We start from the raw sequence: 115,343 nt of genomic DNA, 5'->3' as shown, positions 1-115,343 counted from the left end.
TGCTGCCCGCCCTGATCGGCGGGAAGATCCAGCACGACCTCGACATGACCGCCGAGGGCTCCTCCTACCTCGCCGCGCTGGTCGCCCTGCACCTGGCCACCGCGCTCGCGCTGGTCGTGTACTTCTGGCAGGACTGGGTCCGCGTCGTCGGCGGCCTGTTCAGCTCGATCCGCCACCGCCGGGTGGAGAGCCGCAACGAGAAGCTCGCCTGGCTGCTCATCCTCTCCACCATCCCGGTCGGGGTGGCCGGCCTCGCCCTGGAGAAGGCGCTGCGCAACGCGCTCGGCAAGCCCGTCCCGGCCGCGGTCTTCCTCGCCCTCAACGGGCTCGTGCTGCTCGGCGCCGAACGGCTCAAGCGCGGCGGCACCGGCCGCCGCCGGGCCGGGCACGCCGCCCCCGTCGACGAGCCCGGTATGGACCCGGCGGTCGCCTCCGACCACCGGCTGACCAGGCTGGGCTACGGGCAGGGCGCCTGGATCGGCGCCGCGCAGATCCTCGCGCTGTTCCCGGGCATCAGCCGCTCCGGCGTCACCATGAGCGCCGGCATCCTGCGCGGGCTGCACCACGAGGACGCCGCCCGGTTCTCCTTCCTGCTCGCCACCCCGGTCATCCTGGCCGCCTCGGTGCTGAAGGTCCCCGAGCTGTTCAAGCCGGAGAACTCCGCCGTGCTCGGCCCCGTCCTCGCGGGCAGCGTCGCCGCGTTCGCCGCCGGGTACGTCTCGGTGCGGTTCCTCACCAAGTACTTCGAGACCCGCAGCCTGACGCCCTTCGCGGTCTACTGCTTCCTCGCCGGCGTCGGCAGCGCGGTCTACCTGTCGCTCTGAGCGCTCAAGCCTTCGAGAACTCGCCCAGGATCCGGGCGAGTTCGGCCGGCCGGGAGAACATCGGCCAGTGCCCGGTGTCCAGCTCCACCAGCCGCCAGTGGCCGTCCGCGACCAGCCCGGCGACCACCGGCGGCGGCTCCGGCCAGTCCAGCAGGCACTTCACGTACACCCCCGGGAGCGCGCTCAACGGGCCGTCCAGGACGGCCGGTTCGGTCAGCGAGGGGCCCGGGTGCGGGGTGGCGCCGCCGGTGATCCGGGCGATCTGCCCGGTCGTCAGCCCCTGCCCGGCGAACTCGGCCGACGGCAGCGGCGGCCACCAGCCCCCGTGGGCGGCGAGGTCCGCCCGCAGCGCGGCCGGCTCCGGCATCCGGTCGGCGAAGGACTCGCCCGCCACCGGCACGTTGGCGTCCACCAGGACCAGCCGGGCCAGCCGGTCGCCGATCCGCTCGGCGGCCTGGCCCACCGGGATGCCCGAGTAGCTGTGCCCGACCAGCACGACGTCCCGCAGACCGAGCCGCTCCACCTCGGCCACGATGTCCGCCACGTGCTCCTGCTGCCCGGCGGGCGCGCCCCGCTTCTCCGCGAGCCCGGAGAGCGTCAGCGGGTACGCCCCGTGCCCGGCCGCGCGCAGCTCCGGCACGACCTCGCTCCAGGCCCAGGAACCGAGCCAAGCGCCTGCCACCAGTACGAAGTTCGCCATGGACGGCACGGTAGCGCGCGGGTGTGACAGTGCGCCCGGGAGGAGGCGGGGAACAAGCCTGGCGGGGGCCGGCCCGGGCGCCACCCGAGCCGGCCGGTGGGGCGGCTCAGGCCTTGAGGCCCAGGGCGGCCAGGCGGGTCGGGTCGGTCAGGATGTCCATGGCGGTGATGCGGCCGTCATGGATGGTGAACGACATGACCGACAGCGTACGGCCGTCGCCGAAGGACACCACGCCCGGCGAGCCGTTGACCAGGACCAGGCGGCCGTCGGCGGCGAAGCGGGCGAAGGTGATCGCCTGGGAGGCGACCTCGGCCGCACCGCGGCGCAGCGCGCTCGGCACCAGCGTGCCGCCGTCGGACCGGGCCACCACCTCCGGGTCCAGCACCGTCAGCAGCGCCTCGAAGTCCCCGCCCCGGGCGGCGGACAGGAAGGCCTCCACCACCTCGCGCTTGCGGGAGTTGTCGGCGTCCGCGGCCGGGGTCGCCCCCTGGACGCGGCGGCGGGCGCGGCTGGCCAACTGCCGGGTGGAGGCGGAGGTACGGCCCAGCACCTCGGCGATCCCGTCGAAGGGCACCTCGAACATGTCGTGCAGCACGAAGGCCACCCGCTCCGCCGGGGAGAGCGTCTCCAGGATCACCATCAGCGCGATCCCGACCGAGTCGGCGACCAGGATCTCGTGCACCGGGTCCAGCGTCGCCAGCCCGCTCACCACCGGGTCCGGCAGCCGTACCTGCCCGTCCTGCTCGGGCAGCGGCTCCTCCCGGCGGGAGGTGCGGGAGCGCAGCTGGTCCAGGCAGATCCGGCCGACGACCGTGGTGAGCCAGGCGCCGAGGTTGCGCACCTCGCTCACGTCGCTGCGGCTCAGCTTCAGCCAGGCCTCCTGGACGGCGTCCTCGGCCTCGGCGATCGACCCGAGCATCCGGTAGGCCACCGCGCGCAGTTGGGGGCGTTCCGCCTCGAAGCGCTCGGCCAGAAAACTCTCTCCGGTCACCTGTCACATCCTCGCGTCGCGATCCGTCGGTTCGATGAGGGACGCTAACCGACGAAAGAGGAGCCCCCGGTGACCACCACCCAGACTACTGCCCGCATGAAGAACCCCGCCATGGTCCTGCCGGACGCGACCAAGGGCATCCAGACCATCTACCAGGCCATGTACCGGGGCGGCGTCGCCCCGCAGCTCCTGGAGCTGGTCCACCTGCGGGTGAGTCAGATCAACGGCTGCAGCGCCTGCGTGTTCTCGGGCGTCCAGGGCGCCAAGCGGCACGGCGAGACCGACGAACGGCTGCACGCGGTGGCCGCCTGGCGGGAGGCACCGTTCTTCACCGACGAGGAGCGCGCCGCCCTCGAACTCGCCGAGGCCGCCACCCGGATCGCCGACCGCTCGGGCAAGGCCGTCCCGGACCCGGTCTGGGACGCCGCCACCGACCACTTCACCGAGGAACAGCTCTCCGCGATCATCCTGATGATCGGACTCACCAACCTCTTCAACCGCATCAACACCACCATCGAGGAGCCCGCCGGCACCACGTGGTGACAACAAGCCCGGGCGGCCGCTCCCCGCGCGAGAATGGGGCCCGTGACCAGCTCCTGGACCTCCTTCGGCGGCGACCTGCACCTGGACCTCACCGAACGGCGCGCCGCCGGTGCCGGACTGCGGGCCGCCCTGGAGGACGCCCTGCGCGAAGCCGTCCAGGACGGACGGCTCGCGCCCGGCACCCGGCTGCCCTCCTCCCGGGCCCTCGGCGAGGACCTCGGCATCGCCCGCAACACCGTGGTCGAGGCCTACGGCCAGCTCACCGCCGAAGGCTGGCTCGACTCCCGGCAGGGCTCCGGCACCACCGTCGCCCGGCGGGCCGTACCCGAGCCGCCCGCCCCGGCCCGGCGGGCCGGCACCCGGACGATGCCGCAGCGGCAGGCCGCCCGGCACGACCTGACGTCCGGACGGCCCGACATCTCGCTCTTCCCCCGCACCGCCTGGCTCGCCGCCGCCCGCCGCGCCCTCGCCACCGCACCGCACGAAGCCCTCGACTACGGCAGCCCGCTCGGCCGGATCGAACTCCGGCAAGCCCTCACCCACTACCTCGCCCGGGTCCGCGGCGTCCGCACCGACCCCGACCACCTGCTCATCTGCACCGGCGTCACCCAGGGCCTCGGCCTGCTCTGCGCCGCCCTCCGCAACCGCGGCGCCCGCACACTCGCCGTCGAGGAGTACGGGCTGCCGCCGCAGCACGCCGTCGTCCGCGCCGCCGGACTCACCACCACCCCGCTGCCGCTGGACGAGGACGGCGCCCTCGTCGACCGGCTCGACACCCGCCCCGGTGCCGTCCTGCTCACCCCCGCCCACCAGTACCCCACCGGCGCACCGCTGTCCGCCGACCGGCGAGCCGAAGCGGTGCGGTGGGCCCGCGAACAGGACCGGTACGTCATCGAGGACGACTACGACGGCGAGTTCCGCTACGACCGGCAGCCGCTCGGCGCCATGCAGGCCCTCGACCCGGAGCGGGTCGTGTACGCCGGGACCGCCGCCAAGAGCCTCGCCCCGGGCCTGCGGCTGGCCTGGCTGGCCCTGCCGGACGCCCTGGTCGAACCGGTGGCCCGGCTGAAGGTGCTGGCCGACACGATGTCCCCGGTCCTGGACCAGCTGACGCTCGCGGAACTGATCACCTCCGGGACGTACGACCGCCACGTACGGCGCTGCCGCCTGCACTACCGGCGCCGCCGCGACCAGCTGATCGCCGCCCTCGCCGAACACGCCCCGCACGTCCGGGTCACCGGCATCGCGGCCGGCCTGCACGCCGTCCTCCAACTACCGCCCGGCTCCACCCCCGAACCCGAACTCCTCGCCCGCGCCCAGGCCGCCGGGCTCTCCCTCAACGGCCTGGCCTGGCACCTCGCCGCCCCCACCGACGCCGACGCCCCACCCGCCCTCGTCATCGGCTACGCCACCCCACCCGACCACGCGTTCCCGGCGGCACTGCAGGCCCTCTGCGAGCTGCTGCGCAGGGCGTGAAGGGGGCGGGAGGAAAGACGGCCCGCGCTGCAGGCCCTCTGCAAGCTGCTCCGCAGGGCATGAAGGGGGGCGAGCAGGGAGGCGGCCCGAACGGGGGTGCAAAGGGGACCGCCCGCCTCCTACGGGGGTGGGGGCGGGCGGCCGCTGGGGGGCGAACTACTTGTTGCGGCTGCCGAGTTCGAAGAGCAGCATGATGAAGCCGGCGAAGACGTGGATGCCCGCGGTGTAGATCACCAGGCGGAGGTAGACCCGCTTGTTGGCCCACTTGCCGGCGTCCATGGTCTTCGGGCCGGCGGCGGTGTCGGCGGCCCCGGCCGCGGCCGGGGTGATGGTGGTGGTGGGATCGGCCATGATGATCTCCTCCGAGGGGTTCTGACGGTGGTGGGTCAGTGGGTCGCGGCGGGGCCGCCGCCGAGGCAGAGTTCGCCGCCGGGGCTCTGCAGCAGGGTGTGGATGAAGAGCAGTTCGACGCCGCTCTCCGACTCGGCGGCGATGCAGTGCGGGGTGAGCGAGTCGTAGTGGGCGGAGTCGCCCTCCGCGAGGTGGTGGACGCGGTCGCCGAGGGTGAGGCGGAGCGCGCCCTGCAGGACGTACAGCCATTCCTCGCCCGGGTGGACCCGGACCACCGCGTCCTGGAGGCCCGGCGGCACGTGGACCCGCAGGGACTGCATGGCGCGGCCCGGGGCGCCGGCCCGGCGGTAGCCCCAGCCGCCGGCCCGCCCGGGCTCGATGGCGCCGCCGCGGACGACCGGGTCGGGCTCCGCCATGGTCTCGCCGAGCAGCCCGGACACCGCGGTGCCGTAGGCGCGGGCGAGGCCGAGCAGGACGGGCAGCGAGGGCTGCCGGCGGCCGGTCTCCAGCCGGGAGAGATACGCTGGGGAGAGTCCGACCCGCGCGGCGGCGACCTCCAGGGTGAGGCGGCTGCTGAGCCGGTGCTCGCGGAGGCGGGCGGCGAGGCCGGCGACCTCCTGGTCGTCGAGCTGGTCGCCTGCGGCGGGGGCGCCGGTGGAGCTGGTGGTCATGTGTCCAGTGGACACCCGGCCTGCCAGGCAGGCAAGGTTTTTGCCTCAGAGGCAAAAGGGCGAGAGGACCCCGCCGCACACCTCACGGCCGCGGGATGTTCCGCAGGTTGCTCCGGGCCAGGTCGACCATGCGCCCGACGCCGCCCGAGAGCACCGTCTTCCCGGCGGCCAGCGCGAAGCCCTTCAGCTGGGCGGCGGTGATGCGCGGCGGGATGGACAGCGCGTTGGGGTCGGTGACCACGTCCACCAGGGCCGGGCCCGGCCGTTCCAGCGCCTCCGCGAGCACCTCCCGGACCCGGGCCGGTTCGGCCACCCGCTTGGCCGGGATCCCCATCGCCCGGGCGATCCCCGCGTAGTCCACGTCCCCGTTGTCGATCTCGGACTCCGGGTAGCCGGAGACCAGCATCTCCAGCTTGATCATGCCGAGCGCGCCGTTGTTGAAGACGACGGTCTTCACCGGCAGCCGGTACTTGGCGACGGTGAGCAGTTCGCCGAGCAGCATCCCGATCCCGCCGTCGCCCGCCATCGCGATCACCTGCCGCCCGGGGCAGGCGAGCTGGGCGCCGATCGCGTGCGGGAGGGCGTTGGCCATCGAGCCGTGCAGGAAGGAGCCGATCACCCGGCGGCGGCCGTTGGGCTGCAGGTAGCGGGCGGCCCACACGTTGTTCATGCCGGTGTCGACGGTGAACACCGCGTCCTGGGCGGCGACCTCGTCCAGCACCGAGGCGACGTACTCCGGGTGGATCGGCAGGTGCTGCTCGATGTCCCGGGTGTACGCGCCGATCACGTCCTCCAGCGCCCGGCAGTGCTTCCTCAGCATGCCGTCCAGGAAGGCGCGGTCCTCCTTCTCGTCCAGCAGCGGCAGCACGGCCCGCAGGGTGGCGGCCACGTCGCCGTGGACGGCCAGGTCGAGCGCGGTGCGGCGGCCGAGCCGGGTCGCGTCGTGGTCGACCTGCACGGTGTGCGCCTGCGGCAGGAAGGAGTCGTACGGGAAGTCGGTGCCCAGCAGCAGCACCAGGTCGGCGGAGTGCAGCGCCTCGTGGCAGGCGCCGTAGCCGAGCAGGCCGCTCATGCCGACGTCGTACGGGTTGTCGTACTGGATCCACTCCTTGCCGCGCAGCGAGTGCCCGATCGGCGCGTTCAGGGCGTGCGCGGTCTCCATCACCTCGGCGTGTGCCCCGCGCACCCCGGCGCCGCAGAACAGGGCGACCTTGCGGGCCGCGTTGAGCATCCGGGCCAGCTCCTGCACCTGTGACCACGGCGGTGCGGCAACGGCCTGCTCGGTGAGGAAGTGGCTGGTGCCGGTGGGCCCGGCGGCGGGCAGCGCGGCGACGTCCCCCGGGAAGGCGAGCACCGAGACGCCGTGCGAGCCGAGCGCGTGCTGGACGGCGATCCGCAGCAGGCGGGGGAGCTGGGCGGGGGTGGAGAGCATCTCGCACCAGGTGCTGCAGTCGGTGAACACCCGCTCGGGGTGGGTCTCCTGGAAGAAGCCGGTGCCGATCTGGCCGGACGGGATGTGCGAGGCGAGCGCGAGGACGGGCAGGCCGCTGCGCTGGGCGTCGTAGAGGCCCTGGATCAGGTGGGTGTTGCCGGGGCCGCAGGAGCCGGCGCAGACGGCCAGCCGGCCGCTGAGCTCGGCCTCGGCGGCGGCCGCGAAGGCGCCGGCCTCCTCGTTGCGCACGTGCACCCAGCTGATGCCCTCGGCCCGGCGGATCGCGTCCACGACGGGGTTGAGGCTGTCGCCGACGACGCCGTAGACCCGCTCCACGCCGGCTTGCCGGAGCACCTCCACCATCTGTTCGGCCACGCTCGCCACGAGTGAACTCCTTCGGTGGGGCGCCGATTGTGCTGGGCACCTGCACCCTCCGACGGGGACGGGGTCGACGCAGCCGGGGTGGGCCGAACGGGCGACGCGAGGACAGGCCCCCGGGGGCTACTCGGCAGCGAGGTGGTCCTGCTGGCCGAGCTTGCCCGCCGCCAGGCCCGCCTGGGGCTGGCGGCGGGCGGGTTCGCGGCCGGGGGGCTGGGCGAAGCGCTCCTGGGCGGGCGGGGCGGTGGTGGGCAGGGTGACCGGCGAGCCGGCCTTGACCTGCACCACCTCGCCGTCGTGCCGCAGGTGGATGACCTCGCCGCGGCGCAGCGTGTACGTCGTCTCCTCGTGGGTGATCCGGACGCCGAGCAGGTGTTCGCGCACCAGCAGGGAGAAGCTCAGCTTCATCAGCCCGGACGGCAGCCGGGGCCGGAAGGAGAGCGTCTCGTTGTGGTCGCGCAGTCCGCCGAAGCCCGCCACCAGGGCGATGCACGCCCCGGCGAGCGAGGCCATGTGCAGGCCGTCGCGGGTGTTGCCGCCGAGGTCGTGCAGGTCCATCAGGGCCGCTTCGGCCGTGTAGTCGTACGCGAGGTCGAGCTGGCCGACCTCGGCGGCGATGACGGCCTGGGTGCAGGCGGAGAGCGAGGAGTCGCGGACGGTGAGGCGCTCGTAGTAGGCGAAGTTGCGGGCCTTCTGCTCGTCGGTGAAGGCGTCGCCGCGGACCTGCATGGCGAGCACCAGGTCGGCCTGCTTGACCACCTGCTTGCGGTACAGGTCGAAGTACGGGAAGTGCAGCAGCAGCGGGTACTTCTCGGGCGGGGTGTTCTCGAAGTCCCAGACCTGGTGGTCGGTGAAGCCGTCGGCCTGCGGGTGGACGCCGAGGTCGTGGTCGTACGGGATGAACATCGCGGCGGCCGCGTCCCGCCAGGCGGCGGTCTCCTCGGTGTCGACGCCGAGGGCGGCGGCCTCGCTCGCGTGCCGGACGGCGGCCTCGGCGGCGGCGCGCAGGTTGGTCTGCGCCATCAGGTTGGTGAAGACGTTGTTGTCGGCGACGGCGCTGTACTCGTCGGGGCCGGTGACGCCCTCGATCCGGAACTTCCCGGCGGCGTCGTGGTGGCCGAGCGAGCGCCACATCCGGGCGGTCTCCACGAGGAGTTCGAGCCCGTACTCGCGCTCGAACTCCGCGTCCCCGGTGGCCCGGACGTAGCGGGCGACGGCGGCGGCGATGTCGGCGCCGATGTGGAAGGCGGCGGTGCCGGCCGGCCAGTACCCGGAGCACTCCTCGCCGCGGATCGTCCGCCACGGGAACACCGCGCCGGCCAGGCCGAGTTGGGCCGCCCGCTCGCGGGCCAGCGGGAGGGTGGTGTGCCGCCAGCGCAGGGCCTGGTTGACGGCGGCGGGCAGGCAGTAGGTGAGCACCGGCAGGACGAAGGTCTCGGTGTCCCAGAAGCTGTGCCCGTCGTAGCCGGGGCCGGTCAGGCCCTTGGCGGGGATGGCCCGTTCCTCGCTGCGCACCCCGGCCTGCAGGACGTGGAAGACGGCGAACCGGACGGCCTGCTGGAGTTCGACGTCGCCCTCGATCTCGATGTCGCTGGTCTCCCAGAACTCCCGCAGGAAGTCGGCCTGTTCGGCGACCAGGCCGTCCCAGCCGGTGTACCGGGCGGCGGTCAGCGCGGCCTCGACCTGGTCCCGGACGGCGGGCAGCGAGCGGGTGCCGGACCAGCCGTAGGCCATGAACTTGGTCAGCTGCAGCCGCTGTCCGGGTTGGAGGACGGTGGTGACGCTGATCCGGCACTGGTCGGCATCGGCCTCGGCGACGGTGTCGGTCCTCTCCGGGCCGTCGATGACGTGGTCCATCCCGGCCGCGACCCGGATGCCGCTGTAGCGGGTGCGGTGCACCAGGACGGCCTTGGTGGCGCCGGCGTGGTGCGCCTCGGGCTGCAGCGGCGCCTCCAGGACGGCCGCGGCGCGCGGGTCGCCCTCGGGGCCGCCGGGCAGCTGCTCGTTGGCGACCAGCTCGGACTGGAGGACGATCCGCACCGGGCCGTCCACCGCCTCGACGCTGTACTCGATGGCGGCGATGGCGCGCTGGGTGAGCGAGACCAGCCGGGAGGAACGCACCCGGATGGTCCGCCCGGCCGGGGAGGTCCACTCGGCCTCGCGGTGCAGCAGCCCCTCGCGGAAGTCCAACCAGCGCTTGTGGCTGAGGAGTTCGCCGTAGCGCAGGTCGAAGGGCTCGTCGTCCACCAGCAGCCGGATGATCTTGCCGTTGGTCACGTTGATGACGCTCTGGCTCGACTCCGGGTAGCCGTAGCCGCCCTCGCCGTACGGCAGCGGGCGGAGCTCGAAGACACCGTTGAGGTAGGTGCCGGGCAGGCCGTGCGGCTCGCCCTCGTCCAGGTTGGCGCGCAGGCCGATGTGGCCGTTGGAGAGCGCGAAGACGGACTCGGCGCGGGCCAGCGCGGCCAGGTCCAGGCCCTGTTCGGTGATCTGCCACGGGTCGACCGTGAAGTTGTCGGCAGGACTCATGCCGCCCCTCCCAGGAGCTCGGAAAGGTCGTCGACGACCACGGTGGCGCCGTCGCGGCGCAGTTCGGCGGCCTGGCCGGTGCGGTTCACCCCGACCACGGCGCCGAAGCCGCCGGCCCGGCCGGAGGCGACTCCGGCGAGCGCGTCCTCGAAGACGGCGGCGTGCGCGGGCTCGACGCCGAGGGATCGGGCCGCGTACAGGTAGGTGTCGGGGGCGGGCTTGCCGGGCAGGCCCTCGCTCTTGGCGACGTTGCCGTCCACGATCACGTCGAACAGCTCCTCGATGCCCGCCGCGCGCAGCACGTCGCGGCAGTTGGCGCTGGAGGAGACCACCGCGCTGGGCAGTCCGGCCGCGCGCAGCCGGTGCACGTAGTCGACCGAGCCCTGGTACGGCTGGACGCCCTGTTCGCGGATCATCCGCAGCACGGTGTCGTTCTTGGCCCGGCTGATCCCTTGCACGGTACGGGAGTTGGGCGGGTCGTCGGGGGTGCCCTCGGGCAGGTCGATGCCCCGGCTGTGCAGAAAGGCCCGGGTGCCGTCGAGGCGCGGGCGGCCGTCCACGTGGGTGTCGTAGTCGATGACGGCGTCGAAGGGGACGAACGGCCCGCCGGTGCGGGCGGATTCGGCGCGCAGGAAGGCGTCGAAGGTGTCCTTCCAGGCCGCGGCGTGCACCTTCGCGGTCTGGGTGAGCACCCCGTCGAGGTCGAAGAGGAAAGCGCGGATGTCGTCCGGTAGCCCCAGCATGGGTGCAGTCTTACCCGGGAACCGCGGGGAAGCCCCCCATTTCCCGGCGGCGCGTCGCGGGAAGGGCGGCTACGGGGAGTCGGGCAGTTGCGCCTCGGGGGCCTGGATGACCGCGAAGAGCGCGCCCTGCGGGTCCCGGACGACGGCCATCCGGCCGGACTGCAGGTCGAACGGCGGCTGGATCACCGAGCCGCCCGCCCTGACCAGGGCGTCCACCGTGGAGTCGGTGTCGTCCACCGAGAAGTACGTCATCCAGTGCGAGGGCGTGCCGGGCGCCAGGTAGCCGGGGATGGCCTGCATGCCGCCCACCGTGCGGTCGCCGACGTTGAGCGAGAAGTAGCCGTCCATGCCCTGGATGGTGGCCGGGCGCAGCCCGAGCGCGGGCTGGTAGAAGCGGCCGGCCGCGCCGGTGTCGGCGGTGTTGAGCTCGTTCCAGACCAGTGCGCCGGGCTCGTTGACCACGCCGGCGCCGATGAAGTCCATCGCCTGCCAGACGCCGAACACCGCGCCGGTCGGGTCGGCGGCGACCAGCATCCGGCCGATCGTGCCGACGTCCATCGGCTCGTAGAGGATCGTGCCGCCGGCCGCGACGATCGCCCGGTGGCTCTCGTCGGCGTCGTCCGAGGCGAGGTAGGTGGTCCAGGCGACGGGCGGCGCGGGCCGGTCCTCCGGCCCGGGCGCCGTCATGATCCCGGCGACCGGCCGGTCGTTGAGCATGCACACGGAGTAGCCGCCGAACTCGGCCGGGCCGACCTGGCCCTGCCAGCCGAAGAGGTCGCGGTAGAAGTCGAGGGCGGCCTGCTGGTCGCTCGCCAGCAGGTCGACCCAGCACGGGGTGCCGGGCAGGTACGGATCGGTGACAACGGGCATCGCGGGGCCTCCCGGAGGCGGTGGTGGCCGGCTGGGGCGGTCGGGCGGGTCGGGTGGGGCGGCGGCCCGCGCCGGAAGGGCGCCGCGGCGGCGCCACACCGCCACCTTCGGCCCGTCGCCGCGTTCCCGCCACCGGAGGGCGCCACAGGCCCTAAGCGGCACCCCGGCGGGCTCACGGGGCGTCGTGCCGCCGGGCGGTGACGAAGTACGGCTGCACCTTGCCGCTCTGCGCGTAGTCCTTGAGCCGGACCAGCAGTTCGGCCCAGGTGCCGGCCACCGCCGGGACGCCCTCCTCGCTGCCCGGCTGCCAGCCGCCGTGCCGGAAGAGCAGCCGGGTGCGCTCGGGCTCACCGGGCTGCTCGGCGAGGTCCCAGCTGATCCAGGTGCCGGCCCAGTGCGGCGGGAAGGCCCCGGCGTTGGCCCACACCACCCGGTCCTGGTCGGCGCGCTCGACCCGGAGCCGGAACGGCTCGGGGACGTCGGGGAAGTCGAAGAGCAGGACGTCGTCCTCCCGGTCCACGGCGGTGGTCCACCAGGCGGTGAGCCCGTCGTGGGTGGTGAGCGCGGCGAGGACGACGGCCCGGGGCGCGGCGATGTCGAGTTGCAGGGCGATCTCGGGCATGGCGTCCGCCTTTCGGTGCCCGCTGGACCCCTGTGGCCCACGATGGCACGACCCCCGGTCCGGCGCCCTCTGGGCCGGTCCGGGGGTCGGGTCCGCGCTGGGCGGTGCGGTCAGCCGCCGCTGCCGTACGTGGTGTTGGCGCAGATGTCGTCGTCCGCCGAGCGGGCGTCGTTGGTGACGGTGGTGGGCAGCGGCTGCGGGGGCGCGGGGACGCCCGGGGTGGCGTTCGGTGCCGCGCCGGTCGAGGCGGGCGCGAGGCCGACGGCCGCCGCGAAGTCCTGGCCGACGATCACCGAGATGCCCCGCCCGCTGCCGGCTTCGAGGCCGGCGCCGGGGAACAGTGCGGCGACCTTCTCCGCGTTCGCCTTCTGCCCGGAGCCGTACTCGATCGTGGTGGTCCTGTACTTGGTGCTGGCCGCCTGGCCCGCCGTGGTGGCGCTGAACTTGGCGGCCTTCAGCTGCTCGGTCCCCTTGCCGGCCAGGCCGTTGACGATCGTGCCGTTGTAGACCGCCACCTTGATCGAGGCGTTGCCGGCGTCCCCGGCCGGGGCCGGCGGGGTGGCGGCCGCGGGCGGCGGCGGGGCCTGGCTGGTGCCGCTGCCGGGCGCGTCCGGCTGCTGGCCGGTGGCGTTCTGGCCGTCGATGGTCTGGTCGGCCTTGAGGGTGTCCCAGAGCTTGTTGGCGTCCGGCTGGATCAGGTCGATGTTGGAGTCCTGGGTGCGGAAACGCCAGGGCGCCGTCACGAACTTGAGGTTGCTCATGTCGATGTTCTTGAGCGACAGGCCGAAGGAGAGCAGCTTGTCCGCGCTGTCCAGGCCCGGGTCGACGGTCAGCGACTTGGTGGCGGCGTCGGCCAGCGGCAGCAGCGTGGTCGGGTTCATCCCCTCCTTCTTGATCTTGGAGGCGAGCGAGCCCAGGAAGGCCTGCTGGCGCTTCATCCGGCCGATGTCCGAACCGTCGCCTATGCCGTGCCGCAGGCGGACGTAGTCGAGCGCCTTCTGGCCGTCCACGGTCTGCTTGCCCTGCGGGAGGACGAGGTCGCCCCGCTTGTGCAGGTTGGGGTTGATGTCCCCCTCGTAGATCGGCTTCGGCAGGCAGACGTCCACGCCGTTGACGGCCTTGGTCATCGAGGCGAAGCCGTTGAAGTCGACCACGAGGGTGTGGTCGACGCGGATGCCGGTGAGCTTCTCCACCGTGTTCTGGGCGCAGGCCGGGTTGCCGTCGTCGCTGCCGCCGGTCGAGAAGGCGGCGTTGAAGAGGTCGGTGTTGCCGCCCTTGGTCCACTTGCCGTTGGGGAGCTTGCAGGACGGCAGCTGGACCATCGCGTTGCGCGGGATCGAGATGCCCACGGCGTGCTTGTGGTCGGCGTAGACGTGCAGCAGGATCGTGGTGTCCGAGCGGGCGCCGCCGTCCTCGCCGCCGCCGAGGTCGGCGTTGTTCTTGCCGCGGCTGTCCGAGCCGATCAGCAGCACGTTGACCGGCTTGTTGCCGTCCGCGTCGGCCTTCGCCTCGGGCGGGCGGTCGGCGGCTATCGCGTCGCCGTCGAAGGACTTGATGTTGGCGTTCAGCTTGAAGTAGATCGCGCCGCCCACGCCGGCTATGACCACCAGCACGCCGGCCGTCGTCCAGGCGACGATCTTCTTCACGTTCTTCTTCGGCTTGGCGCTCTTGCGCGCCGCCGCCCGGCCGCCGGCCCCGCCGTCCGTACGGCCGTCGCCACCGCCGCGACCGCCCTTGCCCTGGGCGGCGGCCCGGCGGGCCTCCGCCCGGCCGCCGGAGCGGGGCGACGGCACGGCGCCGCCCTCCGCGCCCTCGGTCGTGAGCGCGCCGGGCGCGTCCTCGCCCCGGGCCGGGCCCTCGCCCCACTCACCTGACATGCGCGTACCTTTCACCGACGGAAGCGACGCCCCGGACGATCTGGCGCACCGCACACAGAGAGACGGTCGGGACCGCCCCCGGGTTGCACATACGTACAGCAGTGGCAACCGACGAACGTGGCTTCCGATCATATTTAGGCCCGACGCGATCACGGACCCCCGGTGCTCGGACGACTCGGCCGACAGCCGGGCAACCACCAGGCAGAACACCCGAAACCGCCCGATTCCGACGTGACCCATGCCACGTCGACGCGGCTGCCCGGGGCCGCCCGGTCACCCCGCCGACTGCCGTCCACGCCTCCCGGGCGCCGCGCCGCGGCGGCGGCCCGCCCGGACCACCGCGGCCGCGAGGGCGATCACCGCGACCAGCCCGGCACTCGCCCCGGCCACCGCCGAGGCCCGGGTCAGGGCCGTCCGGTCGGGCGGCGGCGGGACGGTCACCGGCTCGGCGGCGGCCCCGGGGGCGCCGCCGCCCGGGGGCTGGGCGGTCACGGCGGCCACCACGTCCAGCGTCCCCCAGCCCACGGCCGGGTCCGGAAGCGACGAACCCGGGCGGTACGCCGTCGACTTGAGCCGCTCGGCGACCTGGGCCGGGGTCCACCCGGGCTCCCGGGAGAACAGCAGGGCGGCCGCGCCGGCGACCAGGGCGGCGGCCCCGCTGGGCCCCGAGGCGGTGAAGTAGCCGCCGCCGGGCCCGGCGGCCTGGAGCCCCTCACCGGGGGCCGCCAGGTCCACCCGGGTGCCCGGACCGCCGCCGGGGCCCGCGCCGCCTGCCGGGCCGCCGGGGCCCGCTCCCGGGTCGCCCGGGGACGGGGCGCCGCCCGGGCCGATCGAGGCCACCGCGAGCACGCCCGGGTAGCCGGCCGGGAAGACCGCGCCGCCCTTGCCCGACTGCCCGTCCGGCCCGGCCGGGGCGACCAGCAGCAGCCCCTTCGCCGCGGCGTACTCCACGGCGTCGGCGAGCGCCTGGTTCGGCGCCGGCACCGGCGCCCCGACCACCGCCACCCGGGCACCGCCGTCGGCCGCCGCCCGGATGCCCTGGGCGAGCAGGTCGGGCGTGGTCGTCCCGGCGTCGTCGGTCACCGCGACGGCCAGGACGGTCGCCTCCGGGGCGATCCCGGCCGGTCCGCTGTCGGGCGTGCGGCGGCCGGCGACCAGGCCCGCGAGGAAGGTGCCGTGGCCCACGCAGTCCCGGCCCGCGTCGCCCTGCCCGTGCAGCCGGGGGCCCGTCCTGAGCCGGCCGGCCAGCACCCCGGAACCGGTGCCCGCCGAGGCGTCCACGCCGGAGCCGAGCACCGCGACCGTCACCCCGGCGCCCCGACCGAGCGGCCAGGCCGACTCGGGCCGCAGGTAGACCTGGGCCCACGGGGCCCGGTCGACGGTCGTCCGGGTGGACGGCTTGCGGCAGCCGTTCTCCCGGACGTCGGGGAGCGTCTGGCTCATCGCCGGGAGGTCCCCGGCCGCGGGCGACGCGGCCGCCGCACCGGGCGCGGCCGGGCCCACCGGGGTGTCGGCGCCCGCCGGTGCGACGGGGCCCAGCAGGGCGGCGGCGGCCCACACCGCCGCCGCCCCGGCGACCGCCCGCCGACCCCGGCGGACGGCCGCCCCCACCGGGCCGGCTGCTTCCCGGGCAGGCCCCGTCATACCGAGCTTCCCAGCCGCTCCACCGCGATGTCCTGGGGCAGCAGCAGGCTCAGCTCGGAGAGGTCGGCGAAGTCGAGCCGGCTGAGCCGGCCCGCCTGGCGGGTGATCATGCCCTCCAGGGTCTGCCGGGCGAAGCGCCCGTTGCCGAAGGTGCGGTCGCGCGGGACGGCCCCGAACAGCCGGGCCAGCGCCTCCAGGGTCTCGGGCGCGCAGGTGTAGCCGGCGTTCTCGGCGAGCCGGCCCACGATGGTGACCAGCTCGTCGTCGGTGTAGTGGCCGAACTCCACCTGCCGGGAGAAGCGGGAGGCCAGGCCCGGGTTGGAGGCCAGGAAGTGCCGCATCTCGTCCTCGTAGCCGGCGACGATCACCACCACCTCGTCCCGGTGGTCCTCCATCAGCTTCATCAGGGTGTCCACCGCCTCCTGGCCGAAGTCGCTGCCGCCGCCGTGGCGCGGGGTGAGGGTGTACGCCTCGTCGATGAAGAGCACCCCGCCCCGGGCCCGGTCGAAGGCCTCCTTGGTGAGCTGGGCGGTGTGGCCGACGTACCGGCCGACCAGGTCGGCGCGGGCGGTCTCGATCAGCTGGCCGCCCGGCAGCACGCCCAGCTCGGCGAGGAGCTGCCCGTAGAGCCGGGCGACGGTGGTCTTGCCGGTGCCGGGCGGGCCGGCGAAGACCAGGTGGTGGCTGATGGTGGCGGTGGGCAGCCCGGCCTCCTCCCGCCGGCGCACCTGGCGGATCAGGTTGACCAGGTCCTCGACCTGCTCCTTGGCGGCCGGCAGGCCGACCATCGCGCGCAGTTCGGCGAGCAGTTCGGTGCCGTCCTTGCGGGCGGCCTGCGGGGCCTCCTCGGGGGCGACGTCCTCGGGGACGAGCAGCGCCAGGTCCTCGTCGGAGATGTCGGCCTGGGTGGCGAGCCTGGTGGCCTGCCGGTCGACCATCTCCTCGAACACCTTGCGGGCCGCCCGGCCGTTGCCGAAGTCCTCTCCCTTGGGCAGCCGCTCGAAGAGCCCCGCGAGGGCCTCCCGGGTGCCGTCGGCCAGCTCGTAGCCGTGCCCGGCGGCGGCCCGCTCCACGATGGTGACCAGCTCCTCCACCGAGTAGTTGGCGAACTCCACGGTCCGGCTGAACCGCGAGGCCAGGCCCGGGTTGGAGGCCAGGAAGTCGGTCATCTCGGCGGAGTAGCCGGCCACGATCACCACGATGTCCTCGCGGTGATCCTCCATCAGCTTGACCAGGGTGTCGATCGCCTCCCGGCCGAAGTCCGGCCCGCTGCCGCCGGAGCCCGCCGACAGCGTGTACGCCTCGTCGAGGAAGAGCACCCCGCCGAGCGCCGACTGGAACACCTCGGTGGTCTTGAGCGCGGTGCCGCCGATCACCGAGGCGACCAGGTCGGCGCGGGCCACCTCGGTCAGGTGGCCGCTGCGCAGCACCCCCAGCTCGGCCAGGATGCTGCCGTACAGCCGGGCCACGGTGGTCTTGCCGGTGCCCGGCGGGCCCGCGAAGACCAGGTGGCGGCTCATCGGCAGCGCGGGCATGCCCGCCAGCTCCCGGCGCCGGGCCAGCTTGTTGAGGTTCACCAGGGTCGCGACCTGCTCCTTGACGCCGGCCAGGCCGACCAGCGACTCCAGCACCTCCAGCGGGCCGGGCTGGCCGGCGGGCGCGGACCCGCCCGCGGGGGCGGGCTCCCCCGCCGCGCCGCCCGGGCTGCCGGGGGCGGCTCCGGTCTGCGGCGCGGCCGCCGGGGCGGGCGCCGAGCCCGCGGTGGCGGTGCCGTGCGCGTCCGGCAGCTCGTTCTCCTCGCTGACCAGCTCCTCCACCGACAGCCGCTCGCTCGGCGCGCTCTGGCGCAGGCCGGAGCCCCGGTTGCGGGAGAGCGTGCAGCCGGTCAGCCGGACGGCCTCGACGGAGTCGGTGCGCACCCCGTCCCCGGTGTTCTCGCTCGCCGTGAGCTGGGCCAGGACGGCCCGCGCGCCGGCCCCGATCCGCACGCCGTGGCGGCGGTTGCCGGTCACCCGCACCCGGGTGCAGGTCAGTTCGGCGCCGTCCTCGGCGGTGACCCCGTCCTCGGCGGAGCCGGACACCTCGCAGTCGCGCAGCGTCGCCGTGCCGACCCGGCCGAGCAGCACCCCGGAGCCGCCCGCGCCGCGCACCACGGTGGAGCCCAGCCGGATGTCGGCGCCCTCGGCGATCCGGACGCCCGCCCGGCCCGCGTCCAGGACCTCGCAGTTCTCCAGCTGCCCGCGCCCGTCCCGGAGCGCGGCCACGCCGTCGCCCTTCGCCCGGTGGACGGCGACCCGGCGCAGCCTCGGGTTGGCGCCGTCGGTGATCAGCACGCCGGTGCCGGTGACGTCCCGCACCTCCATCCGGTCGACGTCGGCCGCGCTGCCGCCGGTCAGTTCGACCCCGTCGGCGCAGTCCCGGACGACGGTGCGGGCCAGCGAGGGGCCGGAGGAGTCGCCGACCCAGAGGCCGGTGCCCTCGCCCCCGTCGATCTCGCAGTCCTCGAAGGTGCCGCGGGAGCGGGCCGTGACGTGGACGCCGTGGCCCGTCGTCCGGGAGGCGCGGCAGCGGCGCAGCAGCGGGTCGGTGCCCCCGGCGAGCACGAAGCCGTGGCCGGAGGTGCCGGTGACGGTGCAGTCCTCCAGGGAGACCCGGGCGGTGGAGCTGATGTAGACGCCGATCGTGGTGTCGCGCACGGTGGTGCGCACCAGCCGGGTGGTGCTGTTCTCCTCCAGGGCGACGCCGGGCTTGTCGGTGACGGACACCTCGCAGCCCTCGAAGGTGCCCCGGGCCTCGCCGTTGGCGCAGATGCCGTTGCCGCGCGCGTCGCGCAGCACGCAGTTGCGCAGCAGCGGGTTGGCGCGCTCGCCGATCACGACGGCGGAGCTGCCGAGGTGCTCGATGACGCAGTCCTCGATGACGCTGCTGCCGGTGGAGGTCTCGACGATGCCCGCGCCGGCCGGGTTGGTGACCCGGCAGCCGCGCATCGCCAGGGTGCCGTCCCCGCGGGTGAGCAGGGCCGTCCAGGAGCTGCCGACCACCTCGCAGTCCTGGACGGCGGCCTGGCCGCGCGGCACGTCGATGGCGGGCAGTTCCTCGTCCTGCCCCTGGAGGATCAGGCCGGTCAGCTGCACCGCCTCGGCGGTGACCTGGACCACGCAGCCTCGCCGGGCGGTGATCCGGACCGTGCCCCGGGCCTCCGCGGCGGTGATGGTGACCAGTTTGTTGATCACCAGGTTCTCCTCGTAGCGCCCGGGGCGCACCGAGATCACCGCCCCGCTGCGGGCCGCCGCGAGCGCGTCGCCGATGGTGCGGTAGCGGCCGTCCCGCTGTTCCGGGCATACCGTCAGCACGTGGCGCGACATGGCGTGGCCTTCCCTCTCAATGACTCGCTCAATGACTCGCTCGGTGACTCGGTCGGTGACTCGTCGATGACCTGGCAGCCCGTCAGCCGGAGCAGTCGGCTCGTACGGCGGCGGCCGCGTGGTGGGCCTTGTCGGCGCCGCCGCCCCAGTCGATGCCCCGGGAGTGCAGCGTCACGGAGATCCGTCCGCCGCTGACCGGGAAGGGGCCGGCGTTGTACCAGGTGCCGCGGTTCGCGGGCTGGTCGATGGTGAAGGAGCCGGCGCCGCCCGAGGCGTTGTCCACGGTGTAGAAGGACGGCTTGCCGCCCACCGCCTTGATGTCGCCGTTGTTCGGGATGTAGACGGAGATCCGGCAGCTGCCGCTGGTGACCGGCGACGTGGAGAAGGTCCACACCGCCGAGTTGCCGTCCGGGTCGTCCTTGTTGGCCGCGCCGGACATCGGCAGCGAGACGTACGAGCCGTTGCAGCCCGAACCGGCGTACCCGCCGGCCGAGTTGGTCAGCCAGCCGGCGGTGCCCTGGGTCCACCAGCCGTTCTTGGCGAAGCTCACGGCGGAGCCGCCGCAGCCGTTGCCGCCGATGGCGCTGAAGCTGGGCGGGGCGGGCTTGCCGGCCGCGGGCGGCTGTTGGGGGGCGGGCTGCTGCGGGGCCGGCTGCTGCGGCGCGGGGCCCGGGACGGTGCCGGAGCCCGAGCCGCTACCGGAGCCGGTGCCCGTGCCGCCACCACCGCCGCCCGCACCGGTGCTGCCGCCGCCACCGCCGCCGTTGCCGCCGTTGCCGCCCGGCGCCGGGGCGCCCGGGTTGGGCCGGGTGAGCGGGCCGGAGCCGGCGGCGCCCGGGGCCGTACCGGCGCCGGGGACGGTTCCGGTGGTCGTCCCGGGCGCACCGCCGGGGACGCCCTGCGCCCCGGGTGCGGCCTGGTCCCCGCCAGGGGTGGCCGGCTGGCCCTGCGTCGGGTCGGCGGCCGGGGCACCGGGGACGGGGACGACCGGGTCGGCGGGGGGTGCCGGGGGCTGCGCCGGGTCGCCGAGCTCGGGGCCCTCGGCGGGCGGCTGGTCCGCCTTGCTCTGGCCGGCGTTGCCGGACCCGCCGTGGCCGGACGTGCTGCCGTCGGTGATCAGGAACGGCAGGCCCATCAGCACCACGCCGACGGTCGCGGCGGCGATGATCACCGGCCGCTTCAGCCGGGCCCGGCGCCCGGCCGGCGCGGGACCGGCGGCCTCGGCCTGCGCCGTCGCCGCCGGATCGGGGTCGGGCCCCGGGTCGGGCAGCGAGGCGGGAACGGCGGCGACCTGCCCGTACTGCGGCACGGCCGGTGGCGCGGCCGGCGGGGCGGGCGACGCGGCCCCGGCGACTTCCTCTTCCATCTCCCAGGCCACCGAGGGCAGCTGAATGCCCGCCGCCGTCCCGTTCTGAGACCGGTTCCCAGCCGTGCTCGTGCCCACCGCAGCTCCTCGGCTCCACTTGCAGTCCCTGTCGGCGGGAGCGTCCGAGCGACAGGTCTGCGGACGTCCCCACTCCGTACCCACGGCCGGGCCGGGCCTACAGGTTCAGCGCCTTGACGATCTCCTCCTCCAGCGACACCACGAAGTCGTCCTTCGGCTGGGCTTGCTGGGCTTGCTGGGCGGGCGACGGGATCGACGGGGCCGACGACCGCTCCTGCTGCTCCGGGGCGAACAGCGGCGGCGCCGGCCGGCGGAGCCCGAACCAGTCCCGGAGGTCGGCGAGCGTGCACGGCTCCTCCTGCTCCTGCCGGCGCGCGACGAAGTCGACCACCCGCCGCAGGCCGTCGGTCATCAGCTCGGTGCCCTCCGCCGTCCCGAGCAGCTCCCGCACCAGGGCCACCGTGCCGGTCGAGGTGCCCCCGGCCAGCTCGACCAGCCGGTCGACCGCCCGGACGTGGGCGAGGCCCTCGGGGGTCACGGTGGTGAACTCCCGGCCGTAGGCCGCCCTTCCCCACCGGACGGTGCTCTGCAGCCGCTCCTGCTCGGCGGCGGACGGCGGGGTCTCCCCTGGCGCCGTGAGCCTGCCGTCCCGCTCCAGCGTCCGGCGGACGTCGTCGAGGAGCAGCGCGTCCCCGCCGAACCTCGGCTTCCCGTCCCCGGCGCCCTCGCTGAACGTCAGGTAGTGGTCCGCGGGGACCTGCCGCTCCCGGGTCTCCGCCAGCGGCACGTCGACGGTGAACGGCAGCACCCCCTTCTCGGCCACGGACTCCCGGCTCCCGTCGAAGAACGTCACCTCGATCTCGGCGGCACCCGCGTACCGGGCCATGGGCACCGACCCCTTGCCGTTGCTGACCAACGGGCCGTTGTCGCCCAGGGCGCCGCCGTCCCGCCAGAGCCGCTGGGCGCCGCCGGTGATGCCCGGGGTGTTGGTGATGTCGCCGGGGAGCTTGACCCCGACCTGGGCCTGGAGGCCCGCCTGCCGGGCGTTCAGCTCGGTCAGGACGGAACCGGAGGCGACGGTGTTCGCCGGGCTCAGCTCGACCGCGGTGTCATTGGTCCGGTGCACCAGCTCCACGAGCTTCACCCGCACCTCCACTCCCTTGTCCTCGCCCAGCAGCCACCGCCCGGGCGAGGCCGTGGCGATCTCCGTGCCCCGGGTCGCGGTGCCGAACAGCGCCGAGAGGTGGCTGTGCGAGGTGATGTTCTCCACCGCCGCGCCGAGCTGTCGCCACGCCCGCGACCCGAAGTACTCCCGGCCGCGCAGCCGCACCAGGTCCTGCACGCCGCCGACGTCGCCGAGCCAGCGCAGCACGTCGGTGTCGCGCAGGCCCTGCCAGACCCGGGCCGGCGGGACGGGGACGGCGACCTGCTCCGGGACCACCACCGGGACGGTGTGCGGCGGCGGGGGCGGGGTGGCGGCGGGGGCGTCGGTCCGGGCCTCGGCCTTCGGCTTCGGCTCGGGGGCCGGCCGGGTCTCGCCGGTCTCGACGATGGCCTCGTAGCCGATCCGCGCGGTGCGCACCACCGTGGTGGAGACCCCGACCAACGGCCTGCGGGTGATCCGGATCCGCAGCTGCGCGTCACCGTCGTAGGCGCTGCCGGGCACCTTGGCCTTGGTGGCCATCCCGGCTCCGGTGCTCCGGCTCAGGATGTCCATGTGGTCCTTGCCCCAGCCGACGTTGCCGGTCAGCCCGACGGTCACCGGCACGGCTCCCGCCACCGGGATGGTGCCGTTCACCCCGACGGTCACGTTGTTGCCGTGGCCCGCACCGAAGTTGGTGACGCCGTCGGAGCTGGCGAAGCTGTGCTGCACCTGGGTGCCGGCGTTGAACTCGGTCGTCCCCGTCCCGCCCAGGTGGTCGCTCCGGTCGAGCAGGACGGCGTCGATCCGCACCGTGGTGCGTCCGTGCCGCACGACGATCGCGTCCCCGGCCGTCATGGCCTTGAGCCGCGCCTGCAGCCTTATCGGGGTCAGTTCCTCGGTCAGCTTGCGGACGATGCCCTCGCGGTCGTTCCCGAACGGGTTGTCCCGGCCCCGGTCCAGCTGGTGCAGGACGGACTCGCCGAGGGACTCGGCCCTGCGCGCCGGCCGGTCGGCCCCCGGGGTCTCCTCGTGGATCGCGTACACGTCGCTGACGATCGTCGAGGAGTCGAGCCGCCGGTGGTCCAGGAAGCCCGCCGGCTGCCTCGTCGTGGCCGTCGGCGCGGCCTCCCCGTCCACGGGCAGGGCATCGCGCCGCGGGACGGCCACCCGGGCGCTGCCGTCCACCTGGTCCCGGAAGGTGCCGTCGTGCAGGCCCAGCCGGGTGAACCTGACCTCGACCTCGTACCTCGTGGCGGTGTCGAAGAAGACGGCCGGCTCGGTGTGCTTCCCGCGGTTGGACACCGAGGCGATGGTGTCCGCGGCGCCGCCGTAGGTGCGGTCGATCCGGTGCGTGGCCCCGGCCGTGACGTCGACGAACGTGGTCTTGATCTTCCCCAGGACGCCGCCGGTGTAGCGGTGGAGGCGGTCCCGGGCGTAGCCCTGGCCGGTCGAGGTCTGGGTGCCGGACTCGAACTCGTACTTCTCCGTCGTGGAGTGGTACGTCGATTCGCCCAGCTTGGCCGTGACGGTGATGTCGGCCCGCCAGACCTTGCCGGAGACGGTCTCGGTGATCCGCCCGCCCCGGGTGAGCTGGGAGAGCTGGGTCTTGAACGCGACCCGGCCGAAGGTCTCCCCGATCCGGAACCTCACCTCGTCGGACAGGTCACCGTACTTGGCCCACACCGCCTCCGTGATGGTGTCGCGCACCCGGGCGGCGTCGGTCAGGCCGTGCACCACGTAGGAGGCGTTCAGCTGGTGCCGCTCGGCCATCCGCCGCGGCGCCCGGTACTTCGCCTCCTCCAGCGCCTTCACCGTCTCCGTTTCCGCCGCGGTCCTCGCCGTCTCGGCCGTGAACTCCGGCTCGCCGTCCTCGGTGCGGTGGACCGTGACGTCCGTCGTCTCCCGGCTGTCCAGGCCGACCTCGACCCGCACCCGCTCGCTGACGGACGTGCCGCCGGGCTTGGCGCCGGGCTCCCCGAAGGTGACCTCCAGCACCAGCTCGGCACCGTAGATCGCCTGCGTGACCCCGTGCTTGCCGCCGGCGTACGAGCGGTCGGCGTCCCGGCCGCGCCAGGCGAACCGGTCCCGCTGCTGGCCGCTGCCGGTGGCGGAGAGCTCGATGCCCGGCGCGTCCTTGCGGACGACCCCGCCGAGCTGGCCCTGGGCGGCGAAGGTACGGCTGAGCAGCCGGCGGTCGGCGGAGAACTCGCCGGTCTCGTTCACCTGGTTGAGCTCGGCCTTGGCGTCCTCCCGCCGGTAGGTCATCTTGGCGACCCCGGCGGTGGCGGTGACGACGATGCCGTCCTTGCCGTGCAGCTTCAGCTCCAGCGGCTCGCCCCGGGTCATCGCGGTCAGCCGGGACGCCAGTTTGGGCTGGCCGAGCACGTGCATGACCTCTTCCCGCACCGAGCTCCAGCCGTCGCCGAACAGCTCCCGGCCCTTGGCGTCCACCGCCCTGCGCAGGGCCGCGGTGCTCTCCAGGTCCCGCAGGACGACCGTCTCGTCCAGGCCCTCCGTCCAGACGCGCTTCGGCGGCGCCTTGGCCGCGACCGGCGCGGGCTGCTCCGGCTGCTCCGGCTCGGGCGACTCCTTGGAGACGTCCTCGGACACGTCCCTGGTGTCGGCGCGGTCGACGAGCAGCCGCGCCCCCGCCTCGCCCGCCGGGTGCTTCTCGTCCTTGCCGTTGAAGGTCAGCTCGAACCGGACGGTGCCGTCGTAGAGCACGCCGGGCACCTTGGACTTGCTGGTCAGCTGGGAGAGCTGCGCGTGTCCCGAGACCTCGACGTGCTCACGCCCCAGCCGGCCGGTGGCCCCGGCGTTCACCAGCACGCCGTCCGGCTTGGGCCCGAACGTGGGCACGATCGGGAACTGGGTGGCGTGGGCCCGGTCCGTGACGCTGCTGTGCACCTGCTGGTGGACGGTGCCGACGGTGAACTCGGTCTCCTTGGTGGTGCCCACCTGGTGCGGGTCCACGACCCTGGCGGTGATCCCGACCGAGGCGAGCGTCCGGCCCCGCCGGTCGGTCAGCTCCACGGTGACGGGCTCGTCCGCCGTCATGCTCTTCAGGTCCCGTTGGAGGCGGACGAAGTCGACCTCGGCGAGGAGCTTGCGGCGCAACGCGGGCCAGTGCTCGCCGAGTTCCTCCGCGGCCTTCGCCTCGACGCCGCGCAGCAGCGCCTCCACCGGCCGCAGTCCGTGCTGGTCGCCGCGCGGCGAGAGGTCCAGCACGATGTCCTGACCGCCCACCCGGCCGTCGAGCAGCCGCTTCGGCGGCACCCGGGGCGTCCCGTCCGCCGGGTCGTGCACCGGGATGCCGACCGTCGTCCCGACCTCCACGGTCGCGGTCCGCCCGCCGTCCGGGGTGTGCACCAGGGCGCTCTCGTGCCGGAGGTCGCCGAAGTCGAGCTCCAGCTTCAGCTCCGTGGCGTACACGTCGTTGAGCGTGGAGGTCTTCGAGCGCGCCACCATGCCGCCGGCGTCCAGGCGCACCTCGCTGCTGCCCCGGTCGTGGAAGTAGCCCACCAGCTCGGCGAGGTCACCGGTGCCGCTCGCGTGCTTGCCCTGCAGGCCGACGTTGTACTGCCACCGAAGGTCCCCCCGCGTCCCGGTGAGCACCATCCGGTCGGCGCCGTTCTCGATCTCGATCTTCTCCTGGCGCAGGAAGGTCCGCTTCAGGACCTCCCCGCGCAGCGAGATGCTGCCGCTCCAGCCGCTGCCGTCGAACGGGGCCGTCCACACCTCGCCCCGGGAGAGCGCGGCGAGCACCGGCCGCAGTGTGCCGGGGCCGAAGTAGGCGTCGGCGAAGGAGCGGATCGCCGCGCGGTCGCCGGGCGTGACCCTGGCGAGGACGTCGATGACCTTGTCGCGCACCGCCGCTTCGTTCTCGGTCAGCCCGATCATGAGGTCCGTGCCGGCGATCGCCGCGGGCTTGGCGGGGGGCTCGGGGTTCTCCTCCGCGGCGTGCCCCGCGGCGTGCTCCTCGGCCTGCTCCTTCGGCCCCTCCGGGCCGGTCTCCCGTTGCGCGTGGCTGCCGTCCTCGTGGTGCTCCCTGACGACCGGCTCCGGGGGCCTGCTGCCGTCGTAGTGGTTGACGCCGTCGTAGTACAGGGTGACCGGCTGCCCGCCCTCCGGGCCGAGGACGCCGCGGTCGTGGATCCCGTCGTGGTGCATCAGCCGCAGCCGGATGCCCAGGGCGTGGGCCAGGGCTGCCGGGAGCATCTCCCCCGCGTTCGTCCCCCACTGGCTGCGCCAGTTGCGGACGGTGCGGAGCAGCGCCTCGCGCTCGTGCGGCAGCGCGGGGCTGTGCCCGTCGGTGATGTACTGCGCGACGACGCCCTCCAGTTCGGCCCGGGACATCCCGGCGAAGGCCGAGCGGTCCCCCTCGGGGACGTACGACAGCAGCTGGCGTTCGCTCAACTCGCCGAGCCGTCCGAGCTGTTGGCCGCGCAGGCCGCGCAGGACCTCGGCCGGGAAGTCCTCCGGCGCCAGGTCGCGGTAGTGGTGCTCGACCGTACGCCGGAGCTCGTGGACCGCGACCGTGGGGCCGGCGACCAGATGGGGTGCGCTCACCGCGACCGCGTTCAGCAGGCAGAGGCCGTTGCCCGAGACCTTCACCCGGGTGCCGGGCGGGCCGAACTCCTGGACGTCGAGGTGCTCTTGCGACCCCTCGCGGCCCATGGTGTGCAGCAGGGTGGAGTGCGCTCCGGCCCCGGGGCCGTCGGCGGCGGGCCGCGGGGTGGCCCAGAAGTCGGTGATCAGACCGTTCTGTTGACGCACCGTCACCCGGTGGGCGGGGAAGTCGTGCACGATCTCGGCGGGGACGGTCGCGCCGGCTTCCGCGCCCCGGGCGAGCCGCAGCTGCGCGTCCTCCAGCAGGTGGTAGGCGAGGCTGCGGCGGTCCGCCGGCGGCCAGGTGTCGGGCATGCCCCGGCCGGCGTTCGCGGCGAGGTTGGGCATGGCCCGGTCCACCCGCGGCCCGAACTCCGCCGCCAGGTCGGTAGCGGCGGGCGGACGGGTGCCGGTCCAGGGCGCGTCCGGGGCCCGCAGCGGCTGCGCGTGCGGCACGGCGGCCACCGGGGTGAGGGGGGCGGGGTTGTGCGCCGCCAGGAAGCGGGCGAACGCGGGGAGGTCGCGGCCGGCCGTCTGGAGGACGTCGGGCAGCAGGACGTCGAGCGCGGTCTGGACGCCGTTGTCCCTGGTCGCGGCCGCCTGGCGGGGGTCCGTCCGCAGGCCGGCCTGGCGGTCCGCCTCCATGATCACGGCGACCGGGTCGAGCCCGGGCCGGCGGCGCAGGGCCTGCCCGGGGTCCGCGGTGAAGTCCAGCCGCACCCGGACCAGGGGCTCCCCGCCGGCGCGGCCGAGGTGGTCGTCGAGCCTGCGCTGCAGTTCGGCCCGGTTGTTCGGCGTGTCCGAGGGCCCGCCCAGGTGGACGTTGAGGGCGAGCTCGACGCCGTTCTGGCCGCTGTCGAAGCGCACGTGCCGGAAGGACCCGGGGATGTGCATCGTCGTGCCGAGGCTGCCCATCCACACGGGGGACTGCGCGACGACGTCGGCGGCGCTCCACCGCCGGTGCGGCTGCACGGTGGCCGGGCGGTGCGTCAGGTGCCGGCCGTCCTCGCTGACGCCCTCGATCAGCACGCCGTCGGCCAGGCCGGTCCAGTGTTCGGGCCGGGCACCGGGCGGGCTCTGCGTCCGGCGGTTCGCGTACGCCTGCGCCACGGCCTGCTCGACCTTGGCGGGGGTCCAACCGGTGGGGTACAGGGTGTGCGTGCGCCAGTCGTCCCGCCGGTGCCAGTTGCCGGGGAAGCGGGCTTCCGGCGAGTCCGGGTGGACCATCGGGTCGAGGTACCAGACACCGGCCCGGTAGGTGCCGTTGTCGTTCGTCTTCCACGGCCGGTCGACCCGGACGCCGCGGAACAGGTTGGCCGCGGGGTTCGGCACGTGGTGGGCGCCGTCGAGGGTGCGGCGGTTGCCGTAGCGGACGTGGTCCTCGGTCGACTGGCTGAAGGCGCCCTCGACCGGGCGCCACGGCGCGTGGGCGGGGGTGTCCAGCCCGTCCTGCCACGTGGAGGGGCGGAACGAGACGATCCGGCCGCCCCGGACCTCGCCCTCGATCCGCACACCGTCGTACTCGCCCAGCCAGTGGTACGTCGCGTCGCCCGTCCGCTCGATGCCCACGGCCTTGCGGGCGGTGAGCGGGTGCCCGTCGGGCCGCGGGCCGACGGGCAGGCCCGTTCCGGCCGGCGGACGGCCGGGCTGCGGGGCGTCGCCCGCCCGGCGGGCGGCGAGGTGGGCCTGCTCGGCCGCGTACACGGCCTGTTCGGTGGTCCAGTGCTTGGGGAACATCGTCCGCGTGGTCAGCGGGCTGCGGGTCTCGTCGAAGTCGCCGGCGCGTCGGCCGGCGTGCATGACCCGTTCGGCGGTGGTGGCCGCCACGTCGAAGGTGCCGTTGCGGTTGAGCGATCCGGTCACCTCGGCCGGCCGGGTCCGTCCCGAGCCCAGCGTCGGGTACAGGTGGCCGCCGTTGCCGCTGCGGCCGCCGTGCAGCGCGGTGTCGATGACGTCGCTGCCGAGCGAGACCCGCCTCGGCAGGCCGTCCGGCGTGAAGCCGCCGTGCTGGACGGGCTTGCCGGTGCTGTCCTTGGCGGGGACGCGTGAGGGCGTGCCGAGGGCCAGGTCGATGGCCGAGCCCAGCTGGCGCAGGTTGCGCGGCTGGAGGACGGTGTCGGGCAGCCTGTGCAGCTGGACGCCGGGGTGGTGGTCCCCGTCGTTGTGCAGGCGGCCGCCGGGGACCACGAGCCGGGAGCCCATCCGGCCGCCGTCCGGGTACATGGGGCGGCGCCCCCGGCCGTGCCTGGCCTCGCGGTACTCGTCGGGGAGGCCGAGGTGGTGGCCGATCTCGTGCGCGAGGGTTTCCGAGGTGGTGCCGAAGTGCCAGGCCTGGTGGTGCTCGCGCCCCGGCTCGGGGTGGACGGCCACGGTCTGGGCGGCCGGCCCGGCCGTGTCGGCGAGGACGACGCGGACCCTCAGCAGGTCGCCGTCGGGCAGCCGCTGGCCGAGGTTGTACGCCTGGTCGACGCCCTCCGTCACGCGCGACTTCAGGGCCTCCAGGGCCTCGCGGACGTCGGGGCGCTGCAGGTCCAGGCGGCGGGTGTCGAGGTGGAGGCGGACCGTCAGGACCTTCTCGTGGTCGACGACCCGGCCGGTGTCGTCGCGCAGTTCGACCCGGTGGACCTCGAAGCGCTGGGCGACCCGCGCCTCCATCTCCCGGACGAAGTCGTTGCTCGGCGGCACCGCGGTGGCCAGCGGCCGCCCGAGGTCCTCCGCGACGGACACCTTCCGGTGGTGGGACTCGCCCCAGAAGTCGGTCACCAGGCCGCCTTCGACCCGGACGGCGAGCCGTACCCCGCCGAAGTCGCCGCGGTGGATCCGGGGCGCCGGGGCGCCGCCGGGCGTGGTCTCGTGCGCGCTCCTCGGCTCGTTGTGCGTCGCGACCCAGTGCGCGGTGTACCGCTGCATGGCGTCCGGCCAGGTCGTGGGCAGGCGGCGGCCCGCTTCGGGGGCGAGCACCGGGGCGAACGCCTGCGCGATGGCCGGGGCCTGTCCGTGGACCCAGCCGGCGGCCGGCTCGCCGGTGCCCGGGGGCCGGCTCTCGGCGACCGCCAGCAGCCGCGTCCTGTGGTCCAACGGCGTTGCCCCGACCAGGAGTTCGGCGGTCAGGGTGGTCAGCCCGGTGGCGTCCACGGCGTCCGCGAGGTCCGGGAACAGCTCGGCGAAGGAGGTGACGGTGTCGTTGACGACGTCGAGCTGCGGCGCGTCCTCCGTGCCCTCGACGAAGTTCAGCCGCAGCCGGACCAGGCCGGCGCCCGGGGCGGTGCCCAGGTGGGCGTCGACGAGGTCCTGCAGGTGCTGCTCCATGGCCTCGACGGCCGGGTGGTTCGGGCCGCCGGGGTGGACCAGCTCGATGTCGGCGAGGATCTCCACGCCCTCCTGGCCGCTGTCGAACAGCACCCGGCGCACGTTCAGCGGCACGCCGTGCTCGTCGCCCGCGTCGTGCAGGGCGCCGTGGTGGACGACGTGGTCGTCGGCCCAGGCGGGGTGGGCGGGGTGGGGCTGGTCCAGCGTCGGGCTGTGCAGGATCAGCCGGCCGTCCAGGGCGAGGCCCGCGATCCGCACACCGCCCGCCTCGCCGATCCAGTACCGGACCTCACCGGGGGCCATCGTCAGCAGGCCTCCGGCGCTCGTCGGCGACTCGGCCCAGTGCAGGGTGCCGTCGGGCACCCGCTCGCTGTGGAACGCGTTGGCGAAGGCCTCCTCGACCCGCTGCCGGGTGGTCTGCCCCGTCCAGTCCAGCGGGTAGTACACCGCCTTGGCCGGGGCGTCGGCCGCCCGGCGCAGGTTCCACGGCAGCCGGGCCTCCGGCGAACCGGGCGTGACGCCGGGCACCGGCGTCCAGTCGTGGACCCGTACGACGCCGTTGTGGCCCACCGAGTGGTCGGTGGCCGGCCAGCCGCTCGGCCGCACGGGCTCGGGCGGCGGGGCGCCGACGGCGCCGGCCCGGTGCCAGACGCCGCCGGGCGGCGGGCCGACCGGGGTGCGCCCGGCCCCGGCCGCGAAGGAGGCCGAGGCCCCGAGGACCGGTGCGGTGTGCAGGAGTTGCGGTTGCCCGTCCGGCACCGCCTCCTGGTGCGCCTCCTGAGGCGTCTGCGGGCCGGCCGGCGACTCGTGCGGTTCCGGGGCGCGGTGCGGCGCCGGGGCGTTGGGGTGCGCCTGCGGTGCCAGGGGCTCGCCCCAGAAGTCGACGATCCGCCCGTTCTCGGTGTGGACGCCCAGCACGAACGAGACGAGCCCCCAGCGGAAGGTCTCCGTGGTGGTGCCGTCCGCGCGCGCGGCCTGCAGGACGTTGTAGGCGACGCTCCTGCGCTGCTCGGCCGTCCAGGCGTCGGGCATGCCCCGGCCCGCGTCGGGGCGGAGGTTGGGCATGGTGACCGCGATGACCCCGGCGTCGTCCGTCATCAGCCGGGTCAGTTCGGTGACCGGCGGCCGGGTGCCCGTGCCGGGCGGCCCGGGCACCTGGAGCGGGGGGACCTCATGGGCCGGGTGCTGCTGGGCCAAGGCGCGTACGTAGGTGGGCAGTTCGGCTGCCGCGGCCTCCATCAGGCCGGGGGCCAGGGCGAACATCGCGTCGAGGACCCCGTCGTGCGGGTCGGCGCTCCCCTCGTTCAGGGCATGGACGAGGGACGGCAGGTCCTCCCCGCCGCGGGGGTGGGCCTCCGCCGGGTCTGCGGTGAATCCCAGCCGCAGCCGCACCCGCGGTTCGCCCTCGGCCCCGCCCAGCAGCCGGTTCGCGTACCGCTGCAGGTCGGCCCGGAGGTCGCCCTGGTGGGCCGCGATCTCCGCGGGGTCCACGTGGACCCGGACGGTCAGTTCGATCTCGCGCCCGCCGTCGGCGGACACCAGCTCGCGCAGCACTCCGTGGAGGCGGTCGCCCGGCCCGATCGGCACCTGCCGGGCGGGCGACACCGTGACGACCTCGCCCGGGTCGTGCCGGGCGGGGGCGGGCTGCTCGGCGGCCGGGCGGTGGGCGAGATGCACCCCGTCCCGGGTGATCCCCTCGATCCGCACGCCGTCGGCCTCGCCCACCCAGCGCTCGGTCCGGCCGTCGGTGTCGACGGTCCGCCGGTGCTCGTAGGCCTCCGCGACCGCCCGCTCGATCCGGGCGAGCCGCCAGTCCCGGGGGTACATCGTGTGGGTCGGCGAGTCGCTCCGCCGGTGCCAGTTGGCGGAGATCCAGGCCTCGGGCGCGTCCGGGTTCACCTTCGGGTCCAGGAACCACACCTTGGCCTGGTAGGTGCCGTTCGCGTTCGCGCTGCCCGCCAGGTCCCGGGTCCGGACTCCGTGGAAGGTCTCGGCCGCGAACCCCGACGCGGTGTGGACCCCCGCCAGCAGGTGACGGTTGCCGTAGCGGACGTGGTCCTCGGCCGGCTGGGTGAAGGCGGGGTCCTTGGCGCGCCAGAGCAGGTGGGCGGGGATCTCCAGCCCGCTCTGGTCATGGGACGGACGGAACGAGAGGATCCGGTCGCCCCGCACCTCGCCCTCGATCCGCACGCCGGCGTACTCGCCGGTCCAGCGGTAGGTCACGTCCGCGGGGCCGGTGGCCGCGCCGCCGTCCGACGCCGTCGGCCGCCGGTCGATCGTCCCGGCCCGGCGCGCCGCCAGGTGCGCCTGCTCGACCGCGTACACGGTCTGCTCCAGCGTCCAGTGGCCCGGGAACACGACCCTGGTCCTGCGCCCCTCGACGTCGCCCGCCAGCCGGGAGGTGTGCGTCTCGCGCCGGAGCTCGTCGCGCACCAGGACGGTGCCGTTGCGGTTCACGCCTCCCGGCAGCCGCTCCGGGGCGGGGCGGTCCGAGCCCGCGTAGGGCAGCAGGTGGCCGCCCCGGCCGTCCGGCCCGCCGAACAGTTCCCGGCGGACGACGTCGCCCGCCAGCTTGACCTTGGTCGGCAGACCGTCGTTCGGGTGCGGGAGGTTGGTCCCCGTGGCGCCGCGCCCGAGGGCCATGAGCGCACCGTCGATCACCGCCCCCAGCTGACGCAGGTGACGGGGCTGCAGGACGGTGTCGGTGACGTGCGGCGCGTACTCCCCGGGCGAGTTGTCGGCCGAGCCGATGGAGAAGCGGCCCCGCCGGTCGGTCAGGTGGGTGGCCATCAGGCTGCCGTCCGGGTAGGCCACCCGGCGGTCGCCGGCCTCCCGGTACTCGTCCCGCAGGCCCAGGTGGTGGCCCAGCTCGTGCCCGAGGAAATAGGCCTCCGTGCGCAGGTGCCACTTCACGTGGCCCTCACGCATCTCCTTGGGCTCGACGAGGATGGTCGACACGCCTTCGCCGGGACGGTCCACCACCTGCGTGCGCACCCGCAGGAGGTCGCCGTTCGGCAGCCGCTGGCCCAGGTTGAAGGTCTGGTCGGCCCCTTCCGCCGCCCGCTCCTTCAGCGTCGCCAGCTCACGCCTGGTCCGGGCGTCGGTCAGGTCCAGCTTGTCGGTGTTCAGGTGCACCCGGACGGTCAGCACGGTCTCGCGGTCGACGACCGCGCCGGATTCGTCCCGCCGCTCGACCCGGTGGACCGTGAACCGCTGGATGAGCCGGTCGTCGAGTCGGTGGAGGAAGGGGTCCGTGGGCGGCTCGACCGTCACGAGCACGGGCCCCAGGTCTTCGCCGCCGGAGACCTTCCGTGCGGACGGCTCGGCCCAGTAGTCGACGATCCGGCCGCCCTCGGTCAGCACGTTCAGGCGGACACCGCCGAAGCTGCCGCGGTGGACGGTCGGGGCCGGCGTCCCGTCGGGGGCGTCCTCGTGGAGGGGACGGCCCTGCTCGTGGGTCACGGCCCAGTGCGCGGCGTAACGCTGCTGCTCGGGCGTCCACGCCGGCGGCAGGCCCCGGCCCGCGCCGGCCGGGAGGTCTGCGGCGAACCGGCCGGTCAGGTCCGGCGCCTCGCCGTGGACCCACGCACCGGCCGGGTGCGCGGGAGGAGCGTCCGGCGCCTCGGGGACCTGCGGCGGCTCGTCCAGGAGCAGGCCGTGTACCAGGGTGCTCACGCCGTTCCCGGCCACCTCGGCCGCGAGGTCCGGCAGCAGGTCGGCCAGGTGCTGCGGCTCCTGGCCGCCGATCCGGACGTCCTCGCCGTCGGCGACGTCGACGAACTCCAGCCGGAGCCGGAACGGCAGGTCCTGCGGCCTGCGGTGCTCCGCGGCGAAGTCGTCGGCCGACTCCCGCAGCCGGCGCTTCGCCTCGGCGACGGCCTGGTCCCCCACCCCGTCGGCCCGCGCCACCTTGATCTCGGCGGTGAGCTCCACTCCCTCCTCACCGTTCTCGAACCGCATCCGCCGGACCCGCATCGGCGCGCCGAACGGATCGTCGGGCACCCGCTGCCCCTCGCCGTACCGGACGTGCGGCTGGACCAGGGTCGGACTGTGCAGGACCATCTCGCCGTTCAGGCGGATGCCCTCGATCCGCACCCCGTCGACCTCACCGATCCAGTGCTCCGCCGTGCCGCCCTCCGAAGACACCAGCTCCGTCAGCGAGATGAGCTTCGGCTCACCGTCCGGCCCGGTGATCCACACGTCCCGCCCGGACGCTTCGAACTGCTCCGAGTGGTAGGCGTTGCGATAGGCCTCCCAGACGCGGACCAGGGTGCCTTCGGCGGTCCAGGACCGCGGGTAGTACACGCCGGTGCCCGGGGAGTCCGCCGGACGGCGCCGGTTCTGCGGGAACGCCGCCTCCGGCGCTCCCGGGTCGATCCCGGGGACCGTCTCCCAGGCGTGCACCCGCACGACGCCGTTGTCGTCCACCGTGTGTTCGCCGGCGGGCCAGGCGGCGCCCGGCCGCCGGGGTTCGTACGGCCCTGCGCCGGACGGGTCCTCCAGCCGCTGCCAGAGGCCGCCGGACTCGTGCACCAGCGGTCGCGGACCGCCACCGGGCACGACCCAGTAGTCGACGATCCGGCTGCCCTCGGTCAGCACGTTCAGCCGGACACCGCCGAAGGTGCCGCGGTGGACCATCGGGGCCGGCGTCCCGTCGGGGGCGTCCTCGCCGACCGGACGGCCGTACTCGTGGGCCGCAACCCAGTCGGCGGCGTAGCGCCGCTGCTCCGGCGTCCAGGTCCGCGGCAGTCCGCGGCCCGCGTCGGCCGGGAGGTCCGCGGCGAACCGGCCGGTCAGGTCCTCCGCCGCGCCGTGGACCCAGCCGCCGGCCGGGTGCTCCGGGGGGATGGGCGGTGCGTCGAGCAGCAGGCCGTGGACCAGACCGCCCAGGCCGCCCGGGTGCACGTCGTCCACGAGGTCCGGCAGCACCTGGGCCAGGTGCTGCGGCTCCGGGTCCCCGACCCGGACGTCGGCCGGATCGGGTGCGTCGACGAACTCCAGCCGCAGCCGGAACGGCAGGTCGCCGTGCACCAGGTTCTGCCCGACGAACTCGTCGGCCAGCGCCTGCAGCCGCAGCTTCGCCTCGGCGACGGCCTCCTCCCCGACGCCCTCGGCCCGAGCCAGCCGGATCTCGGCGGAGAGCTCCACCCCCTCCGCACCGTTGTCGAACGACATCCGTCGGACCCGCATCGGCACGCCGAACGGGTCGTCGGGCACCCGCGCCTCCTGGCCGTACCGGACGTGCGGCTGCACCAGGGTCGGGCTGTGCAGGACGATCGCGCCGTTGTGGATGACGCCCTCGATCCGCACCCCGCCGGCCTCGCCGGCCCAGTGCCACGCGTCGCCGCCGGTCAGCTGCACGAACTGCGGCCCGCCGTCCGCCCCGATGGTCCGCACGAGCCGCGCGTCCGCGTCGAGGTACGTCTCGGAGGCGCGGTTCTGGTAGGCCTCCTGGACGCGGTGCCAGGTCTCGTCGGCGGACCAGTGCCGCGGGTAGTACACCGTGCTGCCCGGGGAGTCCGCCGGACGGCGCCAGTTCCACGGGAAGTCCTTCTCCGGCGACTGCGGGTCGATCCCGTCGACCGTCTCCCAGCTGTGCGCCCGGACCACGCCGTTGTCGTCCACCGTGTGCTCGCCGGCGGGCCACGGGTCCGACGGCCGGACCGGCTCGTACGGCGTGCCGTACCCGTCGTCGAGCCACTGCCAGATCCCGCCGGCCTCCAGGACGGGCCGACCCTGCTCTGCTCCCGGCGCGAGCACCTGGAACTGGCCGCCGTCCTGCGGCAGTTGGTGGGGCGCCGCCGCGGGCCCCTGGGGCTGCTCGGGCTCGCCGTGCAGCGCCATCAGGTCGGGCTGGTGCCGCTCGGCGCGCGATCGGCGCTGGTCGGCGAAGGCCTGGCCCGGGGTGCCCTCGAAGTGGGTGATCTGCCCGCCCTCCAGCGTCACCCGGAGCTCGACACCGGCGAACCGGCCGACGACGGACGCCGTCGCGCCCTCCCCGAGATCGGCCAGGAACCGCTGCGCGACCCTGCGCGCCGCGTGCCGGCCCTCGACGGCCGTCCACTCGGGCGGCAGGCCCTGGCCCTCGTGCGCCGCGAGGGCGGGGTGGAGCGCCGGGGCGTCGATGCCCGCGGCCTCCAGGTCCGCCAGCCGGGTGCTGGTGAGCGGTCGGTGGCCGGTGCCCGGGGTCACCGGGGCGCGCAGCGGCGGCTCCGGCGCGGGGGCGCGGTGCAGCTCGGCGACCAGCTCGCGGGTGTCCTGGAGGCGCGAGTGGAGTTGCTGGGCGAATGCCGTCGGGTGCGACGCCACCGGCGGCATCGCGTCCGAATCGGTCCGTTCGGTGACGAAGCGGAGCCTGACCCGGAGCGGCCGGCCGCCCGGCTGCGCCTCGGGCGGGAACAGCTCGTGGGCCTGGGTGTCGGCGATCCGCTGGAGCTCCTGCCGGTCCTCCCGGGTCAGGTCCTGGTCGTAGTCCCGTACCTGGACGACCAGTTCGGTGTCCGGCCGGCCTTCACCGTCCGGCAGCACCCGGCGGTAGCCGATGGAGTAGTCGACGTCGCCCTCCACCACCGGGCGCTCCCACAGCGGGAGCGGCCCGCCCTCGCCGTCCCCGCGGTGGGACGGCTGCCACTCGGTGGGGCGGTGCACGAGGTGCTGCCCGTCCCGGGTGATGCCCTCGATCCGCACGCCGTGGGACGTTCCGATCCAGTGCAGGCCGCCGTCCGGCAGCACTTCGCCGAACACCCTCGCCCGGTACGCCCGGTCGACCCGCTCCAGGACGTCCTCGGACACCCAGGAGTCGGGGTAGAAGGTGCGGGTCTCCTGGCCTCGGGGGCGGTGCCAGCGGGACGGGAACTCGCTCAGCGGCGAGTTCGGCGCGACCTGCGGGTCCAGGAAGTAGGCGGGCGCCCGGTAGGTGCCGTTGGGGTTGCGCACGGCCGTCCCGATGTGGACGCCGTGCACGGCCGGGTCGACGGGCCGGCGGTCGCTGTGGTGGTGGAAGCCCGTGAGGGTGTGCCGGTCCCCGTAGCGGGTGAGGTCCTCGACCCGGTGGCCGTAGGGGTGCGAGGGCGGTTGGGGGACGAAGGCCGCCGCGGTGAGCCCGGACTGGTCGTCGGAGGGACGGAAGGAGGTGAACTCGCCCGCCCGGATCTCGCCCTCGATCCGCACCCCGGCGTACTCGCCGACCCAGTGCTGCGAGAGGCTTCCGTGCCCGGTGATCCCGTCGTTGCGGCGGGCGTCCAGGTAGGCCTGCTGCGCCGCGTACACGGCGTCCTCGGCCGTCCAGTGCGCGGGGAACATGGTCCGGATCCGGTTGAGCGCCGCTTCGCCGGCGTCGGCGCGGTAGGTGCCGTTGGGGTTCACCGGCCCTGCCTCGGGGCCCTCCGGGCCGGACGCCCGCGGCAGTCGGCGCCGGTCGGCGGCCGGCGGCGGGGTCAGGTGCCCGCCCAGGCGGTCCGGCCCGTCGAAGAGCGAGATCCGCCGCGCGTCCTCGCCGAAGGCCGCCCGCATCGGGAACTCGCCCGCGGGCACCGGCCGGGGGGCGGTGCCGAAGACCCGGTCGAGGACCGAGCCGAGCTCGTTCAGGTTGTGCGGCCTGAGCGACACCGGCGGGGTGTTGTCCGACTGCACGGGGTGCTGCGCGTCGTACCAGACCCGGCCGAACTCGTCCCGGCCCGGCGCGGTCATCAGACCGAACTCCGGGTAGACGGGCCGCGGGCCGGCGCTCTGCCGCCGGTACTCGTCGGCCAGGCCGAGCAGGTGGCCGACCTCGTGGCCGATCACCCGCGGCTCGGTGTTCACGCCCCAGTGCTGGGCGTGCTCCTGCGAGGTGTGGGACTGCACCTCGACGACGTGGTGGGCCTCCTGCGGACTGTCGACGAACCGGACGGCGACCTCCAGCAGGTCGCCGTTGGGCAGCCGCTGGCCCTGGTTGAGGACGTCCCGGACGCCCTCCTCCGCGTTGAGCCGGACGAGGTCGAGCTGCTGCTCGACCAGGGCGGGGGAGCCCTCCAGGCCTTCGGCCCGCAGCTGGACCCGGACGGTCAGGACGGTCCTGGTGTCCCCGCCGGGCTCCTGGACCCGCCGGGCCTCGTAGGACTGGAAGAACTGGGCCTGGAGGGAGCGCAGCAACGGGCGGACGGGCGGACGCACCTCCGCCGTCGCCAGCACCCGGCCTGTGGGTGCCGGGCCGTCGGGGTGCCGGCCGCCGGGCGCGGCCCACACGTCCATGATCTGCCCGTTGCGGACCCGCAGCCGCAGCCTGGCTCCGCCGAACTCACCGGTGAGGATCTCCTCCGGCCGGCCCCTCGTCGGGCCGTTCTGCTCCGTGAAGACCCGGTGGGCGGCGTAGCGGGCCTCGTCCTGCGTCCACTCCCCGGGCAGTCCGGCGCCGCGGCGCTGCCAGGCCTCGCGGTCGAACGACCGGTGCAGCCCGCTCGGGTCGTCCAGGCGGAACAGCGGGGCGTGGCCCGCGTCGACTCCGGCCCGCTCCTCCTCGGTGCTCTCGAACACGAGGTCGGCCACGTCCTCGGCGTTCTCGCGGCCGAACGCCTCCGGCAGGTGGTCGGCGAGCACCGGATCGGCGTCGGGACGGACGGCGATGTCCACCACGCCCGGGCCCGGCTGATCGGTGAACTCCAGCGTCAGCCGCAGGAGTCGGTTGCCGTCAAGCTCACCGAAGTGGGCCGCGGCCTGGGCGCGCAGCCGCGCCGCCGCTGCGGCGACCTCCTGGTGCGACATCCCGGCCTCCGGCCGCAGACGGACGCTGAAGGCGATGTCGTGCAGCTCGTGGCCGCTGTCGAGAAGGAGCCACCGGATCCGGAGGTCCGGGGTGCCATCGCCCCCCTCGCCCCCGAGCTCCGCCGGGGGCGACGCGTAGAGGACCCTGGTCCGCTCCGACAGCGGAGCGCCGTCGGGCCGGGTCTCGGCCGGGCCGTGCGCCACGACCCGGCCGTCCTGCGAGATCCCGGTGATCAGCACCCCGTCGTGGCTGCCGATCCAGCGGGTGCGGCCGCCGCCCAGGTCGACCTCGCGGTCCGGGTGACGGGCGACCAGGGCGACGGCCGCCCTGACGTCCGCGGGGGTCCAGTGGCCGGGGTAGTGCAGCTGCCCCCGGCCCGTCGGATCGAGTTCGTCCAGGCCCACCCGGCGGACGCCTCCGTCTTCGAGGAGGACACCCGGCTCCCGGACGGCCGGCGCCACGGATCCGTCCCCGGTGTGGTGTCCGAGGCGGCCCAGCGCCTCGTCCGCGACTCCGCCGAGGAAGCGCAGGGTGTGCGGCGAGTGCACCGGCACGACCTGCTCCACCCCGACGTCCGTGTGCTCGGCGGAGGGGATGGCGAACGCCCGGCCCAGCTGGTGGACCAGCGCGTCCCGGGAGATGGACAGGTGCCAGTTCCCGTCGTCCTGGCTGACGCTGCGCTCGTGCAGGCGCACCGTCCGGTGCGGGTCGCCGGTGCCGTCCACGAACTCCACCCGCACCCGCAGCAGGCTGCCGTCCGGGAGCCTGCTGCCGGTGTCGAACCGCGCGGCGGCGTCCCGGATCCGCGACTCCAGCGCGGCCACCTCGGCCTGGGCGTCCTGGCCGGTGAGGCCGGAGCGGTCCAGGTGGGTGCGCAGCACGAGGACGGTGACGTCCTCGCCGTCCGGCGTGGTGGTGCCGCGCCGAAGCTCGAACCGCTGCGGTTGCGTGCTGCCGCCCACCGTGACCTCGGCCGACTGGTGGCCGGGCAGCAGCGCGGTCGCCAGGTCCTGGGCCAGGTGCGGGAACACCGTGGGGTGCGCGCCGGGCGCAGGCTGCGAGGAGGACGAGGAGGACGACGAGGACGACGAGGACGAGGCTTCCAGGGTGGACGGCAGCTCGTCCGGGGTGGCCGGCGGCTCGGCCGTCGTCCGGCGAGCAGGCTCGGGGACGGGCCGGTTGAACTGCGCCGGGAAGTCCTCCTTGTCGCCGACGCCGTAGAAGTCGAGGATCCGGTACTCGCTCCAGTCCCGCCTGATCTCGATCGTGACGCCGTTGTGCTGCACCCGTGTGACCAGCACGAGGTTGTTCTCCGGGTCCCGCGTCTCCCGCCCGATCTGGGTGCCCTTCAGCGCCGCGTGCCGGGCCTCCGCCGCGGTCCAGCCGTCCGGGAGGTTCCGGCCGGCGTCGGTTCGCAGGTTCGCGGAGAAGGCGTCCGAGGTCATCGGGTCGGAGTCGAACCCGCTCTCCGTCGGCGGCCTCGTGCCGGTCCCCGGTGTGCCGGGCTCGACCAGCGTCGGCTCCACGGGCCGCCGCCCCCCGGCTGCCGTCCACGCCGAGGACGTGGCCGGGTCCGGGGCCGGTCCGGCCGCGCGGCGGGCCGCCTCCGTGAACCCGGGCGTCAGGGTGCGGGTGACGTCGGGCAGCAGGGTGCCCAGGTCGGCGTCGCCGGTGAGCGCGTCCGCCCGGATCACGGCGCCGGGGTGCGCGTCGGCCTCGTTGTCGGCGAACTCGACCGTCAGCCGGACCGGCGGATCGCCGGCCGGCCGCTGGTTCCGGACGAACTCGTCGGCGGCCTTGCGTACCGCCGCCCGGGCGGCCGCGGCGTCCTGCGGCGACGCCCCGTCGGCGAGGCGCAGGTGCACCGGCACCTTGACCTCGATGCCCAGCTGTCCGTCGGCGAAACGGACGTGTCGGCCGGTCAGGGCGGGCCCGCCGGTTCCGTCCCCGGCCGGGGCCTTGGTCCAGGCGGTGAGCGGCTGCTCGGCGGTCGGGCGGTGCGTCAGGTGACGGCCGTCCCGGACGATCCCCTCGATCCGTACGCCGTCCGCCTCGCCCACCCACCGCACGGCGCCGGACTCCAGGGTCTCGGACGTGTGCCGTGCCGTGTACGCCTTCTCCACCGCGGTCAGGACCTCGTGCGGCGTCCATGCCTTGGGGTAGAAGGTGTGGGTCTCCCAGTCCGCGCGCCGGTGCCAGCGGGACTCGAACTCGGACATCGGGGCGCCCACGGTCACGGCCGGGTCGAGGAACCGGATGCCCGCCCGGTAGGTGCCGTTGTCGTTGACCAGGAGCGGCGTGTCGTCCACCTTGATGCCGTGGGCGGTGGCGGCCGCCGTGGTCGGCTCGTGGTGGACCCCGGTGAGGGTGTGCCGGTCGCCGTACCGGACCAGGTCCTCGACCCTCAGGTCGAAGGCCCCGCCGGTCGAGCGCCACGGGACGTACGCCGGGGTGTCCAGGCCGCCCTGGTCGTCGGAGGGGCGGAAGGAGGTGAACTCCCCCGCCTTGATCTCGCCCTCGATCCGCACGCCGCCGTACTCGCCGACCCAGTGGTAGGCGTACGTGCCGGTCTCGGTGACCTTGCCGGTGCGTCGGGCGTGGTGGTACGCCTGCTCGGCGGCGTAGGACGCGTCGTCCGCCGTCCAGTGCTCGGGGAACACCGTCCGGGTCCGCGCCGACCGGGGCCGGTGGTCGGCCAGCTCCCCGACGTGCATCGCCGGCGCGGCGCCGGGCCCGCCGACCACCTTGAACGTGCCGTTGGGCTGCTCCGACCCGGGCACCCGCTGCGGGCGGGCGCGCTCCGAGCCCAGCGGCGGTACCAGGTGGCCGTCCAGGCCGTCCGGCCCGCCGTACAGGGCGCGGCGCAGCACGTCCTCGCGGAACCGGGCCCGGGCCGGCCGGTCGCCGTCCGGCGCCGGGCCGCGGTCCCGGCCGAAGGCCGCGTCGACCACTCCGCCGAGCTGCCGCAGGTTCCGGACGGCCGGCGGGGTGTGGGGCAGCGCCTGGGCCGGGCCGCGGTCGGAGTGGTCCATGTCCAGCCAGGGCCGGCCGAACGCGTCGATGTGGCGACCCGCCATGATCCCGGGCTCCTGGTGGACGGCCCGGCGCCTGGACTTCGCCTCCCGGTACTCGTCGGGCAGGCCGAGCGCATGGCCGATCTCGTGGGCGATCACCCGCGACTCGGTCGTCAGACCCCACTCGCCCAGGTTCTCCCGGGCCGACTTCTCCACGATGGCGACGGTGTGGTGGGCGGTGCCCGCGTCGGCGACGAACTCGATCTCGACCCGCAGCAGGTCGCCGCTGGGCAGCCGCTGCCCGAGGTTGTAGACCTTCTCGACGCCTTCCCTGCCCCGCTGCCGAAGGGCCTCCAGGGACGCGGCGGTCTGCGGATCCGCGGGATCCAGTGCCGGGTCGAGGTTCAGGTGGACCCGGACGGTCAGCACTGTCTCGGTGTCCCCGTCGGCCAGCCGGACCCGACGGGCGTCGAAGGACTCCCACCGCCGGTCGGCCGTGGCGCGGGTGAACGCGTCCTGGGGAGGCCTGATCTCCTTCGTGGGGACGAGCACCACCTCCGGCTCGTGCACCGGGGCGGTCGTCTGCGGGCGCAGCTTCTGGTGCGGCTCGCCCCAGACGTCGGCGATGACGCCTTCCTCCACCCGGACGCTGAGCCGCACCCCGGCGAACTCGCCGCGGTGGACCTTCGGGGCGGGGCGGTCCGCCACGGGCTCGCCCACGACCTCGGCCGTGCCCGTGCGCAGCACGTGCCGGGCGGCGATGCGGGCTTCGGCATCGTTCCACTCCGGGGGCAGGCCGCGGCGGGGGTTGCCCCAGGCCGCGTCCGTGAACGAGGACCGCGGGCCGCCCGAGCCGGTCTCGGCGACGTGGACCTCGGTCACCCGCGGCGCCTTGCGGGTCTGGGTCCCCATCACGAAGTCGAGATCGTGCTTGCCCGCCGCCTCCCGGAACTGCTGCGGCAGCACGTCCCGCAGCGTCGGTTCCATCCCCGGCGTGACCGGGACCGTGACCGCGTCGGCGCTCGCCGCCTCGGTGAACTCCACGCGCACGTTGAGCAGTTGCCCGTCGTCGGCACCCGTCTGCTGGCCGGCGGTGAACTCGGTTGCGAGCGTCCGCACCTTCTGCCGCACCGCCTCCTGCTCGGCGTGCGTCATGCCGGCGGACGGCTCCAGGTGCACCCGGACGGTGAACTCGAAGCCCTCCTGCCCGGTGTCGAACCGCACCCGCTGAAGGCTCACCTTGTCGTACCCGAAGAGCTCCGTCCGGGCCCCCCGGCCGGCCACGGCCGTCTCGTTCCAGGCCTCGTGGGGGGCGGGAGGAACGGGGACGTCGGGGAGCGGGCGGTGGTACAGCAGCCGGCCCTGCGGGTCGAGGACCGCCTCGATCCAGACGTCCCCGGCCCGGCCGACCACCCCGATCAGGCCGTCCGGCCGCCAGTGGGCCTGGTTGCCGTTCACCACCTCGACGACCCGCCGCGCGATCGTGTCGGCGCTCCAGCCCTCCGGGTAGTACACCCGCTCCGGCGCGCCCGCCGGGCGCTGCCAGGCGCGCGGGAACGCGGCGATCGGCGACGCCGGGTCCACCCCCGGCTTCAACTGCCAGCCGTCGTGGTCGCGCACGACCCCGTTGGCGTCGGTCAGCGGCCCCGGGCCGGGGCGGCCCGGCGTACGGTCGGGGCGCAGCGGCGCAGCGGCCGCACCGTTGGCGTCCACGTAGTACTGCCAGCCGGGGAAGTTGACCGGGTCCGCCGCCGGCAGGTGGTGCTGGACGGGCGGCTGCGGCTGCTGCTCGGTGTCGTCGTTCGACTGGGTGTGACCGCCGGTCGTGCCGTCCGTTCCGTCCTGCAGCGTCCGGGGGAACCGGTCGTCCGACGGTGTGCTGAGGACGGTGTCGTGGTTCGGCGGCGACATCGGCAGGTCGTCGTCGCGCTCCGCCGGCAGGTAGTGCAGCTCGCCGTTGGCATCCTCCACCAGGTACTGCAGCTTCGGATCCCGATCCTCCTGGACTCCGGTGCGGCGGTCCCGGGTCTGCTCCTGGCGGTGCTCCTGGCCCAGCAGGACCGACGCGATGTTCGGGTCGGGCTGCTGCTCGGTGCGCGGTTCCCGCGCCGGGGGGCGCGGGGTGGGCTGGTGCGGGGTGGGCTGGTGCGGGGCCGGGTTCGGGCCCGGCTGGTGGTCGGAGGAGGTCGGGACGCGGGCGGCGGTGGCGCTCGCGGTCGCCGTCGCGGTCTTCTCCTCCGGGGTCTCGCGCGGCTCGGGCTGCCGGGCCGCCTGCTCGTCGCCGGACTGGGTGCGGCGGGGGGTCGGCCTGCCGGGCTCGCCGTTCTTCGGCGCCTCCTGCTTCGGCGCCTCGGTCTTGGAGGCGTCCGGCTTGGGCCCGGTCGGCTGGTCCGGGTCGGACTGGAGCCGGACCGGCGGGGTCGCGGCGGACGAACTCGACTTCGCCGTCTGCTTGTTGGAGTTTCCGGCCGTCTCCGGCTCGGGCTCCCCCGGGCTGGAGGTCTTCCGGTGCGGCGGCGCGGGCTCGACGTGGGTGTCGGTGTTCTGGTTCTCGCCCAGGAAGTGCAGGCCCGCCAGGCCGATCGAGTCGGAGTCGCCGTGGTCCCCCGTCGTCAGCTCCAGGTGGTCCAGCAGCTTCTGCATCGCCTCGGCGACCTCCGGGTCGGCCTTCGGCGACTCGTGCTCCACGCCCGCGAACTTGTTGATGGCGTTGCCGATGTCGTCCAGCGAGGCGCCGTGCAGCTTGGCGATCTCGAAGGCCCCGGGGTGGCCGATCCGCGGCACCGGGAACGGGACGACCTTGCCGGAGGCCAGGCAGGCCAGGGCGGCGAAGTTGATCGGGTGGTAGAGCGGGAAGTACTTCGACGCCCCCTCCGAGACCAGCTTGGACTGCTGCTCCTGCACCCAGGTGTGGTACCTCGTCATCACGGGGTGCGCACCGAGGTGCATGAGGTGGCCCATCGCCCCGGTCATCACACCGCCGACGAAGCTCCCCGCCGAGACGGAGAACTCGTGCCGGTCGTCGAAGATGAGGTTGTAGAACCCCTCGGTGAGCACGTTCTGCACACCGCTGCGGATGTAGTTGCCGAGCGCCGAGCCGAGCTGGAACATCCTGTTCCCCTCGGTCAACTCCCCTGCCAGCTTCGGCAGGTGCTCGGTGAGCATGGTGACCTCGCGGGCGGAGAGCTTCTGCCCGACCTCCTTGGAGAAGACCCCGGAGAGCGCGTCCTTCACCCCGGCCCGCGCGGCTTCGTTGGACCCCCAGTGACCCGCGAAGGCCTCACCGAACTCCCGCCCCAGCTTCCCGGCGATCTCCTTGCTCCCGAGGCTCTGGCCGAGGTGCTTGCCGAAGATCCGCTCCATGTCCTTGACGAAGATCTCGGAGAGCGTGCCCTTGCCGGTCTTCCCGAAGCCGTGCCGCAGCTGCTCCGAGGCCGCCTCCATCAGCCCGCCGAGCTCCCGGGAGAAGGCCTTGGCCTCCTTCTTCCCGAAGGACAGCTTGGCGAGTTCCTGCTCGGACTTCTCCAGCGCCGCCTTGCTCATCTTGCCGAGCGAGCCCGCCTCTGCCTTCTCCGCTCCCTTGGCGGCGGCCTCCAGCAGGCCCTTGAGGCCCTCCAGGTCACCGTGGACCAGGAAGTTGCTGAGCTTGTCCGCCAGCAGCCGGCCGCCGCTCTTGCCGAGGAGCCGGCCGAGCAGCTTGCCGAGGCCCATGCCGAGGAGGTCCAGCGGGCCGCCGAGGACGCCGCCGATCAGGCCGAACAGCGCTGCCTGCCTGGTGAGTTCCTTGTCGAAGGTCTTGCGGTTGCCCTGGTCCAGCTGGATCTTCTGGAGGATCTGGTCCAGGATGACGCCGCCGACGACACCCGAGAAGGTGTGCATCAGGATGGTCTTGAGCAGGTACAGCATCAGGGCCTTGAGCGCGGCCTTGGTGAGCAGCTTCTTGAGCACCAGCCCGGACAGGCTGGCGCCGAAGCTGAACGGCGACCAGAAGATCGCCAGGGCGATCTCGATCATCAGCTGCACCAGCTGGGCGATCGCCATCCACTTCGTGTACTCGACCGAGTTGGCCACGTCGCCGGCGCAGGCGGCCAGCTCCTTGGCGGACTTGGTCGCCCCCGCGACGTAGTCCTCGCCGTGGCCCTCCCCTTCGCCGATGAACGAGTTCATCCGCTGGCCGAAGGTCTGCGCGGCCTGGCCGTGGAACTCCCGCAAGCACCTCGCCGCCACCGTCGCGATCAGGTCGCGCAGCTCGGGCAGGTCCTTGGCCAACTGCTCGTACGCGTCCCGGATGTCGCGCAGGTCGCCTTCCTTGATCTCCGGCCAGGGCATGCCGGTGATGATCGTGAAGAAGCGCGCTGTCGAGGCGCTGACCTCGATCGACGAGTGGGACACGTGCTGCCTGCCGTTTCCGGTCGGTCCAGGGGGTGGTTCAGAGGCGGTGGTTCAGAGGCGGTGGTTCAGGGGCGGCGGTTCGGAAGCCTTGGCTCGGAAGCGGCGGCTCAGAACTTGGCGATCTCTCCGGCATGGTCGTTCGCCTTGTCGAGGGTGTCGGCCAGCGCCTCGCCGTTCTCGCCGACCGCCGCCATCGTGGAGTGGATCTTGAGGAGCAGGTCGGTCAGGTTCCTGGTGCCCTCGTCCACCTGGCTGTGGTACTGCTTGCCGATCTCGTCGCTGCCGCCGACGGTGAGGTTCAGGTCGTTGATGTGCTCGGCCTCCTTGTTGACCTTGGCGACCATCTCCTTCAGGTCGAAGAACTTGCCGAAACTCGTCTTGAGCTGGTCCGTCTTCGCGGTGGTGCCGTGATCACCCACGGAACTCCTCCTGACGGTCGGCCTTCTTCGTCTGGTCCTCGGGCTGGTAGTCGGGCTTCATCTCCCAGAGCGGCGCCAGGATCTCGTCCAGCTCGGTGCCGCCCGTCATGTTGAGCCGCAGCGTCTCGCCGAGGCCGTCGAAGCGGCCGATCCGCTCGGCGATCTGCTCGCCCACCTTGGCGCGGGCCTCGTTGAGCGTGTCGGTGAGCACCTTGGCGAGCTCGGCGGGGGCCATCTCGCGGTAGGCGTCGGTCTGGAAGGTCATCGAGACGACCTGGCCCTGCGAGCCGACCTTGACCGTCACCATCCGGTCCTTGGAGGTGACCGAGGAGGTGAGCTCGAACATCTCCTTCTGCAGCTCCTCGGCCCTGGCCAGCTCGGTCTGCATCTCCGCCATCGCCTGGGCGATCTGTTCGGCGAAGGGGTTGCTCATGTGGGATTCCCGTCTCTTCGTCTTCCTGCGGCGCCGATCCGGGCGCCGGGCGCGGTCAGCGTCCGATGACGCCGTGCACGGCACCGGTCTCGGTGCCCCAGACCTCTTCGTCCTCCGCCAGCCAGGTGGTGCGGCGGCGGTCCTTGTCGTTGGCACCGCCCTGGCCGCCGCCCATGCCGGCGCCGCCCGGCGGCATCATCGGCGGCATGCCGCCGGAGCTGGTGGCCGTCTGGCGGCCGGTCAGCAGGGACTGCTCCTGGGCGGCGGCCCGGGCGGCCTTCTCGGCGGCGACGCGCTCGGCGTTGGCCTGGTCGACCGCGGCCTTCATGGCGTTCGGGTCGCCGCCGGAGGCCAGTGCCCGGTTGCTCATGCCGCCGCCCATGCCGGTGATCACCGGGCCGCCGCCGGGGGTGAGCAGGCCCCCCGAGCCCTCCCCGGAGGCACCGCCGAGACCCATCGTGCTGTAGGAGAAGCCGCCGGCGCCGAAGTGGCTGGGCGTCAGCAGGTCGTCCCCGCCGCCGCCACCGCCACCACCACTACCGCCGTCGGCGAACCGGTCGGCCAGCAGCTGCCGGTACTGCGAGACGGTGTTGCCCTTCTCGTCGCGCAGGGTGCCGTCCGGGCCGATGGTGTAGTTCGGGCCGGCCACCATGGGGTTGCCGTTGGCGTCCAGGACGGGCTTGCCGTTCTCGTCGACGATCCGGCCGTCCTTGCTGATCACGGACCCGGGCGGCACGGTGACCGGGCGGCTGGAGCCGCTGCCGCCCGGGAAGAGGTCGCTCAGGCCGCCGCTGCCGAGGTTGGGGTTGATGAGGTCGAGCCCGGTGTTCCCGCCGGTCCCGCCGTGGTTGCCGCCCGATCCGCCCCCGGCACCGGTCAGGTCCAGCTTGCCCTTGCCGCCCGTGCCTCCGCCGCCACTGCCCAGGCCCAGGTTCTTGAGGTCGGGGCCGCCGCCCAGGTTCTTGGTCTGGGGGCCGCCGCCACCGCCGCCGCCACCCATGCCCAGGTTGTCGAGCTTCGGGTCGGGGGTCTTCTCGTCCTTCTTGTTCGGGTCGTCCTTGGCGCCCGGGTCGCCCGTCTTGGGGTCCTTGGGCGTCGGCATGATCAGCGGGAACGGGTCCGGCTTGATCACCCCCGCAGCGGATCCGTAGGCCGTCGCGATGCTCCCGAGCGCCGTGTCGGCGGCCTTGTCCAGGACGTCGACGACGTGCTGGAGCCAGATGTCGCGTCCCCGCTTCTCCACGGCCTTCCAGAAGCCGTCCGGGTCCGCGGCCGGGTCCCCGAACGCCGCGCCCTTGAGGGTGAACTTCAGGCTGTCCAGGCCGCCGACGTCCTTCGAGATTCCCCCGATCTTGCTCTCGTCGACCGCCCTGCTGAACGAGACGTCGCCGACGGCGGTGGGGTTCACCTCCAGCGTCGCGCCCTTGAGGCCCTCCAGGAGCGCGTCGTTCACACAGTTCGTCGGCCAGGCCCGGTACGAGTTGTACCACTCCTCCCAGCCCGTGTTCAGCGTGGTGATCGCCCCTTCGAGCTGCGTCTTGCAGGTCGTCAGGTAGGAACCGAGATCGCCCTGGGCGATGTTGCGCTTGCCGCCGTCGAGTTCGTTGCGCAACGCCATCAGCACCGCGCGGAAGGCCCCCGCCGCGCTGCCCTGCCAGTCGCTGTCCTTCCCGGCGACCGTGCTCGCCCAGCCCTCGACCTCCTTCAGCCAGCCGTCGAGCTTGGTCACGATGTCGCCCAGGAGGGTCGCCACGTCCGCGAACTGGGTGGCGTCGATCCGGCCGTACTTCTTCGGCGTGGCACCGACGAGCACCTTGAGCGGCCCCACGCTCCCCGTGAACCCGCCGAGTTTGCCGCCCGCGCCGTCGATGTTCGGGTAGTCGATGTGGGCACCGACCACGTAGCTGCCGTTGTTGGTCACGTGCCCGTTCGCGGTCTGGAACCTGAAGTACCAGGCGACCCAGACGTCCAGCCCCTTGGGGTTGTAGTCCTTCGACTGGAACTCGTACATGCCGCCGGCCATCCGGCCGTCCGACTTGAGCCACAGCTTGTCGTCCTTGTGCACGTCCGTCGCGGTGGTCGGCGTCTTGCCGTCCACCGAGCCGATGAACGTGATCGCGTCTTCCCATGTGTAGCCCATGACGGACCCTTCTTCGGCCGGGCACGACCGGACGTGAGGCGGGGCCGGCCCGTGGCCGGACCGGCTCCGCGGTGGTGACGAGGATTCGCCGGCGGACCGTCAGGGCTTGGTGGGGCCCGGGTTCAGCGTCCGTTCGGCGAGCTTCATGAACTGCGCGTAGTCCAGGGCCTGGTCCTTCGCGTTGTTCAGGTACAGGTCCGCCATGTGGAGGTCGGTGGACAGCGTGGTCAGCTGCTTGCCGAAGGCGGTCAGGATCCCGTCGATCGCGCCGCAGTAGGCCTTGACCGCGTCGGCCAGGCCGCTGGCGCTCTTGAACCGCTCGGAGTCGGTCCCGTCGAGGAACGGGATCGCGCCCGTTCCGAGCTGCCGGAGACTCACCACCGTCGCGTCCTTGTTGATCCTGCCGATGAGGTCCGCGAACTTCTTGGTGGCGAAGTCGTCCAGGTAGCCGTCGGTGATCACGACGTTGCCGCCGCCACCGCCGTCCCCACCGTCGCCGTTCGTTCCCATGGCGATCAGCCCTGCACGTGGTCGAAGTGGCTGCTGGCCCGCATGTCCGCGTCCTTGATGACGTTGCGGATCTCGGTCAGGGCCTGGTGGGCCGCGACGATCTTCCCGGTCATCTGGCCGTCGGCGGTGTTGAGCGTGGTCGCGAGCTGGCCGGCCGCCACCGAGAAGTCACCCTGCAGCTCGACGTTGATCTTGCCGTTGAGGTAGTCCCGCAGCGAGGTCATCGCGTCGTGCATCGTCTTGGCGTGCGCTTCGAGGTCGGTGATGGCACTGTCGATGCCCGCGTAGTGGAGCGACATGCTGCCCATGGTGCGTTCCCTTCGGGATTCGGGATTCGGGATTCGGGGGGTGTCGGGGCGGAGGCGGGCGCCGGCTAGCGCGGGTTGAGGACGTCCTCGACGTGCTGCCCGGGGCCGCCGCCCAGGGCGCCCGTGGCGATGGTGTTGGTGTGGTCGTCGGCCGAGTTGAAGATGTTGCCGCCGTCGCCGAGCTTCGAGTGGAAGGCCTCGTAGTCCCGCTTGACCAGCGCGTACTGCTCCAGCCAGGCGCCGATCTGGTTCTGGAAGGTGGTGCTGGCCGCGCCCGAGAAGCTGTCCCGGACGGCCGTGTTGATGTCCTCGATGTACGCCGCGGTCTGCGTCATCTGGGCGTACCGCTCCTCGACCTGGGTCCGGATGCCGGCCAGGACGTTCTGGTCGATCGTCGTCTGCTGGGTCACCGCGAGTACCTCCTCCGGTAGCGCCGGCCGGTCCCGGCCGGCGAGGTGTGCCGCGGGCCGACGGAGTCGGCCCCTCAGGTGGAACGGGCGTGCCCGGCGGGGCGGTTCAACCCCGGCAGCCGCCGGGGATCACCGTGCGCAGCGGCCCTCGGCGGCGGCCTGCGGCTGGACGACGCCGCCCGCGAGCGGGGCCGGGTCGAGGCTGGGGCCGGTGGGCAGCAGCGAGAGCAGCCGCCCGGGCACCGCGGCCGGGGCGGCCTTGCCGTAGCCCAGCCGGTCGGCGACCGCGGCGGAGGCCAGCGGGTACTTCACCCCGGTGTCGGTGACCAGGTAGAGGGTGGTGCCGAAGCCGCCGCCGGACAGCGCCCGCACCAGGGCGCCGCCGCCGGGCCGGACGGCGATCCGGTCGGCCGGGGTGCAGCTGGGGATGACGCCGGGCTGGAGGGTCGGCGGCAGGCCGAGCACGGACGTGGTGTCCGGGACGACGACGTCGAGTTCGCCGCCCTCGGAGCCGGAGCGCAGCGCCGCGCAGAGCGCCTGTTCGCCCTTGGGCGCGAGCAGCGTCGGCACCCGGCCGGGCAGGCCGGCCTGGCTGAAGGCCGCCGCGGCGGCGGCGGGCGCGGAGTGCGCGGCGAGGTCGGCCGCGCCGACCGGGGCGGGCGCCACCCGGCCGCCCCCGTACGCCTCCTGCTGGGTGTGCGGATCCCCTTGCAGCAGGGCGAGTTGGGTGGCGCTGATGGGGACGAGACCCGCTTCGGCGAGCAGGTAGCGCTCCTCGCCGGTGCCGGTGAACAGCTGGCCGATCCGGGTGGGGTTGCCGCTCAGCGTGGGGCCCTGCTGCCCGCGCCCGGGCACCTCGGGGCTGCGCAGGTCCGGCCCGGCGGGGAAGGCCGCGAGGAAGGCGGCGGGGACCGGGACGGGCGTGGCGGCGGTGTAGCCGAGGGCGCGGACGGCGCCGCCCGCGGTGTCCACCGCGAACCGGCGGCCGTGCCAGAGCAGGCTCGTGGCGCCGTCGGGCGTGCTGACGAGGACGGCCTGGTCCCCGGCGGCGCGGCCGCCCGGGCGGGTGCCGACGGCGACCGACAGCTGCGGGGCCTTGCGGGCGGCGCCCGGGCCCGACGCGGTAGCCGGGCCCGTCGCGGTAGCCGGGCCCGTCGCGGTACTCGGGCCCGTCGCGGCGCTCGCGGTCTGGACGGTGCAGACCAGCCAGTCGGCGGCGCCGACGGCGGCCGGTCCCGGCAGCCCGTCCGGGGCGCCGACGATGCCGATCGGGGTGCCGCGCGCGGCGCCGTCCAGCGAGCGGGCGGAGACCTGGTCGACCTTCAGCTGGTCCCCGGCGAGCAGCTTGGCGCTGGCCTCGTTGAGCACGGGGTGGAGCAGGCCGTCGGCGAAGACGTACCGGGCGCCGCTCTCCTTGACCACGACCAGGGTGCCGGGCTTCTGCCAGCCCGTCGCGCCGCCGGGCTTGATCAGGCCGTAGACGCCGGCGCCGGCCCCGATCAGCAGGGCGACGGCCAGGCCGAGCACGGCGCCCCGGTTGGTACGGCCGACGGGGGTGTCGGGGGCGTCCGGCTCGGCGCGCAGGATGCCCGCGGCGACCCGGCTCATCACGAACAGGTGGGCCTGGACCTGGTCGCGTCGGGACTGCATGGCGGTGGTCCTCCTCGGGGCGGGGTGCGGAGCGGGCCGCCGGCGATGCGGCCGGGGCGGCGGGGGCGCAGTCGGGGGCGGCGGGGCAACCGGGGCGGCTCAGCCCGCCAGGCCGCGCATCATCTGGTAGAAGCCGAGCACCTGGAGCGCCAACGGCAGCAGGGCGAGCGCGGCGAGCGAGTGCAGCACGTCCCCGGCCCGGCCCCAGTACGGCAGCAGCCGGCGGCCCGGCACCGCCCAGGCGGCGACGGCCAGCGCGGCGGCGACGGCGATCAGGACGGCGAACAGCGCGAACCGGCCGGACGGTTCGGCGTCCTGCCCGGTGCGCCAGGCCAGCAGGGCGACGCCCAGCGCACCCGGCAGCAGCAGCGCGAGCCGCTGGCGGACGCCGCCGATGTCCCGGGCGTGCAGCAGGAGCAGCAGCGACAGGTCGGCGGACATCGCGGTGGTGCCCCAGCCGCCGTCCCGGGCCGTGGCCAGCAGGGCGAGGGCGCCCGCGCACACGGCGCCGACGGCGACGAAGAAGCCGGCCAGGTAGCTGTCGGCGACCAGGCTGCGGGCGAACACGTCCTCGGCCGGGAACGGCTCGATCTCCTCCTGGAGTTCGTCCGCGTTGCGGGGCAGCGCGGGCAGCCGCAGCCCGCCCAGCTTGAAGGCCAGGCCGGGCACGAACGCGCCGAACAGCACGGCCGCGGCGGCGATCACCGCGGCCGAGTGGGTCGTGGGCACCCCGTACGCGGCGAGCGCGCCCGAGCCGAGGGCGAGGACGGCCGCCACCGCCAGCCCGGCGAAGAACGGGCCGGCGCCGATCACGGCCAGCGCCAGCACGGTGGCCCCGACCGCCGCCGAACCGCCCGCCAGCAGGCGGGCCGGGCCGGTGACACCGGGCAGCAGGGCGGCCGCCGCGGCCGCGTAGCCCACCCCGGCGGCGCCCAGCGCGATCCCGGCCGGCGGATCGGCGACCAGCCTGGTCACCGCGCCCCCGGCCCCGAGCAGCAGGACCGCGACGACGGCCGCCGCGGCGCAGCGCGGGCCGGCCGGCCCGGGCAGGGCGAGCAGCAGCAGGCCGCCGGCCAGCGCCACCAGGGCGAGGGCCAGGGCGAGGTGGTGGGTGACGGCGGGCCGCCAGGAGTCGCCGCGGGCGGTGGTGCCGGCCCGGACGCCGTCCACCAGGTCGTCGAAGTGGACCTCGGGCAGCGCCTCCCGGCCCGGCCGCAGGAACAGCTCCTCGCCGTCGCGCAGACCGAGGCCCTCCAGGGTGCGTTCCTCGTCGAGGGGCGGGCCGCCGACGCGTTGGAGGACCCAGCCGGAGTGCTCGGTGCCGTTCTCCTCGACGGCGGCACCGGCGTAGTCGAGGACGGCGCCCAGCAGGTCGGCCAGCACGACGTCCCCGGGGAGGGCGAGTTCGAACGAGGCCTCGGGGGCGCGGAACCGCAGCCGGACCAGCCCTGACGCCACCGTGGTACCGCTCACCTGTCGCGCCCCTCCGCTGCGGCCGGACTGCCCGGTCTCCCCTTCCAGGAACGGACGCCGGCGGGCGGGCGGTTCACCGGGCGGCACGCGGGGCGGCGACACCGGGGCGGGCGGCGGCACCGGGGCCGTCCTTGGATGTCGTCCGCCTCAGACGCATGGCTTTGGACGTACGTCCGCCCCAGACGCCCGTCCTTGGACGTACGTACGCCTCAGAGGCCCGTCCTTGGATGTCGTCCGCCTCAGACGCATGGCTTTGGACGTACGTCCGCCCCAGACGCCCGTCCTTGGACGTACGTACGCCTCAGAGACCCGTCCTTGGACGTACGTCCGCCCCAGACACCCGTCCCGGGCCGCCGGACCCGCCCCGCTGAACCTGCGGACCCCCGCGGGCCGTACGTCCGGGTGCGACGCGGGCCCGGGCCGCCGGGCGCACCGCCACCGGCGACCGGCCCGGGCCGCCGGGGCCCGCACCGCCTCCGGCGACCCCGCCGGGCCGCGAGAGGAGAAGCCCGTTGAGCGTGGTCGTGGTCGACCGCCCGCCCCGGCGACCGGGACCGGCGATGCCGGACGGCGAGCTCCAACTCCAGGAGCCACCGGTCCTTCCGGAGCAGCAGAGCGGCATGTCCAACATGATCGCCATGGCGCCGATGGCGCTGAGTTCGCTCTCGATGGTGATGATCTTCCTCAACCCGCAGTCCTCCGGCGGGCCGCTCACCTACGTGGCGATGGGCATGATGGGCCTGTCCGCCGTCGGCATGCTGGTGACCCAGCTGATCCGCGGCGCCAGCGACCGCAAGCGCCAACTGCGCGGCGAACGCCGCGACTACCTGCGCTACCTCTCCCAGATGCGCCGTCAGGTCCGGCGCCACATCGTCGACCAGCGGCTCGCCCTGGCCTGGCGCCACCCCGAGCCGGGCGCGCTCGGTTCGCTGGTGCGCACCTCGCGGCTGTGGGAGCGGCGCACCGCCCACCCGGACTTCGGCGACGTGCGGATCGCCACCGGCACCCAGCGCCTGGCCGTCAAGCTGGCCCCGCTGTCCACCCAGCCGGTGGAGGACCTGGAACCGTTGTGCGCGCACGCGCTGCGCCGGTTCATCCACGCCTACGGCTCGATCGACGCCCAGCCGATCGCCTTCCACGTGCGCGGCTACGCCCACGTGCTGCTGCGCTGCGAGCACCCCGAGGACGAGGACACCGCCGCGGGCCCGGGCACGGGCACCGGCACGGGCACCGGCACCGGCACGGGCACCGGCACCGAGACCCGGCCCCCGGGCCAGGACGACCCGGACACCGCCGACCCCGAGCCGGCCCGCGCCCTGGCCCGCGCGATGCTCGCCCAGCTCGCGTTCTTCCACGCCCCCGACGAGCTGCGCATCGCCGCCGCCGTCGCCCCCGAGCGGCGCGCCGACTGGGCCTGGCTGAAGTGGCTGCCGCACGCCCTGCACCCCACCGAGACCGACGGCGCCGGGCCGGTGCGCCTGGTCGCCGAGTCGATCCTGGAGCTGGAGCAGCTGCTGGGACCGGAGTTCACCGACCGTCCGCCGTACGAGCCGGACGCGCAGCCGGGCCGCGACGAGCCGTACACGGTGATCGTCCTGGACGGGGTCAAGCTGCCGAGCAGCAGCCGGGCCCTGCTGGCCGGCTACCGCAACGCCGTGCTGCTGGACCTCTCCGGGGCCGTGGAGTGGCAGCACGCGCAGTTCCGGCTGCGGCTGCGGATCACCGGCGACCGGCTCGACCTCGTCGCCGCCGACCGCAACCGCCGCGACGAGGCGACCCCGCTCGGCCGCCCGGACGCGCTGAGCGTCCCGGCCGCCCGCCGCCTCGCCACCGTGATGGCCCCGTACCGGCTGGGCGACTCGCTGGACGCCGCCGAGCCGCTCAGCACCGACTTCGACCTCACCGCCCTGCTGGGCATCAACGACCTGCACCAGCACGACGTCGGCCGCAGCTGGACGGACCGCCCGCGCGGGCAGCGGCTGCGGGTGCCGATCGGCGTCGGCGCGGACGGCAATCCGGTGGAGCTGGACCTCAAGGAGTCCGCGCAGGGCGGCATGGGCCCGCACGGCATGCTGATCGGCGCGACCGGCTCCGGCAAGTCCGAGCTGCTGCGCACCCTGGTGCTGGCCCTCGCGCTCACCCATTCCTCCGAGACGCTGAACTTCGTCCTGGTCGACTTCAAGGGCGGCGCCACCTTCCTCGGCCTGGACGAACTCCCGCACACCTCGGCGGTGATCACCAACCTGGCCGACGAGGCCGCACTGGTCGACCGGATGCGCGACGCCCTGCACGGCGAGCTGAACCGCCGCCAGGAGCTGCTCCGCTCGGCGGGCAACTACAGCTCGCTGCTGGACTACGAGACCGCCCGGGCCGCCGGCGCCCAGCTCGACCCGATGCCGACGCTCTTCATCGTGGTCGACGAGTTCAGCGAACTGCTGTCCGCGCACCGCGACTTCATGGAGCTGTTCATCATGATCGGCCGACTCGGCCGGTCGCTCGGCGTGCACCTGCTGCTCGCCTCGCAGCGCCTCGACGAGGGCCGGATGCACGCCCTGGAGTCCCACCTGTCGTACCGGATCGGCCTGCGCACCTTCTCCGCCATGGAGAGCCGCGGCGTCCTGGGCGTCCCCGACGCCTACCAGCTGCCCTCCCAGCCCGGCAACGGCATCCTGCGCAGCGACATCGCCACGCTCACCCGCTTCAAGGCGGCGTACGTCTCCGGGCCGTACCGGCGCCGCCGCGGGGCGGCCCAACAGGCCGCGGTGGCCGGGCAGATCGTCCGCTACGACACCGAGTACACCGCTCCGCGCCGTCCCGATCCGGAGGCGCTGGCCGCCGAGGAAGCCCGGCGGGCCGAGGAGGAGGAGAACACCGACACCCTGCTGGAGCTGGCGGCCGCCCGCATGCTCGACGTGGGCCCGCCCGCCCACGCGGTCTGGCTGCCGCCCCTGGAGACCCCGCCCACCCTGGACGAGCTGCTGCCGCCGCTCGCCCCGACCCCGCAGCACGGCCTGGCCCCGGACGACCGCGGCGCGGTCGGCACCCTGACCGTCCCGGTCGCCGTGGTGGACCGCCCCTTCCAGCAGCTGCGCGAACTCCTCACCGCCGACCTCTCGGCCGCGGGCGGCCACGTCGGCATCGCGGGCGGCCCGCAGAGCGGCAAGAGCACCCTGGTGCGCACCCTGATCACCGGCCTGGCGCTCACCCACACCCCGCGCGAAGTGCAGTTCTACTGCCTGGACTTCGGCGGCGGCACGCTCGCCGCGCTGCGCGGGCTGCCACACATCGGCGGCGTCACCGGGCGTCACGAGCCCGAGCGGGTCGGCCGCACCCTCGCCGAGATCAACGGCATCATCGCCCGCCGCGAGCAGAGCTTCGCCCAACTCGGCATCGACTCCGTCGCGACCTTCCGCCGCCGCCGGGCCGCCGGGGACCCGGCGCTCGCCGACGAACGCCACGGCGACGTCTTCCTCGTGGTCGACGGCTGGGGCACCCTGCGCCAGGAGTTCATGGACTACCTGCCCGCCCTGACCCTGATCGCCGGCCGCGGCCTCAACTACGGCGTCCACCTGGTCGTCACCGCCGCCCGCTGGGGCGAGATCTCCAGCGGCCTGCGCGACCAGCTCGGCACCAAGTTCGAGCTGCGGCTCGGCGACCCCATCGACTCCATGATCAACATGCGGGCCGCCGACACCGTCCCCCGCGTCCCCGGCCGCGGCCTCACCCAGGACCGGCTGCACTTCCTCACCGCCCTCCCCCGGATCGACGGCCAGGGCGACAGCGACAGCCTGGCCGACGGCGTCGCCGACCTCGTCGACGCCGTCAACGAGCACTGGACCGGCCCGCGCGCCCCAGAGGTGCGGATGCTGCCGCTCCAGCTCGACGCCGCCTCCCTGCCCGCCCCCGAGGGCCGGCTGCGCGTCGCCATCGGCCTGGAGGACACCGCGATCTCCCCGCTCTGGCACGACTTCGAGGAGTCCCCCCACCTGCTCGTGGTCGGCGACAGCGAGAGCGGCAAGACCAACCTGCTGCGCCTGATGGTCGACGCCATCACCACCGCCTACACCCCGGCCGAGGCCCGGATCATGCTCATCGACTTCCGGCGCGGCCTGTACGACAGCGTCCCGGAGGAGTACCGGCTCGGCTACGCCGTCGCCGTCGACGTGCTCCGCCAGGTCGTCACCGGGGCCGCCCGCGCCATGGAGGCCCGGCTCCCCGGCGAGGAGATCACCCCGGCCCGGCTCCGGCTGCGCGACTGGTGGACCGGACCGGAGCTGTTCATCATCGTCGACGACTACGACCTCATCCCCGGCCAGTCCGGCACCAGCCCGTTCGGCCCGATCCTCGACCACCTCGCCCAGGGCACCGAACTCGGCCTGCACCTGATCGTCGCCCGTTCCGCCAACGGCATCGGCCGCGCCTACTCCGACCAGTTGCTGCGCCGGCTCCAGGACGTCAACACCCCGGTCACCCTGCTGTCCTGCCCGCCGAGCGAGGGCACCCTGTTCGGCAGCGTCAAACCCCGCCAGCTGCCGCCGGGCCGCGCCCTGCACATCACCAGGCGCCGGACCGTCCAGGTGCAGACGGGCCTGATGCCCGACCCGGAGGACCCGGACGGCGGCTCGGCGGGGTGACGGCATCACCCCGCCCACACCGTCACCCCGCCCACGCCACCGGGCGGCTGAACCCGCGGCCGAGCCCGGCCCGTTTACCCCGGCGATGAGTCCTTCCCGCAGCGGCCGCCCCGCCGGCGACCCGGTGTCGCCCGACGCACCCCGTCGCCGGTTCGGCCGGTGGCGCGGCGCGGCAGCCGAGCTGCCCTCCGGCCCGGACGGCGCCGACGCGCCCGCCCGGGTGCCCGCCGTCGCCGGGCCGCAGGTCGGCGCCCCGACCGTCATCCGGTCCGAACTGCGGCCGGTCGGCCCGCACTTCGTCATCGCGCCGTCCACCGCCGGGGAGGACGAACTGTCCGCCGCCGTCGGGGCGCTGCGCCCGGTGCCCGGCAGCATCATCGTGGTCGCCGCCGCCCCCGACTCGGCCCCCGTGCTGCGCGACCGGATGGCCGACCTCGGCGTGATCGCCCGCTCCCGAGGCGCCACCAGCCTGGTGCTCGCCGCCTCCGGCCTCGCCGCACTCGCCCCCAACGGCCGCCGGCCCGCCGAGGTCGTCGCCGACCGGGCGGGCCTGCCGGTGGTCGCGCCGGACGGCCTGGTGGAGATCACCCAGGACGGCAACCTCAAGGTCATCGCCCCCGACGGCGCCCCCGAGGGGGCCTCCTGGTGGCACTGCGCCCCGGGCGCCGCACCGCGCCCGGTGCGCGAGATCATCGGCGCCACCGCCCCGATCGAGCCGCACCACGCCGCCGTTCCGACCGCTGCCGTCGTCCCGGCCGTGCCTGCGGTCCCCCTGGTCCCTGCAGTCCCTGCAGTCCCTGCTGTCCCTGCAGTCCCTGCGATTCCCACCGTTCAGGCCGCGCCCGCAGGGCCCGCCCCCACCGGCGGCCGGGCCCCGGCCGTCCAGGTGCAGCGGCTGCCGACCGGCTACTGGCTCACCCACCCGGCCGCCCGACCCTCCGGCCCGCTGCCCGACCTCGCGCTGGCCGACGCACCGCCCGGCACCGTCGTCCTGGTCGTCGGAACACCCGCACTGCCGGTCCTGCTGCCCGAGGACTTCGCGGACACCGTGGCCGCCCTGCCCCTCGGATCGGCCCGGCTGCTGGTGAGCGCCCCCTGGGCCGCCCCCGCCGAACTCGCCACGCTCACCGGCGCGCTGTCCGCCCGGCTGGCCCGGCCGGTGAACGCCGCGATCGGCCTGCCCGTCATCGGGCCGGGCGGCCCCACCTCGTACGTCCTCGACTCCCACGGCCACGCCTGCTGGGAGCCCTACCTGCTGCGCCTCGCCGCCGCCCCCGGCCAGGGGACCGTCCCCTCCGGCTGGCGCAACGGCGGCGCGACCTGGCACACCGCCGGCCCCGCCGTCTTCGACGCCTTCCCCTACTGGGCCCTGGAGGCCGTCCCGGCCGGCCTCTGGCTGCGCCCGGAGCCCCCGCACATCCTCACCCCGCGCTTCCGCCGGCCCGAGTCGGCCCGCCCGCTGCTGATCGTCGGCGAGCGGGACCGCCCGGTCGACGCCGAGGTCTTCGAAGAGCTGGGCAAGCTGCTCGACCACCTCCCGGGGGCCGGATCCCAGGGGTTCGGGCTGCTCGTCCACGGACTGCTGGAACCTTCCACCGAGCGGATCGCCCGCTTCATCGCCCGGATGCACGACCTGGACTGGCTCGGCCCCGAACAGCCCGCCGGAGCCGTGCCGGGCGTGGCACCGGTGGCGTACGGGATCGGCCCGGCAGCCCGGCAGGAGGCGGTGGTGCAGGCGGCGGTAATGCACGCGGCACCCGTCGCCGCATCGCACCCGGCCGCCGTCACCGCCTCCGCTCCCGCGGCCATCGCCGGCCCGGCCACACCGGTGGCCCCGGCGGCCCTGGGCCCCGCTCCGGAGGAACCCGCCGTCGAGGCCGAGGCCGAGGTCGAGGCCGAAGGCAAGGTGGCGGCCTCTCCTGCCGCCGCCCCGATTCCGGACCCGATTCCGGACCCGGCACCCCGGCCGGTACCCGCAGCCGTGGGCCCACCCATCCGGACCTCGACCAGCGGCGGACCGGACGAACCCGCCGCCGGGCCCCGCAGGCCGGTGGCCCCGGCCACGTACGGATCGACGCCCGACGTCCCGTCCTCCGCTGCCGTGCCCGCGCCCGCACCGGCCCCCGCCCGCACCGCCGCCGAGGGCGGCCACCGGCCCGAGCCGCCCACCGAAGCGTTTACCGAACCGCCCACCGAACCGGTCGCCCAACTCCCCCTCCCCGCACCGGAGACCGACCCGGACGAAGACCCGACCCCCGCCCCGGACGAGGAACCGAACGAAGCTCCCCCCGTCGCACCCGTCGAGCCACCCGACCAAGCCCCGGACGGCGACGACCCGGACAACGACGACCCGGACAGCGACGACCCGGACAGCGACGACCCCGACGCCACCCCGGCACCGCCCGCCCACCCGCAGACCCGCCTGCTCACCCCGGAGGCCTCGCCCGCCCCAGCCCCCGGAACCACTGCTGTCGCCACCGTCAGCGGCCCGGACGACCGCGACGCCGTCCGCGCCCTGCTCGGCGAGCACTACCAGCGCTGCTCCGGCCGGGTCGACCAGGTCGCGACCCGGCTGCCCGGGCTGCGCTCCACCTCCAAGGACGACATCAAGCCCGACCTCGCCGCCGTCCTCCTCCACCACGGCGACACCGGAATCCCGGTGCCCCGCGCCGAGTTGGTCACGGCCGCACGCTCCGGCGACCCCGCGCTCGCCCCCTTCCTCCGCTGCCTCGCCTCCGGCCTGCGTCGCCTCCCCAGCCACCACGGCGCGGTCCTGCTCTGCGCCCCGCCCGGCCCCGACCCGGCGGCCCTGCTGGCCCACTACCGCGTCGGTCAGCGGCTGACCGAGCCCGCCCCGGTCACCGGCCTGACCGCCCCCGCCGTCGAACTCCACGGCGCCTCCGTCGAGTTCTTCATCTGGTCGGCCACCGGCCGGCGCACCGCCGCCTTCGGCTCCGGCACCGAGGACCCACGGGTGACCTTCGCCCCCGGCACCAGCTTCACCGTCCTCGCCACCACCCCCGCCGACCCGACCGACCCGGCGGGCCGCTCCGCCCGCGTCCTGCTGCGCGAGTCCGGCCCCGCCGACGCCGACCCCGCCGACCGCGACCGCAGCGCCCTGTCCCGCCTCACCAGCTGGCTGGACCGCCGCGACCAGCTCTCCCCCGCCGACCGCCGCCACGTCGAGGACCCCAGCCCCTTCCACCTCACCCCCGGCGTCGAAGTCCTCCCGACCCCCTCTTGACCCGCCTCGGCGGGCGTTGCCACCATCGATCGCCCCGTCGAACTCCCGGAGGACGCATGGCACTCACCGACCGCGTCGCCGCAAGGCTCGCCGACCGTTTCGGCCCGGAGGCCGACGCCACCGCCGCCCTGCTGGAGGAGGCCGAAGGCCGGGTCCAGCACGGGCAGGACCGCGAACGGATCACCGCCGCCCTGGTGGTCCTGGCGGACGGCAGCCCGGACCGGCTGCACGACGCGATCCTGCTTCTGGAGACCGACTGGCGGGATCTGCTGATGTCGGCCGAACTCGCGGACGGGGACTGGCCCTCGAAGCTGGACGACCTCTTCGGCCCGAAGTAGGTTCGGCGACTCAGATCACGGCGGACTGCCAGGAGTCACCGTCACCGATCGGCCCGGCACCGTCCGCCGAGGTGTCGCCGACGGGGTCCACCACCAGGTCGGCCGGGAGCACCACCGACGCGACGGTCCCTCCGGTGTCGGCAGGCGCCAGCCGGACCTGGATGCCGTGGCGGAGCGCGATGCGGCCGACCACGAGGAAGCCCATGCTGTCGGAGACAGAGGGGTCCACGGGCACCGCGTCGGCGAGGTGCCGGTTGAAGGCGACGAACGTCTCGGAGGACATGCCGAGACCGGAGTCGACGACCTCGATCACCAGCCGGCCGTCGGGCAGACCGTGGGCCGTCGCTTGAACCCTGCAGCTCGGAGGAGAGAAGAGGGTGGCGTTCTCCAATAGCTCGGCGAGCAGATGGATGACGTCCGTGACGCCACGGCTGGCGACCTCGGCCTCCGGTACGGCGGCGATGTCGATGCGCTGGTACTCCTCCACCTCGGACGTGGCGGCGCGGAGCACGTTGATCAGCGGGACGGGACGGGCCCAGCGGCGCGGTTCCGCGCCCGCGAGGATGAGCGCGGTCTCGCAGTGGCGACGCATGCGGGTCGCGAGGTGGTCCAGCTTGAACAGGCCCTCCAACTGCTCCTGTTCGGGCTCCTGGCGCTCCAACGCGTCGAGGAGCGTCAGCTGCCGGTGGACCAGGCCGGCGCTGCGGCGCGACAGATTGGTGAACACCGCATGGGTGTTGCCGAACCGGCGGGTCTGTTCGGCGGCGACGGTCGCGAGTTCATGGAGGAGCGTGTCGAAGCAACGGGCCAGTAGTCCCACGTCGTCCCGGCCGTGGAGGCCGACGGATGGGATCTTCAGGCTGCCCGGTCCCAAGAGTTGACCTGTGGCGATCGCCCGAAGCAACAAGGGGAGGTACGTCTCGATGATCTGCTCGGCCGTCCCACGGAGTTCACGCAGCGCCGTGGGCGTCCGCAGACGACTCACCCGCCGCCCCTCGTCCACGATCTCCTGCGCCTCGGCGCGCGCGCCCAGCCGCACGCCCTCGGCCTCCTCCCGCGCCGCGCGCAGGAGTCGGTCCGCCTCGGCCGTACGCGCCACCGCGACCCGGGTGGCCTCCGCCCGGACCCGCTCCGCCTCGGCCCGGACCCGCCGGGCCTCGGCATCCACCTTGGCCCGCGCGCCCTCGGCATACGCCTCGATTCCCTCCACCAGGCGGGCGGCCTCCTGCCGGGCCTCCTCCACGAGGCCCGCAGCCTGCTGCCGGGCCTCCTCCAGGACGAACGCTGCCTCGACCTCCGCTCGGGCGCGCGTCTCCCGGGCCCGCTCCTCGGCCGCACCGATCCTCTGCGCCGCCGTCCGCTCCGCCTCCTCGACCAGCTGCTTCCCGGCGTTCCGGATGCGGCCCAACGGCGCCTTGACCTGCCGGTTGAGCGACCGGAGGTCCACCCACCGGCGCCGCCAGCGGTCGATCAGTTCCGGGTGCGCCTTGTGGCCGCGCGGCGTCCGCCCGTCCACCGGCAGCGGGTTGCTGACCACGCGGACGAACTCCAGCAGGAAGTTCACCGCGGGCAGCCGCTTGCCGGTCAGGAGGTCGGCGATCCCCGCCTTGGTCAGCTTGAAGACCTGGGCCGCGCCGCAGATCTCGCCGTACGAGGGTGCGCCGTACTCGATGTGCAGGCGGTTCAGGTCGTCCACGAAGGCGGCGAACCGCTCGTCGTACGCGGCGACGGCCGCGAGATCTCCCGGGTCGGTCTCCGCCGGTCGCTCTGCCACGACTCTCCTTGTCGACGCTACCTCAGTTAGCTTCGCGCACAGCGTACTTCGAACGACCGTGGACAGTCCTGAACGTTCTCGAACGCCCGTTGACGGGCCGCCGTTCAAGAACGGCACCCCGCCGTACGGCTGCCTAGGCCCAGCCCGGGACTTCTGGTCGGCTCTGACCATGACGGACGAAGACTCCCGCCCTCTCCCCACCCCCACCGGGGCAGATGCCCCACAGGCCCCGCAGCCCCCCGAACAGGCCGACGGCCCCGCCGGATCGACCCGACACCGGACGCTGGACCTGATCGCCCTCGTCACCCTCCTGGTGATCGCCACCGGGGTCTACCTGACGGCGGGCAGCGGCGGGTTCTCGGTGATCACCGGCGCCGGCGTCGGCCTCTACGGCCTGTGGCGCGCCCGCCGGTGACCGCCCCGCCGAGCACCCCGCTCGGGCCCGGAAACGCAGCAGCACCCCGGCCGAGGAACCCGGCCGGGGTGCTGCGATGCAGGTCGGAGCGGGCGTGACCGCCTCGTTCCAGGTGGGGCACCAGGGGCTCGAACCCTGAACCTACGGATTAAAAGTCCGCAGCTCTGCCAATTGAGCTAGTGCCCCGCGGCCCGTGGTCCCGGTGGTACCTGGTGGGAGGGCCACGGCGATCCTACCCGGTAGGGCCCAGGGCTCCGCCAGTGGATTGCGCGGGCGCGCCGGGTGTGTGGAGCGGCTCTCAGAGCGCGGCGTAGTGGGCGGCGCGGACGCGGCGGAGCCAGGCCTCGACGGGGCGCGGGTCGGGGGCGGTGGGCAGGACGCCGGGGCGGTCGAGGCGGTCGGCGGCGTCGGCGAGCAGGGACTCGGCGACGGCGGGCCGGTCGGCGATGCGTTCCCCGAACTCGCGGACGTGTTCGGGGTCGGGCAGGCGGATCAGGTTGCGGCCGGTCTCGTGCAGCCGGACGGCCTGCTCGACCAGTCGGACCAGGTGCCGGGCGTGCTTGGCGGCCCGGCGGCGCGCGGCTGGTTCGGCGCGGTCGCGGGTGAGCAGCTTGCGGAACTGCTGGTCGGCGTAGCCGAGATAGGCCTTCCGTACGGCGGGCGCGCTGAGGAAGGCCGCGCGGATGCCGATCAGTTCGTCACCGAGCGGGGTGCGGGTCTCGTACAGGTCGTCCGGCAGCCAGACGAGTTCGGACGCGGTCGGGTTGCAGCCCAGCGCCAGTCGGCACCACTTGGCGGCCTCGTGCAGGGTGAGGTCGGGCTCGATGGTGACGTGCGACTCGGCCGGGCGGTGCAGGCCGTGCAACTCCTCGGTGGGGGTGGCGAACAGGCCCAGCCGGTCGATGTCGGAGCCGGCGTGCGCGAAGCCGTACGCGGTGGATCCGACGATCCCGGCGAGCAGGACGGTGCCGACGGGCAGGGCGGCAGCGGGCACGGCAGGAGCGGCAACGGCGGGCATGGGCGGTCTCCTCCCGGGAGCCGGACGGACGGGCTGCGGACTGGTACCGCATCCTCTCCGGAGCGGGCCGCGCCGGGCGAGCGATTTCCGGTCCGGGGCCGGTCCGGCCGCCGATACTGGCCGCATGGAGCACGATCCCCACTCGGAACACCCCGGCGCCGTCGGCGTCGAGAAGCTGCGCGCCTGGTGGTCGCACCGGCAGTGGCTGGACCGCCCGCACACCGGGGCGTCCGCCGCCGAGGTGCTGGCCGCCACCGGCTGGGCCCGCTCGGTGGGCGGCGCGGCGCCGTACCTGGGCCTGTTCGCCCGGGCCGGGCTGGGGCGGGCCGCGGTGGACGAGGCGGTGGCCCGGCTGGAGGTGCACGAGCTACCGTCCGCGCGGGGCTGTACGTACGTGCTTCCGGCCGCCGACTTCGCGCTCGGTCTGGCCGTCGGCGCGGCCGCCCCGGAGGGTGAACTGGCCGCGGCGGAGCGGAATCTGGGGGTCGGCCGGGACGAGGTGGAGAAGCTCTGCCTGGCCGTCGAGCGCGTGCTGTCCGAGGGCGGTCCGCTGGATCCGACCACGATCCGGGAGGCGGTCGGCGACGCCGTCCGGCCGCTCGGCGAGGCGGGCAGGAAGCGCGGCCTGGCCACCACCCTGCCGCTCGCCCTCGGGCTGCTGCAGTCGCGCGGCCGGGTCCGCCGGGTGCCCGTCAACGGCCGTCTGGACCAGCAGCGTTACGGCTACGTCGGCTGGGACCAGCCGGTCGCGGGGGCCGCGGTCGACCTCGCCCGCCGCTACTTCTCCTGGGCCGGCCCGGCCACCCTGCGGCACTTCCGCTGGTTCTCCGGCTTCACCGCCGCCACCGCCCGCCGGGCCGTCGCCGAGGCGGGCCTGGTCCCGCTCGCGCCCGGCTCGGAACTCCTCCTGCCGCCCGAACTCGTCGAGGAGTTCGCCGAGTTCACGCCGCCCCGCGAGCCGCACCCGACCCTGCTGGCCGGCATCGACGGCATCCACCTGCTGCACCGCGACCTGCCCCGGCTGCTCGACCCCGCCGACGCCGCCCGCCCGGTGCCCGCCGGCCGGGCCGGCCGCACCTTCGGCGGCGAGGCCGACCCGCAGACCCACCTCGTGCTCGACCGCGGCCGGATCGTCGGGCTCTGGGAGTACGACACCGAGCGGGCCGAGATCGTCCTGCTGCCCTTCGTGCCACTCGACGACGCCCTGCGGGCTGCGGTGGCCCGCACCGAGGCCTTCGTCCGGGAGGAGCTCGGCGACGCCCGCGGCTTCAGCCTGGACTCGCCGAGGAGCCGGGCGCCCAGGATCGCGGCACTGCGGGCGGCCGGAGCGGGCGGGCTCGGCCCAACGGCCGGGTAGCGTACGGGCCATGTCGACCACCACCCCCGACCCGGCCACCCCCGACCCGACCGGCACCAGCCCGGCCGCCACCCCCGCCCCGACCACCGCCGCCCCGGCCGGCACCGCCCCGGCCGCCACCGACGAGGTCCTGATCGTCACCGGCGCCGGCCGCGGCATCGGTGCCGCCACCGCCGTGCTGGCCGCCCGCCGCGGCCACCGGGTCTGCGTCAACTACCGTACGGACGAGGCCTCGGCGGCCGCCGTCGTGGACGCGATCCGGGCCGAGGGCGGCACCGCCCTCGCCGTGCGCGCGGACGTCAGCCGCACCGCCGGGGTGGAGCGGCTGTTCACCACCGTGGACGCCGAACTCGGCCCGCTCACCGGCCTGGTGAACAACGCCGGCACGCTGGAGCGGCAGTGCCGGCTGGAGGAGATCGACGAGGACCGGCTGAACCGGATCTGGGCCGCCAACGTCACCGGCCCGTTCCTGTGCGCGGCCCAGGCCGTCCGCCGGATGTCCACCCGGTACGGCGGGCGCGGCGGCGCCATCGTCAACGTCTCCTCGGCCGCCTCCCGGATCGGCTCGCCGAACGAGTACGTCGACTACGCGGCGGCCAAGGGCGCGGTGGACTCGATGACCCGCGGCCTCGCGCTGGAGGTCGCGGCCGAGGGGATCCGGGTCAACGCGGTGCGGCCGGGGCTGATCCACACCGACATCCACGCGCTCGGCGGCGAGCCCGGGCGGGTCGACCGGGTCGCCCCCGGCCTGCCGATGCAGCGCGGCGGACGGCCGGAGGAGGTCGCCGAGGCGATCCTCTTCCTGCTCTCCCCGGCCGCCTCGTACACCACGGGGGCGTTCCTGGAGGTCTCCGGCGGACGCTGAGGGCCCGGTCCCGCTCCCGGGGCCGAAGGCGGACCCCGGGTGCCGGTTCCGGTCCCGGGTGCCGGTTCCGGTCCCGGGGGCCGCTTTCGGACAGCGTCGGCCCGCAACCGAACGGTCCCCTCCGGTTTCCTTCCGCGCGCCCGCCCCCGCCCGTACGGTGGTGGCCATGACCGACGCCTTCATCGACATCCCCGGTGTGCGCAACTTCCGTGACGCGGGCGGGATCGGCACCCTTCGCCGGGGCGTGCTGTACCGCTCCGGGTCCTTCCACACGCTCACCGAGGAGGGCGCCCGGCGGCTCAAGGAGCTCGGCCTGCGCACGGTGATCGACCTGCGCAGCCCGTTCGAACTGGAGGTCTGGCCGGACCAGCGGCACGGCCTCGACCACGAGGCCCTCAGCCTGCCGACGCTGCCCGCCGACCGCGGGGACGTCGACCGGCCGTGGCCCGAGGACCAGGCCTCGCTCTACCCCTTCATGGCCGAGACGGCCGGCCGCTCGCTGGCCGCCGTCGTCCGCCGCCTCGCCGCGCCGGAGTCGCTGGCCGCCGTCGTCCACTGCGCCGTCGGCAAGGACCGCACCGGCCTCACCATCGCCGTCCTGCAGTCCCTGCTGGGCGCCTCCGAGGCCGACATCACCGCCGACTTCCTGCTCTCCAACATCGGCCTGGGCCTGGACAAGGGCCCCGCCCCGTACATCGACGAGACCGGCGCCGAGCGCCTCTCCCGCCCGATCAGCGCCGAACTCATCGCCTCCTCCCTCGCCTGGATCCACACCCACCACGGCACGATCCCGGCCTACCTCCGCCACCACGGCGCCACCGACGCCGAACTCGACGCCGTCCGCGCCAACCTCTCGGCCTGAGGCCTGAGGCCTGAGACCTGAGACCTGAGGCCTGAGACCTGAGCCCGCCGGCCGGTGACGTACGGCCGCCCCCGGCTCGCTAGGCCCGGCGCTCGAAGCGCCACCACTGGGTCGGAGAGTCGGTGTCCTCCCACTGCCGGACGCCCTCCTCCGGGGGCTCCGGCGCCGTCAGGGGCTTGCCGCTGATGAAGCTGGTGACCGTGTAGGTGCCCGGGGCGTCCACGTGGCCCTCCAGCAGCCACTCCTGGGCGCCGAAGGCGTTGGCACCCCACTGCTGGATGGGGACGCCGTCGTCCGGGGAGGCGCCGGTGACGTCGAGGCGCTTGCCGCTGGCGGCGTTCTCGATGTGGAAGAGCGCGCCGCCCGGGTGGACGGCGGTGAGGTGCCAGAGCTGGTTGTCGGTGCCGTCGTCCGCGCCCAGCACGATCCGGGCGCCGCTGCGCCGGGAGGCGCCGGCGACCTGCAGCAGCAGGCCGCTGCCGACGTTGCGGACGAGGTAGCTGCCGTCGGTGATCGCGGAGTCAGTCACGGTCGAAGTCTGCCACCGGGTACCGACAGCCCCGTGGCCGACCGTGGCCGAGGTGCGGGGGCGTTTCGACCGGACCGGTCCGGCCGCCTATGCTGCGGCGAATGTCCACCGAGCAGACACCGTCGCACCGTCAGCAGCCCGCCCTCCTCGAAGCGGTGGCCGAACTGGAGGCGGTGGTCGCGGCCGGGGACGACGAGCGCTTCGGCCCCGCCCTCGGCGCGGTCGGCGGGCTGTTCGGCTCGGCCGCCCCGCAGGAGCGGGTGGCGGCCGGCCCCCGGCTGGCCGCGCTGCTGCCGGACGCCCCGCCGTTCCCCCGCGCCCACCTGGCCATGGTGGTGGGCGCCTGTGTCGAGCACGGCGCCGACCCGGTGGCCTGCGCCGGCCCGGTGCTGGCCGGCCTGCGCGGGGCGCTGACCGGGGTGGAGCTGCTGCTGCGGCGCTGGGCCGGGACGGGCGGCGGCCCGCTGCCGGACCCGGAGGAGGACGACCCGGCCGAGGCGCACGCGCGGATCGCGGACCCGGCGCTGCTGGACGAGTGGCACGCGCACCTGGCCGTGGTCGGCTGGTGGACGCTGCACCTGTGGCAGCAGGCGTCCTGGGCGGTGTACTCGCACGCGCCGGTGCGGGCCGAGGCCCGCGCCTCGGGTGTGACCGAGGTACTCGTGGAGCTGTTCGGCCGGTACGGCGGCGAGCAGCACGACTTCAAGGGCCTGGCCCACCTGGCGCTGATGCCGGACGACGAGCCGCTGCTGGTGCTGGACCGCCCCACCGGCACCGGCTACCTGCTGCGGATGAGCGGCCTGAGCGACACCTTCCAGCTGCACACCCTGCTCGCCGACGTGCTGATCGGCGGCGGCCACCTGCCCGGCACCCCGCAGGACCCGGAGGTGGTGGCGCTGGCCCGGACGGCCTTCCTGGACGGCCGCCGGGTGATCGCGACCGGCGCCTTCAACCTGGTCGCGCCGGACGGCTCCTGGATCTGGAACGAGGGCACCCCGAGCGACGTCCCGGTGCTGGACGGCGTGCGCACCCTGGTCCTGGAGCCGCTGCCGTACGAGCGCAGCTGGGCGGCCGGGCGGTTCATCCAGGAGGTCCCGGGCGACCTGCGGCTGGAACGGGTGCTCTCCCCGGCGGAGGCGGCGGAGCGGCTCGCCCGCACCGTCCCGGGGCACTCGGTCGAGCAGGCCTTCCGCTGAGGCGTGTCCGACGCTTCCCGCGACTCCCGCCCGACGCATCCCGCAGCTCCCGCCCGGCGGCCCCGGAAGGCCGCCCCGGAAGGCCGCCGGCGCGGTCGGGTTAGGGTCGGAAGTCGACGGGCCCTTACCGGCCCCACCAGCCTCACCCGTGACGAGTGGAGTCGACGATGGCGAAGGTTCCGAACGTACTCACGGCGGCCGCGCCCGCCACGCTGACCGCGGCCAGCGGCCTGGTCGGCGGCTACGGCGTCGCCCGTTGGACCGGCCGGCGCGAGCTGGGCGGCGCGGTGCTGGCGGTGGCCGGCGCCGGGGCGGCCGCGCAGTGGCGCCGCAGCTCGGGCACGGGCACCGCGGCGGCGCTGACCGGCCTGTACGTGGCGGCCTTCGGCGGCTCGCACCCGCTGGCGAAGCGGATCGGCGCCTGGCCGTCCGTGTTCGCCGTCACCGGCGTGGTCGCGGCGGCCTCCACGGCGGCGACGGCGCTCGCCACCCGCAAGCGGTAACCGCCAGCCGCGAACCCTCAGCGCGCCGCCTCCGCACCGAACCGGGCCTCGAAGGCGGCCCGGTTCGCCGAGACCGGCGAGCGGTCCCAGACCGCGAACACCACCCGCTCGAAGGCCGCCCCGTACCGGGCCAGCGCGCCCTCGAAGGCCTCGGCGACCTGCGCCGGGTCGTTGCGGAACACCCCGCAGCCCCAGGCGCCGAGCACCAGCGTGCGCACCTCGTGCCGGGCCGCCGCCGCGAGCACCCGCACGGCCCGCTCGGCGAGCACGCCCCGGACGTCGGTGCCGGCCGAACGCCGCTCCAGCTGACCGGCGTTGGGGGCGGGCGAGGTCAGGAAGGTGACCGGGTACGGCTGCGCCAGCAGCTCGCCGCGCCCGCCGCGGATCACCGGCACGTCGGGCGAGACGATCACCCGGTGGCTGTACCGGAGGTCGGTGGAGGCCCGGTGTGCCTCGTAGTAGTCCGGCGCCTCCAGCAGGCAGCTGTACAGCAGCGCGCTGCGGCAGATGTCCTCCTCCTGGGCGCGGGCGCCGCGCAGGTAGCCGCCGCCGGGGTTGCGGGCGGAGGCGAAGTTCAGCACCCCGACCGGGCCGGCCCCGGCCGCGACCAGCCGCCGGGCGGCCTCGATGCTCCCCTCGGCCGTCACCTCGACGCTCCCGCGCGACCCCGGCCCCGCCTCCGGCCCGGGCCCCGGCTCGCCCGCCGCCACCAGCGCGTCCAGCGCCTGCGGCGAGTACGACACCGTCCCGGCCCGTGCCGCCGTCAACTGCTCCCCCACCTGCACGAGTTCACCACCGGCCGTCCGGTAGCTCCCCCGCTCGGCGATCTCCTCGTTCACCCGTGCCACGTCATGCAGTCTGCTGCTCATGCCCCGGAGGCTACGGGACTACCGCTGCGCGGCGCCACAGGTTATTCTCACTCCCAGAACAACACCTCGGGGGGAGCACGACGAGGTGTCGGGGGGTATCGGGGGAACGCGAAGGGCCCGCTCCGGGGGACGGAGCGGGCCCTTCGTACGTTCAGCCGGGCCGGCGGTCGACTACCGCCGGTGCGGCGTCAGTTCTTCCAGCGCGGCTTGCGGTCGTCGCGGTTGAAGCCACCGCGGTCACGGTCGAAACCGCCGGAGCGGGCGCCGCGGTCGTCGCGGTTGAAGCCACCGCGGTCGGCCTGCGGACGGCCACCGGCGCGGTGGTCGTCACGGCGGGAGAACGGACGGCTGCTGCCGCCGCGCTCGTCGCGGTCACGGCCGAAGGCCGGGCGGTCGCCGAAGGAGCGGGCCGGACGGTCACCGAAGGAGCGGGCGCCGCGGTCGTCGCGGTCCCGGTTGAAGCCACCCGAACGGCCGCCACGGTCGTCACGGTCGCGGTTGAAGCCACCACCGGAGCGACGGTCGTCACGGTCACCGAAGGAACGGCCACCACGGTCGTCACGGTCCCGGTTGAAGCCACCCGAACGGCCGCCACGGTCGTCACGGTCGCGGTTGAAGCCACCACCAGAGCGACGGTCGTCACGGTCACCGAAGGAACGGCCACCACGGTCGTCACGGTCCCGGTTGAAGCCACCCGAGCGACCACCACGGTCGTCACGGTCGCCGCCACGGTCCCGGTCACGGCCGAAGGCCGGACGCTCGGTGCGCGCCTCGCGGTACGACGGGGTGCGCTCCTCGGCCTGCGGGGCGGCGGCCGGAGCCGTCTCCTCGGCGGCCGGAGCCTCCGCGGTGGCCTCGTCGCCCGCCTCGGCGGCCGGCTCCTCGTCCTCGATGCCCAGCTCGGCCCGCTCGCGCGCCGCACGGGCGGCCAGCCGGTCGGCCTCCTCGCGCAGCTCGGTGGCGCGGCGCTGCGCGCGCTCCAGCTGGCGGGTCATGTCGGCGAGCTCGCGCTCGGCGGCACCGGCGATGTTGGCGGCGCTCTCCGCCTGGACCTCGGTGAGCGAACGGGCGCCGGTGATCCGGGCGACCTCCGCGTCGAAGGCGTGGTCCAGGATGTGGCGGCTGGCGTCGACGCCCGCGTCCTCCATCAGGCGGAAGACGCCACGGCGCTGGTGCGGCAGCACCAGGGTGACGACGGCGCCGGAGCGACCGGCCCGCGCGGTGCGGCCGGAGCGGTGCAGGTAGTCCTTGTGGTCGCCGGCCGGGTCCACGTTGAGAACCAGGTCGATGCCGTCGACGTGGATGCCGCGGGCGGCGACGTCGGTGGCGACGACGACGTTGACGTAGCCGTCCTTGAAGTCGCCGAGGACGCGGGTACGGGCGCCCTGGGTCATGCCGCCGTGCAGCGCGTCGGCCTTCACGCCGGCCTCGATCAGCTGCTCGGCGACGCGGTCGGCGCCCATCTGGGTGCGGACGAAGATGATCGTGCGGCCCTTGCGGGCGGCGATCGCGTTGGTGATCGGCGCCTTGTCCTTGGGCTTCACCACGAGGATGTGGTGGGTCATGGTGGTGACCGCACCGGCCGACGGGTCGACCTCGTGGGTGACCGGGTTCTTCAGGTAGCGCTTGACCAGGGTGTCGATCTCGTTCTCCAGGGTGGCGGAGAACAGCAGGCGCTGGCCGCCGGCCGGCACCTGGTCGAGGATCTCGGTGACCTCGGGCAGGAAGCCCATGTCGGCCATCTGGTCGGCCTCGTCGAGGACCACGGTCCGGACGTCGGCGAGCTTGGCGGAACCGCGGTTCAGCAGGTCACGCAGACGGCCGGGGGTGGCGACGAGGATGTCGACGCCGCGCTCCAGCGCGTAGATCTGGTTCGACATCGAGGTGCCGCCGCAGACGACCTTGAGCTTGAGGCCGAGGACCGAGCCGAACGGCTCCAGGGCGTCGGCCACCTGCATGGCCAGCTCGCGGGTCGGGACGAGGATCAGGCCGCGCGGGTGCTTGGGCTTGGTGCGCTCGCCGTCGGCGAGGCGGGTCAGCAGCGGCAGGCCGAAGCTGAGGGTCTTGCCGGAGCCGGTACGGCCACGGCCCAGCACGTCCTTGCCGGCCAGGGCGTCCGGGATGGTCGCGGCCTGGATCGGGAACGGGGTGGTGACGCCGCGCTTGGCGAGGGCACGCACGACGTCGTCGTGCAGGCCCAGGTCGCCGAAGGTGATCGTCGGCTCGGCGGCCGCCTCCTCGGTGGCCTCCACGGCCTCGGCGATCACCTCGTCGGCGGCGGTGTCGATGGTGTCGATGGTGTCGGTGACATCGGCGGCGGCCTCGTTCGCGGGCATGGCGAAGCGGGCGTCGTCAACGAGAGACATGCAGAACCTTCCGGAAGTGGCACGCGCCAAAGTCCGGGGTTCTGTTTCACAACCGCCTCTATGCGGTCAGCCACGGATCGCCGGAACGCGCCAAGGGCGCCAGATGGGATTAGGGCGCCAGTCAAATGAATCAAACGAACGATCTACCACCATAGAGGACCCGAGGGATCGGAGGCAAATGCCCAGGACAAAGCGCTATTGGGCAGCCGCACGCGGGCTCGGGGCCGGGGAACCGGAGCTGCCGGCGGAGGGCGCCGGGCCGGGCGGGACGGTCGCGGGCGGCGAGCTGTGCTCGGGCTCCGGGGTGCTCGACGGGCGGCTGCTCGGGGTGGCCGAGGGGCTGCCCGCCGAACCGCCCGAGCGGCCCTCGCCGGTGCCGCCCGTACCGCCGGAGCCCGCCGTGCCGCCCGCCCCGGACGACGCCCCGCCGCCCGGGTGCGGCGCGGGGCTGGTGTTCGTCCCGCCCGCCGAAGCGCCGCCCGGCGCACCGGCGGGAGCCCCCGGCCCCGGCACCGGGACGACGCCGGCCACCGCGCCGTTCCCGCCGGGCACCACCTCGCCCGGCACGGTGGCCGCGGCCCCGCCCGGCGCGTTCTCGGCCTGCGGGCCGCCCGGCCGCTCCGGGCGCCCCGACGCGCTCCCCGGGTGCCCGGCGGCCGGCACGGCCGAGGGCCCGCCGGTCGCCCCCGGTCGGCCCGCCGGGCCGGCCTGCCCGACCGGCGCCACCTCGCCGTGCTTCTCCTCCGCCGCCGGACCGACCGACATGCACCCGGTCAGCCCCAGCCCGGCCACCGTCAGCACCGCCGCCGCCCGTACGGCGCGCGAGCGCAGGGCCGCCGCCTCCCGCACCCGAACCGCCCGCACTGCCTGCACCGCTCGAACCGAAGTCACCGAAGCCACCGAGGTCCCTCTCTGCCGCCCCGCCCGGGCCGCCCGGACGCGCGACCGCTTTCGGTGCCCAACGCGCGCCCGGCCCGACGGGACACGGGCAGCACTGCAGTTCTCTGCCCCCACCGCCCCGCCCCGGTGCCGCGCCTCAGCTCCAGAGCGCCGAGGCCAGCTCCGCCCCCACGTACACCGCGGCCAGCCCGGCCGCCACGCTGCCGGCCACGTTCGCCAGCGCGTACCGCCCGGCGCCGGTCTCGGCCAGCCGCAGCGTCTCGTACGAGAAGGTCGAGTACGTGGTCAGCGCCCCGCAGAGCCCCGTCCCCAGCAGCAGTTGGACCTGCGAGGAGGCCGCGCCCGCCGCCACCGCCCCGGTCACCAGTCCGAGGATCAGGCAGCCGACCACGTTCACCGCGAACGTCCCCCACGGGAACACCGAGTCGTGCCGGGACTGCACCGCCCGGTCGGTCAGGTACCGCAGCGGCGCGCCGACCACCGCGCCCGCCACCACCAGCAGCCAGTTCACCGCGTCTCCCCCGCCCCGCCCGGGCCGCGCCCCGCGTAGGTCACGACCTCGCACCGGTCCAGCAGCACCAGCCCCTCCGCCACCAGCCCGTCCAGCCGCGGCAGGAACGCCCGCACTCGCTTCTCCTCGTCCACGATCACCACCGCCACCGGCAGGTCCTCGCTCAGCGACAGCAGCCGCGTCGTGTGGACCAGCGACGACGCCCCGAACCCCTCGATCCCCCGGAACACGCTCGCCCCGGCCAGCCCGGCCGCCCGCGCCCGGTGCACGATCTCGCTGTACAGCGGGCGGTGGTGCCACTGGTCGCTCTCGCCGACCAGCACCGTCAGCCGCAGCGCCGGGCCGCTCAGCCGGCTCACCGCGCGCCCCCGCCGGTCGCGCCCCCGCCGGTCGCAGCCCCGCCCGCCACGTCCCCCCGGCGGGCCGCCCGGTGGACCAGACGGCGGGTCAGCCCGGCTGCCAGCCACACCGCGCCCAGCGCGCCCAGCAGCGTCAGCCCCAGGTACGCCAGCCCGGGCCCGAGCCGGCCCTCCTCCAGCAGCCGCCGGACGTCCACCGCGTACGTCGAGAAGGTGGTGAAGCCGCCCAGCACGCCGGTGCCGAAGAACGGCCGCAGCAGCGGATGCGCCTGCCGCCCCTCGGTGATCACCACCAGGAACACCCCGATCACCGCGCAGCCGACCACGTTGACCAGCAGCGTCGTCCACGGGAAGGCCGTCGGCCCGGTCTCCCAGCCGAGCCCGGCCGCGTACCGGGCGACCGCCCCGATCGCCCCGCCGGCCGCGACCACCGCCACCGCCGGCCCCTGCCCGCGCAGCACCGGCGGCCGGTTCCGCACCGGTGCCGCGACCGCCGGCCGCGTCCCGGCCGGGCCGTCCACGGCGTCGTCCAACGCGCCCTCCGAGGTCGTCATAGCCCCATCAAACACCGGCCTCCGCCACCTGGCACACCATCACCCCAGGCCCGACAATGATCCGGTGGAGATGACCCGGGAAGAGTTCGAGACGCTGGTCAGCGACGCACTCGACCAGATCCCGCCGCAGCTCGCGGCCATGATGGACAACGTCGCGATCTTCGTCGAGGACGAACCCGACCCGAGCGACCCGGAACTCCTCGGCCTCTACGAGGGCACCCCGCTCACCGAACGCGGCGAGTGGTACGCGGGCGTCCTGCCCGACCGCATCCTGATCTACCTCGGCCCCACCCTGCGTCACTGCGAGAGCCGCGAGCAGGTGGTCGAGGAGGTCCGCACCACCGTGATCCACGAGGTCGCCCACCACTTCGGCTTCGACGACCACGAGCTGGACGAACTCGGCTGGTCCTGACCCCGCCTCCCGGGCACCCTCCCGAACCCCCTCCGGGCCCCCGCCCCCCACCCGGCCGAAACCCGTTTTGGCGATCCGCCCGGCATCCCATATGCTTCTCGACGTCCCCGAACGCTGGAAACAGCGGGACAGGCCGCAAGCCCTCATCGTCTAGTGGCCCAGGACGCCGCCCTTTCAAGGCGGTAGCACGGGTTCGAATCCCGTTGGGGGCACGCAGTACCGTAGTACAGTGCAGTGCGCAAGACCGCGGGTGGTTCGCCACTTCGAGGTCCCGTGGAGCAGTTGGTTAGCTCGCCACCCTGTCAAGGTGGAGGTCGCGGGTTCAAGTCCCGTCGGGATCGCTCGTCTCGCAAGAGACGGTGCAGTACGGCCAGGTAGCTCAGTTGGTACGAGCGTCCGCCTGAAAAGCGGAAGGTCGCCGGTTCGACCCCGGCCCTGGCCACAACTGGGAAGCCCCCGTAGCGAATTCGCTACGGGGGCTTCGCCGTTCCGCGATGCTGTTTTCGCGACGCCGCAACAACCCCCTGCTATCCGAAGACCTCGATGGCGCACCTGGCGGCGCCGCTGCGCTGGATGCGGGCGTCGCTGGTGACGAGCGGCACTCCGAGGGTTTCGGCCAACGCCACGTACTGGGCGTCGTAGGCGCTGAGGTTGTGGTTCAGTTCCCGGACCCGCTGCCAGAGGATCAGCGTTTCGTGCCGGGTGACGGCGAGGGACTGGTAGTCGGCGATCGCCTTCGCCGCCTCCTTCTCGGCGAGCTTTCCACCCCGGACCATGCCGAAGAGGGCCGAGACGAGTTCGTAGTCGAGCAGGCTCGGGGCGGCCAGGGTGTCCAGGCCGCGGAGCCGGTCCCGGGCCGCGTGGCCGGCCGGGCCGTGGTCGGTGAGCACGCGGACCAGGGCCGAGCAGTCCACGACGACGGTCGAGGTCACCGGCGCTCCCTGCCGTCGTCGATCGCGGAGAGGATGTCGGCGGTGCTGACATCGGCGCGGGTCTCCCGGTCGAGCCGCGTCATCATGTCGGCGAGCGAGGGCGTGGCGGCCTCACGGGTGAACAGGTCGAGCAGGTACGACTGCAGGCTCTTGCCGGCCTGCGCGGCCTTGAGCTTGAGGTTGTCCAGGATCGGGTCGGGCACGTCACGAATGGTGATGGCGGTCATGCCTGCATTTTAGCTGCATCAGCTGCATTCTGCTGGTCCACGTGGGGCGCTCCCGGCACTGCCCGGCGCCCGGGTCGGCTCCCGGGCGCCGGCCGGGGCCGCGCTGCGCCCGTGGGCCCGGCCGGCGGGCTCAGTGGGTGCGCAGCCAGCTGGTGTCGGTGCGCAGCAGTGAGCCGTCCGCCGCGTAGGTGGTGACGGTCTTGGCGTCGGTGCCCGGCTTCGCCATGAGCGCGTACCAGCGCCACGGGGAGTCCCCGACCGGGACGGGCACCGCCTCGGTGGTGCCGCCGGTCTGCCAGTCGACCACGACCTTCGCGACCTCGGGCATGACCCCTTCGATCACCACCGGCGGGAGGCCCAGCTTCCCCGTGTCCTTGAGCCCGAGCGTCGCACCGCCGACGGCGATCGCCGGGCCTTCGCCACCCATCCCTCCCGGAGCGGTGACCAGGTTCACGACGTCCTCGGCCTGCCGTCGGCCGTCCACGGTGTAGTAGAGGTTCGCCACGTCGAGGAGGCGGTTCCAGTCGCGGTCGACGTCCGCCTGGGTGGCCGCTCGCAGGTTCGGGTTGGCGGTGCGCCGCTCCGCCCGGATCAGCCGGGCCTGCGTGAGGGCGTCCTCCTTGGTGGGGGCGGCCGGCCACAGTGCGGTCCAGGCCTGCCAGGTGTGGCCGTCCACCGTGCCCTCGCCGACCTTGACCCGCACGGGGGTGAACGGGTCCCGGCCGGGTGCGCCCACGACGGCCGGGGCGGGTGCGCTCGCGGTGGCCGCCGCGGCGGCCGGGGCCGAGGCGGTGACGGAGGCGGAGGCGGAGGCCGCGGCCACCACCACCGACGAGGCAGCCTGCCGGCCGCTCTCGCCGAGCACCGCCCCGGCGCCGAGGATGGCCGCGACCAGCACCGCCGCCGCCCCGGCGGTCAGCAGCCGCCGTCGCCGCAGGCGCCGCCTGCCCCCGGCGACCAGCCGGTCGTACGGGACGGCCCCGGTGTCGACGCTCCCGGCCAGCTCGCCCAGGGCCCACACGGCCGCGGTCTCGTCGCCGGCTTCCGCGCCCCCCGGCGTGAACTCCCTGCTCATCTCGTGCCTCCGATGCTCGTCAGTCCGATGAGTGAGGTGGCCCCCCGGAGCTTGGCCAGGCCCCTGGCCGCCTGGCTCTTCACCGTCCCGACCGAGCAGCCCATCGCCGCCGCGGTCTGGGTCTCGGTGAGGTCCTCCCAGTACCGCAGCACGACGGCCTGGCGCTGGCGCGGTGGCAGGCCGCCGAGCGCGTCGAGCAGCACGGCGCGGTCGTCCGGGTCGGCCCCGGCCGGCGCGGGACGGTCCGGGACGGCCTGCACCAGCTGTTCGACGGGTCTGCGCCGGAACCGCCGGGCGTGCTCGTTGACCAGGATCCGGCGCACGTAGGCGTACGGGTCGTCGGCCACGCGGACCCGCCCCCAGGCCACGTAGGCCCGCTCCATGGCCTGCTGGACCAGGTCCTCGGCGCCGTGCCGGTCCCCCGCGAGCAGGTACGCGGTCCTGAACAGTCGCGACCACGCACCTCCGGCGAACGCCCGGAACTCGTCGTCCCGGACGGCCTTCTGGGCTCCCATGAGCACCTCCTCACCCCCTCTGAGCCCACGGGGGCCCCGGACCGTTGCCCGTCGTTCGCGATTCGCCACCGGCGGCTGTGACACTGGAGGAGCTCGAAAACCGAGGTGCGCTCCGCCGTGCCTCCTTGCGAACCTAGAGGGATGCCCGCAGTGAGTTCTCCCGCAGTCCAGTCCGCCCCCGCGTCCGCGCCCGCCGAGGGGCCCGGCATCGGTGAGCTGGCCGCCCGTCTGCCCGAGCTGACCCTGCGCGACCAGGTGCGGATCGGGCGCCGGCTGGAGGGTGCCCGCCGGGTGCGCAAGCCCGAGGCCCGGCAGAAGATCGCCGACGAGATCGCCGCGGACATCGACCGCGCCGAGCTGCTGGTCGAGCAGCGCCGCAGCGCCGTCCCGCCGATCACGTATCCCGCCGAGCTGCCGGTCAGCCAGAAGAAGGACGAGATCCTGGCGGCGATCCGGGACCACCAGGTGGTGATCGTCGCGGGTGAGACCGGCTCCGGCAAAACCACCCAGATCCCGAAGATCTGTCTGGAGCTCGGCCGCGGCGTGCGCGGACTGGTCGGCCACACCCAGCCGCGCCGGATCGCCGCCCGCACGGTGGCCGAGCGGGTCGCGGAGGAGTTGGACAGTCCGCTCGGCGAGGCGGTCGGCTGGAAGGTCCGGTTCACCGACCAGGTCGGCCAGGACACCCTGGTCAAGCTGATGACGGACGGCATCCTGCTCGCGGAGATCCAGACCGACCGCGAGCTGCACCAGTACGACACTCTGATCATCGACGAGGCGCACGAGCGCAGCCTCAACATCGACTTCATCCTCGGCTACGTCAAGCAGCTGCTCCCCCGCCGCCCCGACCTCAAGGTCGTGATCACCTCCGCGACCATCGACCCGGAGCGCTTCGCCCGCCACTTCGGCGACGCCCCGATCGTCGAGGTCTCCGGGCGCACGTACCCGGTCGAGGTCAGGTACCGGCCCCTCGCCGAGGACACTGCCGACGACGCCGAGGAAGACGCCGTCGACCGCGACCGGGACCAGGTCCAGGCGATCTGCGACGCCGCCGAGGAGCTGCAGGCCGAGGGCCCGGGCGACATCCTGGTCTTCCTCTCCGGCGAGCGCGAGATCCGCGACACCGCCGACGCCCTCAACCGGCTGAAACTGCGCAACACCGAGGTCCTGCCGCTGTACGCCCGGCTGAGCTCGGCCGAGCAGCACCGGGTCTTCCAGCGCTCCAGCAGCCGCCGGATCGTCCTGGCCACCAACGTGGCCGAGACCTCGCTCACCGTCCCCGGCATCAAGTACGTGATCGACCCGGGCACCGCCCGGATCTCCCGCTACAGCCACCGCACCAAGGTGCAGCGGCTGCCGATCGAGGCGATCAGCCAGGCCAGCGCCAACCAGCGCAAGGGCCGCTGCGGCCGCACCTCGGACGGCATCTGCATCCGGCTGTACTCGGAGGAGGACTTCCTCTCCCGCCCCGAGTTCACCGACGCCGAGATCCTGCGCACCAACCTGGCCTCGGTGATCCTGCAGATGACCGCGGCCGGCCTCGGCGACATCGCCGCCTTCCCGTTCCTGGACCCGCCGGACTCGCGCAACATCAAGGACGGCATCCACCTGCTGCACGAGCTGGGCGCGCTCGACCCGGAGGAGAAGGACCCGCGCAAGCGCCTCACCCAGCTCGGCCGCAAGCTCGCCCAGCTCCCGGTGGACCCGCGGATGGCCCGCATGGTGCTGGAGGCGGACCGCAACGGCTGCGTCCGCGACGTCATGGTGATCGCCGCCGCGCTCTCCATCCAGGACCCGCGCGAGCGCCCCGCCGAGAAGCGCCAGGCCGCCGACGACCGGCACCGCCGGTTCACCTCGGAGACCTCGGACTTCCTCTCCTACCTGGCGATGTGGCGCTACGTCCGCGAGCAGCAGAAGGAGCTCTCCTCCTCGGCCTTCCGCCGGATGTGCAAGGCGGAGTTCCTCAACTACCTGCGGATACGGGAGTGGCAGGACATCTACACCCAGCTGCGCACCGTCGCCAAGCAGTTGGGCGTCACCATCGAGGAGCCCCACCCCGACGCCGAGCCGGACGCCGACCGGATCCACCAGTCCCTGCTGGCCGGCCTGCTCTCCCACATCGGCCTGTTCGACGTGGAGAAGCGCGAGTACGGCGGTGCGCGCGGCGCCCGCTTCGCGGTCTTCCCGGGCTCCGGCCTGTTCAAGAAGCCGCCGCGCTGGGTGATGTCGGCCGAGCTGGTGGAGACCTCCCGGCTCTGGGCCCGGATCAACGCCAAGATCGAGCCGGAGTGGGTCGAGCCGCTGGCCGGCCACCTGATCAAGCGCAGCTACAGCGAGCCGCACTGGGAGAAGAAGGCCGGCGCGGTGCTGGCGTACGAGAAGGTGACCCTCTACGGGATGCCGGTCGTCGCCCAGCGCAAGGTCAACTACGGCCGGATCGACCCGGAGCTCTGCCGCGAGCTGTTCATCCGCAACGCGCTGGTCGAGGGCGACTGGGAGACCCACCACAGGTTCTTCGCGGAGAACCGCAAGCTGCTCGGCGAGGTCGAGGAGCTGGAGAACCGGGCCCGCCGCCGGGACATCCTGGTGGACGACCAGACCCTGTTCGACTTCTACGACTCCCGGCTGCCCGGGGACGTCGTCTCCACCCGGCACTTCGACTCCTGGTGGAAGAAGGCCCGGCACGAGCAGCCGGACCTGCTGAACTTCGAGAAGTCGATGCTGATCAACGACGCCGCCGACGGCGTCACGGAGGCCGACTACCCGGACTACTGGCAGCAGGGCAAGCTGCGCTTCCAGCTGACCTACCAGTTCGAACCGGGCAGCGACGCGGACGGCGTGACGGTGCACATCCCGCTGCCGGTGCTCAACCAGGTCACCGCGGAGGGCTTCGACTGGCAGATTCCCGGCCTGCGGGAGGAGCTGGTCACCGCGTACATCAAGTCGCTGCCGAAGGCGGTCCGGCGCAACTTCGTGCCGGCGCCGGACTTCGCCAAGGCGGCGCTGCGCTCGCTGAAGGACCGCCAGGAGCCGTTGCTGCCCTCGCTGGAGCGCGCCCTGAAGCGCCTGACGGCCGTCACCGTGCCGCCGGAGGCCTGGGACGACGAGCGGGTGCCGGACCACCTCAGGGTGACCTTCCGGGTGGTGGACGGGCGCCGCAAGCTCGCCGAGTCCAAGGACCTGGAGGAGCTGCGGCTGAAGCTCAAGCCGAAGCTGAAGGAGACGCTGTCCTCGGCCGCCTCCGGCCAGGGCATCGAGCAGAGCGGGCTGACCGCCTGGCCGGCCTCCCTGCCCGTCCTGCAGCGCACCTTCGAGCAGCGTTCGCGCGGCCACTCGCTGCGCGCCTACCCGGCCCTGGTGGACGAGGGCGCCGCGGTCGGCGTGAAGCTGTTCGACACCCCGGAGGCCCAGGCGCAGGCGATGTGGGAGGGCACCCGGCGGCTGCTGATGCTGACCACCACCTCCCCCGCCAAGTCGATCCAGGGCCGGCTGGGCAACCAGGCGAAGCTGGCGCTCTCGCACAGCCCGCACGGCTCGATCAACGCCCTCTTCGAGGACGTCGTGGCCGCCGCGACGGACCGGCTGGTGGCCCTGGCCGGCGGACCGGCCTGGGAGGAGGCGGCCTTCGCCAAGCTGCACGACAAGGTCCGTACGGACCTGTACGACCTGTCCGCGGACACCACGCTGAAGACCGCCACCGCGCTGATCGCCTTCCACAAGGCCTCGACCCGGCTGAAGTCGGTGAGCAGCCCGGTGCTGCTGAACGCGGTGAACGACGTCCGGCTGCACCTGGCCTCGCTGGTGCACCCGGGCTTCGTGACGGCCACCGGCTGGCAGCGGCTGCCGGACCTCAAGCGCTACCTGCTGGCGGTGGACCGCCGCCTGGAGGCGCTGCCCAACCACCCGCAGCGGGACGCCCAGCAGCTGCTGAAGGTGCAGCAGGTGCAGCAGGCCTACGGGGAGCTGCTGGCGGCGGTGCCGGCCGGGCGGCAGCCCTCCGCGGAGGTGCGGGCGATCCGCTGGATGATCGAGGAGTTGCGGGTCAGCTTCTTCGCCCAGTCGCTGGGCACGCCCAGCCCGGTGTCGGAGAAGCGGATCTTGAAGGCGATGGAGGCGGCGCGGGCGACGCTCTGACCCGGGCGCCGCTCTGAGCTGCGGGTGGGCCTCCAGGAGCCGGTTCGACCTGGGGGCCCACCATGGGCTACAGTCTGTCTTGTTCGCAGCGCGGCAAGCGAGTGAACGAGATCAGAAAACCTCTGGTCCCGTGGAGCAGTTGGTTAGCTCGCCACCCTGTCAAGGTGGAGGTCGCGGGTTCAAGTCCCGTCGGGATCGCCGCAGTGCGAGAGGCCCGGAACCGTCAGGTTCCGGGCCTCTCGCTTTTTGCCGTCCGGCTCCTACCCCGGACCAGGTCTGGACCACAAGTGACAGACCGCGTGACAGTCGTCACTCACGCTTTCCCGAACCCGGCCGCGCCCCACCCTGCCCAAGAGGCCACTAATTTAATATGTAAAATTTCACAGCTATTCACTGTAAATCCCCCCCACCACATGAGCATCAAATCGTTATCCGGAGTTCAGCATTCCGACAGACCCGAGGGCGCCGGGAAGCACGACAAAGGGGCCGCTTACCGGACCCGGCGGAGTCCGGTAAGCGGCCCCTTTAAAGAGCCTTTGGCCTATCAGGCCTCAGTGCGCTGGGCGGGAATCCCGGCCAGCAGAGCGCGCACCTCCGCCTCACGGTAACGGCGGTGACCACCGAGCGTGCGGATCGACGTCAGCTTGCCCGCCTTGGCCCAGCGGGTGACCGTCTTCGGGTCCACGCGGAACATGGTGGCAACCTCTGCCGGCGTCAGCAGCGGCTCAGCATCAGGGGTACGAGCGGTCATGAGCGGCCTCCTCGGGAGAACCGAACCAGGGCGGTTCTATCCTTCAAATTCTGCACCTTGGCCCGCGATGCCCGAAATGGCATAGACGGGCCGAGTCGGTTATAGGACGAACGGCTTGTCCTGGTGTCTACAACTACACCATCCGTCCAGCCCTATCGACCAAACCGCCAAAATTGACCCCTCACGGGTTCAAGGCCGACGGATGGCGATGGACCACCCCATAACGGACAGTCACGCGACGATGACATCCGGTTACGAGGGGACCAGACCCTCCGTTTCCCCGCAAAGCACGCATCGACTCCAGAACCACCCAAAAGTGGGCACGCTCACGTGAAGTTGGGCTGGTTGTCCCATTTTTGCACATAGGGGTAAGTTCGCGTCAACGGTGAGTAGTGTCACGTTCGGCAGCTATTGACCCGAACCGGGACCTTGGTCATCGACCTCGCGGTCCCTAGGACTCTTACAGTCATACACGGGCGGTCCGACGTCAGTTCGCGTCCCGCAGCGCCAGCACCCGGCGCCACCGCACCGTCAGCTCCCCGTACACCCGCAGCGCCTCCGCGGTGTCCCCCGCCCGCAGCGCGCGCAGCCCCTCCTCCAGCTCCCCCGCCGAACGGTCCGCCAACAGCCGCTCCGGCCCCAGCAGATGCACCAGGCCCCCGTAGTCCAGTTCCACCAGCGAGCGCGGATGGAACTCCTCCAGCCACCGCCCGACCTGCTCCGCCCCCCGCACCAGCTCCCCCTCCGGCACCGCCTCGCGCAGCGCCCGGTAGGCCCGCGCCACCCGCCGGCGCGCCTGCGCCATCGGCACCAGGTAGAACAGCGCCGCCGGCCGGCCGCCCCGCTCCCCCTCCCCTGCGCCGGACGGTTCCCCGCCCGGCGCCGGCTCCCCGCCCGGCACGAAGCAGCGGTCCTCGTCCCCGAACGGCAGGAACCAGCGCACCGGCACCTCCCACCGGCTGGTGAGGATCCACGGCCGGGCGTCCGGGTGCTCGGCCCGCCAGCGCTCCCGGTCCGCCTCGGCGGCCGCCCTGGCCACCGGCGGCAGCGCGGCGTCCAGCAGCGCCACCGGCGCCCCGGCCCGCAGCTCCTCCAGCGCCTGCCAGCTGCGCAGCCTGGTCGCCCACGGGCAGACGTACAGTACGCCGTCCACCACCCGCAGGTACGCCCGCCCGCTCTCCCGCTCCGGCAGCGCCCTGGGCGTCCGCGAGACCAGCCCCGCGAGCGCCTCCCGCTGCTCCTCCAGCACCGCCGCGGCCACCGGCTGTGCCGCCTCCCCGGCGTCCGGCCCGCGCTCCGCCGCGTAGACCTGCCAGCGCGCCCGCTCGGGCTCCGGATAGGCCGCCAGCGGCTCGTAGACCCGCAGGTGGGCGGCGTAGGGCGGTTGTACGGAAGTACGTACGACGGTCACGTCCTGCATCGTCGCACGCGCCGTCCGGGCCCGGGAGAGCGCGCCCGCGAACCGTTCGCGTCCGCACCGCGCACCGTCTCCCGTCTCACCCCTCGGACAACCGGCACAAGCTCGGACAAGAGGGCGGATCCGCGGCCCGCGCGCGACTACCCTCTGCCTTAGGCGCCCGCACCACAGCAGCGGGCCTTCCCTACTGGAGTCACCACAGTGACCGACGTACAGACCCCCGCCACGCACCCCGCACCCGGCGTGCTCAGCAGGATCTTCCGTACCGAGCAGGACGGCGCCCCCGGCGACGGCCACGAGCAGGTCGTCCTCTGCCACGACCGCAGCTCCGGCCTGAAGGCCATCATCGCCATCCACTCCACCGCGCTCGGCCCGGCCCTCGGCGGCACCCGCTTCTTCCCGTACGCCTCCGAGGAGGCGGCGCTGGAGGACGCGCTGAACCTGTCCCGCGGGATGTCCTACAAGAACGCGCTGGCCGGGCTGGACCTCGGCGGTGGCAAGGCCGTCATCATCGGCGACCCGAACAAGGACAAGAACGAGGCGATGCTCCGGGCCTACGGCCGCTTCGTGGAGTCCCTGCGCGGGCGCTACATCACCGCCTGCGACGTGGGCACCTACGTCCAGGACATGGACGTCATCGCGCGCGAGACCTCGTTCGTGACCGGCCGCTCGCCCGAGCACGGCGGCGCCGGCGACTCGTCCATCCTGACCGCCTTCGGCGTCTTCCAGGGCATGCGCGCCACCGCCCAGGCCCGCTGGGGCCAGCCGACCCTGCGCGGCAAGCGGGTCGGCGTCGCGGGCGTCGGCAAGGTCGGCCACTACCTGGTCGGCCACCTGGTCGCGGACGGCGCCGACGTCGTCGTCACCGACCCCTTCGAGGCCGCCGTCAACCGCGTGCGCGCGGCCCACCCCGAGGTCGAGGTGGTCGCCGACACCGCCGCCCTGATCCAGGCCAAGCTGGACGTCTACGCCCCCTGCGCCCTCGGCGGCGCGCTGACCGACGACGTCGTCGCCGCACTGGGCGAGGCCGGCACCTCGATCGTCTGCGGCGCGGCCAACAACCAGCTGGCGCACGCGGGCGTCGAGAAGGACCTCGCCGACCGCGGCATCCTCTACGCGCCGGACTACCTGGTGAACTCCGGTGGCGTCATCCAGGTCGCCGACGAGATCGAGGGCTTCAACTTCGAGCGGGCCAAGAACAAGGCCACGAAGATCTTCGACACCACCCTGGAGATCTTCACCCGCGCCGCCGCCGACGGCGTCCCGCCGGCGGTCGCCGCCGACCGCCTGGCCGAGAAGCGGATGCGTGAGATCAGCGCGCTGCGCACGGTGCTGCTGCCGGGCGCCCGCCGCGCCTGATCCCGGCCCCCTCCGGACCCCGTACGCGCGGGGGGCCGCCCCAGTGGCCCCCCGCGCATCACGATGTGGAACCGGATTCTCACTTCTGCGCCCGATCGGGTGATCCAACGCCCCCCTAGGGGGGATAATCAGTCCTGGAACGACGGACCCAAGACACCTCTGGACAGCGTGCAAATCGCCGCAAAACCTCCCCTGACCTGGGAAGACCTGGTCTCGGGTGCGGTCGGTGCGCGCCACGTCACACCGACGACGTACCGTCCAGCGGCGGAAACAGGTACCGTTAATGCTCCAAGGGACGGTCCTCCCATTCGGGCAGGCCGATCCTGATCATGAACACGTGTCAGACTCGGGGCCGTGAGCCCCATCGTTGAGGGGGTCGACCCATGGGGCGCGGCCGGGCCAAGGCCAAGCAGACGAAGGTCGCCCGCGAGCTGAAGTACAACAGCGGCGGGTTCGACGCTAACCGTCTGTCCAACGAGCTGGGCGTATCGCCGTCCACCGCTTCGATCGACCCTGAGCCGATCGAGGAGGAGGAGGACGACGACCCGTACGCGGAGTACGCCGCCCGCTACGCCGACCTCGACGACGAGGACGACAACGAGCCGGGCGCCGGGGCCTCGCAGGCCTCCCGCCGCTCGTAACCAGCAGCTTCGCCGGACCGGTCCGGGCGCCCAGGCGCCGGGCCGGTCTTCGGCGTTCCCGCGAACGGGCGGCCCACCTCCGGTGCCCGCGGCCGGCGCCGCCCCGAGCCGAAGGGGCGCGCCGGTGCCGAAAGGGAGAAGCGACCAGCGAGGCACGAGCGCCGGAGCGCCGACCGTCGGCACCGGGTCCGAGCGCCCCGGAGGCGAGCGGGCGAGTCCCCGCCCCGAGCCGAAGGGGCGCGCCGGTGCCGAAAGGGAGAAGCGACAAGCGAGGCACGAGCGCCGGAGCGCCGACCGTCGGCACCGGGTCCGAGCGCCCCGGAGGCGAGCGGGCGAGTAACAGAGGCCCTCCGGTGCACCGGAGGGCCTCTTGTCGGTCGGGTCCGGTCAGACCGTCCGGAAGCCCTCGTAGGCGTTGTAGAGGGCCGCGCCGCCCTCGTGCTCGTCGGTGCGCTCGACGATGTCGCCGAGCAGCCAGGACTCGACGCCGCGGTCCTCCAGGATCGACAGCACGGCGTCCACCGAGTGCGGCGGGACGACCGCGACCATGCCGACGCCCATGTTGAGCGTCTTCTCGATCTCCAGGGTGGCCACCTTGCCGACCTCGGCGACGGTCCGGAAGACCGGCAGCGGGGTCCAGGTGCCGCGGTCCAGGCGGGCGTGCAGACCGTCCGGGATGACCCGGGCCAGGTTGGCCGCCAGGCCGCCGCCGGTGACGTGCGAGAAGGCGTGCACCTCGGTGGCGCGGGTGAGCGCCAGGCAGTCCAGCGAGTAGATCCGGGTCGGCTCCAGCAGCTCCTCGCCGAGGGTGCGGCCGAACTCCTCGACCTTGCGGTCCAGCTTCCAGCCGGCCTGGTTCAGCAGCACGTGGCGGACCAGCGAGTAGCCGTTGGAGTGCAGGCCGGAGGCGGCCATCGCGATCACCACGTCGCCGGCCCGGACCCGGTCCGCGCCGAGCAGCGCGTCGGCCTCCACGACACCGGTGCCGGCACCGGCCACGTCGTACTCGTCCGGGCCGAGCAGGCCCGGGTGCTCGGCGGTCTCGCCGCCGACGAGGGCGCAGCCGGCCAGCGCGCAGCCCTCGGCGATGCCCTTGACGATCGCGGCGACCCGCTCCGGGACGACCTTGCCGACGCAGATGTAGTCGGTCATGAACAGCGGCTCGGCGCCGCACACCACCAGGTCGTCCACGACCATGCCGACCAGGTCGTGGCCGATGGTGTCGTGCTTGTCCATGGCGGCGGCGATGGCCACCTTGGTCCCCACGCCGTCGGTGGCCGAAGCCAGCAGCGGCCGCTCGTAGTTCTTGAAGGCGGACGCGTCGAAGAGGCCGGCGAAGCCGCCGAGACCGCCGACCACCTCGGGGCGGTTGGCCTTCTTCACCCACTGCTTCATGAGCTCGACGGCGCGGTCGCCCGCCTCGATGTCGACGCCGGCTGCGGCGTAGGTGGCGCCGTTCTGGTTGCTGGTCACTGCGGTGCGGCCCTCTCGGGTCTGTGGTGGGGGTTGGAACAGCGGTGGGGCCCCGGTTCGCGGGACCCCACCGTTGGAACGCTTACGGCCGGCGCAGCGCGTCGGCCGCGCCCGCCCCGCCGAGCAGCGACTGGACGCCGTCCAGGTCGCTGCCGCTGGTCGGCTTGCCGCGCACGGCCGGCTGCTGCTGGCCGCCCTTGATCTCGGCCTCCAGCAGGAGCTTTCCGAGCAGTGCCGGGTCCGGCAGCTCCATCGGGTACTCGCCGTCGAAGCAGGCCCGGCAGAGCCGGTCCTTGGGCTGCTTGGTGGCCTCGATCATGCCGTCGATCGAGATGTAGGAGAGCGAGTCGGCACCGAGCGTGCGGCCGATCTCCTCGATGGTCATGCCGTTGGCGATCAGCTCCGCGCGGGTGGCGAAGTCGATGCCGAAGAAGCAGGGCCACTTCACCGGCGGCGAGGAGATCCGGATGTGCACCTCGGCGGCGCCCGCCTCGCGCAGCATCTTCACCAGCGCGCGCTGGGTGTTGCCGCGCACGATCGAGTCGTCCACGACCACCAGGCGCTTGCCGGCGATGACCTCGCGCAGCGGGTTGAGCTTGAGCCGGATGCCGAGCTGGCGGATGGTCTGGCTGGGCTGGATGAAGGTGCGGCCCACGTAGGCGTTCTTCACCAGGCCGGAGCCGTACGGGATGCCGCTGGCCTCGGCGTAGCCGATCGCGGCGGGGGTGCCGGACTCGGGCGTCGCTATCACCAGGTCGGCCTCGACGGGGGCCTCCTTCGCCAGGCGGCGGCCCATCTCCACGCGGGAGAGGTGCACGTTGCGGCCGGCGATGGAGGTGTCGGGGCGGGCCAGGTAGACGTACTCGAACACGCAGCCCTTGGGCTTCGCCTCGGCGAAGCGGGAGCTGCGCATGCCGTTCTCGTCGATGGCGATGAGCTCGCCGGGCTCGACCTCGCGGATGAAGGAGGCGCCGCAGATGTCCAGCGCCGCCGTCTCGGAGGCGACCACCCAGCCGCGCTCCAGCCGGCCGAGCACCAGCGGGCGGATGCCCTGCGGGTCGCGGGCGGCGTAGAGGGTGTGCTCGTCCATGAAGACGAGCGAGAACGCGCCCTTGACCTCGGGCAGCACGACCTTGGCCGTCTCCTCGATGGAGAGGTCCGGGTGGCCGGCCAGCAGGGCCGTCACCAGGTCGGTGTCGTTGGTCGCGGCGGTCCGGCCCGAGCGGGAGATGTGCTCCTCACCGGGCAGTTCGGCGACCATGGCCGCCAGTTCGGCGGTGTTCACCAGGTTTCCGTTGTGCCCGAGGGCCAGCGAACCGTGCACGGTCGCCCGGAAAGTCGGTTGGGCGTTCTCCCAGACCGAGGAACCGGTGGTCGAGTAGCGGGCGTGTCCGACGGCGATATGCCCGTGCAAGGACCCCAGCGAGGCCTCGTCGAAGACCTGGGAGACGAGTCCCATGTCCTTGAAGACGAGAATCTGGGAGCCATTGCTCACTGCGATGCCCGCGGATTCCTGACCGCGGTGCTGCAGGGCGTAAAGGCCGAAGAACGTGAGCTTGGCGACCTCCTCGCCGGGAGCCCAGACACCGAAGACGCCGCAAGCGTCCTGGGGGCCTTTCTCACCGGGAAGAAGATCGTGGTTGAGTCTTCCGTCACCACGTGGCACGCCTTCGAGTCTAGGGCAGTTGGCACAGGCTTCCGGAACCCGGGATGCCGGGATTGTCGGACGATCTGTGAGTAACGCGCGTAGACAAAACCCCTTACGGGGTGGGGATTTCGGGTCGCCGGAATTCCGGCGGGCAGCGGTTGGCCTTGCGGTTCGCGCCTGTTGGGGAGTTCCGTGTGCGGAGCGACGGCGGTCGGGGCGGAGCCGAACGTGAGCCTGCTCACCTGGTGTTCACCCCGGCTTCACGCCGGGCCGTACGCCGACCCGCCCGGCGCCCCGGGGCGCCGGGCGGCGGCCCCCGCGCCCTAGGCGGCCGGAAGGAGCAGGCCCCAGGCGCCCGGGTGCACCGTCCAGGTGCGGGCCCGGACCGGGCCGACCGGGTGGCCGTCCGCCTCGTAGCCGAAGCCACGGCCGACCACCGAGACGCTCGCCGCCCGGGCCCGCACCAGGGCGCCGGAGGCGCGCACGACGACGTCCATCTCGCCCGTCCCGTCCGACACCCCGGACGGCAGCGTGACCTGGACCAGCCGGACCGGCCGGTGGACGTCCGCGAGCAGCCGGCCGTCGGCCTCGACCCGGACCCGGGGGCTGTGGTCGACCCCCTCCGGGGTGAGTGCGTTCGCCTGCTCGGCCGCAGCCAGTTTCGCCCATAGCGAACGCCAGCCACTCGAACGGCCCACCAGTCGGCGCGAGCCCCCGCCGGTGATCCGCACCCCGCCCAGCGCCACCCCGCCGCCGTCGTCCACCAGCAGGTCCAGCCGGCGCGGCGCGCCCGACAGCACCGCCCGCGCGGCCCGGACCGGCTCCCCCGGCACGCCCAGCGCCCGGGCCGTCGCGAGCTCCTCCGCACGACCGACCGGAACCATCCCCACCGGTTCCGTGCCCAGCTCACGCTGCCGGTGGAGCGCCTGGAGCACCCGCTGCAGTGCGAGATCGGAACCGATCACCACCGGTCGCCTCCGACCCCGGTGCGAAAGCACCCGGTCGAGTTCGGAAGGGCTCTCCGGGTAGGCCACCTTGACGTCCGCGCCCCCGCACAGCACGTCCTTCGCGATCCGCACCGACTCGCCGTCGGTCTGCCGGGCCACCGGGTCGAGGAGCAGCAGGAGCGGCTCGGGGCCGCCGGTTCCAGGCGTGGACAGGGACGACACGACCGGTCCTTCCTCAGGTAATCTCTCGGTGCAAGAGCCCCTTGCGCCATTGCGCCAGGGGCTTCGTCTATCTCGGGGCAGACTGCGGCCTACGCAGGATGCCCCAACCGGAAGGGGTGTACGCCTGTGCCGGCACTCGTGCTCGTTGGCGCTCAGTGGGGGGACGAGGGCAAGGGGAAGGCCACCGACCTCCTCGGCGGCTCCGTCGACTACGTCGTCCGCTACCAGGGCGGCAACAACGCCGGTCACACGGTGGTCATCGGCGACCAGAAGTACGCCCTGCACCTGCTCCCTTCCGGAATCCTCAGCCCGAACGTCACGCCGGTCATCGGCAACGGCGTCGTGATCGACCCGGCCGTGCTGCTCTCCGAGCTGGCCGGCCTGAACGAGCGCGGCATCGACACCTCCAAGCTGCTGATCTCGGGCAACGCCCACCTGATCACGCCGTACCACCGCACCCTCGACAAGGTCACCGAGCGCTTCCTCGGCAAGCGCCGGATCGGCACCACCGGCCGCGGCATCGGCCCGACCTACGCGGACAAGATCAACCGCGTCGGCATCCGGGTCCAGGACCTGTTCGACGAGTCGATCCTGCGCCAGAAGATCGAGGCGGCGCTGCACGACAAGAACCAGATCCTGGTCAAGCTGTACAACCGCCGCACCATCCCGGCCGACCTGGTGGTCGAGGAGTACCTGGGCTACGCGGAGAAGATCAAGCCCTTCCTCGCCGACACCACCCTCGTCCTGGACGAGGCGCTGAAGGCGAACAAGGTCGTCCTGCTGGAGGGCGGCCAGGGCACCCTGCTCGACGTCGACCACGGCACGTACCCCTTCGTGACCTCGTCGAACCCGACCGCGGGCGGCGCCTGCACCGGCGCCGGCATCGGCCCCACCAAGATCGACCGGGTCATCGGCATCCTCAAGGCCTACACGACCCGCGTCGGCTCCGGCCCGTTCCCGACCGAGCTGCTCGACGCGGACGGCGAGGCGCTGCGCCGGATCGGCGGCGAGCGCGGTGTCACCACCGGCCGTGACCGCCGCTGCGGCTGGTTCGACGCCGTGATCGCGCGCTACGCGACCCGGGTCAACGGCCTCACCGACTTCTTCCTCACCAAGCTCGACGTGCTGACCGGCTGGGAGCAGATCCCGGTCTGCGTCGCGTACGAGATCGACGGCCGGCGGGTCGAGGAACTCCCCTACAACCAGTCGGACTTCCACCACGCCAAGCCGATCTACGAGACCCTGCCGGGCTGGACCGAGGACATCAGCAAGGCGAAGACCTTCGCCGAGCTGCCCAAGAACGCCCAGGCGTACGTCAAGGCGCTGGAGGAGATGTCGGGCGCGCCGATCTCGGCCATCGGCGTCGGCCCGGGCCGGGACGAGACGATCCAGCTCAACTCGTTCATCTGAGCCTGATCGCCGGTCGCTGATCGCCGATTGCCGATCGCCGGTCGCCGGTCGCTTCGAGGGCCCCGTGGGATTCGTCCCGCGGGGCCCTTCGCCTTGCCCTTCGTTCCCATTTTGCACTAGTGCAGATACCTCTTGTATCTAGTGCAGATCGCCGCTACGTTCGGATCATGACCGCGAAGCTGCCCACGCCCGTCACCCTCACCGGCCGCCACATCCGCCTGGAGCCGCTGGAGCGGCGCCACCTGCCCGAGCTCTGGGCCACCGTCGGCCCCGACCCCGAGGTCTGGCGCTGGATCCCCTTCCTCCCGCCCGCGTCGGAGGAGGACCTGGGCGCCATCCTCGACACCCGCATAGCGGAGGTCGCCCGGGGGACGGCGGTGAAGTTCGCCGTCGTCGACCTGGCGAGCGGGAAGGCCGTCGGCATCACCGGCTACTACGACTTCAGCGCCGAGAACGAGCTGGTGGAGATCGGCGGCACCTGGTACGCCCGCTCGGCCTGGCGCACCGCCGTCAACACCGAGGCCAAGCTGCTGCTGCTCACCCACGCCTTCGAGGACCTGGGCATGGGCCGGGTCTCCTGGAAGACGGACGCCCTCAACGACCGCTCCCGCAACGCGATCCTGCGCCTCGGCGCCCAGTTCGAGGGCATCCACCGCCGCGAAAGGCTCCGCGCCAACGGCACCTGGCGGGACAGCGCCTACTTCGCGATGCTCGCCGACGAGTGGCCGGCCGCCAAGTCCCGCCTGGTGGAACGGCTTTCGCGGGGCTGAGGAGGGCTCAGGCCGCGGGGAGGGCGGTCAGGGTGTTCTTGAGCCAGACGAAGACGAGCCTGCCGTCGGTGCTCAACTGGCAGGTTTCCAGGCTGGGGTCGCTGCCCTCCCGGTAGGCGGGATCGGTGAAGGTCCACTTCAGGCTGCCGGCGGCGGCGTCGACGGCGTGGACGCAGGGCTTGCCGTCCTTGCCCGAGGTCCGGCCGGCGATGAAGAGGGTGCCGCCGGCCAGGACCGGGGCGTTGGCGGCCTCGGGGGTGTTGGGGAGGACGCAGGTCCAGCGGATCTTTCCGGTCGCGGCGTCGTAGGCGGAGACGGCCTCGGCGCCGTCGCTCAGGTAGACGACGCCGTCGGCGGCCAGCAGGGCGCCGACCCGGCCGCCCGGCTCGGCGTTGACGCGCCACGCCTGCTTGCCGTCGGCCAGGTTGACCGCCTGGAGGTCGTTGGCGTCGATGGCGCAGTAGGCGCGCTGGTCGTCGCACCACACCGGCCAGGCCTCCTTGCCACCGGTCTGCGTCCGCCACAGGCGCTTGCCGTCGGCAATCCGACGGGCGACGACGGCGTTCTTGTCGTCGAGGTGGAGGAACGTGCCGCCGCTGACCACGCCGGGGGTCTTCAGGTCGGCGATGTCCGGGTCCTCCTCGAACCAGAGCTGCCCGGACAGGCCCCGGCGGAAGGCCATCAGGCCCTTGGTGCCGCCGGTGGAGTCCGGCGGTGTGACGGTGACCTTGGCGAAGACCGCCTGGTCGGTGGCGGCCACGACCGTCTCGACGTCGAGGGTCCGGCCACTGCCGTAGTCGGAGCGGGAGCCGTAGCTGACCGCGCCGTCGGCGGGTGCGACCCGCTGCACCTGGGCACCCGCGATGCTGTAGAGCTCGCCACCGGCCACCTGATAGTCGTCCGCGGCGTCGTTCTTCCGGTGCCACAGGAGGGTGCCGTCGGCGGCGTCCAGGGCGGTCAGTCCGTCGGCGTCGGCGTATATCTGCTCGCCGAGCACCATCGCCGGACGGTAGGCCGGGGACGTGCCCGCGACCGTACGGGCCCACACGGGCTTCGGGGCGGACCCCCCGGCGGAGTCGGATGCGGTGGTGTCCCGGTGGGTGAGCACCCAGGCGGTGCCGCCGACGGCGGCCGCGACCGCGAGTCCGCCGCCGGACAGGAGCAGCCGCCGCCGGGAGAGCAGGGGCGGGCGGGCGGTGGGCGGTTCCGGAGCCGGACGCTCGACCCGGGTCGGGGGCAGCGCGGGCGCGGCCGGGGCGGCCGCGGGGACCTCCAGGTCCATCACCGCCGCCGCGTGCCGGGCCAGGGCGGCCGCGACCCGGGCGGGCAGCCACTCGCCGGCCTGGGCCCCGGCCGAGAACCGGTCGCGCAGTCGGGCGGGGAGCGGCCGCTGGGCCGGGTCCTTGTGCAGGCAGTCTTCCAGGACGGCGCGCAGGGCGGGCGGGACGTCGGTGAGGTCGGGTTCCTCGTGGACCACCTTGTAGAGCTGGGCGGCCGCGCCGGAGGCGCTGTCGAACGGGCCGTGTCCGGTCGCGGCGAAGACCAGGACGGAGGCGAGCGAGAAGACGTCGCCGGGCGCCCCGGTCGGGCGGCCGGAGGCCTGCTCGGGGGACATGAAGCCGGGCGAGCCGATCACCGCGCCGGTCCGGGTCACGGTGTCGCCGTCCAGGGCACGGGCGATGCCGAAGTCGATCACGCGCGGACCGTCGGCGGCGAGCAGGACGTTGGAGGGCTTGAGGTCGCGGTGGACCACCCCGGCCCGGTGGATCGCCTCAAGGGCCTCCGCCAGCCGAGCGCCGAGCGCGCACACGGACGGCACCGGCAGCGGGCCGAACTCCTGCACGGCCTGGATCAGCGAGGGGCCGAGAACGAAGGCGGTGGCGAGCCAAGGGAATTCGGCGTCCGGATCCGCGTCGGTCACGGGTGCGGTGTAGGCGCCGTCCACGGCCCGCGCGGTGGCGACCTCGCGGCGGAATCGGGCACGGAACTCGCGGTCCTGCGCGAGTTCGCGCCGGACCGTCTTGACCGCCACCGTGCGCCCGCCGGCCGACCGGGCCAGGTAGACCTGGCCCATGCCGCCCGCGCCGAGGCGGGCGAGCAGACGGTACGGCCCGATGGCCTCCGGGTCGGTGCTGTGCAGCGGCTCCATCTGATCCCCCGTACCAAGGTGCCTTTCGGCATTGCCGGGTGATCGTACCGACGTCGGGTGACCGGACTCCCTGCGGGACGGCCGCGAACGCTATTTCCGCTCGCCGGTGACGGAATGGCCGGCCGCGATACCGCGCTTCGCCGGGCGGGGTTGCCGGGGTTGGAGGTTGACCAGCCAGACCAGCCAGCCGACGAAAAGGACGGCGAGGAGGAGTGCGGACAATGCGGCGACGAGAAGCGCATTCACCGGGATACGGAAATTCGGCGGGGAGAGCGGGGGTGGCGGGGAAGGCGGTGAGTCAGGGGAAGGGGCATGGCTGTCTCCGGTCGGTGATGTCGGGGCGCCGCGACCATGCATCTGGTGTGTAATTACGGCTGATTGATGATTGTTTAGGCGGCAACTAGTCAGCGAGTGACACGGACGACCATAGAGTCAGGGTGCCAGAGTTGCTACCGAGCGGGAGAACGTTCACTCCATCGTGGGGTATCCCCCATTTCGGTAGCTAGCACCCGGTATGCGCGGCACACTTCACCGGAAGCATCGACCGAGCCGCGATCCGGAGAAGAGAGTCATGCCACCCCGCTTGTCGCCGACCGTTCGCCAGCAGCGCCTCGGGATCGAGTTGCGCAGGATGCGCGAACACGTGGGCGTGACGCCCAAAAGCCTGGCCGCGACCATCGGCACCGACCTGCCCAAGATCTCCCAGATGGAGAACGGGAAATCGGGCATCAGCGCCGAACGGCTGCGGACCTGGGCCCGTACCTGCGGTTGCGAGGACGGCCCGTACCTGGACGCCCTGTTGGCGATGACGCAGGACCGGCGCAAGTACTGGTGGGACAGTTACCGCGGCCGGCTGCCGAACGCGATCATCGACATCGCGGAGATGGAGCACCACGCCGCCTCACTGTCCATCCTGAACAGCACGTTCATCCCCGGCCTGTTGCAGACCCCGGCGTACGCCGTCGCGGTGTTCGAGCGGCTGCCCCCGCAGTACCGGCAGGAGGCGGAAGTCCGGAAGGCATTCCGGATTCAGCGCCAGCAGATCTTCGTCGACCGCCCGAAGCCGTACAGCGCATTCCTGCACGAATCCGCGCTGCGCATGCAGTTCGGCGGTCCCGAAGTGCTGCGCGAGCAGTTGCGGAGCCTGCTGGAGAATTCCGAACGGCCCGAGGTGGAGATCCGGGTGATCCCGTTCAGCGTGCCCACCTACACCGGGTCCGGGGAGAGCCTCTACCTCGCCCGCGGGCCCGTCCCGGAGCTCGACACCGTCCAGATCGACCTCTCCCACGGGCCGAAGTTCGTACACACCCAGGCCGAATTGGCCTCCTACCGCCGGATCAAGGAGGAGACCGCGGCGATCGCGCTCGGGTCGGACGAGTCCCGGGACTTCATCCGGGCCTTACTGAAAGACTTCGCATGAGTACGTGGCGCAAGGCGTCCGCCAGCGGCGAGAGCACCGACTGCGTCGAGGTCAGAGCGGCGGGCGGCCTGGTGGAGATCCGCGAGTCGGACCTGCCCGAGGTCGTCGTGCGGACCACGCCGCGCAAGTGGGCCGCCTTCGTCCGCGGGGTCAAGGCCGGGGAGTTCGACCGGTACGGCGACTCCGCCCGACCGTGACCCCGGAGCGTGTCGCGGGACGGGCCGCCGGGCGTGCCGCGGGGCGTGACGGCGACCGCGCCGCCGGGCGTGACGCCCGCCGCCGGAGCCCCCCGCAGCGGTAGGCTTGGCAGCCCACAGTGGACCCCTGCGCCTGGCACAGCACCCCGGGTGGGGGTGCGCGTGCGGGAGAAATCGGAGCATCCGAGGATGGCTCGGCACCTGATCACCAGCGCCCTTCCCTACATCAACGGGATCAAGCACCTGGGCAACATGGTCGGGTCCATGCTCCCGGCGGACGTCTACTCCCGCTACCTGCGCCAGCGCGGCCACGAGGTGCTGTTCATCTGCGCCACCGACGAGCACGGCACCCCCGCCGAACTGGCCGCCCAGGAAGCCGGGCTGCCGGTCGCCGAGTTCTGCGCCCGGGCGCACGAGGCGCAGAAGGCGGTGTACGACGGCTTCGGGCTCTCCTTCGACCACTTCGGGCGCAGCTCCTCGCCGCAGAACCGGGAGATCACCCAGGAGATCGCCCGCGAGCTGCAGCGCAACGGCTTCATCGAGGAGCGCGCGATCCGCCAGGTGTACTCCAACGCCGACGGCCGCTTCCTGCCGGACCGCTACATCGTCGGCACCTGCCCGCACTGCGGCTACGACAAGGCGCGCGGCGACCAGTGCGAGAACTGCACCCGGGTGCTGGACCCGACCGACCTGCTGGAGCCGCGCTCGGCGATCAGCGGCAGCTCCGACCTGGAGGTCCGGGAGACCAGGCACCTGTTCCTGCTGCAGTCGAAGCTGACCGAGGAGGTCGAGGACTGGATCGCCGCCCACGCCGACTCCTGGCCGGTGCTGGCCTCCTCGATCGCCCGCAAGTGGCTCACCGAGGGCCTGCAGGACCGCTCGATCACCCGCGACCTGGAGTGGGGCGTCCCGGTGCCGGCCGACGTCTGGCCCGAACTGGCCGCCGAGGGCAAGGTGTTCTACGTCTGGTTCGACGCCCCGATCGAGTACATCGGCGCCACCAAGGAGTGGGCGGACGCGGCCCCGGCCGGGCAGCTGCGGGACTGGAAGTCCTGGTGGTACGAGGCCGACGAGACCGTCCGGTACACCGAGTTCATGGCCAAGGACAACGTCCCCTTCCACACCGTGATGTTCCCGGCGACGATCCTCGGCTCGCGCCGCCCGTGGAAGAAGGTCGACTACGTCAAGGCCTTCAACTGGCTGACGTACTACGGCGGGAAGTTCTCCACCAGCCAGAAGCGCGGCATCTTCACCGACGTCGCGCTGGAGCTGCTGCCGGCCGACTACTGGCGCTACTTCCTGATGGCGCACGCCCCCGAGTCCGACGACTCCAGCTTCACCTGGGACCTCTTCGCCTCGGTCGTCAACAAGGACCTCGCCGACACTCTCGGCAACTTCGTCAACCGGGTGCTGTCCTTCAGCCGCAAGCGCTTCGGCGACGACGTCCCGGGCGGCCACGCGCCGGGCGAGGCCGAGCAGCGCCTCGGCGAGCAGATCGCCGAACTGCTCGCCGAGTACGAGACCCAGCTGGAGGCGCTCAACTTCCGCAAGGCGGCGCAGGCTCTGCGCGCGCTGTGGAGCGCGGGCAACGCCTACCTGGACGAGAAGGCGCCCTGGCTGCAGGTGAAGACCGACCCGGAGGCGGCGGCGCTGACCCTGCGCACGGCGATGAACCTGATCCACCTGTACGCGGTGGTGTCCGAGCCGTTCATCCCGACCGCGGCCGCGGCGATGCGCGGGGCCTTCGCGCTGCCCGCGGACTCCCCGGCGGCCACCCGCCACTGGGTGGGCCCGGAGGAGGCGCGGGCACTGGACCTGGTGCCGGCCGGGACGGCGTTCACGGTGCCGCCGGTGCTGTTCGCCAAGATCACCGACGAGGACCTGGCGGCCTGGACGGCGCGTTTCGGCGGCTTGGAGGGCTGAGACCGGCAGGGCCGGGAACGGCACACGGATGCAGGGCCCGGAGGCGATCGATCCTCCGGGCCCTGCGCCGTCCGTACGGCCGGTCGACCGGCGTCCGCCCTGGGCTACGGCCCTTCCGGGGTCGCCGTCTCCGCCGCCACCCAGTCCAGGTAGCCGGGGCTGCCGGCCGCCACCGGCACGGCGATCACCTCGGGCGTCTCGTACGAGTGCCGCTCGGCGACGAACGCGCCCAGCCGGTCGGCGAGTTCGGCCCGGGTCTTGAGGTCGATCCGCCACTCCTCGGCGTCCTGCACCTCGCCCTCCCACCGGTACACCGACCGCACCGGGTACACCTGGGCGCAGGCCGCCAGCCGCTCGCGCACCACGGCGGACGCCAGGGCCCGGGCCTGCTCCTCGCTCTCGTGGGTGGTGGTCACCACGACGAAGCGCTGCTCGCTCGCTGTCATGCCCCGACGGTACCGCCGGGGGCGGGCGCGGCGGCTCAGGGCTTACGGGCGGTGTGGACGGTCATGGCGGAGAGGTAGAAGGCGTCGGGGCGGTGGAGGATGCCGGTGGGGGCGTCCTCGGCGAGGAGGGCTTCGAGGGTCGTACGGTCCTCGGGCTGGAGGGCGTCGGCGAGCCGGTCGTGCAGGCGGCCGAGCTGGGTGTGCAGGTACTCGCGGGTGGGGCGGTCGAGCGGGGCGGGGCGGTCGACCAGGAAGGTGCGGGTGCCGCTCGGGACCAGGCCGGCCCGGTCCAGCATGGCCGGCCAGTCCTCGATCTCCTCGGTGCTGCCGGGCAGTTCGGCCCGCATGGTGCTGAAGCCGTCCTCGTGGGCCGCGTCCAGCCGGGCCTGGAAGCCGGGCCTGCCGAGGCCGAAGTCGCGGGGGAGGTAGCGCGGCGGCAGGCCGCGCTCGGCGACGGCGAGCAGCCCGCCGGGGCGCAGCACCCCGGCGAGGGAGGCGAGCGCGGCCTGCTGGTCGCCGAGGTGGTGGATCGCGTTGCCGGACCAGATCAGGTCGGCCTCGCCGAGCTTGTCGAACTCGGCCGGCAGGTCGGCCTGTTGGGTGCCGAGCCGGCCTCCGGAGCGGGTCCGGGCGCGCTCCAGCAGGGCAGCCGACTGGTCGACGGCCACCACCTCGGCCGCCGGGAAGGCGTCCGCCAGCAGTGCGGCGATCACTCCCGGCCCGCTGCCGACGTCGAGGACCCGCCGGACGGTGCCGTCCCCGTACAGGCCGGTCAGCCACCGCGCGGCCTCGGTGACGGCGTCGGCCCGCAGGTCGGCCTCGTGCTCCAGGTGTGCGGCGAGCGCGTCCCAGTCGAAGTCGGCGGCGGGGCCGTGACCGTGGCCATGGCCGTGGTGGTGCTGGTGCTGGTGTGCGGTCATGTCGTTGCACTCCGTTCGTGGTTGACGAGAAGCTTCCCGGCTCAGGCGGGCACGGCGGCGCCGGACGCGCGGTACCGTCCTCGCCGTCGTCCTCGTCTCGCTCATGGCGCTCACCTCCACGGCCAGGCTGCGACCAGCCGTCAGTCATCGGCAAGCTTTGTTGCCACCTCAGCAAACCGGCCCGGTCCCGGTCACGCCGCCGTCCGCCGCCAGTACGAGCGGGCGGCCACCACCAGCGCGACCCCGTACCCGGCGAACGAGAACATCCCGACCCAGGAGATCTGCAGCGCCTGCCCGGCCGTGGCGAGCGCGCCCGTCCTGATCTGCGTCACCCCGGTCGTGCACAGCGCCAGGTAGCCGATGCCGACCAGCCCGTACGGCGCCAGCGTGGCCGCGCCGATCAGCGCCGGGGTGAGCGGCAGCCAGCGCGGGACGCGACGGCCGCGCAGCGGCAGGGTCCAGCGCGGGAAGACCAACCCCCAGGGCCGGACCAGCCCCCACAGCAGGAACACCCCGATCATCGCGAGCAGCACCGTGCCGTCCAGTCCCCAGCGTTCCAGGGCGAGCCAGAGCCCGGAGGAGCCGTTGCGCACGTAGTCGGCGTACATCTGGTCGCCGCTGATCCCGGCGAAGCTGCCGCCGAACGCCCAGATCAGCTTCATCACCACATACGGCACGAAGGCCAAGGTCCCTGCCCAGGCGGCGAGTTGGACGGCAGCCGGGGCCGCCGAAGGGGCCGCCGGGGGTACCGGCGCGGCCGCCGGGCCGGCCGTCTCCGCGCCGTCCACGACCGGCCGCCGGGCACCGGCGGCACCGGCCAGCAGCACCGCCCCGACCGCCGCGAGCACCCGGTGCACCGTATCGGGGACGCTGTCCACGCGCTGCCCGAACAGCAGCGTCACCACGTCCATCAGCAGGCCCCAGGCGGCCACCGCGGCCGGCCCGCACAACCCCCACAGCACCCACCGCAGCCCCGCCGACGGCCGCAGCCGCACCGCCGCCCACCCGGCCCCGGCGGCCGCCAGCCCGACCCCGGCCACCACCCACCCCAGCCAGGAGGCGCCCAGCAGCGCCGTCCCGCTCAGCGCGCACCCCACCCCGAACCCGGCGTATCCGACACCCCAGCCGGCCACCGCCCGACCGTCCCGCACCCACCCGTGCTTCACCATGCCCCCAGACTCGCCCGCACCCCCCGGCCGCGACCTCCGCCCACACGACGATCCGGCTCCCCCGCCCGAGGGATCCGGCGGCAACGCGCGGAGCCGGGTCGCCCACGAGGTCGAGGAGAAGCCCGCACCGGGCCCGGCCCCCACGGCCGGGTGGTGCGGGCGAGCCCGGCGCCAGGAAGACCATCACGCAGCGCGAACTCGCGGCGCGGTGCAAGGCCGTGCTCGACCATGTCGCGGTCGGCGCGGGCTGCCTGGCAGCTGCGCGGTACTCGATCACCGGCTCCTGCCGGATGTGGCGGCCGAGTTCGCCGTACCCCCGTTCGGCCGTGAGGCCGACCGACGGTTCGGAGTCGCTCCGGTGTGGCGCCCCCGCCCGACCACCGGGGTCGGGCGGGCCGGGTCGGGCGGGCCGGGTCAGGCCCTCGGGGCGGCGAAGCAGTGGACGGTGACGGTGCGGCCCGAGGCCCACTGCTGGTCGCCGCTGCCGAGGTGGGTCCAGCCGAGGCGGCGGTAGAGGGCCGCGGCCGCGGTGTCGGTGGCGAGGACGTCGAGGACGGGGTGCAGGCCGAGCGCCCGCGCGTGCGTGACGGCGCAGGCCAGCAGGCGGGCGCCGATGTGGTGGCCGCGCGCCCCGGGGGCGACGTAGAGGCGGCCGATCACGGCGGTGAGCGCCGGGGGGCCGCCGGTGCGGTGGCTCCACAGGGCGGGGGCGAGGTCGCCCGGGGCGCTGCGGGCGAGGCCGACGTGTCCGGCGAGCCGGCCCTGCGACTCGGCGATCCAGGCGGCGAGCAGGCCGTCCGGGGTGAGCCAGGCGGCGGGGCGGTCGGGCCAGTCGGCGGGGTAGCCGTCGGCGGTGTGCACGTCGCCCAACACCCGGACGCAGTCGGCGAGGTCGTCGCCGCGGCGAGGTCGGACCACCACCCCTGCCCCGGTCTGCCGTGAGCCGGACGCGACGACATCGGCGCGTTCTTCAAGGTCTGCCATGCCGGTACGTTACCGGCCGCCCCTCACCGTCGCAGCAGGTCGACGACCCCGGTCAGGTCCTCCTCGCCGCTGCCGACCTCCAGTCGGCGCTCCATCAGCCGGAAGTACGGCTCCAGCAGTTCGGCGCTCACCCCCTGCTCCTCGGCGGTGCGCAGCAGCGTGCCCTTTCCGGCCACCTGCATCGCCAGGTTGGACACCACGCCCTTGGTGTAGTCGCCGCTCTCCAGCTGCTCCGCGGTGCCGGCGATGGACCGGGTCATCGCAGTGACGTAGTCGCTGAGCATCGGCGCGAGGTCGCCCGGCGCGACGGCCTCGCCGCGGACCAGCGCGAAGGCGTGCGCGACCCCGGCGAACATCCCGTACATCGCGCTGAGCAGCGCCACGTCGTGCAGGGCCGCGTACCCGGCGTCCTCACCGACGTACCGGGTGCCGGCCGGCGCGGCGAGCACCGCGCGGTGCTCCTCGAACAGCTCGGACGGGCCGCTGTAGAAGACGTACGGCCCGGCCGCCGGGACACCGATCATCGGCGGGACGGCCATGATCCCGCCGTCCAGGTAGCGGGCGCCGCGCCGGGCGGCCCAGGCGGCGCGGGCGCGGGCCTGCCCGGGGGTGCTGGTGACCACGTTGACCAGGTCCTTGCCGGTCAGGTCGAGGCCGGCCAGCGCGTCGTCCACGGAGGCGTCGTCGAGCAGGCAGACGACGATCAGGCGGTTCGCCGCGACGGCCTCGGCGACGGTGGGGGCGACGGCGGCGCCGCGGACGGCGAGCGCGTCGGCCCGGGCGGCGGTGCGGTTCCAGACGGTCAGCGGGTGCCCGGCGGTGAGCCAGGCCTCGGCCAGCGCGGTGCCCATGGCGCCGAGGCCGAGCAGGGTGAGCGGGGTGAGCGGGCTCTCGGATGCGTTCTCGGATGCGTTCTCAACAGGCTTGTTCGTCACGGGAGTCAGCCTCCGCGCCGGCCCCGGAAACGATCAAGTACGCACTTCGAAGTGGGTGGTTACCCTGGGGTCAGTATCCAGGTCGGAAGGGGTGGGCATGGCGACCGTGCCGAGGCCGGGGGCGTACGTCTGCGGGATCGACGCCGCGATGGACGTGATCGGCGGCAAGTGGAAGGTGCTGATCCTCTGGGCACTGGACCAGCACGGGAGCTGCCGCTTCGGCGAACTGCGCCGCCAGGTGCCGGGGATCACCGAGAAGGTGCTGGCCGCGCACCTGCGCGAGCTGGAGACGGACGGCATCGTGCACCGGGAGGCGTACGACGAGGTGCCGCCCCGGGTCGAGTACACGCTGACCGAGGTGGGGCAGCGCCTCAACGCGGCGCTGGGACCGCTGGGCGCGTGGGGCCGGGAGCACGTCCTGGGCGGCGCGCCCCACCCGGCGTGACCAGCCGCGAGGCCGACCCGCCGCCGGGCCGACCGGGCGCTACGCGATCGCGGCCGACACCACCGCCGCCACCGCGAGGTTGCAGCCGGCCGACACCCACACCGCTGGATGCGGCTCCGGCTCGACCAGGATCGCGCCGAGCCGGATCCGCATCCGGGGTCCGGGGCCGGCTCAGTGCTCCTCGTGCACCAGGTGGTCCACGCAGGCCGCGATGGCCAGCAGCAGGCCGGTGTCCGCGCCGTCGGCGATCTCCACCCCGTAGGTGTCCCGGATCCGGAACCACTTGCGGCTGATCCGGGCCAGCTCGTCGCCGTGCTGGTTCTCGATCCGGTAGTCCTTGTCGATCAGGTTGCCGTGGATCTTCAGCTCGCCGCCGGAGGCCAGCTCCACCAGGTACTTGTCGCGGAACGGGGTGAGCAGCTTCTCCCGGACGGTCGCGATCACCTCGCCGTCGGCGTCCTCGATCTTCATCGCGTCGCGGACGGTGAGCATCTTCTCCTTCACCACCGCGACCACCCGGTCATGTGCGTCCCTCAGTTCGAAGGTGTGCCGCAGCCTCAGCACCTTGCCGTCCACCAGGTACGCCTTGTGGCCCCGGTCGTCCTCGATCCAGTAGTCGTCGCCGACCGCGAACAGCTTCTCCCTGACCAGGTACCGCACCGTGGGGCCTCCTCCGTGTAGACGTCGGCCCCATTCGACCCCGCGCCCCCGCCCGCCGAAAAGCACCGCCACGAAGCACCCGTGGGAAACCCCGTCGCACGGCGGGGGCCCGATCGCCTTCAATGGCCGTCATGCGTCCCGACCCCACCGCCGTCCCGCTGCGCAGCGAGCGCCTCGACCTGCTGCCGATCGCCGCCGAGCACGCCGAGGAGCTGGCGGCCGCCCTCGCCGATCCGGCCCTGCACGCCTTCACCGGCGGCCGCCCCGCCACCGTCGAGGAGATGCGCGCCCGCTGCGCCCGGCTCGCCGCCGGCTCCCCCGATCCGGCCGAGGCCTGGGGCAACTGGGTGCTGCGGCTGCGCGCCGACGGCGCCCTCACCGGCTACGTGCAGGCCACCGTCCGCCCCGCCGAGGCCGAACTCGCCTGGGTGGTCGGCACCCCCTGGCAGGGCCGCGGCCTGGCCACCGAGGCCGCCCGCGCCCTGCTCGCCCACCTCACCGCCGCCGGCGTCCCCACCGCCGTCGCCCACATCCACCCCGACCACCACGCCTCCGCCAAGGTCGCCATCGCCCTCGGCCTGCACCCCACCACCGAACAGCAGGACGGCGAAACGCGCTGGCAGGCCGACCTCACCCGCTGAACCCGGGACGCCCGGAATGCGGGCAGCGGACGTGCGGTTTCATTGGGGCATGGCATCTCGTGCACGTGTACGCGCCCCCCAGCTGGTCGGGGCAGGCGGTTGGCTGAACACCGGCGGCAAGGAGCTCACGCTCGCCGACTTCCGGGGCAAGATCACCATCCTGGACTTCTGGACCTTCTGCTGCATCAACTGTCTGCACGTCCTGGACGAGCTGCGGGAGCTGGAGGAGAAGCACCGCGACACCGTGGTGATCGTCGGGGTGCACTCGCCGAAGTTCGTGCACGAGGCCGACCACCAGGCCGTGGTGGACGCCGTCGCCCGGTACGAGGTGCACCACCCGGTGCTGGACGACCCGGCGCTGGCCACCTGGAAGCAGTACGCCGTCCGGGCCTGGCCGACGCTGGTGGTGATCGACCCGGAGGGTTACGTCGTCGCCCAGCACGCCGGTGAGGGCCACGCCCACGCGATCGCCCGGCTGGTCGAGGAGCTGGAGGCCGAGCACGCCGCGAAGGGCACGCTGCGCCGCGGCGACGGCCCGTACGTGGCGCCGGAGCCGACTGCGGGGGACCTCAAGTTCCCCGGCAAGGCCGTCCGGCTGCCGAACGGTCACTTCCTGGTCGCCGACTCCGGCCACCACTCGCTGGTCGAGCTGGCCGAGGACGGCGAGACGGTGGTGCGCCGGATCGGCGACGGGCAGCGCGGCCTGGTGGACGGCACCAGCCCCCGGTTCAGCGAGCCGCAGGGCCTGGCGCTGCTGCCGGAAGGCCACCCGTACGACTACGACGTGGTCGTCGCCGACACCGTCAACCACGCCCTGCGCGGACTGCGGCTGGCCGACGGCAGCGTGACCACGCTGGCCGGCACCGGCCGTCAGTGGTGGCAGGGCTCGGCCACCGAGGGCCCGGCCCGCGAGGTGGACCTGTCCTCACCGTGGGACGTCGCCTGGTTCGACGGCCGGGTGTGGATCGCGATGGCGGGTGTGCACCAGCTGTGGGCGTACGACCCGGCGGCCGGCACGGTCGGCGTCGCGGCGGGCACCACCAACGAGGGCCTGGTGGACGGGCCCGCCGCCGAGGCCTGGTTCGCCCAGCCGTCCGGCCTCGCGGTCTCGGCGGACGGCGGGAAGCTCTGGGTCGCCGACTCCGAGACCTCCGCGCTGCGCGTGGTTTCACGTGAAACAGGGACGGTCGAAACCGCCGTCGGCACCGGCCTGTTCGACTTCGGCCACCGCGACGGCGCCGCCGACCAGGCCCTGCTCCAGCACCCGCTGGGCGTCACCGTGCTGCCGGACGGCTCGGTGGCCGTCAGCGACACCTACAACCACGCGCTGCGCCGCTACGACCCGGCGACCGGCGAGGTCAGCACGCTGGCCACCGACCTGCGCGAGCCCTCCGGGGCGGTGCTGGTGGACGGCGACATCGTGGTGGTCGAGTCGGCCCGGCACCGGCTGACCAGGCTGCGGCTGCCGGAGGAGGCGGTACGGGTCGAGTCGGTGGCGCACCGCACCCAGCGCGCGGCCACCGAGGTCGCGCCGGGCGCCTTCCGGCTGGACGTGGTCTTCTCGGCGCCGAGCGGCCAGAAGCTGGACGAGCGCTACGGCCCGTCCACCCGACTGCTGGTCAGCTCGACCCCGCCCGAGCTGCTGGTCTCCGGCGCGGGCGCGGAGAGCGACCTCTCCCGCGAACTGGTGCTCTCCGACGAGGTCACCGAGGGCGTGCTGCACGTCTCGGCGATGGCGGCCTCCTGCGACGACGACCCGGAGATCGAGTACCCGGCCTGCCACGTCCACCAGCAGGACTGGGGCGTGCCGGTGAAGCTGGTCGCCGACGGCGCCCGCCGCCTCCCGCTGGTGCTTGCCGGGATGGAGTAGCCCCCGGAGCCCCCGGCCCGGACGACGGCGGGGGTACGACGACGGGGCCCGGCGGAGACGTTCTCCGCCGGGCCCCGTCGTGTCGGAAGGGGGATGAAGGGGGATCAGCCCTCCAGGAAGGCCTTGATCGCGCTCGCCAGCAGGTACGGGTCCTCCGCGCCGCACAGCTCGCGCGCCGAGTGCATGGACAGCGCCGCGATGCCGCAGTCCACCGTCTTGATGCCCAGCCGCGCCGCCGTGATCGGGCCGATCGTCGTACCGCAGGGCATCGCGTTGTTGGAGACGAAGGTCTGCCACGGCACCCCCGCCTTCTCGCAGGCGGCCGCGAACACCGCCCGGCCGACACCGTCGGTCGCGTAGCGGTTGTTGACGTTGACCTTGAGGATCGGCCCGCCGTTCGGCATCGGGTGGTGCCCCGGCTCGTGCCGCTCGCTGTAGTTCGGGTGGACGGCGTGGCCCATGTCCGAGGAGAGGCAGACGGTGCCGGCGAGCGCCCGGGCGCGGTCCTCCGGGGTGCCGCCGCGCGAGTGGATCGAACGGTCCAGGACGTTGCCGAGCAGCGGGCTCTGCGCACCGGTGTCGGACTCGCTGCCGGTCTCCTCGTGGTCGAAGGCGGCCAGCACCGGGATGTACGGCAGCCCGGCGGCGCCGTCCGCGGTGGCGACGGCGGCGAGCGCGGCGGTGGCCGCGTGCACCGAGAGCAGGTTGTCCAGGCGCGGGCCGGCCAGCAGCTCGCGGTCCCGGCCGAGGTAGGAGGCGGGCTGGACGTCGTGCGTCATGAGGTCCCAGCCGACCACGTCGTCGGCGGCCACCCCGGCCCGCTCGGCGACGTAGGAGATCAGCGCGCCCTCGTCGACCGGGCCGAGGCCCCAGATCGGGGTGAGGTGGCGCTGCTTGTCGAGCTTCATGCCCTCGTTGACCTGGCGGTCCAGGTGGATGGCGAGCTGCGGCACGCGCAGCAGCGGCTCGTCCAGCTGGACGAGGCGGACGGTGCCGTCCTTGAGCGCGAGCCTGCCGGAGATGCCGAGGTCGCGGTCCAGCCAGGTGTTCAGCGGGACACCGCCGTAGATCTCCACCGCGACCTGCCGCCAGCCCGCCGAGCCGGTGTCCGGCAGCGGCTTGACGCGCAGGTTGGGCGAGTCGGTGTGGGTACCGACGATCCGGAACGGGGTCTCGGGGCCCGCGCCCTCCGGCAGGTACCAGGCGATCAGCGCGCCGCCGCGGATCAGGTAGCGCCCGCCGACGGAGCCGTCCCAGGCGTCCGTCTCGGCGACCTGCCGGAAGCCCGCCTTCTCCAGCCGCTGCGCGGCGCTCGCGACCGCGTGGTACGGGGACGGCGAGGTGCCGAGGAAGGCGATCAGATCGTCGCTGTGCGTCCGGTCGAAGAATGCCTGGCGGGCGGCGGTCGACATACTGCTCCTGAGTCGAGGGAGGACCGAAACCGGTTGGGGAGTCGGCTTCGCACCTTGAGCATATGCCCGTACACGGACAGGGCATTCGGAACCTCTCGCCCCGGACGCAACCACGGGAAACACCGAAGGGCCCGGTGGCAGCCGGGCCCTTCGGTGTGAGGGTTTCGTCAGGCGGTCAGAAGGGCTCGGGGCCTAGAAGGCCTCCTCCGCCAGCTCCATGATCTCGTTGTCGATGCCCTCGGCGATCACCCGCTGGGGGGCGACGGTCGGCAGGACGTTCTTGGCGAAGAAGCGGGCCGCCGCGACCTTGCCCTGGTAGAACGGGACGTCCTTCTCGGAGGCGCCGGCCTCCAGCTTGGCCAGGGCCACCGCGGCCTGGCGCAGCAGCAGCCAGCCGACGACGACGTCGCCGGAGACCATCAGCAGGCGGGTGGTGTTGAGGCCCACCTTGTACATGTTCTTGACGTCCTGCTCGACCGAGGTCAGGTCGGCGAGCAGCTTGCCGATGATGGCCTCCAGGTCGCCGGCGGCCTTGGCGAGCAGCTCGCGCTCGGCGGCCAGGGCGTCGCCGCCGGCGGCGGAGCCGATGAACTTCTGGATCTGCTCGGACAGCGCGGTGAGCGCCTGGCCGCCGTCCTTGACGATCTTGCGGAAGAAGAAGTCCTGGCCCTGGATGGCGGTGGTGCCCTCGTACAGGGTGTCGATCTTGGCGTCCCGGATGTACTGCTCGATCGGGTACTCCTGCAGGTAGCCGGAGCCACCGAAGGTCTGCAGGGACTGGGCGAGCTGCTCGTAGGACTTCTCCGAGCCGTAGCCCTTGACGATCGGCAGGAGCAGGTCGTTCAGGCGCTCGGCGGCCTCGTCGCGCTCGCCGCGCAGCTTGGCGGCCATCATGTCGTCCTGCGTGGACGCGGTGAACAGGACCAGCGCGCGCATGCCCTCGGCGTAGGCCTTCTGGGTCAGCAGCGAGCGGCGCACGTCCGGGTGGTGGGTGATGGTGACGCGCGGGGCGGTCTTGTCCAGGAACTGCGAGATGTCGGCACCCTGCACGCGCTCCTTGGCGTACTCCAGGGCGTTCAGGTAGCCGGTGGAGAGGGTGGCGATGGCCTTCGTGCCGACCATCATGCGGGCGAACTCGATGATCTTGAACATCTGGCGGATGCCGTCGACCTTCTCGCCCAGCAGCCAGCCCTTGGCCGGGTGCTTGGCACCGAAGGTCATCTCGCAGGTGTTCGAGGCCTTGAGGCCCATCTTGTGCTCGACGTTGGTGGCGTAGACGCCGTTGCGCTCGCCCAGCTCGCCGGTCTCCCAGTCGAAGTCGAACTTGGGGACGATGAACAGGCCCAGGCCCTTGGTGCCCGGCTTACCGCCCTCGGGGCGGGCCAGCACCATGTGGATGATGTTCTCGGACATGTCGTGCTCGCCCGAGGTGATGAAGCGCTTCACACCCTCGATGTGCCAGGAGCCGTCCTCCTGCTGGATCGCCTTGGTGCGGCCGGCGCCCACGTCGGAGCCCGCGTCGGGCTCGGTGAGGACCATGGTGGAGCCCCACAGGCGGTCGGTCATCCGCTTGGCGACCTCCAGCTGCTCCTCGGTGCCCTCCTCGGCGATGACGCCGGCGAAGGCCGGGCCGGAGGAGTACATCCAGACGGCCGGGTTGGAGCCCAGGATCTGCTCGGCGAAGGCCCAGATCAGCGAGTTCGGGGTGACCTGGCCGCCGATCGACTCCGGGATGCCCAGGCGCCACCACTCGGCGTCCATGAAGGTCTGGTAGCTCTTCTTGAAGGAGGCCGGGATCGGCGCGGTGTTGGTCTCCGGGTCGAAGACCGGCGGGTTGCGGTCGGCGTCGACGAAGGACGCGGCGAGGTCGTTCTCGGCGAGGCGCGCGATCTCGCTGAGGATGTTCTTCGCGGTCTCGACGTCCATGTCCGCGAACGGTCCGGTGCCGTAGACCTGCTCGCGGCCGAACACCTCGAAGAGGTTGAACTCCACGTCACGCAGGTTGGACTTGTAGTGACCCATGGCCGTTTTCTCCGGTTCGTCGCTTCCGGGAGACCGCCGCGTTCCGGCGTCCCGTACCCACCAGTAGGCATCATGATGCTACCCAGCGGTAACTTGGGCAAGCCCCCGACGGTGAATCCGCTATGAACGTGGTCACGTCCCACAAGCCGGGACGGCCACTCCTTGTCAGGATCGGCGCCAGCGCGGGCGGGTGCGCTCCCGCTAGCCTGTCCGTGTGTACGGATATGACCAGAACGCATACCCGGGCGACCCCTACCAGCAGCAGGCGGGACCGCAGCCGGGCATGAACGGCATGCCCGGACCCGACGCCTACGGCGCGCAGCCGCAGGCCGACCAGCAGTCGCTCTACCCGGAGCCGTCCCCGCCCTCGCTGGCGGACGCCGTCCGCGCCTTCACCACCGGCTCGATGGCGGTCGAGGACTTCCAGGCGATCTTCATCACCTCGAAGGTGCACTGCCCGCGCGGCGACCGCCCCGGCTTCCTCGCGCTGCACAACACCCCGACGCCGGTGATCCCGATGTTCAGCTCCCTGAAGGAGCTGCGCCGCTACGCCGGCAAGGACTCCAAGCACTTCACCGTCACCGGCGCCGAGATCCTGGACCTGCTGCCCACCGGCTACGGCTTCGCGCTGGACATGGAGGGCGAGCACCGGATGGTGTTCGACGCCAAGGCCGTCGAGCAGATGGTCGACTTCACCATGCGCCGCATGTACGGCTGACGACCGCGTCGCGGCCGTCGGCTGGCGCTTCGCGGACGGCCGACCCACCCTGGAAGAGGAGCCCTGGCTCCTCCGTCGCCACATAGTTCAATTTTCAACTTGCTTGTTGTTGAGAATTGAACTAATCTCGTGGACGTAGGCCGCACGAACCCCCCTCGAAGGAGGCCGACATGCCCGCCGTGACCGTCGACAACCCGCTGACCCTCCCCCGCGTCACCACGCCGGACGCCACCGTCACGAGCGCCCGGCCGGTTCGGACCGTGGTCACCGCCCCCGAGGGCTACGAGGGCGAGGGCTTCCCCGTCCGCCGCGCCTTCGCCAAGATCGACACCAAGTACCTCGACCCGTTCATCATGATGGACCAGATGGGCGAGGTGGACTACGCGGCCGGAGAGCCCAAGGGCACCCCCTGGCACCCGCACCGCGGCTTCGAGACCGTCACCTACATCATCGACGGAACGTTCATCCACCAGGACTCGCACGGCGGCGGCGGCGTCATCACCGACGGCGACACCCAGTGGATGACGGCCGGCTCCGGCCTGCTGCACATCGAGACCCCGCCGGAGTCGCTGGTGATGTCCGGCGGCCTCTTCCACGGCCTCCAGCTGTGGGTGAACCTGCCCGCCTCGGACAAGATGATCGCCCCGAAGTACCAGGACATCCGCGGCGGCAGCGTCAAGCTCCTCAGCACCGAGGACGGCGGCGCCCTGCTGCGGGTCATCGCCGGTGAGATCGACGGCCACCAGGGCCCCGGTGCCACCCACACCCCGATCACCATGATCCACGCCTCGATCAGCCCCGGCGCCCAGATCACCCTGCCCTGGCGCTCCGACTTCAACGCCCTGGCGTACGGCCTGGCGGGCAAGGGCTCGGCGGGCCAGGAGCGCCGCCCGTTCCACATGGGCCAGGCGGTCCTGTTCGGCGACGGCGACTCCCTCACCATCCGCGCCGACGAGAGCCAGGACTCCCGCAACGCCAACTTCGAGGTCGTCCTGCTCGGCGGCCTGCCGATCCGCGAGCCGGTCGCCTGGTACGGGCCGTTCGTGATGAACAGTCACCGCGAACTCCAGCAGGCCATGGAGGACTTCCAGGCCGGCCGCCTCGGCACCATCCCGACCGACGCCAGCTGACCGCTGCCACCGCGAGGGCCCGGACCACACGGTCCGGGCCCTCGCGCATGTTCGTACCGGAAGCCTCCGGAGTCCCATCCTCCCGGTCAGCGCCTCCGCCGCCTACAGCAACGCGTAGACGGCGGAGGCGTCGTCGTGCGTCTTGCCGCGCGGCCAGCGCTCGCAGGTGGCGTCCGCCCGCTCCACCGCGCGGACCTGGGCGATCAGCTCGCCCGGGCCCGACTCGGCCAGCAGCCGCAGCACGTCGCCCCAACTGCCCAGCCCGAAGCGCTCGGTGTAGCGCGAGGCGCCGTCGGTGAGGGCGGCCAGCGCGTGCAGCTGCTCCAGCCGGACGAAGCCGGTCTCGGCGTGCTCGGCCGCCCGCGGACTGGCAGCGGCGATCCACGGCCCGGTACCCCGGTTACGGGCGGCGCGGACGGCCAGCGCGTACTCCAGGTGCAGTGCCACCCGCTCGGCCGAACCGGGCACGGTCGACCACACCTGGCGGCGCAGCTCCTCCCCGCCGGGGAAGCGCTGGTTGTCCCCGATCACCTTCGGCGGGCCGTCCTTGAACTCCAGCACCAGCAGCGAGTCGCCGAGCACCAGGTACTCCAGCGCCTCGCCGTGCCGCCGGGCCGCGACCACCATCGCGGCGGGCGTGTTGGGATGGGCCAGGTCGCAGCGGCCGCCGTGCAGCGCAGCCGTCTCCACGATGGCGTCGGCCAGGCACTCGGCGATCGAGCGGTCGGCCCGGTCGGTGAGCCGGGCGAGCAGGTGCACGCCCAGCCGCCGCACGTACCAGGCCGTTCCGTGCCGGCACCCGGAGTCCAGGCCGGCCGGCGAACTCGCGCCGTCCAGCAGGACCAGCGCCTCCGGCGAGGCCGCCGCGAAGTCCTCGCTCTCGCGGTCGGGCCGCCGTGCTTCCCCTGCGAGCTGTAGCTGCATCCCGACAGTGTGGCCGCCGCCCCCGGCCCGCGCCCAGCCCCGTGCGCCGGTGTGGCGCGGGCCGCGCCCCGCCGCCCGGTGGCAGCCGGGGCGATTCGGCCATACCGTCGGACAGGGACCGGACAATTCGGCCAATCGGGGCGGGTCAGGTTTGGCAGCACCTTCGGGTGTCCCAGCGGCCCGCGACTGACGAGGAGCGGAAGATGTTCTGGCAGTTCATCGTGGTGCTGGCCGCCTCACTCGGCTTTCCGACCGCCGCACTGCTCTTCCTGATCGGCGGACCGCGCTTCCCCGACGAACAGCGCGGCGAGGAATCCTGACCCCACACCCGGCCCCGGCGGACGGATCACCGCCGCAGCCGACCTCGTCGGCGCCCCGACGTCACGCCAACTCCCGCTCCAGCACTGCCGCCTGGGCCAGCAGCCGCTCGTCCCCGCCCTCCGTCCCGACGACCTGCAGGCCCAGCGGCAGCCCGTCCGCGGTCCGCCCGGCCGGCAGACTCAGCGCCGGCCGCCCGAGGAAGCTCCACGGCAGCGACATCACCCCGTCCCCGGTGCCGTGCAGGCCCTCCGGCGCCCCGCCGGTCGCCGAGGGCGTCAGCCACAGGTCCACCCCGGCCGCCGCACCCGCCGCCGCGACCCGCTCGCGCAGCCGCTCCCGGTACCGCAGCGCCGTCACCCGGTCCTCGGCCGCGACGGCCTGGCCGACCCTGATGCTCGCCGCCGTCTCCGGCCGGTAGAGGCCGCCGAAGCGGGCGAACCAGTCGGCGTGGCTGCGGGCCAGCTCGAACCGGTTGACGAACTGCAACTGCCGCCCGACCTCGGCGAAGTCCGGGAACAGCTCGACCCGGCGCACCGTCAGCCCGGCTGCCGCCAGCCGCTCCAGCTGCTCCTCGAAGGCGCGCAGCGCGGCCGGCTCGGCCCGCTCCAGGTACGTCCCGCCCGGCACCCCCAGCACGGGCGCCGGGCCCTGCTCCACCTGGCGCCAGTCGTCGCAGAGCAGCGAGGCCGCCAGGGCCGCGCCCGCGAGGTCGGCGGTGAGCACCCCCAGGGTGTCGAAGCTCGGCGCGTTCGGGATCACCCCGTCCATCGGGATCCGCCCGTACGTCGGGCGGAAGCCCACCACCCCGCAGTACGCGGCCGGGCGGATCACCGAGCCGACCGTCTGGGTGCCGACCGCCAGCGGCACCAGCCCCGCCGCGACCGCCGCCGCCGAACCGCTGCTGGATCCGCCCGGGGAGTGCCCCGGATGGTGCGGATTGCGGGTCGGCCCCGGGGCGGTCGCCGCGAACTCGGCGGTCACCGTCTTGCCCGCGACCAGCGCCCCCGCCGCCAGCAGCCGGTCCACCACCGCGGCCTGCGGCCCGGCCAGCACCCCGGGCGGCAGCGCCGACCCGCCGTGCGTGGGCAGGCCGTCCACGTGCACGATGTCCTTGACCCCCACCGCCACCCCGTACAGCGGCGGCCGCCCGTCCGCCTCCGGGTACCGCGCTTCCAACTCCCGCGCCTGCGCCTGCAGTCGGCCGTGCCGCCCGGGCTCCGGAACGAACGCGTGGATCAGCGGGTCCACCCGCTCGACCAGTGCGCAGAAGCGGTCGACGTACTCGGACAGCCCCGGCACGCCGGCCCGCAGCGCGGCGGCCTCACGGGTCAACGGCCTCGGCCGGACGAGGGGTTCCTCCATGCCGACCACGGTAGACCGGATCTACTGGTGTTCGGCCGCCAGGTACGGCGCCTCGCGCAGGAAGTACGCCCCGCAGGTGTGGCAGCACAGCTCCGGGGTCTTCCCCCAGTCCACCGCCACCCGCACCTCCGCCTGCGGGTCGAGCTCCCGCCCGCACATCGCCACGCTCTCCTCGCCCCGGACCACGTGCCACAGCCGCACCCCCTCGGCCGCGCCGCCGGCGCCGTACTCGGCTCGCATCTGGTGCATCATTCCCCCATCGTCCGGCCCCCTCCACCCCCCGGCAACCGGACCCGCGCCCGCAGCCCGCGCAACCCACCCGGCCCCTCAGGACGCCCGCAGCAGCGCCCCGTCCTGCCACTTGAGGATCTTGTCGAAGCTCACGATCGCCCCCCGCAGGGGGTGGTTGCGGAGCTGGACGTGGTCGGTGAGGGCGTGGATCAGGAAGAGGCCGCGGCCGGATTCGGCGGTGAGGTCGGGGAGGGTGTCGAGGTCGACCGGGCGGAGGGTGGGGG

The 115,343-nt window shown here is 73.8% G+C and carries 78 protein-coding genes, 5 tRNA genes and 3 pseudogenes (1 of these 86 running past the window's edge); 30 read left to right on the top strand and 56 right to left on the bottom strand.

Features of this window, described 5'->3' with window-relative positions; translation table 11 throughout:
- On the top strand, positions 1 to 824 hold the 3' portion of the coding sequence (locus OP86_RS16950; protein WP_030059529.1) for an undecaprenyl-diphosphate phosphatase. 94 nt of this gene lie to the left of the window's left edge; 824 of the gene's 918 nt are visible here — the last part of the coding sequence; its start codon lies off the left edge, out of view; its stop codon occupies positions 822 to 824.
- Positions 825 to 828: 4 nt separating this feature from the next.
- Here the strand turns inward: OP86_RS16950 and OP86_RS16945 are convergent, their stop codons facing one another.
- Positions 829 to 1,524, bottom strand: coding sequence for an alpha/beta fold hydrolase (locus OP86_RS16945; protein WP_030255544.1), 696 nt, complete (start codon positions 1,522 to 1,524; stop codon positions 829 to 831).
- A 106-nt stretch (positions 1,525 to 1,630) separates the two neighbouring features.
- Complete coding sequence (sigJ, locus tag OP86_RS16940; RefSeq protein WP_030059527.1) at positions 1,631 to 2,515, bottom strand: RNA polymerase sigma factor SigJ; 885 nt, start codon at positions 2,513 to 2,515, stop codon at positions 1,631 to 1,633.
- A 96-nt stretch (positions 2,516 to 2,611) separates the two neighbouring features.
- Here sigJ and OP86_RS16935 point away from each other — a divergent pair, with 96 nt between their 5' ends.
- Positions 2,612 to 3,058 (top strand): carboxymuconolactone decarboxylase family protein, encoded by a 447-nt coding sequence (locus tag OP86_RS16935; protein ID WP_030059526.1) that lies wholly within the window; start codon positions 2,612 to 2,614, stop codon positions 3,056 to 3,058.
- Positions 3,059 to 3,100: 42 nt separating this feature from the next.
- Entirely contained in the window at positions 3,101 to 4,534 is a 1,434-nt protein-coding gene (pdxR, locus tag OP86_RS16930) for a MocR-like pyridoxine biosynthesis transcription factor PdxR (protein ID WP_030059525.1), read from the top strand.
- Between the two features lie 156 nt (positions 4,535 to 4,690).
- Here pdxR and OP86_RS16925 read toward each other — a convergent pair whose 3' ends face one another.
- From OP86_RS16925 to eccD, 20 genes are all read right to left on the bottom strand, one after another.
- On the bottom strand, positions 4,691 to 4,885 hold the full coding sequence (locus OP86_RS16925; protein WP_030059524.1) for a DUF6126 family protein: 195 nt from the start codon (positions 4,883 to 4,885) through the stop codon (positions 4,691 to 4,693).
- A gap of 35 nt (positions 4,886 to 4,920) precedes the next feature.
- Positions 4,921 to 5,556 carry a helix-turn-helix domain-containing protein gene (locus OP86_RS16920; protein ID WP_030059523.1) on the bottom strand — a complete coding sequence of 212 codons (636 nt, stop codon included), beginning with the start codon at positions 5,554 to 5,556 and terminating at the stop codon, positions 4,921 to 4,923.
- 82 nt (positions 5,557 to 5,638) lie between these two features.
- Positions 5,639 to 7,372, bottom strand: coding sequence for a pyruvate dehydrogenase (locus OP86_RS16915; RefSeq protein WP_078588446.1), 1,734 nt, complete (start codon positions 7,370 to 7,372; stop codon positions 5,639 to 5,641).
- A gap of 117 nt (positions 7,373 to 7,489) precedes the next feature.
- On the bottom strand, positions 7,490 to 9,895 hold the full coding sequence (locus OP86_RS16910; RefSeq protein WP_030255540.1) for a glycoside hydrolase family 65 protein: 2,406 nt from the start codon (positions 9,893 to 9,895) through the stop codon (positions 7,490 to 7,492).
- On the bottom strand, positions 9,892 to 10,638 hold the full coding sequence (locus OP86_RS16905) for an HAD family hydrolase (RefSeq protein ID WP_030059520.1): 747 nt from the start codon (positions 10,636 to 10,638) through the stop codon (positions 9,892 to 9,894). The genes OP86_RS16910 and OP86_RS16905 overlap by 4 nt, the downstream gene beginning before the upstream one ends.
- A gap of 69 nt (positions 10,639 to 10,707) precedes the next feature.
- Positions 10,708 to 11,508 (bottom strand): VOC family protein, encoded by an 801-nt coding sequence (locus OP86_RS16900; protein ID WP_030255536.1) that lies wholly within the window; start codon positions 11,506 to 11,508, stop codon positions 10,708 to 10,710.
- A 172-nt stretch (positions 11,509 to 11,680) separates the two neighbouring features.
- Positions 11,681 to 12,130 (bottom strand): SRPBCC family protein, encoded by a 450-nt coding sequence (locus OP86_RS16895; protein ID WP_051830167.1) that lies wholly within the window; start codon positions 12,128 to 12,130, stop codon positions 11,681 to 11,683.
- A 110-nt stretch (positions 12,131 to 12,240) separates the two neighbouring features.
- The gene (locus OP86_RS16890; RefSeq protein WP_078588445.1) at positions 12,241 to 14,007 is read right to left on the bottom strand and encodes an LCP family protein; all 1,767 of its coding nucleotides are present in this window, start codon (positions 14,005 to 14,007) and stop codon (positions 12,241 to 12,243) included.
- A 273-nt stretch (positions 14,008 to 14,280) separates the two neighbouring features.
- Positions 14,281 to 15,651 (bottom strand): S8 family serine peptidase, encoded by a 1,371-nt coding sequence (locus tag OP86_RS16885; protein ID WP_078588444.1) that lies wholly within the window; start codon positions 15,649 to 15,651, stop codon positions 14,281 to 14,283.
- On the bottom strand, positions 15,648 to 19,016 hold the full coding sequence (locus OP86_RS16880) for a right-handed parallel beta-helix repeat-containing protein (protein ID WP_030059514.1): 3,369 nt from the start codon (positions 19,014 to 19,016) through the stop codon (positions 15,648 to 15,650). The genes OP86_RS16885 and OP86_RS16880 overlap by 4 nt, the downstream gene beginning before the upstream one ends.
- An 82-nt stretch (positions 19,017 to 19,098) precedes the next feature.
- Positions 19,099 to 20,460: a hypothetical protein gene (locus OP86_RS16875; protein ID WP_157849755.1), complete on the bottom strand. Its 1,362-nt coding sequence runs from the start codon at positions 20,458 to 20,460 to the stop codon at positions 19,099 to 19,101.
- 97 nt (positions 20,461 to 20,557) lie between these two features.
- On the bottom strand, positions 20,558 to 45,610 hold the full coding sequence (locus tag OP86_RS38805) for an EndoU domain-containing protein (RefSeq protein WP_030255529.1): 25,053 nt from the start codon (positions 45,608 to 45,610) through the stop codon (positions 20,558 to 20,560).
- Between the two features lie 107 nt (positions 45,611 to 45,717).
- On the bottom strand, positions 45,718 to 46,029 hold the full coding sequence (locus tag OP86_RS16865) for a hypothetical protein (protein WP_030059501.1): 312 nt from the start codon (positions 46,027 to 46,029) through the stop codon (positions 45,718 to 45,720).
- Positions 46,022 to 46,462, bottom strand: coding sequence for a YbaB/EbfC family nucleoid-associated protein (locus tag OP86_RS33615; RefSeq protein ID WP_051830165.1), 441 nt, complete (start codon positions 46,460 to 46,462; stop codon positions 46,022 to 46,024). Before OP86_RS33615 ends, OP86_RS16865 begins: the two co-directional genes overlap by 8 nt.
- 55 nt (positions 46,463 to 46,517) lie before the next feature.
- The gene (locus tag OP86_RS38095) at positions 46,518 to 48,602 is read right to left on the bottom strand and encodes a hypothetical protein (RefSeq protein ID WP_030255526.1); all 2,085 of its coding nucleotides are present in this window, start codon (positions 48,600 to 48,602) and stop codon (positions 46,518 to 46,520) included.
- A gap of 99 nt (positions 48,603 to 48,701) precedes the next feature.
- Positions 48,702 to 49,112 carry a hypothetical protein gene (locus tag OP86_RS16850; protein WP_030059498.1) on the bottom strand — a complete coding sequence of 137 codons (411 nt, stop codon included), beginning with the start codon at positions 49,110 to 49,112 and terminating at the stop codon, positions 48,702 to 48,704.
- 5 nt (positions 49,113 to 49,117) lie between these two features.
- Positions 49,118 to 49,420, bottom strand: coding sequence for a hypothetical protein (locus OP86_RS16845; RefSeq protein ID WP_030059497.1), 303 nt, complete (start codon positions 49,418 to 49,420; stop codon positions 49,118 to 49,120).
- A gap of 65 nt (positions 49,421 to 49,485) precedes the next feature.
- Positions 49,486 to 49,830: a hypothetical protein gene (locus OP86_RS16840; protein WP_030059496.1), complete on the bottom strand. Its 345-nt coding sequence runs from the start codon at positions 49,828 to 49,830 to the stop codon at positions 49,486 to 49,488.
- A 129-nt stretch (positions 49,831 to 49,959) separates the two neighbouring features.
- Positions 49,960 to 51,480: a type VII secretion protein EccB gene (eccB, locus tag OP86_RS16835; RefSeq protein ID WP_030255520.1), complete on the bottom strand. Its 1,521-nt coding sequence runs from the start codon at positions 51,478 to 51,480 to the stop codon at positions 49,960 to 49,962.
- Between the two features lie 99 nt (positions 51,481 to 51,579).
- Positions 51,580 to 52,953 (bottom strand): type VII secretion integral membrane protein EccD, encoded by a 1,374-nt coding sequence (gene eccD, locus OP86_RS16830; protein ID WP_030255518.1) that lies wholly within the window; start codon positions 52,951 to 52,953, stop codon positions 51,580 to 51,582.
- Positions 52,954 to 53,513: 560 nt separating this feature from the next.
- On the opposite strand from eccD, the gene eccCa reads away from it, so the two are divergent.
- The 3 genes from eccCa (at position 53,514) to OP86_RS16815 (ending at position 61,169) form a co-directional block, all read left to right on the top strand.
- Positions 53,514 to 57,587: a type VII secretion protein EccCa gene (gene eccCa, locus OP86_RS16825; RefSeq protein ID WP_030255515.1), complete on the top strand. Its 4,074-nt coding sequence runs from the start codon at positions 53,514 to 53,516 to the stop codon at positions 57,585 to 57,587.
- An 85-nt stretch (positions 57,588 to 57,672) separates the two neighbouring features.
- Positions 57,673 to 60,831: a hypothetical protein gene (locus OP86_RS37460; protein ID WP_157849754.1), complete on the top strand. Its 3,159-nt coding sequence runs from the start codon at positions 57,673 to 57,675 to the stop codon at positions 60,829 to 60,831.
- A 56-nt stretch (positions 60,832 to 60,887) separates the two neighbouring features.
- On the top strand, positions 60,888 to 61,169 hold the full coding sequence (locus tag OP86_RS16815) for a hypothetical protein (RefSeq protein WP_030055398.1): 282 nt from the start codon (positions 60,888 to 60,890) through the stop codon (positions 61,167 to 61,169).
- Between the two features lie 10 nt (positions 61,170 to 61,179).
- Here the strand turns inward: OP86_RS16815 and OP86_RS36630 are convergent, their stop codons facing one another.
- Positions 61,180 to 62,943: a sensor histidine kinase gene (locus tag OP86_RS36630; RefSeq protein WP_030055399.1), complete on the bottom strand. Its 1,764-nt coding sequence runs from the start codon at positions 62,941 to 62,943 to the stop codon at positions 61,180 to 61,182.
- A 169-nt stretch (positions 62,944 to 63,112) separates the two neighbouring features.
- Between OP86_RS36630 and OP86_RS16805 the strand changes: the two genes are divergently transcribed.
- Entirely contained in the window at positions 63,113 to 63,358 is a 246-nt protein-coding gene (locus OP86_RS16805; RefSeq protein WP_030055400.1) for a hypothetical protein, read from the top strand.
- Positions 63,359 to 63,471: 113 nt separating this feature from the next.
- On the opposite strand, the gene OP86_RS16800 is transcribed toward OP86_RS16805, so the two are convergent.
- Together OP86_RS16800 and OP86_RS16795 are read right to left on the bottom strand one after the other, a co-directional pair.
- Positions 63,472 to 63,544, bottom strand: a tRNA-Lys gene (locus tag OP86_RS16800).
- Positions 63,545 to 63,656: 112 nt separating this feature from the next.
- Positions 63,657 to 64,376 carry a nucleotidyltransferase domain-containing protein gene (locus OP86_RS16795; protein ID WP_051830164.1) on the bottom strand — a complete coding sequence of 240 codons (720 nt, stop codon included), beginning with the start codon at positions 64,374 to 64,376 and terminating at the stop codon, positions 63,657 to 63,659.
- Between the two features lie 124 nt (positions 64,377 to 64,500).
- Here OP86_RS16795 and OP86_RS16790 point away from each other — a divergent pair, with 124 nt between their 5' ends.
- The 3 genes from OP86_RS16790 (at position 64,501) to OP86_RS16780 (ending at position 67,460) form a co-directional block, all read left to right on the top strand.
- A complete protein-coding gene (locus tag OP86_RS16790) occupies positions 64,501 to 65,733 on the top strand; it encodes a DNA glycosylase AlkZ-like family protein (protein ID WP_051830163.1) in 1,233 nt (410 codons plus the stop codon).
- A 10-nt stretch (positions 65,734 to 65,743) separates the two neighbouring features.
- Positions 65,744 to 66,598, top strand: coding sequence for an SDR family oxidoreductase (locus OP86_RS16785; RefSeq protein WP_078588443.1), 855 nt, complete (start codon positions 65,744 to 65,746; stop codon positions 66,596 to 66,598).
- Between the two features lie 166 nt (positions 66,599 to 66,764).
- Entirely contained in the window at positions 66,765 to 67,460 is a 696-nt protein-coding gene (locus OP86_RS16780; protein WP_030255496.1) for a tyrosine-protein phosphatase, read from the top strand.
- 79 nt (positions 67,461 to 67,539) lie between these two features.
- Here the strand turns inward: OP86_RS16780 and OP86_RS16775 are convergent.
- Positions 67,540 to 67,995: pseudogene (locus tag OP86_RS16775) on the bottom strand (RICIN domain-containing protein); the annotation flags it as partial.
- A 95-nt stretch (positions 67,996 to 68,090) separates the two neighbouring features.
- Here OP86_RS16775 and OP86_RS16770 point away from each other — a divergent pair.
- On the top strand, positions 68,091 to 69,185 hold the full coding sequence (locus OP86_RS16770) for a hypothetical protein (protein WP_051830162.1): 1,095 nt from the start codon (positions 68,091 to 68,093) through the stop codon (positions 69,183 to 69,185).
- 167 nt (positions 69,186 to 69,352) lie between these two features.
- On the top strand, positions 69,353 to 69,688 hold the full coding sequence (locus OP86_RS16765; RefSeq protein ID WP_030255487.1) for a hypothetical protein: 336 nt from the start codon (positions 69,353 to 69,355) through the stop codon (positions 69,686 to 69,688).
- Between the two features lie 17 nt (positions 69,689 to 69,705).
- Here OP86_RS16765 and OP86_RS16760 read toward each other — a convergent pair whose 3' ends face one another.
- From OP86_RS16760 to crcB (OP86_RS34845), 6 genes are all read right to left on the bottom strand, one after another.
- Positions 69,706 to 70,557, bottom strand: a complete 852-nt coding sequence (locus OP86_RS16760) for a TIGR02452 family protein (RefSeq protein WP_033332146.1) — start codon at positions 70,555 to 70,557, stop codon at positions 69,706 to 69,708.
- Between the two features lie 188 nt (positions 70,558 to 70,745).
- Entirely contained in the window at positions 70,746 to 72,923 is a 2,178-nt protein-coding gene (locus tag OP86_RS16755; protein ID WP_033332143.1) for a DEAD/DEAH box helicase, read from the bottom strand.
- A 195-nt stretch (positions 72,924 to 73,118) separates the two neighbouring features.
- A complete protein-coding gene (locus OP86_RS16750; RefSeq protein WP_157849753.1) occupies positions 73,119 to 73,796 on the bottom strand; it encodes a hypothetical protein in 678 nt (225 codons plus the stop codon).
- 163 nt (positions 73,797 to 73,959) lie between these two features.
- On the bottom strand, positions 73,960 to 74,334 hold the full coding sequence (crcB, locus tag OP86_RS16745; RefSeq protein WP_030055411.1) for a fluoride efflux transporter CrcB: 375 nt from the start codon (positions 74,332 to 74,334) through the stop codon (positions 73,960 to 73,962).
- Positions 74,331 to 74,693, bottom strand: a complete 363-nt coding sequence (locus OP86_RS16740) for a DUF190 domain-containing protein (protein ID WP_030055412.1) — start codon at positions 74,691 to 74,693, stop codon at positions 74,331 to 74,333. Before OP86_RS16740 ends, crcB (OP86_RS16745) begins: the two co-directional genes overlap by 4 nt.
- Positions 74,690 to 75,247: a fluoride efflux transporter CrcB gene (gene crcB / locus OP86_RS34845; RefSeq protein ID WP_078588442.1), complete on the bottom strand. Its 558-nt coding sequence runs from the start codon at positions 75,245 to 75,247 to the stop codon at positions 74,690 to 74,692. Before crcB (OP86_RS34845) ends, OP86_RS16740 begins: the two co-directional genes overlap by 4 nt.
- Positions 75,248 to 75,317: 70 nt before the next feature.
- Between crcB (OP86_RS34845) and OP86_RS16730 the strand changes: the two genes are divergently transcribed.
- The 4 genes from OP86_RS16730 (at position 75,318) to OP86_RS16715 (ending at position 76,101) form a co-directional block, all read left to right on the top strand.
- A complete protein-coding gene (locus OP86_RS16730; RefSeq protein WP_030055414.1) occupies positions 75,318 to 75,659 on the top strand; it encodes a metallopeptidase family protein in 342 nt (113 codons plus the stop codon).
- 139 nt (positions 75,660 to 75,798) lie between these two features.
- Positions 75,799 to 75,871 (top strand) — tRNA-Glu (locus OP86_RS16725).
- Between the two features lie 55 nt (positions 75,872 to 75,926).
- Positions 75,927 to 76,000, top strand: a tRNA-Asp gene (locus OP86_RS16720).
- Positions 76,001 to 76,027: 27 nt separating this feature from the next.
- Positions 76,028 to 76,101: transfer RNA gene (locus OP86_RS16715), tRNA-Phe, on the top strand.
- A gap of 85 nt (positions 76,102 to 76,186) precedes the next feature.
- On the opposite strand, the gene OP86_RS16710 is transcribed toward OP86_RS16715, so the two are convergent.
- The 4 genes from OP86_RS16710 to OP86_RS16695 form a co-directional block, all read right to left on the bottom strand.
- Positions 76,187 to 76,591, bottom strand: a complete 405-nt coding sequence (locus tag OP86_RS16710) for a type II toxin-antitoxin system VapC family toxin (protein WP_030055415.1) — start codon at positions 76,589 to 76,591, stop codon at positions 76,187 to 76,189.
- A complete protein-coding gene (locus OP86_RS16705; RefSeq protein WP_030055416.1) occupies positions 76,588 to 76,818 on the bottom strand; it encodes a FitA-like ribbon-helix-helix domain-containing protein in 231 nt (76 codons plus the stop codon). Before OP86_RS16705 ends, OP86_RS16710 begins: the two co-directional genes overlap by 4 nt.
- Positions 76,819 to 76,948: 130 nt before the next feature.
- The gene (locus OP86_RS16700) at positions 76,949 to 77,893 is read right to left on the bottom strand and encodes a hypothetical protein (protein WP_033332141.1); all 945 of its coding nucleotides are present in this window, start codon (positions 77,891 to 77,893) and stop codon (positions 76,949 to 76,951) included.
- The gene (locus OP86_RS16695) at positions 77,890 to 78,408 is read right to left on the bottom strand and encodes a SigE family RNA polymerase sigma factor (protein ID WP_030055419.1); all 519 of its coding nucleotides are present in this window, start codon (positions 78,406 to 78,408) and stop codon (positions 77,890 to 77,892) included. The genes OP86_RS16700 and OP86_RS16695 overlap by 4 nt, the downstream gene beginning before the upstream one ends.
- A gap of 141 nt (positions 78,409 to 78,549) precedes the next feature.
- Between OP86_RS16695 and hrpA the strand changes: the two genes are divergently transcribed.
- The gene (gene hrpA / locus OP86_RS16690) at positions 78,550 to 82,542 is read left to right on the top strand and encodes an ATP-dependent RNA helicase HrpA (protein ID WP_051830161.1); all 3,993 of its coding nucleotides are present in this window, start codon (positions 78,550 to 78,552) and stop codon (positions 82,540 to 82,542) included.
- Between the two features lie 124 nt (positions 82,543 to 82,666).
- Positions 82,667 to 82,740: transfer RNA gene (locus tag OP86_RS16685), tRNA-Asp, on the top strand.
- 346 nt (positions 82,741 to 83,086) lie between these two features.
- Here OP86_RS16685 and bldC read toward each other — a convergent pair.
- Entirely contained in the window at positions 83,087 to 83,293 is a 207-nt protein-coding gene (gene bldC, locus OP86_RS16680) for a developmental transcriptional regulator BldC (protein ID WP_014137253.1), read from the bottom strand.
- Positions 83,294 to 83,780: 487 nt separating this feature from the next.
- Positions 83,781 to 84,704, bottom strand: a complete 924-nt coding sequence (locus OP86_RS16675) for a DUF8083 family protein (RefSeq protein WP_234434777.1) — start codon at positions 84,702 to 84,704, stop codon at positions 83,781 to 83,783.
- Between the two features lie 207 nt (positions 84,705 to 84,911).
- On the opposite strand from OP86_RS16675, the gene OP86_RS16670 reads away from it, so the two are divergent.
- Positions 84,912 to 86,069: a Glu/Leu/Phe/Val dehydrogenase dimerization domain-containing protein gene (locus tag OP86_RS16670; RefSeq protein WP_030055422.1), complete on the top strand. Its 1,158-nt coding sequence runs from the start codon at positions 84,912 to 84,914 to the stop codon at positions 86,067 to 86,069.
- A gap of 383 nt (positions 86,070 to 86,452) precedes the next feature.
- Positions 86,453 to 86,710 (top strand): DUF3073 domain-containing protein, encoded by a 258-nt coding sequence (locus OP86_RS16665; protein WP_030055423.1) that lies wholly within the window; start codon positions 86,453 to 86,455, stop codon positions 86,708 to 86,710.
- A gap of 387 nt (positions 86,711 to 87,097) precedes the next feature.
- Here the strand turns inward: OP86_RS16665 and purM are convergent, their stop codons facing one another.
- The 3 genes from purM to OP86_RS16650 form a co-directional block, all read right to left on the bottom strand.
- Entirely contained in the window at positions 87,098 to 88,183 is a 1,086-nt protein-coding gene (gene purM, locus OP86_RS16660) for a phosphoribosylformylglycinamidine cyclo-ligase (RefSeq protein ID WP_030055424.1), read from the bottom strand.
- 82 nt (positions 88,184 to 88,265) lie between these two features.
- Entirely contained in the window at positions 88,266 to 89,849 is a 1,584-nt protein-coding gene (gene purF / locus OP86_RS16655; protein WP_030255458.1) for an amidophosphoribosyltransferase, read from the bottom strand.
- 305 nt (positions 89,850 to 90,154) lie between these two features.
- Entirely contained in the window at positions 90,155 to 91,000 is an 846-nt protein-coding gene (locus OP86_RS16650; protein WP_030255454.1) for a diacylglycerol kinase family protein, read from the bottom strand.
- A 126-nt stretch (positions 91,001 to 91,126) separates the two neighbouring features.
- On the opposite strand from OP86_RS16650, the gene OP86_RS16645 reads away from it, so the two are divergent.
- Both OP86_RS16645 and OP86_RS16640 read left to right on the top strand, forming a co-directional pair.
- The gene (locus tag OP86_RS16645) at positions 91,127 to 92,410 is read left to right on the top strand and encodes an adenylosuccinate synthase (RefSeq protein ID WP_030255451.1); all 1,284 of its coding nucleotides are present in this window, start codon (positions 91,127 to 91,129) and stop codon (positions 92,408 to 92,410) included.
- A gap of 167 nt (positions 92,411 to 92,577) precedes the next feature.
- Positions 92,578 to 93,180 carry a GNAT family N-acetyltransferase gene (locus OP86_RS16640; RefSeq protein WP_030055429.1) on the top strand — a complete coding sequence of 201 codons (603 nt, stop codon included), beginning with the start codon at positions 92,578 to 92,580 and terminating at the stop codon, positions 93,178 to 93,180.
- Between the two features lie 7 nt (positions 93,181 to 93,187).
- On the opposite strand, the gene OP86_RS36625 is transcribed toward OP86_RS16640, so the two are convergent.
- The gene (locus tag OP86_RS36625; RefSeq protein ID WP_051830160.1) at positions 93,188 to 95,329 is read right to left on the bottom strand and encodes a protein kinase domain-containing protein; all 2,142 of its coding nucleotides are present in this window, start codon (positions 95,327 to 95,329) and stop codon (positions 93,188 to 93,190) included.
- 90 nt (positions 95,330 to 95,419) lie between these two features.
- Entirely contained in the window at positions 95,420 to 95,575 is a 156-nt protein-coding gene (locus OP86_RS36620; protein WP_157849752.1) for a hypothetical protein, read from the bottom strand.
- A gap of 325 nt (positions 95,576 to 95,900) precedes the next feature.
- Here OP86_RS36620 and OP86_RS16625 point away from each other — a divergent pair, with 325 nt between their 5' ends.
- The 3 genes from OP86_RS16625 to metG all read left to right on the top strand — a co-directional run bounded on the left by OP86_RS16625 (position 95,901) and on the right by metG (position 98,869).
- Positions 95,901 to 96,749 (top strand): helix-turn-helix domain-containing protein, encoded by an 849-nt coding sequence (locus OP86_RS16625; protein WP_030055432.1) that lies wholly within the window; start codon positions 95,901 to 95,903, stop codon positions 96,747 to 96,749.
- Positions 96,746 to 96,946 (top strand): DUF397 domain-containing protein, encoded by a 201-nt coding sequence (locus OP86_RS16620; protein ID WP_030055433.1) that lies wholly within the window; start codon positions 96,746 to 96,748, stop codon positions 96,944 to 96,946. Before OP86_RS16625 ends, OP86_RS16620 begins: the two co-directional genes overlap by 4 nt.
- A 189-nt stretch (positions 96,947 to 97,135) precedes the next feature.
- Positions 97,136 to 98,869 carry a methionine--tRNA ligase gene (gene metG / locus OP86_RS16615; protein WP_030055434.1) on the top strand — a complete coding sequence of 578 codons (1,734 nt, stop codon included), beginning with the start codon at positions 97,136 to 97,138 and terminating at the stop codon, positions 98,867 to 98,869.
- Between the two features lie 104 nt (positions 98,870 to 98,973).
- On the opposite strand, the gene cutA is transcribed toward metG, so the two are convergent.
- The 5 genes from cutA to OP86_RS16590 form a co-directional block, all read right to left on the bottom strand.
- The gene (gene cutA, locus OP86_RS16610) at positions 98,974 to 99,315 is read right to left on the bottom strand and encodes a divalent-cation tolerance protein CutA (RefSeq protein WP_030055435.1); all 342 of its coding nucleotides are present in this window, start codon (positions 99,313 to 99,315) and stop codon (positions 98,974 to 98,976) included.
- Positions 99,316 to 99,350: 35 nt separating this feature from the next.
- Entirely contained in the window at positions 99,351 to 100,235 is an 885-nt protein-coding gene (locus OP86_RS16605; protein ID WP_030055436.1) for a class I SAM-dependent methyltransferase, read from the bottom strand.
- 191 nt (positions 100,236 to 100,426) lie between these two features.
- Entirely contained in the window at positions 100,427 to 101,404 is a 978-nt protein-coding gene (locus tag OP86_RS38085; RefSeq protein ID WP_030255445.1) for a hypothetical protein, read from the bottom strand.
- Positions 101,405 to 101,818: 414 nt separating this feature from the next.
- Positions 101,819 to 102,388, bottom strand: coding sequence for a GNAT family N-acetyltransferase (locus tag OP86_RS16595; protein WP_078588440.1), 570 nt, complete (start codon positions 102,386 to 102,388; stop codon positions 101,819 to 101,821).
- A gap of 23 nt (positions 102,389 to 102,411) precedes the next feature.
- Positions 102,412 to 103,239, bottom strand: a complete 828-nt coding sequence (locus OP86_RS16590; RefSeq protein WP_051830168.1) for an NAD(P)-dependent oxidoreductase — start codon at positions 103,237 to 103,239, stop codon at positions 102,412 to 102,414.
- A 181-nt stretch (positions 103,240 to 103,420) separates the two neighbouring features.
- Here OP86_RS16590 and OP86_RS16585 point away from each other — a divergent pair, with 181 nt between their 5' ends.
- Positions 103,421 to 103,768, top strand: coding sequence for a winged helix-turn-helix transcriptional regulator (locus tag OP86_RS16585; RefSeq protein WP_030055439.1), 348 nt, complete (start codon positions 103,421 to 103,423; stop codon positions 103,766 to 103,768).
- Positions 103,769 to 103,807: 39 nt separating this feature from the next.
- Here the strand turns inward: OP86_RS16585 and OP86_RS34835 are convergent.
- Together OP86_RS34835 and OP86_RS16580 are read right to left on the bottom strand one after the other, a co-directional pair.
- Positions 103,808 to 103,912 (bottom strand): annotated as a pseudogene (locus OP86_RS34835) (DUF350 domain-containing protein); the annotation flags it as partial.
- A gap of 27 nt (positions 103,913 to 103,939) precedes the next feature.
- The gene (locus OP86_RS16580) at positions 103,940 to 104,428 is read right to left on the bottom strand and encodes an LURP-one-related/scramblase family protein (protein ID WP_030055440.1); all 489 of its coding nucleotides are present in this window, start codon (positions 104,426 to 104,428) and stop codon (positions 103,940 to 103,942) included.
- 131 nt (positions 104,429 to 104,559) lie between these two features.
- On the opposite strand from OP86_RS16580, the gene OP86_RS16575 reads away from it, so the two are divergent.
- A complete protein-coding gene (locus tag OP86_RS16575; RefSeq protein ID WP_030255436.1) occupies positions 104,560 to 105,069 on the top strand; it encodes a GNAT family N-acetyltransferase in 510 nt (169 codons plus the stop codon).
- A 49-nt stretch (positions 105,070 to 105,118) separates the two neighbouring features.
- On the top strand, positions 105,119 to 106,939 hold the full coding sequence (locus tag OP86_RS16570; protein ID WP_030055442.1) for an NHL domain-containing thioredoxin family protein: 1,821 nt from the start codon (positions 105,119 to 105,121) through the stop codon (positions 106,937 to 106,939).
- 104 nt (positions 106,940 to 107,043) lie between these two features.
- Here the strand turns inward: OP86_RS16570 and OP86_RS16565 are convergent, their stop codons facing one another.
- Together OP86_RS16565 and OP86_RS16560 are read right to left on the bottom strand one after the other, a co-directional pair.
- Complete coding sequence (locus OP86_RS16565; RefSeq protein ID WP_030255433.1) at positions 107,044 to 108,351, bottom strand: M18 family aminopeptidase; 1,308 nt, start codon at positions 108,349 to 108,351, stop codon at positions 107,044 to 107,046.
- Between the two features lie 192 nt (positions 108,352 to 108,543).
- Complete coding sequence (locus tag OP86_RS16560) at positions 108,544 to 110,373, bottom strand: acyl-CoA dehydrogenase (protein ID WP_030055445.1); 1,830 nt, start codon at positions 110,371 to 110,373, stop codon at positions 108,544 to 108,546.
- 214 nt (positions 110,374 to 110,587) lie between these two features.
- Here OP86_RS16560 and OP86_RS16555 point away from each other — a divergent pair, with 214 nt between their 5' ends.
- Together OP86_RS16555 and OP86_RS16550 are read left to right on the top strand one after the other, a co-directional pair.
- Positions 110,588 to 111,091: an SseB family protein gene (locus OP86_RS16555; RefSeq protein WP_030055446.1), complete on the top strand. Its 504-nt coding sequence runs from the start codon at positions 110,588 to 110,590 to the stop codon at positions 111,089 to 111,091.
- A gap of 170 nt (positions 111,092 to 111,261) precedes the next feature.
- Entirely contained in the window at positions 111,262 to 112,221 is a 960-nt protein-coding gene (locus tag OP86_RS16550) for a pirin family protein (RefSeq protein ID WP_030055447.1), read from the top strand.
- A 102-nt stretch (positions 112,222 to 112,323) separates the two neighbouring features.
- On the opposite strand, the gene OP86_RS16545 is transcribed toward OP86_RS16550, so the two are convergent.
- The 4 genes and pseudogenes from OP86_RS16545 to OP86_RS16530 form a co-directional block, all read right to left on the bottom strand.
- Positions 112,324 to 113,145, bottom strand: coding sequence for a protein phosphatase 2C domain-containing protein (locus OP86_RS16545; RefSeq protein WP_030255429.1), 822 nt, complete (start codon positions 113,143 to 113,145; stop codon positions 112,324 to 112,326).
- Positions 113,146 to 113,526: 381 nt separating this feature from the next.
- Positions 113,527 to 114,828 carry an amidase gene (locus OP86_RS16540; protein WP_030255426.1) on the bottom strand — a complete coding sequence of 434 codons (1,302 nt, stop codon included), beginning with the start codon at positions 114,826 to 114,828 and terminating at the stop codon, positions 113,527 to 113,529.
- A 21-nt stretch (positions 114,829 to 114,849) separates the two neighbouring features.
- Positions 114,850 to 115,080, bottom strand: coding sequence for a hypothetical protein (locus OP86_RS16535; protein ID WP_030055451.1), 231 nt, complete (start codon positions 115,078 to 115,080; stop codon positions 114,850 to 114,852).
- 75 nt (positions 115,081 to 115,155) lie between these two features.
- Positions 115,156 to 115,343 (bottom strand): annotated as a pseudogene (locus tag OP86_RS16530) (ATP-binding protein); the annotation flags it as partial.

The sequence above is a fragment of the Streptomyces novaecaesareae genome (assembly GCF_000716875.1).
Taxonomy (GTDB): Bacteria; Actinomycetota; Actinomycetes; order Streptomycetales; family Streptomycetaceae; genus Kitasatospora; species Kitasatospora novaecaesareae.
The sequence above is the reverse complement of the archived record's forward strand: the minus strand, read 5'-3'. Positions and strand labels throughout refer to the sequence as shown.

Coding starts and splice junctions, on each gene's coding strand:
- OP86_RS16945 (WP_030255544.1), bottom strand. CDS start 1,524: ATGGCGAACTTCGTACTGGTGGCAGGCGCTTGGCTCGGTTCCTGGGCC.
- OP86_RS16935 (WP_030059526.1), top strand. CDS start 2,612: ATGAAGAACCCCGCCATGGTCCTGCCGGACGCGACCAAGGGCATCCAG.
- OP86_RS16925 (WP_030059524.1), bottom strand. CDS start 4,885: ATGGCCGATCCCACCACCACCATCACCCCGGCCGCGGCCGGGGCCGCC.
- OP86_RS16920 (WP_030059523.1), bottom strand. CDS start 5,556: ATGACCACCAGCTCCACCGGCGCCCCCGCCGCAGGCGACCAGCTCGAC.
- OP86_RS16910 (WP_030255540.1), bottom strand. CDS start 9,895: ATGAGTCCTGCCGACAACTTCACGGTCGACCCGTGGCAGATCACCGAA.
- OP86_RS16905 (WP_030059520.1), bottom strand. CDS start 10,638: ATGCTGGGGCTACCGGACGACATCCGCGCTTTCCTCTTCGACCTCGAC.
- OP86_RS16900 (WP_030255536.1), bottom strand. CDS start 11,508: ATGCCCGTTGTCACCGATCCGTACCTGCCCGGCACCCCGTGCTGGGTC.
- OP86_RS16895 (WP_051830167.1), bottom strand. CDS start 12,130: ATGCCCGAGATCGCCCTGCAACTCGACATCGCCGCGCCCCGGGCCGTC.
- OP86_RS16890 (WP_078588445.1), bottom strand. CDS start 14,007: ATGTCAGGTGAGTGGGGCGAGGGCCCGGCCCGGGGCGAGGACGCGCCC.
- OP86_RS16885 (WP_078588444.1), bottom strand. CDS start 15,651: ATGACGGGGCCTGCCCGGGAAGCAGCCGGCCCGGTGGGGGCGGCCGTC.
- OP86_RS16880 (WP_030059514.1), bottom strand. CDS start 19,016: ATGTCGCGCCACGTGCTGACGGTATGCCCGGAACAGCGGGACGGCCGC.
- OP86_RS33615 (WP_051830165.1), bottom strand. CDS start 46,462: ATGAGCAACCCCTTCGCCGAACAGATCGCCCAGGCGATGGCGGAGATG.
- OP86_RS38095 (WP_030255526.1), bottom strand. CDS start 48,602: ATGGGCTACACATGGGAAGACGCGATCACGTTCATCGGCTCGGTGGAC.
- OP86_RS16850 (WP_030059498.1), bottom strand. CDS start 49,112: ATGGGAACGAACGGCGACGGTGGGGACGGCGGTGGCGGCGGCAACGTC.
- OP86_RS16845 (WP_030059497.1), bottom strand. CDS start 49,420: ATGGGCAGCATGTCGCTCCACTACGCGGGCATCGACAGTGCCATCACC.
- eccB (WP_030255520.1), bottom strand. CDS start 51,480: ATGCAGTCCCGACGCGACCAGGTCCAGGCCCACCTGTTCGTGATGAGC.
- eccCa (WP_030255515.1), top strand. CDS start 53,514: ATGCCGGACGGCGAGCTCCAACTCCAGGAGCCACCGGTCCTTCCGGAG.
- OP86_RS37460 (WP_157849754.1), top strand. CDS start 57,673: ATGAGTCCTTCCCGCAGCGGCCGCCCCGCCGGCGACCCGGTGTCGCCC.
- OP86_RS16815 (WP_030055398.1), top strand. CDS start 60,888: ATGGCACTCACCGACCGCGTCGCCGCAAGGCTCGCCGACCGTTTCGGC.
- OP86_RS16805 (WP_030055400.1), top strand. CDS start 63,113: ATGACGGACGAAGACTCCCGCCCTCTCCCCACCCCCACCGGGGCAGAT.
- OP86_RS16795 (WP_051830164.1), bottom strand. CDS start 64,376: ATGCCCGCCGTTGCCGCTCCTGCCGTGCCCGCTGCCGCCCTGCCCGTC.
- OP86_RS16790 (WP_051830163.1), top strand. CDS start 64,501: ATGGAGCACGATCCCCACTCGGAACACCCCGGCGCCGTCGGCGTCGAG.
- OP86_RS16785 (WP_078588443.1), top strand. CDS start 65,744: ATGTCGACCACCACCCCCGACCCGGCCACCCCCGACCCGACCGGCACC.
- OP86_RS16780 (WP_030255496.1), top strand. CDS start 66,765: ATGACCGACGCCTTCATCGACATCCCCGGTGTGCGCAACTTCCGTGAC.
- OP86_RS16770 (WP_051830162.1), top strand. CDS start 68,091: ATGTCCACCGAGCAGACACCGTCGCACCGTCAGCAGCCCGCCCTCCTC.
- OP86_RS16765 (WP_030255487.1), top strand. CDS start 69,353: ATGGCGAAGGTTCCGAACGTACTCACGGCGGCCGCGCCCGCCACGCTG.
- OP86_RS16760 (WP_033332146.1), bottom strand. CDS start 70,557: ATGAGCAGCAGACTGCATGACGTGGCACGGGTGAACGAGGAGATCGCC.
- OP86_RS16755 (WP_033332143.1), bottom strand. CDS start 72,923: ATGTCTCTCGTTGACGACGCCCGCTTCGCCATGCCCGCGAACGAGGCC.
- crcB (WP_078588442.1), bottom strand. CDS start 75,247: ATGACGACCTCGGAGGGCGCGTTGGACGACGCCGTGGACGGCCCGGCC.
- OP86_RS16730 (WP_030055414.1), top strand. CDS start 75,318: ATGACCCGGGAAGAGTTCGAGACGCTGGTCAGCGACGCACTCGACCAG.
- OP86_RS16705 (WP_030055416.1), bottom strand. CDS start 76,818: ATGACCGCCATCACCATTCGTGACGTGCCCGACCCGATCCTGGACAAC.
- OP86_RS16700 (WP_033332141.1), bottom strand. CDS start 77,893: ATGAGCAGGGAGTTCACGCCGGGGGGCGCGGAAGCCGGCGACGAGACC.
- OP86_RS16695 (WP_030055419.1), bottom strand. CDS start 78,408: ATGGGAGCCCAGAAGGCCGTCCGGGACGACGAGTTCCGGGCGTTCGCC.
- hrpA (WP_051830161.1), top strand. CDS start 78,550: ATGCCCGCAGTGAGTTCTCCCGCAGTCCAGTCCGCCCCCGCGTCCGCG.
- bldC (WP_014137253.1), bottom strand. CDS start 83,293: ATGACCGCTCGTACCCCTGATGCTGAGCCGCTGCTGACGCCGGCAGAG.
- OP86_RS16665 (WP_030055423.1), top strand. CDS start 86,453: ATGGGGCGCGGCCGGGCCAAGGCCAAGCAGACGAAGGTCGCCCGCGAG.
- OP86_RS16640 (WP_030055429.1), top strand. CDS start 92,578: ATGACCGCGAAGCTGCCCACGCCCGTCACCCTCACCGGCCGCCACATC.
- OP86_RS36625 (WP_051830160.1), bottom strand. CDS start 95,329: ATGGAGCCGCTGCACAGCACCGACCCGGAGGCCATCGGGCCGTACCGT.
- OP86_RS16625 (WP_030055432.1), top strand. CDS start 95,901: ATGCCACCCCGCTTGTCGCCGACCGTTCGCCAGCAGCGCCTCGGGATC.
- OP86_RS16620 (WP_030055433.1), top strand. CDS start 96,746: ATGAGTACGTGGCGCAAGGCGTCCGCCAGCGGCGAGAGCACCGACTGC.
- metG (WP_030055434.1), top strand. CDS start 97,136: ATGGCTCGGCACCTGATCACCAGCGCCCTTCCCTACATCAACGGGATC.
- cutA (WP_030055435.1), bottom strand. CDS start 99,315: ATGACAGCGAGCGAGCAGCGCTTCGTCGTGGTGACCACCACCCACGAG.
- OP86_RS16605 (WP_030055436.1), bottom strand. CDS start 100,235: ATGACCGCACACCAGCACCAGCACCACCACGGCCATGGCCACGGTCAC.
- OP86_RS38085 (WP_030255445.1), bottom strand. CDS start 101,404: ATGGTGAAGCACGGGTGGGTGCGGGACGGTCGGGCGGTGGCCGGCTGG.
- OP86_RS16595 (WP_078588440.1), bottom strand. CDS start 102,388: ATGGCAGACCTTGAAGAACGCGCCGATGTCGTCGCGTCCGGCTCACGG.
- OP86_RS16590 (WP_051830168.1), bottom strand. CDS start 103,239: ATGGGCACCGCGCTGGCCGAGGCCTGGCTCACCGCCGGGCACCCGCTG.
- OP86_RS16585 (WP_030055439.1), top strand. CDS start 103,421: ATGGCGACCGTGCCGAGGCCGGGGGCGTACGTCTGCGGGATCGACGCC.
- OP86_RS16575 (WP_030255436.1), top strand. CDS start 104,560: ATGCGTCCCGACCCCACCGCCGTCCCGCTGCGCAGCGAGCGCCTCGAC.
- OP86_RS16570 (WP_030055442.1), top strand. CDS start 105,119: ATGGCATCTCGTGCACGTGTACGCGCCCCCCAGCTGGTCGGGGCAGGC.
- OP86_RS16565 (WP_030255433.1), bottom strand. CDS start 108,351: ATGTCGACCGCCGCCCGCCAGGCATTCTTCGACCGGACGCACAGCGAC.
- OP86_RS16560 (WP_030055445.1), bottom strand. CDS start 110,373: ATGGGTCACTACAAGTCCAACCTGCGTGACGTGGAGTTCAACCTCTTC.
- OP86_RS16550 (WP_030055447.1), top strand. CDS start 111,262: ATGCCCGCCGTGACCGTCGACAACCCGCTGACCCTCCCCCGCGTCACC.
- OP86_RS16545 (WP_030255429.1), bottom strand. CDS start 113,145: ATGCAGCTACAGCTCGCAGGGGAAGCACGGCGGCCCGACCGCGAGAGC.
- OP86_RS16540 (WP_030255426.1), bottom strand. CDS start 114,828: ATGGAGGAACCCCTCGTCCGGCCGAGGCCGTTGACCCGTGAGGCCGCC.
- OP86_RS16535 (WP_030055451.1), bottom strand. CDS start 115,080: ATGATGCACCAGATGCGAGCCGAGTACGGCGCCGGCGGCGCGGCCGAG.